Source organism: Treponema sp. Marseille-Q4130, from assembly GCF_014334325.1.
In the GTDB taxonomy this organism is placed as follows: domain Bacteria; phylum Spirochaetota; class Spirochaetia; order Treponematales; family Treponemataceae; genus Treponema_D.
The window spans coordinates 1-93,768 of record NZ_JACSET010000001.1; the positions used below are offsets into that span (position 1 = coordinate 1).

The 93,768-nt window shown below is 49.6% G+C and carries 73 protein-coding genes, 5 tRNA genes, 1 other RNA gene and 1 pseudogene (1 of these 80 only partly in view); 42 read left to right on the plus strand and 38 right to left on the minus strand.

Going from position 1 to position 93,768, the window contains the following annotated elements; translation table 11 throughout:
• Positions 1 to 195 precede the first annotated feature (195 nt).
• The 5 genes from H9I36_RS00005 to H9I36_RS00025 all read left to right on the plus strand — a co-directional run bounded on the left by H9I36_RS00005 (position 196) and on the right by H9I36_RS00025 (position 7,122).
• Positions 196 to 1,785 carry an immunoglobulin-like domain-containing protein gene (locus H9I36_RS00005; RefSeq protein WP_187383353.1) on the plus strand — a complete coding sequence of 530 codons (1,590 nt, stop codon included), beginning with the start codon at positions 196 to 198 and terminating at the stop codon, positions 1,783 to 1,785.
• A 299-nt stretch (positions 1,786 to 2,084) separates the two neighbouring features.
• Positions 2,085 to 2,333, plus strand: a complete 249-nt coding sequence (locus H9I36_RS00010) for a hypothetical protein (protein ID WP_187383354.1) — start codon at positions 2,085 to 2,087, stop codon at positions 2,331 to 2,333.
• A 286-nt stretch (positions 2,334 to 2,619) separates the two neighbouring features.
• Positions 2,620 to 3,891 carry a deoxyguanosinetriphosphate triphosphohydrolase family protein gene (locus H9I36_RS00015; protein ID WP_187383355.1) on the plus strand — a complete coding sequence of 424 codons (1,272 nt, stop codon included), beginning with the start codon at positions 2,620 to 2,622 and terminating at the stop codon, positions 3,889 to 3,891.
• 140 nt (positions 3,892 to 4,031) lie between these two features.
• Complete coding sequence (locus H9I36_RS00020; RefSeq protein ID WP_187383356.1) at positions 4,032 to 5,219, plus strand: ABC transporter substrate-binding protein; 1,188 nt, start codon at positions 4,032 to 4,034, stop codon at positions 5,217 to 5,219.
• Between the two features lie 97 nt (positions 5,220 to 5,316).
• The gene (locus tag H9I36_RS00025) at positions 5,317 to 7,122 is read left to right on the plus strand and encodes an ABC transporter permease (protein WP_255422605.1); all 1,806 of its coding nucleotides are present in this window, start codon (positions 5,317 to 5,319) and stop codon (positions 7,120 to 7,122) included.
• Between the two features lie 107 nt (positions 7,123 to 7,229).
• On the opposite strand, the gene H9I36_RS00030 is transcribed toward H9I36_RS00025, so the two are convergent.
• From H9I36_RS00030 to H9I36_RS00055, 6 genes are all read right to left on the minus strand, one after another.
• On the minus strand, positions 7,230 to 7,577 hold the full coding sequence (locus H9I36_RS00030) for a BrnA antitoxin family protein (RefSeq protein WP_187383357.1): 348 nt from the start codon (positions 7,575 to 7,577) through the stop codon (positions 7,230 to 7,232).
• Positions 7,578 to 7,658: 81 nt separating this feature from the next.
• Positions 7,659 to 7,928, minus strand: coding sequence for an ACT domain-containing protein (locus tag H9I36_RS00035; protein WP_038081020.1), 270 nt, complete (start codon positions 7,926 to 7,928; stop codon positions 7,659 to 7,661).
• A gap of 243 nt (positions 7,929 to 8,171) precedes the next feature.
• Positions 8,172 to 9,080: an arginase gene (gene rocF, locus H9I36_RS00040; RefSeq protein ID WP_187383358.1), complete on the minus strand. Its 909-nt coding sequence runs from the start codon at positions 9,078 to 9,080 to the stop codon at positions 8,172 to 8,174.
• Positions 9,081 to 9,239: 159 nt separating this feature from the next.
• A complete protein-coding gene (locus H9I36_RS00045) occupies positions 9,240 to 11,105 on the minus strand; it encodes a dihydroorotate dehydrogenase (protein ID WP_187383359.1) in 1,866 nt (621 codons plus the stop codon).
• Between the two features lie 77 nt (positions 11,106 to 11,182).
• Entirely contained in the window at positions 11,183 to 11,947 is a 765-nt protein-coding gene (locus tag H9I36_RS00050; RefSeq protein WP_187383360.1) for a Nif3-like dinuclear metal center hexameric protein, read from the minus strand.
• 95 nt (positions 11,948 to 12,042) lie between these two features.
• Positions 12,043 to 13,068, minus strand: coding sequence for a hypothetical protein (locus H9I36_RS00055; RefSeq protein WP_187383361.1), 1,026 nt, complete (start codon positions 13,066 to 13,068; stop codon positions 12,043 to 12,045).
• A gap of 167 nt (positions 13,069 to 13,235) precedes the next feature.
• On the opposite strand from H9I36_RS00055, the gene H9I36_RS00060 reads away from it, so the two are divergent.
• From H9I36_RS00060 to H9I36_RS00075, 4 genes are all read left to right on the plus strand, one after another.
• Positions 13,236 to 14,306, plus strand: coding sequence for a DUF2804 family protein (locus H9I36_RS00060; RefSeq protein ID WP_187383362.1), 1,071 nt, complete (start codon positions 13,236 to 13,238; stop codon positions 14,304 to 14,306).
• A 74-nt stretch (positions 14,307 to 14,380) separates the two neighbouring features.
• Positions 14,381 to 16,339 carry a hypothetical protein gene (locus H9I36_RS00065; protein WP_187383363.1) on the plus strand — a complete coding sequence of 653 codons (1,959 nt, stop codon included), beginning with the start codon at positions 14,381 to 14,383 and terminating at the stop codon, positions 16,337 to 16,339.
• Between the two features lie 121 nt (positions 16,340 to 16,460).
• Entirely contained in the window at positions 16,461 to 17,849 is a 1,389-nt protein-coding gene (gene creD / locus H9I36_RS00070) for a cell envelope integrity protein CreD (RefSeq protein WP_187383364.1), read from the plus strand.
• Positions 17,846 to 19,225 carry an MATE family efflux transporter gene (locus H9I36_RS00075; protein ID WP_187383365.1) on the plus strand — a complete coding sequence of 460 codons (1,380 nt, stop codon included), beginning with the start codon at positions 17,846 to 17,848 and terminating at the stop codon, positions 19,223 to 19,225. The genes creD and H9I36_RS00075 overlap by 4 nt, the downstream gene beginning before the upstream one ends.
• Positions 19,226 to 19,242: 17 nt before the next feature.
• On the opposite strand, the gene H9I36_RS00080 is transcribed toward H9I36_RS00075, so the two are convergent.
• From H9I36_RS00080 to H9I36_RS00110, 7 genes are all read right to left on the minus strand, one after another.
• Positions 19,243 to 20,196, minus strand: coding sequence for a TraB/GumN family protein (locus H9I36_RS00080; protein WP_222864605.1), 954 nt, complete (start codon positions 20,194 to 20,196; stop codon positions 19,243 to 19,245).
• A gap of 105 nt (positions 20,197 to 20,301) precedes the next feature.
• Positions 20,302 to 20,400: signal recognition particle sRNA small type (ffs, locus tag H9I36_RS00085), an RNA gene on the minus strand.
• A gap of 4 nt (positions 20,401 to 20,404) precedes the next feature.
• Positions 20,405 to 20,490 (minus strand) — tRNA-Ser (locus H9I36_RS00090).
• Between the two features lie 580 nt (positions 20,491 to 21,070).
• Positions 21,071 to 21,157, minus strand: a tRNA-Ser gene (locus H9I36_RS00095).
• Between the two features lie 20 nt (positions 21,158 to 21,177).
• Positions 21,178 to 21,252, minus strand: a tRNA-Arg gene (locus tag H9I36_RS00100).
• Positions 21,253 to 21,269: 17 nt separating this feature from the next.
• Positions 21,270 to 21,354 (minus strand) — tRNA-Ser (locus H9I36_RS00105).
• Between the two features lie 86 nt (positions 21,355 to 21,440).
• Positions 21,441 to 21,525, minus strand: a tRNA-Ser gene (locus H9I36_RS00110).
• A 111-nt stretch (positions 21,526 to 21,636) separates the two neighbouring features.
• On the opposite strand from H9I36_RS00110, the gene H9I36_RS00115 reads away from it, so the two are divergent.
• The gene (locus H9I36_RS00115; protein ID WP_187383367.1) at positions 21,637 to 23,325 is read left to right on the plus strand and encodes a hypothetical protein; all 1,689 of its coding nucleotides are present in this window, start codon (positions 21,637 to 21,639) and stop codon (positions 23,323 to 23,325) included.
• 93 nt (positions 23,326 to 23,418) lie between these two features.
• On the opposite strand, the gene H9I36_RS00120 is transcribed toward H9I36_RS00115, so the two are convergent.
• Genes H9I36_RS00120 through H9I36_RS00145 form a run of 6 tightly spaced genes read right to left on the minus strand, consistent with a single transcriptional unit; the run spans position 23,419 to position 28,503 of the window.
• The gene (locus H9I36_RS00120) at positions 23,419 to 23,814 is read right to left on the minus strand and encodes a GGDEF domain-containing protein (protein WP_187383677.1); all 396 of its coding nucleotides are present in this window, start codon (positions 23,812 to 23,814) and stop codon (positions 23,419 to 23,421) included.
• Positions 23,766 to 24,662: a hypothetical protein gene (locus H9I36_RS00125; RefSeq protein WP_187383368.1), complete on the minus strand. Its 897-nt coding sequence runs from the start codon at positions 24,660 to 24,662 to the stop codon at positions 23,766 to 23,768. Before H9I36_RS00125 ends, H9I36_RS00120 begins: the two co-directional genes overlap by 49 nt.
• A complete protein-coding gene (rsmG, locus tag H9I36_RS00130; RefSeq protein ID WP_187383369.1) occupies positions 24,655 to 25,326 on the minus strand; it encodes a 16S rRNA (guanine(527)-N(7))-methyltransferase RsmG in 672 nt (223 codons plus the stop codon). Before rsmG ends, H9I36_RS00125 begins: the two co-directional genes overlap by 8 nt.
• Positions 25,323 to 26,312, minus strand: coding sequence for a superantigen-like protein SSL4 (locus H9I36_RS00135; RefSeq protein ID WP_187383370.1), 990 nt, complete (start codon positions 26,310 to 26,312; stop codon positions 25,323 to 25,325). Before H9I36_RS00135 ends, rsmG begins: the two co-directional genes overlap by 4 nt.
• Positions 26,299 to 27,108, minus strand: a complete 810-nt coding sequence (locus H9I36_RS00140; protein WP_187383371.1) for a hypothetical protein — start codon at positions 27,106 to 27,108, stop codon at positions 26,299 to 26,301. The genes H9I36_RS00135 and H9I36_RS00140 overlap by 14 nt, the downstream gene beginning before the upstream one ends.
• Positions 27,109 to 27,162: 54 nt before the next feature.
• Positions 27,163 to 28,503 carry a hypothetical protein gene (locus H9I36_RS00145; RefSeq protein WP_255422607.1) on the minus strand — a complete coding sequence of 447 codons (1,341 nt, stop codon included), beginning with the start codon at positions 28,501 to 28,503 and terminating at the stop codon, positions 27,163 to 27,165.
• Between the two features lie 97 nt (positions 28,504 to 28,600).
• Between H9I36_RS00145 and H9I36_RS00150 the strand changes: the two genes are divergently transcribed.
• Positions 28,601 to 29,356, plus strand: a complete 756-nt coding sequence (locus H9I36_RS00150) for an RsmE family RNA methyltransferase (protein WP_187383372.1) — start codon at positions 28,601 to 28,603, stop codon at positions 29,354 to 29,356.
• A 272-nt stretch (positions 29,357 to 29,628) separates the two neighbouring features.
• Here H9I36_RS00150 and H9I36_RS00155 read toward each other — a convergent pair whose 3' ends face one another.
• The 3 genes from H9I36_RS00155 to H9I36_RS00165 are packed head-to-tail and all read right to left on the minus strand — an operon-like array spanning position 29,629 to position 33,270.
• Positions 29,629 to 30,564, minus strand: coding sequence for an ABC transporter permease (locus tag H9I36_RS00155; RefSeq protein ID WP_187383373.1), 936 nt, complete (start codon positions 30,562 to 30,564; stop codon positions 29,629 to 29,631).
• 1 nt (position 30,565) lies between these two features.
• Entirely contained in the window at positions 30,566 to 31,744 is a 1,179-nt protein-coding gene (locus H9I36_RS00160) for an ABC transporter permease (RefSeq protein ID WP_222864606.1), read from the minus strand.
• A complete protein-coding gene (locus H9I36_RS00165; protein ID WP_187383374.1) occupies positions 31,741 to 33,270 on the minus strand; it encodes an ABC transporter ATP-binding protein in 1,530 nt (509 codons plus the stop codon). The genes H9I36_RS00160 and H9I36_RS00165 overlap by 4 nt, the downstream gene beginning before the upstream one ends.
• A 338-nt stretch (positions 33,271 to 33,608) precedes the next feature.
• On the opposite strand from H9I36_RS00165, the gene H9I36_RS00170 reads away from it, so the two are divergent.
• The 3 genes from H9I36_RS00170 to H9I36_RS00180 all read left to right on the plus strand — a co-directional run bounded on the left by H9I36_RS00170 (position 33,609) and on the right by H9I36_RS00180 (position 36,731).
• Positions 33,609 to 34,451, plus strand: a complete 843-nt coding sequence (locus H9I36_RS00170; RefSeq protein WP_187383375.1) for an undecaprenyl-diphosphate phosphatase — start codon at positions 33,609 to 33,611, stop codon at positions 34,449 to 34,451.
• Positions 34,452 to 34,463: 12 nt separating this feature from the next.
• The gene (locus H9I36_RS00175) at positions 34,464 to 35,015 is read left to right on the plus strand and encodes a hypothetical protein (RefSeq protein WP_187383376.1); all 552 of its coding nucleotides are present in this window, start codon (positions 34,464 to 34,466) and stop codon (positions 35,013 to 35,015) included.
• A 99-nt stretch (positions 35,016 to 35,114) separates the two neighbouring features.
• Positions 35,115 to 36,731: an NAD(P)H-hydrate dehydratase gene (locus H9I36_RS00180; protein WP_187383377.1), complete on the plus strand. Its 1,617-nt coding sequence runs from the start codon at positions 35,115 to 35,117 to the stop codon at positions 36,729 to 36,731.
• Between the two features lie 48 nt (positions 36,732 to 36,779).
• Here H9I36_RS00180 and H9I36_RS00185 read toward each other — a convergent pair whose 3' ends face one another.
• From H9I36_RS00185 to H9I36_RS00195, 3 genes are all read right to left on the minus strand, one after another.
• Positions 36,780 to 37,253, minus strand: a complete 474-nt coding sequence (locus H9I36_RS00185; protein WP_187383378.1) for a DJ-1/PfpI family protein — start codon at positions 37,251 to 37,253, stop codon at positions 36,780 to 36,782.
• 189 nt (positions 37,254 to 37,442) lie between these two features.
• Positions 37,443 to 38,144 (minus strand): YfcE family phosphodiesterase, encoded by a 702-nt coding sequence (locus H9I36_RS00190; RefSeq protein WP_187383379.1) that lies wholly within the window; start codon positions 38,142 to 38,144, stop codon positions 37,443 to 37,445.
• 5 nt (positions 38,145 to 38,149) lie between these two features.
• Positions 38,150 to 38,938, minus strand: coding sequence for a hypothetical protein (locus tag H9I36_RS00195; protein WP_187383380.1), 789 nt, complete (start codon positions 38,936 to 38,938; stop codon positions 38,150 to 38,152).
• A gap of 279 nt (positions 38,939 to 39,217) precedes the next feature.
• Here H9I36_RS00195 and H9I36_RS00200 point away from each other — a divergent pair, with 279 nt between their 5' ends.
• On the plus strand, positions 39,218 to 39,832 hold the full coding sequence (locus tag H9I36_RS00200; protein ID WP_187383381.1) for a DUF308 domain-containing protein: 615 nt from the start codon (positions 39,218 to 39,220) through the stop codon (positions 39,830 to 39,832).
• 147 nt (positions 39,833 to 39,979) lie between these two features.
• A complete protein-coding gene (gene thyX, locus H9I36_RS00205; protein ID WP_187383382.1) occupies positions 39,980 to 40,816 on the plus strand; it encodes an FAD-dependent thymidylate synthase in 837 nt (278 codons plus the stop codon).
• 87 nt (positions 40,817 to 40,903) lie between these two features.
• Here the strand turns inward: thyX and H9I36_RS00210 are convergent, their stop codons facing one another.
• The 4 genes from H9I36_RS00210 to H9I36_RS00225 all read right to left on the minus strand — a co-directional run bounded on the left by H9I36_RS00210 (position 40,904) and on the right by H9I36_RS00225 (position 44,416).
• Positions 40,904 to 41,518 (minus strand): DUF2271 domain-containing protein, encoded by a 615-nt coding sequence (locus H9I36_RS00210; RefSeq protein WP_187383383.1) that lies wholly within the window; start codon positions 41,516 to 41,518, stop codon positions 40,904 to 40,906.
• Positions 41,515 to 42,114 carry a TetR/AcrR family transcriptional regulator gene (locus H9I36_RS00215; RefSeq protein ID WP_187383384.1) on the minus strand — a complete coding sequence of 200 codons (600 nt, stop codon included), beginning with the start codon at positions 42,112 to 42,114 and terminating at the stop codon, positions 41,515 to 41,517. Before H9I36_RS00215 ends, H9I36_RS00210 begins: the two co-directional genes overlap by 4 nt.
• A 567-nt stretch (positions 42,115 to 42,681) precedes the next feature.
• Positions 42,682 to 43,119 carry an Rpn family recombination-promoting nuclease/putative transposase gene (locus H9I36_RS00220; RefSeq protein ID WP_370586930.1) on the minus strand — a complete coding sequence of 146 codons (438 nt, stop codon included), beginning with the start codon at positions 43,117 to 43,119 and terminating at the stop codon, positions 42,682 to 42,684.
• Complete coding sequence (locus H9I36_RS00225) at positions 43,106 to 44,416, minus strand: class I SAM-dependent methyltransferase (protein ID WP_187383386.1); 1,311 nt, start codon at positions 44,414 to 44,416, stop codon at positions 43,106 to 43,108. Before H9I36_RS00225 ends, H9I36_RS00220 begins: the two co-directional genes overlap by 14 nt.
• A 45-nt stretch (positions 44,417 to 44,461) precedes the next feature.
• Between H9I36_RS00225 and H9I36_RS00230 the strand changes: the two genes are divergently transcribed.
• The 5 genes from H9I36_RS00230 to H9I36_RS00250 all read left to right on the plus strand — a co-directional run bounded on the left by H9I36_RS00230 (position 44,462) and on the right by H9I36_RS00250 (position 50,226).
• Entirely contained in the window at positions 44,462 to 45,217 is a 756-nt protein-coding gene (locus tag H9I36_RS00230) for a ParA family protein (RefSeq protein WP_187383387.1), read from the plus strand.
• Entirely contained in the window at positions 45,210 to 46,157 is a 948-nt protein-coding gene (locus H9I36_RS00235; RefSeq protein WP_187383388.1) for a ParB/RepB/Spo0J family partition protein, read from the plus strand. Before H9I36_RS00230 ends, H9I36_RS00235 begins: the two co-directional genes overlap by 8 nt.
• A 408-nt stretch (positions 46,158 to 46,565) precedes the next feature.
• Positions 46,566 to 48,509, plus strand: a complete 1,944-nt coding sequence (locus H9I36_RS00240) for a DUF4139 domain-containing protein (protein WP_187383389.1) — start codon at positions 46,566 to 46,568, stop codon at positions 48,507 to 48,509.
• A gap of 143 nt (positions 48,510 to 48,652) precedes the next feature.
• A complete protein-coding gene (locus tag H9I36_RS00245) occupies positions 48,653 to 49,525 on the plus strand; it encodes a DUF6994 family protein (protein WP_187383390.1) in 873 nt (290 codons plus the stop codon).
• Positions 49,526 to 49,695: 170 nt separating this feature from the next.
• Positions 49,696 to 50,226, plus strand: a complete 531-nt coding sequence (locus H9I36_RS00250; RefSeq protein ID WP_187383391.1) for an HNH endonuclease — start codon at positions 49,696 to 49,698, stop codon at positions 50,224 to 50,226.
• Positions 50,227 to 50,232: 6 nt separating this feature from the next.
• On the opposite strand, the gene H9I36_RS00255 is transcribed toward H9I36_RS00250, so the two are convergent.
• The 4 genes from H9I36_RS00255 to H9I36_RS00270 form a co-directional block, all read right to left on the minus strand.
• A complete protein-coding gene (locus H9I36_RS00255; protein ID WP_187383392.1) occupies positions 50,233 to 51,282 on the minus strand; it encodes a helix-turn-helix transcriptional regulator in 1,050 nt (349 codons plus the stop codon).
• A gap of 130 nt (positions 51,283 to 51,412) precedes the next feature.
• Entirely contained in the window at positions 51,413 to 52,345 is a 933-nt protein-coding gene (gene mazG / locus H9I36_RS00260) for a nucleoside triphosphate pyrophosphohydrolase (RefSeq protein ID WP_187383393.1), read from the minus strand.
• A gap of 164 nt (positions 52,346 to 52,509) precedes the next feature.
• A complete protein-coding gene (locus H9I36_RS00265) occupies positions 52,510 to 54,660 on the minus strand; it encodes a methyl-accepting chemotaxis protein (RefSeq protein WP_187383394.1) in 2,151 nt (716 codons plus the stop codon).
• A gap of 101 nt (positions 54,661 to 54,761) precedes the next feature.
• Positions 54,762 to 55,655 (minus strand): YitT family protein, encoded by an 894-nt coding sequence (locus tag H9I36_RS00270; RefSeq protein WP_255422608.1) that lies wholly within the window; start codon positions 55,653 to 55,655, stop codon positions 54,762 to 54,764.
• Between the two features lie 198 nt (positions 55,656 to 55,853).
• Here H9I36_RS00270 and H9I36_RS00275 point away from each other — a divergent pair, with 198 nt between their 5' ends.
• A complete protein-coding gene (locus H9I36_RS00275) occupies positions 55,854 to 57,986 on the plus strand; it encodes a methyl-accepting chemotaxis protein (RefSeq protein ID WP_239447065.1) in 2,133 nt (710 codons plus the stop codon).
• Positions 57,987 to 58,513: 527 nt separating this feature from the next.
• Here the strand turns inward: H9I36_RS00275 and H9I36_RS00280 are convergent.
• Positions 58,514 to 59,005 carry a four helix bundle protein gene (locus tag H9I36_RS00280; protein ID WP_255422609.1) on the minus strand — a complete coding sequence of 164 codons (492 nt, stop codon included), beginning with the start codon at positions 59,003 to 59,005 and terminating at the stop codon, positions 58,514 to 58,516.
• A 19-nt stretch (positions 59,006 to 59,024) separates the two neighbouring features.
• Entirely contained in the window at positions 59,025 to 66,203 is a 7,179-nt protein-coding gene (locus tag H9I36_RS00285) for a right-handed parallel beta-helix repeat-containing protein (protein ID WP_187383396.1), read from the minus strand.
• Between the two features lie 346 nt (positions 66,204 to 66,549).
• Between H9I36_RS00285 and H9I36_RS00290 the strand changes: the two genes are divergently transcribed.
• From H9I36_RS00290 to H9I36_RS00355, 14 genes are all read left to right on the plus strand, one after another.
• Complete coding sequence (locus H9I36_RS00290) at positions 66,550 to 67,500, plus strand: ABC transporter ATP-binding protein (protein WP_187383397.1); 951 nt, start codon at positions 66,550 to 66,552, stop codon at positions 67,498 to 67,500.
• Entirely contained in the window at positions 67,497 to 68,228 is a 732-nt protein-coding gene (locus tag H9I36_RS00295) for an ABC transporter permease subunit (RefSeq protein WP_187383398.1), read from the plus strand. Before H9I36_RS00290 ends, H9I36_RS00295 begins: the two co-directional genes overlap by 4 nt.
• Positions 68,229 to 68,230: 2 nt before the next feature.
• Positions 68,231 to 70,291, plus strand: a complete 2,061-nt coding sequence (locus H9I36_RS00300; protein ID WP_187383399.1) for a GldG family protein — start codon at positions 68,231 to 68,233, stop codon at positions 70,289 to 70,291.
• Positions 70,288 to 71,193, plus strand: coding sequence for a DUF4340 domain-containing protein (locus tag H9I36_RS00305; protein ID WP_187383400.1), 906 nt, complete (start codon positions 70,288 to 70,290; stop codon positions 71,191 to 71,193). Before H9I36_RS00300 ends, H9I36_RS00305 begins: the two co-directional genes overlap by 4 nt.
• A 164-nt stretch (positions 71,194 to 71,357) precedes the next feature.
• Entirely contained in the window at positions 71,358 to 71,705 is a 348-nt protein-coding gene (locus H9I36_RS00310) for an ArsR/SmtB family transcription factor (protein WP_187383401.1), read from the plus strand.
• A gap of 170 nt (positions 71,706 to 71,875) precedes the next feature.
• Positions 71,876 to 73,879 carry a heavy metal translocating P-type ATPase gene (locus H9I36_RS00315; RefSeq protein WP_222864608.1) on the plus strand — a complete coding sequence of 668 codons (2,004 nt, stop codon included), beginning with the start codon at positions 71,876 to 71,878 and terminating at the stop codon, positions 73,877 to 73,879.
• Positions 73,880 to 74,001: 122 nt separating this feature from the next.
• Positions 74,002 to 74,637, plus strand: a complete 636-nt coding sequence (gene pth / locus H9I36_RS00320; protein WP_187383402.1) for an aminoacyl-tRNA hydrolase — start codon at positions 74,002 to 74,004, stop codon at positions 74,635 to 74,637.
• Between the two features lie 244 nt (positions 74,638 to 74,881).
• Positions 74,882 to 76,045, plus strand: a complete 1,164-nt coding sequence (locus H9I36_RS00325; protein WP_187383403.1) for an MFS transporter — start codon at positions 74,882 to 74,884, stop codon at positions 76,043 to 76,045.
• A gap of 16 nt (positions 76,046 to 76,061) precedes the next feature.
• Complete coding sequence (locus tag H9I36_RS00330; RefSeq protein WP_187383404.1) at positions 76,062 to 77,300, plus strand: FprA family A-type flavoprotein; 1,239 nt, start codon at positions 76,062 to 76,064, stop codon at positions 77,298 to 77,300.
• Positions 77,301 to 77,385: 85 nt separating this feature from the next.
• On the plus strand, positions 77,386 to 78,402 hold the full coding sequence (locus tag H9I36_RS00335; protein ID WP_187383405.1) for a hypothetical protein: 1,017 nt from the start codon (positions 77,386 to 77,388) through the stop codon (positions 78,400 to 78,402).
• A gap of 55 nt (positions 78,403 to 78,457) precedes the next feature.
• A complete protein-coding gene (locus tag H9I36_RS00340; RefSeq protein WP_187383406.1) occupies positions 78,458 to 78,973 on the plus strand; it encodes a TIGR03546 family protein in 516 nt (171 codons plus the stop codon).
• 1 nt (position 78,974) lies between these two features.
• On the plus strand, positions 78,975 to 81,095 hold the full coding sequence (locus H9I36_RS00345) for a TIGR03545 family protein (protein ID WP_187383407.1): 2,121 nt from the start codon (positions 78,975 to 78,977) through the stop codon (positions 81,093 to 81,095).
• A gap of 184 nt (positions 81,096 to 81,279) precedes the next feature.
• Positions 81,280 to 81,984 carry a hypothetical protein gene (locus H9I36_RS00350; protein WP_187383408.1) on the plus strand — a complete coding sequence of 235 codons (705 nt, stop codon included), beginning with the start codon at positions 81,280 to 81,282 and terminating at the stop codon, positions 81,982 to 81,984.
• Between the two features lie 29 nt (positions 81,985 to 82,013).
• The gene (locus H9I36_RS00355; RefSeq protein WP_187383409.1) at positions 82,014 to 83,072 is read left to right on the plus strand and encodes a hypothetical protein; all 1,059 of its coding nucleotides are present in this window, start codon (positions 82,014 to 82,016) and stop codon (positions 83,070 to 83,072) included.
• A 231-nt stretch (positions 83,073 to 83,303) separates the two neighbouring features.
• On the opposite strand, the gene H9I36_RS00360 is transcribed toward H9I36_RS00355, so the two are convergent.
• From H9I36_RS00360 to H9I36_RS00370, 3 genes are all read right to left on the minus strand, one after another.
• A complete protein-coding gene (locus H9I36_RS00360) occupies positions 83,304 to 83,939 on the minus strand; it encodes a site-2 protease family protein (protein ID WP_187383410.1) in 636 nt (211 codons plus the stop codon).
• Positions 83,940 to 84,004: 65 nt separating this feature from the next.
• Positions 84,005 to 85,198: a TraB/GumN family protein gene (locus tag H9I36_RS00365; RefSeq protein ID WP_370586931.1), complete on the minus strand. Its 1,194-nt coding sequence runs from the start codon at positions 85,196 to 85,198 to the stop codon at positions 84,005 to 84,007.
• On the minus strand, positions 85,195 to 86,802 hold the full coding sequence (locus tag H9I36_RS00370) for a tetratricopeptide repeat protein (RefSeq protein WP_187383412.1): 1,608 nt from the start codon (positions 86,800 to 86,802) through the stop codon (positions 85,195 to 85,197). Before H9I36_RS00370 ends, H9I36_RS00365 begins: the two co-directional genes overlap by 4 nt.
• Positions 86,803 to 86,899: 97 nt before the next feature.
• On the opposite strand from H9I36_RS00370, the gene H9I36_RS00375 reads away from it, so the two are divergent.
• The 6 genes and pseudogenes from H9I36_RS00375 to H9I36_RS00400 form a co-directional block, all read left to right on the plus strand.
• Positions 86,900 to 88,762: a hypothetical protein gene (locus tag H9I36_RS00375; protein ID WP_187383413.1), complete on the plus strand. Its 1,863-nt coding sequence runs from the start codon at positions 86,900 to 86,902 to the stop codon at positions 88,760 to 88,762.
• Between the two features lie 306 nt (positions 88,763 to 89,068).
• Positions 89,069 to 90,376 carry an ABC transporter substrate-binding protein gene (locus tag H9I36_RS00380; RefSeq protein WP_187383414.1) on the plus strand — a complete coding sequence of 436 codons (1,308 nt, stop codon included), beginning with the start codon at positions 89,069 to 89,071 and terminating at the stop codon, positions 90,374 to 90,376.
• Positions 90,377 to 90,438: 62 nt separating this feature from the next.
• Positions 90,439 to 91,320, plus strand: coding sequence for a carbohydrate ABC transporter permease (locus tag H9I36_RS00385; RefSeq protein WP_187383415.1), 882 nt, complete (start codon positions 90,439 to 90,441; stop codon positions 91,318 to 91,320).
• A 1-nt stretch (position 91,321) separates the two neighbouring features.
• Positions 91,322 to 92,182: a carbohydrate ABC transporter permease gene (locus H9I36_RS00390; protein WP_187383416.1), complete on the plus strand. Its 861-nt coding sequence runs from the start codon at positions 91,322 to 91,324 to the stop codon at positions 92,180 to 92,182.
• 12 nt (positions 92,183 to 92,194) lie between these two features.
• Entirely contained in the window at positions 92,195 to 93,166 is a 972-nt protein-coding gene (locus H9I36_RS00395; protein WP_187383417.1) for a LacI family DNA-binding transcriptional regulator, read from the plus strand.
• A gap of 117 nt (positions 93,167 to 93,283) precedes the next feature.
• A pseudogene (locus tag H9I36_RS00400) lies at positions 93,284 to 93,768 on the plus strand (alpha-amylase family glycosyl hydrolase); it runs 97 nt beyond the window's last position.

The following is a 93,768-nucleotide window of genomic DNA, read 5'->3' on the forward strand; positions in this document are numbered from 1 at the left end:
AAGCGGGTTTTTTAATTTTTTTCCCCCCCCCCCCCCCCATCACCTCTACAAAACATACACAGCTGATGTACTGATTCGCACATATTTATTTTTTCTCATACAAAGACCGCTTTGCTGCGTTTTTGAATGCAGCAAAGCGGCTTTTTTTATTTTATCGCACAAAGGCAGCTTGAAAACTGCGCAAAGGAGGTTCGGATGAAACGGCTCATCAAAAAAATTATCGGCTTAAGCGTTATCGTTCCGGCGATTATGCTTATATCCTGTTCGAACATCGGAAGCGGTTCCGAAAACGGAGGTATTACACCTCAGGAAACACCTGTTGAAAAAGCGCTAAAAGAACTTTCGGTCAGTCCTGAAAAAGTTTTTAAACTGACGGACAAAGTTACGCTCCCGACGACGACAAGCGTGTCGGGTGTCACGATCACATGGACGGCAAGCCCGGAAGGCTATATCGAAACGGCAGGAACCGACATAGGTAAAATCAAAAAGCGCGATACGGAAGACAAAAACATTACGCTGACCGCAACGGCTGTAAAAGACGGCGAAAACAAAACGAAAACTTTTACGGTTGTCGTTTGCGCCGAAAATACCGAACCTTCGGCACAAGATTTTGCCGCTTCTTTAGCGATCCCGTCTTCCGTTTCGAACGATATGACGCTGCCGAAAACCGTAGACGGTTATACCGATGCGGCGATAACATGGGAAAGCGCCGACGAAAATATTATTAAAATCGAAGACAACGGAAGCGATTACAAAGGTACCGTCACCCGTAATATTGTCGACAGAAAAGTGAAGCTTACGGCGAAAGTGGAATATAAAAGCGAGACGGCGACAAAAGAATTTGATGTGAACATAAACCATATCGAAGAGATAAGTTCCGAGACATCCGTTTTAATTGATAAATACGAGTTTACCGGTACGGAAATTATATATACCAGATTTGATAAGGACAAAAATAAAATAACGGACGGTTATAAATACGCATACTCAAAGGTAGAACCGAATTTGAAAAAAGCCGTACTTACAAACACTGCATCATACCAAGGCGAAAAGTGGATGACAAAGCAGGATGTGGAAGCTTTACTGAATCAAATGCGAGCCGAACTGAACAAACTCGAAAATAAAAATCCGCTTACGCTCGGAGACTTTAAAACATTTTTATCGTTATTGCCGTTTTTGGACGAAGAGGCATACGCTACGGATAACAAAATATTTGAATCGCTCAAGCGGATGAGTCCCGGTATTTTAGGGGAAGAAACCGCTTTCGGCGGATTATCGGAAACGGAAAAAACCGCAAAGCTTAAATCGTGCATTCCCGCATTAAAAAAATTTGTCACGATACAAAATCTTTGGCTAAAGGCGCAACTTTCTCCCGCTCTCTATGAATACACGCTTACGAAAAAAGGCGACGGCACGTATGAATTTTCTGCAAAAACGCTCTATGACAGCCATAAAAACTGGTACGAGCAAAAGGGCAGCTATAAGTATGAAAGCGAATCCGGAACGATTAAAAAGATTCGCCTTAATGGGTATAAAAACGCTTCGGAAATATGGTTAGACTTATCTCTTAGGAAAAACGACAACAAACGTTATGGAACCGATAATGTGCCTGTTCAATTCACTCAAGGAACACCGATAACGCTCACCGGTTCAGAAGATTCTATTTCCGTTGTTATAACGAATATAACCGTTTCCGACGCCGGTACGATGACTGCGGACATAAGCATAGACGGCGACACGGCTCAATCTTACACATTGCAGTTCGAAAGCGACCATCTGAATTAAATGGATCATAAAAAGCATCGCTCGGACAATATCCTGTAAAGCGGAAAGCGGGGGGCGGCATTGTGTACGCTCCCGCTTTTTTGTTTTCATACATCATATCCGTTTTCGAATTGCCCCGTCCTTCCGTCGCCTTCCTTTCCTCCCACTCACCTTTACTTTTTCCTTAATTACCGTTAAAAATTTCACAGTAAATGCGGATTTTCCGATTTTTTTAGATTTTTCGGCTTCGAATCGATGGAAAAGGCCGAATTTTTCCTTGACCGGAAAACCTGACATCCGTTACTATCGGGAGGATTGCGATGAACGAAATGCTTGCCGCGCCGCAAAAGCGCGTTTCCGAACCGTCGAAACGGCGGCTCGTGCTCTTGGCGGAATTTCTTTCGCGCACGGATAAAACGCGCATTACGTCGGTCGAGCATCGAAAAACGAAGATGCCGCCCCTCTTGCGTCTCGCCTTGTCACTTGCGGCATACGCGGTATCGTCAATTACACCGATGCCGTGCTGGGATCGACCGTATCGGCTCGGGTGGAAAACGCATCTCCGGTGACGCTCCTCCGAACGCTTTCCGCCCGCAGTTTTCCGCAGCACGTTATATGTGATTCGGAACGCCGCTTGCAGTTTCCTCTTCCGCTTTCTTCCGCTTTATCGTATAATTCGTATACGATGCTTATAATACCGAATCTCAATGTAACCATTTTCCGCATCCGTCGTTTATAGAGCGTAAGCATTATATGCAAACGCAAAGGTCACTGTTTTTCCTCCTTTTAACAGTGGCCTTATTTTTTTACCGCGCACTTACTCCCGATCTTTTTCCGTGATATAATAGCCGCCGTATGAAAGATTCTTTTAAAGACGTGAGATGCTGCCCCGAAAGCAAAAATTGGGCGGAATGTATAAAACGCGAAGTACCGCTGTACGGCAGAGGCAACGAAATCCGATCCGATTTCGAGCGCGATTATACGCGGCTTTTACACTCCCGAGCGTTCAGCCGCTTAAAACATAAAACGCAGGTTTTTTTCGCACCGCACAACGATCACACCTGTACGCGCATGGAACACGTGCTGCACGTCGCATCGGTCGCATCCGAAATCGCAAAATATCTCGGCTTGAACGAAAGGCTTGCCGCTGCAATCGCGATCGGTCACGATATCGGTCACGCGCCTTTCGGCCATCACGGAGAAAATTGCCTCAATTCGCTGCTTGAACAAAAAACGGGCGCGAACGCGCCGAAAAAATTTTGGCACGAGCGGAACAGTCTTTTTTTTGCCGATTATATCGAAACGCTTGCCGATCCCGACGGGATAGAACAGCCGCTCAATTTGACGTACGCGGTGCGAGACGGGCTTATCTGCCACTGCGGCGAAATCGATCAGCAGGGCATCGTGCCGCGGACTGAAGCGATCGATCTCTATTCGATAAAGCGGCCGGGCATCGTACAGCCGTACACGTGGGAAGGCTGCGTCGTAAAGATCGCCGACAAGATCGCGTATTTGGGACGCGACATCGAAGACGCGCGGGCATACCACATGCTCGATATGACGTCGTACCGCGAACTGCGCGAAATCGTTGCGACGACGCTCGGCATCGACGGCAAAGCGAAGGGTGCGTTCCGAAGCGGCAAAGCGGTCAATACGACCGTGTTGATAAACGATCTCATCGTCGACTTATGCACGCAGTCGAGTCCCGAAAGCGGTTTGCGTTTTTCGGACGAATATTTCCGTTTTATCATCGAGCTGAAAAAATTCAATTACCGGCGGATATACGCGCATTGGCGCATAGAAGAATTCATGCATTACGCGTCGGACATCGTCAAAACTTTGTACGAAGTACTCATGCGCGTACAGCCCTATGCGCAAAACGGACGCGCACGGCAGGCACTGCGCTATTACCCGAATCTGTGTTCGACCTACGAAGACTGGCTCGTCAAATATGCAAACTACGCACCCTTGGGGCAGGAGGATCGAAAAAAAATCATCCGCTGCAACACTGCCGAAGTGTTCGATATATACGACAACGAATCGTATCAAAAATGCGTCATCGAATACATCTCCGGCATGACCGATCAGTTTGCAATTCAAGTGTATGAAGAGATCATTACATTTTAAATCATATTAAAAATAAATTTAAAAAAATATTTGACACATAACAAAAATACGTAGTACAATAAAATATTGTCGGCTGAACGGCAGTTTCAGTCCGGCATATAAAAAATCAAATCGTTATGAAAATTTGTTTGGAGGTAAAAATGAAAAAACAGATTCTCGGTGCGATGTGCGTTCTGGCGGCATCGACACTTTTTGCAATGGGAGGAAACGATTCAGGCAGCGCCGCAGCGCAGACAATCGCTGCGGCAAAAAATATGTCGCACGATGAAATCGTCGCAAAGGCAAAAGAAGAAGCGGCGGCCGCAAAATCGTCCGGTACCGTATTCAAAGCATACGGAACGAGTTCCCGCATTGCGACTGCGGCAAAAGCGTTTACGGAATTATACGGCATCGATGTCGAAACGACGAACGTCAAAGACAGCGAAATCTATACGAAACTGCAGGCGGAAATCAGCGGAAAGATCGACGGCGCTGACGTCGTACTCACGCAAAACGGCGCGGTTATGAAAGTGCAGATGGTCGACACGGGCAATCTCATAAACTACGTTCCCGCATCCGTTGCTTCTAGCATCGACGGTGCGGACAAAGTGCCGCTCGTACAGCAATATATCGACAAGCTTTTTATCTTCAATACCGTCGGCTCGAACGTTCCGGCGATCACGAACGTGTGGCAGCTGACCGAACCCGCGATGAAAGGCAGAGTGTTTTTCAAAAGTCCCGAAACCGAAAAGGTAAACGAAAACTTCCTCATCATGCTGACGAATAAAACGTGGGCGGACAAGCTTGCAAAAGCGTATAAAAACCTGTACGGAAAAGACATTCAGCTCGGCAGCTATAAAAACGCGGGCTATAAATGGATCGCGGAATTTCTGCACAACTGTTCGTTCGGCAATACCGACACGACGATAGCGGAACAGATTTCCAATGCCGAAGCGTCGGGAAAAATCGGTCTTTTCGTTTTGAGCAAACTCCGCTCGAAAACCGTACGCGTTGAAAATCTCGAAGTCGCCTCGTACTATGCGGACGGCAAAAATACGACGGTAGAACCTTTTGCGGGTTTTATGTATCCGCTTTACGTGCAGATCGTTAAAACGACGACGATGCCGTACACGTCGATGCTCTTTGTCGAGCACTTGGTATCGCCTGAGGGATTCGCTGCGTGGGCAAAAAACATCGGCGCATATTCTTCGAACACGAGCATTCCGGTAAACAAAGGCGATCAGCCGCTTTCGTATTGGAGAACGCGTCTCGTTATGGACGATCCCGAATACATCAATGAAGCGTACGCGGACGTATTCGAATTCATTTCAAAAAATCTTACCAAATAAAAGCCTCCTAAAACTGTAATTTTTAGAGACTTCCGTATAAGATATATGCGGGCACATGTTTCCAAACGTGTGTCCGCAATTCGTCTGTAATTTTTTTATGGGAGCTATCATGTCAAAAAAAGCGGCGAATCACATAAAGACATTTTTTCAAAATCCCGCAAATGTCATCCTTGTCGTATTTTTCGTTTTGCTGGCGGCGCTGACATTGTATCCGCTGCTTTCGCTCGTATTCGAAACCTACAGCGTTCATCCGATGGAGATGCAGCTTATACGCAAACCGGCCGGTGCGCTTACGGGATATCACTGGAAGAGGCTGCTCGCAGGCGGCGAATATTCCGTTAATAATTTTTATCGTCCGTTGCTGAATACAATTTTTATGGCGATCATCGCGTCCGTCATTGCGATTTTTTTCGGCGGATCGGTTGCGTGGCTCATCACAAGATCGAATCTCAAATACAAAAAATTCATTTCGTTCGTATTCGTATTTCCGTACATCATGCCGTCGTGGACGCTTGCGATGTTTTGGACGAACTTTTTCAGAAATGCGAACGTCGGTATGGGCATCACGGGCATCTTTACGGCGTTCACGGGCATCGCAATGCCGGAATGGTTCGTGTACGGACTTTTCCCCTGCTCGGTCGTACTCGGACTCCACTATTCGCCGTTCGCCTACATCCTCATCGGCGGCATTCTCCGCAATATGGACGCGAACCTCGAAGAAGCCGCGACGATTTTGAAAGCGAGCCGTGCAAAGATCATGCGCAAAATCACGCTGCCGATCGTCATGCCCGCCCTTCTTTCGACTTTTCTGCTCGTGTTCGCATCCGCGATGAGCGCATACGCCGTTCCGGTTTTTCTCGGATCGCCCGTGCGCTTTTGGGTGCTCACGACAAAGATGTATACGATGATGAACGGCAATTTTCAAGGACAGGGATACATCATCGCGTTTACGATGATTTTATTCGGTATCGGCATATTGGGATTGAATCAATGGTTTACCGGCAGGCGAAAATCGTTTACGACGATCACCGGAAAATCTTCGCAGATTTCGCTCGTGAACCTTCGCGGTGCACGGACTCCGCTTTCGGCCGTCCTCGTCATCCTCTTGTGCTTTATCGCAATCGTACCGCTCATCACCTTTGCCCTTGAGTCTATGCTTCTCCTGCCCGGCGATTATTCGCTGAAAAATTTTACGCTCGATTTTTGGATCGGACGCGGCGAATCCGCCCTTGAAAACGGCATGGACGCGGGCATCCTCATGAGCGCCGACGTGTGGCGCACGTTGTGGAACAGCCTCCGCCTGTCGGTCGTGTGTTCGGTTGTCGCAGGTACGAGCGGCATCCTCATCGGCTATGCGATCGGAAAACGGCGCGGCTCGAAATTGGCAACTTTCGTCAACAACCTAGCGTTTTTCCCGTACCTCATGCCGTCGATGGCATTCGGTGCGATCTACCTTTCGATTGCGACGAAGATACCGTTTTTGTACGGTTCGTTTTTTATCCTCGCGCTTATCGGTTCGGTAAAATATCTGCCCTTCGCATCGAGAAGCGGCGTCAATGCCATGCTGCAGCTTTCAAACGAAATCGAAGAAGCCGCCGTCATCGTCGGCGTGCCGTGGATAAAGCGCATGTCGCGCATCATCGTTCCGATTCAAAAGGCGACGTTCCTGTCGGGATTTTTGCTGCCGTTTATTTCGTGCATGAGAGAGCTTTCGCTGTTCGCGCTCCTCGTCACGCCGCAAAACAAAGTGCTCACGACGATGCTCATGCAGTTCAACGAAAAAGGCTATACGCAGTACGGCAACGCGATCAACCTTATGATCATCGTACTCGTATTGCTTATCAATTTTACCGTAAATAAAGCGACCGGCGCTTCGATCGACAAGGGTGTCGGCGGCGCGTAAAACAATTCGAAAAATCGTTTGTACGGGCGGACGGGCTGTGCGCACTATGGAATCGCGCAGTTCGAATCGCCCGTATTTTTTTTAACCTAAGAGAGACTGCGCTTTTATCATCCCAATACGACGCGGCGTAAAATAGTATTTATTCGTTTTTCGTAATCTTTTTGCGGCGACTTCAAAGCTTTTAAAATATCGGAATCAATAGGGATACAGATTTTTCCGTCATTCCGCTTTTCGTGTACGGAAGCGGAATGATTTACGTATCGCGGCTTAAACTGTCGAAGCTGTTCGTCCGTAAGTTCGGGACAATCTTCATCGTACACGATATTTGCATCGTCGAGCGCTTTAAGTTCTTTTTTCGACATCGGCGGAAGATTTTTGATTTCATCTGAGGTCATAATTACGGTAGTATTCGATTCTTTCTTTTTCATCCCATTCAAACTGCATGAAGCTCTCATATAAAATGTATAATCATCTCAATCGATATGTCAAGACAAATATCCGTTTTTTTTCGGCGCAACATCCGCCGGCGGGTACAATCAAATCCGGTGCATCGCGGAAAACACTTTTTCGCTCATGATGTTGATTTCGACGCCCATAGCGTCTGCGGTTTTATCCATTTCAGCGCGGAGGTTTTCTATAGAAATATCGGCGCCGTCGAGATTTACCATCATCATCATAACGAAATTACCGGAAAGGATCGTCTGCGAAATATCGGCTATGTTGACTTTGTGCTCGGCGAGAAAGCCGCTCACTTTTGCGATGATGCCGACTTTATCCGAGCCGACGACGGTGATAATTGCATTCATAAAACGAGTGTAGCGCATTACGGGAGATATCGCAAGCCGGCATCCGTGCCGTGCGTTGTTAAGGAAGTGCTTCGCGCTCGTGCAAGCGCCGTGACAAGCAAAGGCGGAGCGAAGGGGCGTTGCGGGGTGTCCCCGCAGAGAGGGTAGAGCGCAACCGTGTGCGCTCGCAGGGAGAGACTTCTCCCTCCTCTATTATTAATTAATAATTATTGTATCGGTGCGTACCGGAAAATTTCCCGCGTTTCAATACAATTTTTCTCCGAGCAGGCGGGCGGCAAGCGCGACGGCAAGAGAGGCGGTTTGATTTCTCACGTCGAGGATCGGGTTTACTTCCACGATATCGGCCGATTTTACGATGCCCATGCCGCTCATCTCTTCCATGAGTAAAAGCGCTTCGCGGTTCGTCATGCCTGCGGGAAGCGGAATGCCGGTGCCGGGTGCGAACATGGGATCGAGCACGTCCATATCGAATGACACGTGCACGACGTCCGCATGCGTTTTAAAAAAGAGCACGACTTGTTTGACGATCGACGGAAAACCCTGCCGTTCGATATCGCTCATCGTAAAAACCGTGACGCCGGATTTGCGCATAAGCTCTTTTTCGCCGGGATCCAAATCACGGATGCCGACAAAACACACGTTGCGCGGATCGACTTTGCGTCCGTCAAAATACAAATTCGTCAATTCGGGAAGACCGAGTCCGCACGAAGCGGCAAGGCATTCGCCGTGGATATTGCCGGAAAGCGTCGTCTCGGGCGTGTTGAAATCTCCGTGCGCATCGACGTAGAGCACGCCGAGCTTTTGACCATTGCGTTTCGCGGACGCGGCGGCTCCTGCAAGCGTACCGAGCACGATCGAGTGATCGCCTCCGAGCGTAAGCGGAAATTCACCCGCGGCAAAGGACTCATCGATTTCTTTTGCAAGCTGCGTGCAGGCGTTTGCTATCGGCTTTAAATATTTCGCCTTCGGATTTCCGACTTCTTCGTATTCCTGTGGATGTATGTGCATCGGCGAATTGTATTTGACTAGTGTGTGATCGAGCGATTCGAGCTTTGCGCGCAAACCCGCAAGCCGTATCGCGGACGGACCCATATCGCTGCCGTGGCGCGACGCTCCGAAATCGAGCGGCATTTCGATGATGTGGATATTCATAAAAACAGTATAATGCGAAGGGGCGGTACGGAGCAAGGCGGGCGGGTAATGGGTAATGGGTAATGGGTAATGGGTAATGGTGGTGGGCGATTGACTTTTCCACGAGCTGCGAAAGAGGGGAGGTTGTATGAAAACTGTAGGCATCGACAAACAGGTATTTTATCTCTCATGCGCGATGCCGCACATATCGTATACGGACGCGTAGCCTTTGCGCTTCATAAACGCTTCGATGCCGGAAAGCACTTCGAGCATCGTGAGCGGATTGGCAAAAGTGTTCGTACCGACTCCGACTGCGAGCGCGCCCGCCATGATAAACTCGACAGCGTCTTCCCATTTTTCGATACCGCCGATGGCGACGATCGGTACGCGTTCGTGGGGCGCGAGAGGGCGCATCGCTTCGAAGGTTTCCCACGCGAGGCGCACGGCGATCGGACGAACGGCAGGGCCGCCGAAACCCGCTTTGATTTTATCGAACACGGGAACACCGCGCTCTATATCGACCGCGACGCCTTGAAACGAATTGCCGATGCTGAGCGCGTCCGCTCCCGATCGGATGCACGCGAGCGCGACGCCCGTAAAATCGGGCGCTTGCGGCGTAAGCTTTACGATGAGCGGTTTTTTCGTTACGGCGCGTACTTCGCGCACCGCCGTCTCCGCATTCGCACAGGTCATGCCCCACGCCGCTCCTCCCGCCGCAACGTTCGGACACGAAATATTCAGTTCGATGATCGGAACGGCGGTTTTATCGAGCAGCTTTGCACCTTCAACATAGGTTTCAAGCGTCGAACCGGAGAGATTCGCTATCGTCACCGGTTTCAATTTAAGCATTTCGGGGAGTTCGAAATCGATAAAATGAGCGATGCCGGGATTTTGCAGTCCGATCGAATTCATGAGACCCGAAGGCGTTTCCCACAAGCGGATGCCGGCATTCCCTTCGCGCGCTTCGAGGGTCAGCCCCTTGCTCGCAATGCCGCCGAGCTTTCCGACATCAAATACGGAAGCGTATTCCGTGCCGAATCCGAAGGTACCCGAAGACGCGATAACGGGATTTTTAAAACGCACTCCCCCGATCGCAATCGAAAGATCGGGTACTCCTTCGAGCGCTTTCCGAGCAGGCTTCGATACGGGCTTCGGAAATTCGAGGATGCGGCTGTCGAAAACGGGGCCGTCTTTGCAGCAGCGCTTGTTGCCTTCGCTCGTGTGAATCGTGCAGCCGAGACAGACACCCATGCCGCAAGCCATTCGGCTTTCCATGCTTATATAACACGGAATACCTGCGCTTTCGGCTATGCGTTTTACGTACGAAAGCATCGGAGCCGGCCCGCACGCATACACGGCGGTGTAGTTCCCTGCACGGAGCGCATCTTCGGTAAGGGCTGCGGGAAGCATGCCGTGAACGCCTTCGCTTCCGTCGTCCGTCGTAATTATTAATTTTTCAGGGCGGATATGCTCCAAACCGTAGGAGCCGCTTTTAAAGCTCGCAAAAAAATCGTAAGAGCCGGGCGGAAGCGTTTCGGCGAAAGCCGCCACGGGCGCGACGCCGATGCCGCCGCCTGCAATACAGATTTTTGTATCGTTTTTGGGAAAGGGAAATGTGTTTCCGACGGGACCGAGCATGAGTACGACGTCTCCCGCTTTCAGTGCGCAGAGCTCCTGTGTCCCGCGCCCCTTTACGAGGATGAGAAACTGCACTTCGATTTTGTCCGCGTGCTCTTCAACGTGAAATACGCTGATCGGTCGCCCCAAAAGTACGAGCGACCTTTCCGCACGGAGCATATAAAACTGACCCGGAAGCGGTATGCCGGACTGCGCGCTTGACGAACTTCTGCCGCATACGGCGCTTTCAGCGCACGCGGCCTCTTGCGGTACGGCGGAAGGGTTTACAGCTCGCGAAACCGAACGAAGTACGGCGACTTTTAATAAAAAAACACTTCCTTCAGGACGCGCGCCTTTTTCTTTTTCACAGGATATGACAGTACCTCTTGCATAGAGCGGAGGAGATTCGCATTGGACAGTATCGGACATACCGTAAAGATATGATTTTATGGGGATTAGAGCAAGATGGGTGCGGCGTGCGGAATGCGAGACGGTAATTTTGCCGTTTACAATCCTGTCGGCATATCGATAAAGACCGTTTCGATGTGCAGATCTTTTTCAAGCTTCGCGCGCACGAGATTGACCCCGACGGTTTCGGTTTCGTAATGCCCTCCGGCGATGACGTTGATCCCCGCTTCTTTCGCATAGTGATAATCTTCATGCTCGAAAGCTCCCGTAATATATGCGTCAAGTTTCGCGGCAGCCGCCTGTTTTACGTCTTCGCCCGCTCCTCCCGAAATGATTCCGACTGTTCGTATGTCTCGCACACCGAAAGGAAAGACGGTCGCTTTTTTTTCGGGACGCATGACAAGGGATGCGAGTTCGTCGACGGTAAGAGGTTTTCGAAGCACGCCTGTTACGCCGATCGTCATATTCCGCCATTCGCCGAAAGGTTGTATTTTTTTTAAGCCGATGCGTTCGGCAAGTCCCGCGTTGTTTCCGACCTTTTCGTGCGCGTCGAGCGGAATGTGATACGCACACAGCGCGATATCATTTTTAATAAAAGCGGCAATACGTTTGTAGTGCACGCCGGTCAAAACGGTGCAGTCGCCCCAAAACAATCCGTGGTGCACGAAAAGCACTTGCGCGCCGAGAGAGGCCGCTTCGAGCGCAGTCGCTTCGCACGCGTCGACGGCAAATGCGACCTTATCGATCGGTTTGTGTTCGGGATCGCTGTTTTGAATTTGGATGCCGTTTCGCGATACATCGTGCGGAAAATTTTCCGGGTGTAAAAACGAATTAAAATATTTGTCGAGTTCTGTAAGCGTCATAGCTTTGCCTCCTAATAAAATTATTAGACCGCGATTGATCTTATCAAAAAGAGCGGTCGAAAACCTGTCGGTTTTACAGCGGATTCCGCAGTCTCTTATCGAATGCGCCGAACCGTTTCCGACACGAGAGAACGCGGAACGCGCAAATCCCTATCGCGCTCGACGCCGAAAAAAGAAGCGAGCAGGGGATCGGTCTGTTCGATACAGCCGAAACCGGGTGTACGGTATTCGGAGATGCTGTCGAGCGCAAGCGCTCCGCTTACGCGCCCGTTCGCCTGTCTGATGAAATCGACGGCGGCGGCATCGGCCATACCGTCGCACGCGATAAACAATTCCAGGTCGCTTCCGAAGTTCTGTGTCGCTATATCCCGCATCGCGCCGAATTCGCGGAGCATGCCGAACGTATAAAAATCCTTTTGGCGGGAAAATCGTTCCCTCTGCAGGAGATAGGATGCGATCATCGAATACTTACGGAAGATACGCAGATCGGCAAACGAATTGAACCAGCGTCCGTCGTCGGCATAAAAATCGCAGGCGAGTACCGTATAGCCCTGGGCGGCAAGCAGTATCATATACGGTCGGTATGAAGCGGCGTCTGCACGTTTATCGCTTCCGACGATGACGACGGGAGACGATTTTTTTTCACCTGCGGGCTCGTATACGAAAAGCGTTGCAGAAGCCTTCTCAAAGTATTCGGCTTCGGTAAAGCCCGATGCAAAAGAACCTGCGAGCCGTGTTTTCGTTTCCGTAACGCCGAAGTCTGCAGGGGCGAACGCAACGGGCGCATAGCGTACGATAATGCCAAAAAGCACGAGCGAAGCGATGAAAATGCATACTGATGAAATAATAAAGCCGAAAGAATAATGATCGACGTAGAGCTTCGATGCAAAGCGAAAAAGCGCGCGGGCATTGGTAAAAAGCGCGATCACGGCGAGGACGAAGAGAGCGGCCGAAATGCAATCGATATTCCATGAAAAAATCTGCAAAACGACGATCACAAGAGATAGCGGCACAAGGACGGCTGCGGTGTCGACGCGTTCGTATTTGAGAAAAAAAATCCGCGCGCTCGAGCCCGCAAGCAAAAGCGCCGCAAGCAGATTGCCGAAAACGGAATACGCCATAGGCGTATAATAACTGAAACAAATGAAATGCGCAATTGAAAGATAAACGCAAATGATGCGCGCGGCAATATCCGCGCCGGAATGCGGAATGCAATGCGCGGAATTGCAGGAGTAGTATTTTTGATGTATAATCGAGTATAAAAGTTTTACCGTTTCAGAGGTAGAGATTGTATTCCAGGACAGTAAGTGAATCGCCCGAATCGATTGTCGCCGACGGTACCGCGCAGTTCGGTACGTTTTCAAATCCGCCGCAAAAGCTCGACATCAAGGGGATTAAAGCTCCGTTCGGCGGTATCCCGATCCCTGCGTTTTTAACGAATTTCCGAATCAAAAGCCGGCTCGCTTATATGTTTTCGATCGGCGATTATATCGGCATGGTCGAATTTTTCGACGATAAGCTGTTCGGACTCGCGGAAGTGATATTTTGGTACCGATCCACCGGCAAAAAATTCGTCTATAATACGTTTATGCTCCCGCGCTTCCGTTTCGTTCCGATACGACTCGATAAAGCCGCCTGCATCAATCACAAAAAATCGCGCTATATCCGCATTTCGTGGAACCGCAAGCGCGACCGCATATCGCTCGTGTTCAGCGTAAAAGGCGATGCATCTCGTCCTGCGGCAACGGGTATGTTCGTTTCGCATTTCAGTGATCCTCTGCATGCGGAACTTGTCGTCGTCGCTCCCGCTCCGACAACGAGGCGTTGTTCGGCTTCTTGGCTCACTGCGATGTGTATGGAAGGTTCGCTCAATGTCCTCGCGGGAAAAAAGACTCCCGCCGTGACGATGCAGGATACGTCGGGACTCGCGTTTATGGTCATGAACCGCACGTATTACCGCTATCATTCAAAAAGCAAAATGATGTGCGGTCTGGGCGACTATGAGGGACGGAAATTGCTGTTCCGCTTTGTGATGACGAATATGGATCCCGAAGAATCGGATGACTGCAACGAAAACGTCGTCGTATTCGACGGGAAGCTGACGCCGATGCCGGCCGTGACGATCACGCATCCCTTCGGCAGCGACAAAACATGGATCGTGCAGGATACCGAAACCATGATCGATTTGACCTTTACGCCCGTGTCGATCAGCAAGCGCGTTTTGAGCATCCTCGTCATGCGTACCGATTACAGTACGATCTTCGGCACCTTCGACGGCGTGCTGTTCACCGGTACCGGAGAAAAACTGACGCTTAAAAATTTCCCCGGTATCGTAAAAAAAAGCAGACTGCGTATCTGAAGATTTTTAAAGCGGGCAGCGATCGATCTTCATTCGGGTAGGTCGCAATTTTTCCATAGAACGGAGGTGCGGGAATGGCCAACGAATCTTTCAATAAAACGGCGGACTGGGCACCCGGTACGCTCGACAAAACGAGAAAAGCGATCGGCGACATCGATCCTAAAGAAGCGGCAACGATGGCGAAAAAGCTCGGTGGCGAAGTTTTAAATGAACGATCTGTATCTCCGGACGGGATGACGCACGCTCGCCGTCCCGCGGCCGTTTCGTCCCGTAGAACTTCAAGCGTGTCTTCGGGAAACCGTCCGAAATCGTCGGATACGCGCGTTTCGCCTCATACGACGACCGTAAAGCACCGGCGAAAAAACGAACTGCAGACGCTTTCTCCGAAACTCTGTGCGCAGATCGATAAACTCATGATGTCCGACGAATATCGCATCAAAGCGAATTACGGCATCTTTAATTTTATCCGACGCTTTCAAAAAGACGGAACGGAAAAAATTCTGCCCACGTTTTACGACGTAACACTGAAACTCTACATCGATCAGATGGAAGCTTTTATTACCGTCATTAAGACGCTCATACAGATGTCGCCGAATACGTACAAAGCGAAGATCGTAAACGGTACCGATGTTAAATTCAAATTCCTGAGGACGGTTGCCGGTTGGACGATGCAAAATATTAAAATGGCATACGGCGATCTGTCTGCGCTGCCGCCTCCGCTGCTCGTATGCGATTTCATACCCTTTATCCGCGCGATATATCATCCGTTGATGACGGTTTATTATTACGGCAGCTCGAAGATCCCGAAAATTATTAAGGAAATTTACGCCGACGAAATCGTCTATCCCGATGCCGATAAAGAAAAGCTCCAGTCGCTTGCAAAAGAAGCGATCACCAAGTGGCTTTATATCGATACGGAAATCATCCGAAGATTATATCCGCTGCTCATGCGTATGTGTTCCGACAGCTATGAAGTATACCCCGTGTTCTTTTCGGTAAAAGTTGCGGATATCCTGCAGTTTATCGGTCTTCATAAATTCGATCTGCTGCTCCCCGACAAGCCGAAAGAAGTCAAAGCGCCCGAACCGAAAGCGAGTCCCGTACGCGAAGTGCGCGGCAGGCGCGACGAAACCGTCAATACGGGATTGAATTTGCTCGATCGGCTGTTTCCCGCAGCGGGTTTTCAAAAGCTCGATATGCATCCCGACCTGTTTCCGTATTTTCAGCCGCTCTATAAATTCGACGACGGTTTTAATATTTTATCGCCGTCAAATCCGATGCAGACGACGGTCGTATTGCTTCGCATCCTCGAAGATTTTTTTCAGGGCTGCCGCAATATAACTTTTGTCAAAGCGGAAGGAGAGGATAGAGGTGCCGATTCAATCGACGCCGTGCTTGATACATGGTCGGCATACAGGGAAAACGTTTTTAATAAATTGTATGCGGAACCGCTCATATACTATACCAACCAAATATATTCTCAAAGCGATTTCGAAAATTCGCAGTTCGGGAAAAAATCGCTCACGGCACTTTTATGGCAGGCGCAGTATCAGTTTTTGCCGGAACTGAAATTCAAACCGCTCGTACTCGAACGCCCCGTAAACGACAGTAAATATCCGCCGCTGTATAAGCGTGTCGACTTTGTTCGCAAATACTTCACCGGCATTGCAAACGCGTGCGACGCGGTCGCGCAGGCGCGCGGTACTGTCGAATCGGTGGGGAATCCGTGGGCACATTATCGCTTCGATATCCCGAACGAAATTTCAAAGCGGCTCGATGTTTTGCTCGGTGCGCAAAATACAACGGCGACGACGAATGCGACCAATGCGAATTTATTAAAATATACGCTGTGCATCGTTGCCGTACTCGACTGGTGGATCAACAATCCGGACAGTCCCGCATACTCCGTGCCTCCGACGCAGATATACCGTATCTCGGAAGAAGACGGTAAGCCGCTGTTTTCGGTACCTGAGCGTCACGATCAAAATAAATTGTTTGCCGAAGCGATACGTACGGCATATCAAAAAAAATAAATTCCGTGTTGAACGGTGAGTTTTATTCGTGCGGAAGGTTTAATACCCCGACGCCGCTTGAAGCTTCGCTGCGAGGTTGTTGATTAAACTCGGAATTATAGCTTATTGCGGGAGTTTTTTTATGGACAAGAATAAATTATTAAATTCGGTCGGAAGGATCGGCTTCAAACCCTTTATCATTCTCGTACTTGTGCTGCTGTTTTTAATTCCGCTGCACATGCTCGATTCTCTCGTCGACGACAGAAAATCGTATCAAAGGGAAGCCGTGCGCTCCATACTCGAACCGAAAGGCGGCGCTCCGGTCATCGAAGGTTTTGCGATCGCCGTACCGTTTAAGAAAACGGTCGACGTATGGGAAAACGGTACGAAGCGTTCGGAACGAAAGACGAATTATATCGTATGCGTACCGGAAACGTGGAATATGCAATTTTCCGCAAAACCGGAGTACTTGACACGCGGCATTTTTAAGGCGCCTGTGTTTTCGGGTACGGTGCATTCCGACGGTTCGTTTTCCGCAGTCGATTATTCGTACAACAAAATAGACGAGCGCGACATCGTGTGGAGCGAATGCGTTTTGATGCTCGGCATTTCGAATAAAAAGAATTTAACAAAACTGCCCGCCGTCACGGCCGACGGAAGACCGCTCGAAATGTCGCTCATGTCGCCCGAAAGCGCGAGTCCGTTTTCAAATACGGTGTTTTACAATGTGCCTGCCGAATACTGCAGGAAGGGCTTTGCGTTTACGGCGGAAACGGGTATTCAAGGAGGGCAGTATTTTGCCGCGATGCCGCTTGCCGCCGACAATACCTTTGCCGTCGAATCGACGTGGCCGACACCGGGCTTTACCGGCGGCTGGCTTCCGACCGAGCGCAGCATTTCCGACGCGGGCTTTTCCGCAGTGTGGAATATCGCAGGCCTTTCGACCGCGTTTCCGAAAGAGTGGATCGCATCCGAAAAAGACGACACGCCTTCCTCGTCGTCGCGCAAACAAAATCAAAAGTACGCATACGATTCATACGACAGCGACGACGCGGAAACCGTGCAGATCGATTTCGTAACGCCGGTCGACAATTATCAAAAAACCGAACGCAGTATAAAATATGCGCTTCTCTTTTTAATAATTCCGTTTATCACGATATTTATCTTTGAAATTTTTACACATGTGAAAATCCATCCGGTACAGTACTGTTTGATAGGTCTTGCCGATGTGATCTTTTACCTGCTGCTCCTGTCGGTTTCCGAGCACATTTCCTTCGGTACGACCTATTGGATCAGTTCGGCTGCAGTGAGCGCGCTGCTCCTGTTTTACGCGTCCGCGATTTTCAAAAAACCGAAATGGGGAGCCTGCTTTGCGCTCGTACAGATGACGTCGTATATATTTTTGTTCGGCACGCTGCAAGCCGAAGATTACGCGCTTTTGATCGGCAGTCTCGGTTTGTTCTTCGTCGTTACGCTGCTTATGGTGCTGACGCGCAAAATCGACTGGTACGCCGCACAGGAAGAAAATTGAAAGAGGCGCGGGGACAGCTCGCCCTTGCAAAATTATTAAAAGAACGGAACGCTGTTCCGAGCGCTCGGCTTTTGTCGTATGTGTGGCGATTCAGCGTGCCCGGTATGCTCGCTCAAGTTTCTTCGATTTTGATGCAGTATATCGATGCGGCGATGGTCGGGCGATTGGGCGCACAAGCGGCGGCTTCGATAGGACTCGTTTCACCGGCACTGTGGATGTTCGGCGGATTGACGCATTCGATTGCGACCGGCTTTACCGTGCAGACAGCACAGGCCGTCGGTGCGGGTGACGGGCGGAGAGCGAAGCGTCTCCTGCGCCAAGCGATCGTCGTGTGTACGATTTTTTCGAGCGTCGTCGCCTTTCTGAGCGTTTCGGTAAGCGGTATGCTGCCCGCGTGGCTCGGAGCCGAAGATGCGATCAGGGGCGACGCTTCGTTTTATTTTTCGGTCTTCCAGCTCGCGCTTCCGGTTTTTCAAATCGTGTACTTGATGAGCGGTATGCTGCAGGCATCCGGCGATATGAAAACTCCGGGCGTATTGAACGCGCTCATGTGCGCTCTCGATGTCGCATTCAATTATCTGTTTATCGTCATACTGCATCTCGGAGCGGCGGGTGCGGCGTACGGTTCCGTGTGCGCAGCCCTTGTGACCGCCGTTTTGATTTCGTATTACACGCTTCGAAAATCTTCCGAACTTGCGCTTATCGAAAAAGATACGTGGAAAATCGATAAAGGCGATTTTAAGCGCGCTTTGAAGATCGGCGTACCCGTCGGCGCCGAACAGACGGCGTGGAGCGGAGCCGTCGTCGCATCGATGCGTTTTATCGCACCTCTCGGTGCCGTTTCCCTCGCGGCGAATTCCTTTGCCGTAACGGCCGAGTCGCTGTGTTATATGCCCGGCTTCGGCATAAAGGAAGCGGCCGTAACCCTCGTCGGACAGAGCGTCGGAGCTCGGCGGAGCGATTTGTCGAAACGTTTTGCCCGGCTCACGACGGCGTGCGGTATGGTCGTGATGACGGTGACGGGCACGCTCATGTATGCGATCTGTCCTGCCGTGTTTGCCTTTCTTACGACGGACGAAGCCGTGAGAGCGCTTGCAGTGCGCGTTTTGCGCGTCGAACTTTTTGCCGAGCCGCTTTTCGCGGCCTCCATCGTCGCCTCCGGCGCGCTCCGCGGAGCGGGCGATACCCTCGTTCCCGGCATCATGAACCTCGTAAGCCTGTGGGGAGTGCGCATCGTTCTGACGATCATCCTTGTGCCGAGATTCGGATTGTACGGCGCATGGATCGCGATGGGCATCGAACTCTGTTTTCGCGGTACGATTTTTTTAGTGCGGCTCGCGTCGACAAAGTGGGAAAAAGCCGCGTATGCGGGATAAGGGCGGGCGAATCGATGTCAGTGAGAGAGTTTTCCGTTTTTCCGCAGATAGGAAAAGACCGAATCCTCTCCGATAAAGTGTCCTGCTCCGGCAAAAATAAAAGTCGTCCCTCCTTCGGAAAGCCATAGCGCGATTTTTTTTGCCCATGCTCTGTTCCTTTCGGTAAAGGTTTTTTCGTAGTAAGCTTTGTACAGCGCTGCTTTGGCGGCCGGTTCGCCGTCGGTTCGATACGATTCTTTTAGAAGCGCATCGAGAGAAGCGGCATCGTCTGTAAGGTACGCGTCGTAGAGCTTTCGGACATATTGATCGATTTCGTTCTTTCCGGCGATATCGTCGAGTACGTCCTGCAGTATGACCAGTTGTTCATCGTATGTGCCGAATGCCAGCACATCAAACTGCGTTTCCAAATCGTCGAGACCTTCCATCTCTCTGTTTTGCCGATAAGATAAAAGCATAAATTGACCGTCGAGTCCCTGCTCTGCGGAAAGACCGGAGTTCGTATAGACGAGGGATTGAAGCGAAAGATTCGTTACCCACGGTTCAAAGAGATCCGTTTGTTCGGCTTCGGCTTTGCCGAGTACGGAATAAAGCGCACGTTTTTGTTCGCTCGTGAGCGCGTCCGAAATACGCCTCCCGCCCGCACTGCGGATGCTTTCGCGCATGCGGTTTTGCAGTTCGTTTTGAAACTTCGCCCAGTCGGCCGTTGAAATCTCTCCGACGATCCTGTCCGCGGAATTCCACGCTTCGACGACGGAAGGCGCAAGCGGATACAAGCGTTTGTCTCCGACGTGAATCGTCCCCTGTATGTATACGACGGAGGGTTTGCCGTCTGCGTCGACACCGTCGATTTGCCAAAACATGCGCGCCCGTTCTGTGACGCGCGGCATATTTTTTGCCGGTCGGTTCGATGCGCAGGAAACGAATGCACCCAATACGAGCGGCAATAAAATCAGTGTGATATTCTTTTTCATCATATTCTAACCTTTTGTACGCGGCGTCGAAACGCTGTCTTTAATAATCACGGAAAGGCAGCTGCCCGAAAATTTCACTTGACTCCCTGCATTCGAAACAACAAAAAAGCCCAGGTAATCCACGGCACGCCGCACATCCGACTACCGCTGCTGCATTCCTGCTCTGACGGGGTTTGCCGGCGTTCGGCTGCATGGCACCTGGGCATAGCGGAAAGAGGGGGATTCGAACCCCCGGTGCCTTTTGGGCACGCACGCCTTCCAAGCGTGTACCTTAAACCACTCGGACATCTTTCCTAAAATATTTTCAGTATAAAATAATAAGATGAATAATAAAAACGATTTTTGCTCGGCGCTCGCTCCGGTTCGAATCCCTCAACGGTATCTACGATGCACGCTGACCGGGAAGAGGGGGATTCGCCTTGCGCTCGCAAGCATCCCTGCCTGCTCGCTTCAGGCGCCTGCACTCGCTTCCGCCCGCATCCGGCGGGCTCATCCTCGCCCCTGCTCGGCGCTCTTTCCGGTTCGAATCCCTCAACGGTATCTACGATGCACGCTGACCGGAAAGAGGGGGATTCGCCTTGCGCTCGCAAGCATCCCTGCCTGCTTGCTTCAGGCGCCTGCACTCGCTTCCGCCCGCATCCGGCGGGCTCATCCTCGCCCCTGCTCGGCGCTCGCTCCGGTTCGAATCCCAACGATATCTACGATGCACGCTGACCGGAAAGAGGGGGATTCGCCTTGCGCTCGCAAGCATCCCTGCCTGTTCGCTTCAGGCGCCTGCACTCGCTTCCGCCCGCATCCGGCGGGCTCATCCTCGCACCTGCTCGGCGCTCGCTCCGGTTCGAATCCCTTAACGATTTTTACAACGTCCGTTAAGCGGAAAGAGGGGGATTCGAACCCCCGGAACCCCAAAGGGTTCAACGGTTTTCGAGACCGTCCGGATCGACCACTCTCGCATCTTTCCTTAAGCGGCTATAAGCCGTACGAGACTAACACGATTCGAACGTGCGACCCCCACCTCCGCAGGGTGGTGCTCTAATCCAGCTGAGCTATAGTCTCAAAAAAAATTAACAATACGGAAGCGACAGGAGTCGAACCTGCCCAGCCCTTACGGAACTGACGGATTAGCAATCCGTTGTATTACCGCTCTACCACGCTTCCGATTCGTCCGACGGCGCCGTAAACGATGCACGAGCGATGCCCATTGAAAACCGATGCGATAAAAATCACAGGCGATTTTTGCTGTCCGGAGCGAGAGGGATTCGAACCCCCGGAGGATTGCTCCTCAATAGTTTTCAAGACTACCTCCATCGACCGCTCGGACATCGCTCCAAAAGACGTAGGGTAAGCATATCAAATTATCGCTTTTTGTGTCAAGTATAGCATTGCGATAATACGGTCTGCGTGGTATACTGTAACGGACAACAAAAAACGGAGGGTGGTATGGACGAGCAGGAATTGGATCCGTCGATCGCGGCGTTGCTTGCGGAAGCGGAACGGTCGCATCAAATCGGCGAAACGGATATCGATACGGTGCCGGAGGATGTCTCGTCCGAAACGAAAACGGACAGAGATGCCGAACGGAGGGCGCCGAAAGGAATTCACGATGTCGATTTGGGCGTCAAAGCCTTCGGGCCTCCGGGAAAATCGCTGAACGATGTTCCTTCCGATGTTTTCGACGATCCGCAGTATTATAAAACGGCGCTTTCCGGTGAAAACGAATCCGCACAGCGCGTGCACGTGCAGCTTTCAAAATATCTTACGAGTCAGGATCCGAAAGACCGTTCCGTTTTTCGGCAAAATATTATTTCGGCGTATTGGGAACTGCTGCGCGGTATGTCGGAAAAATCGGGCAATATGCATTTGCCGATGCCCAAGCGTATGCTCATGCGTTTCGGCATTTTGCTTCCGTCCCTTTTTAAACCCGAACAAAAAGACTTTTTTTCCCGCATCATATTCGAAAATCTTACGAACGAACCGATCCTCTACATGGACGAATGGTTTAAAGAAGTCCTTTCGGGACGCATGAATATTTCGATGACGGACGAACCGGCGTCTTCGCGCAAGATCAGCAAAAATCCCGACGAAGCGCAGATGCAGGAACAGACGCGGCTCATGCAGCTGCAGTCGAAAAATTCCGGAAAATTGCAGAGTGCGGAAAGTATGCTCACGATGAAAGAGCACGAACGTGAAATGCTCGAAATCGAATTGAAGCGCCTTGTCAACGATATATGCGAGCACCAGCCCTGTTTCGGGCTCGAACCTCATCTCGCGCCGTATACCGAATCGCAAAAACATGAGTTTTCCGAGATCAGCGACAAATTGCGAAACCTTTCGCGCAATGACAAAGAGCTTGCAAAAAATTTGCGGGAATTCGAAGAAGCGAAGGGTATCTTTGACAGCGTACAGGAAAAGCTCGATGCGGGACCGGAAATCGTCGAAATGAATACGGGCGATTTGAAAACCGAATTCGATACGGTGCGGCAGATGGCGAAGATGACGGTCGGTCGGCAGGGAAATCAATTTCCTATTTTTACGCGCGAGTTTTTTCACTGTACCGAACGGGGAACGGGTACTCGCGAAAACGTGCTCGAAGTTATGCGCTGGATCGAGTCGATCGATCCGGGTGCGTTTTGCCGCATTCACAAAAGCGTGCCGAACAGGATCATCCCGTATACGCTGCTTGTGCCGACTTACGGCGACCGCGGTTTTTGTTGGCAGCCCTTCGATCGCTACAATCTTGTGACGAGCCGCGGGCGCATCGTCATTCCGATGTATCCGCGCGATCTGCATATCGCCGTGCTGACCGCCGTCGCGGATCTGCGCTGGCAGGTTGCAAAAGAAAAAGCGTCGTACTATTGGATGGAAGAGGGGCTTACCGGTCAATATTATCAATACATCGACCGGCAAAAATTAAAAGGCGATCTCAAACAATTTTTTATCGAAGATTACATCTTGTGGATGACGAAAGAATCGACCGGCGTACAGCGTCTCGACAAAGAAGTGCGCGGCATTTTTTGGCGCAATATGCCGTTTCCTCAGGCGCTCAAAGAAGAGCTGCGTAAGCGCAGCCTCGTGTACGACGAATTGTGCATCAAAGACAATAACCGCGCGATGTCGGACGGATATTGATCGAAAAACAGATGCCCTGCATTTTGCAAATGCCGCGTACGCGCTGTGTCGCAGTCTTGAAAAATCGCTGAAGGCAAGTTTTTCGAGGTGCCCTTATGCGTTTGGGCGGCGGCGGTTTTTCTTTTTTTTCGCTTTATACATTTCGTTGTCCGCCTGCGTAAACCATTCTTCAAAATCGCGGTATTCCGTTTTATACGGCGCGGTACCGAGCGATACGCTCAGTTCCCACGGCTTTTGGTGTCCCGTGTTGAAGCGTGTAAGCGCATTTTTAAATTCGGCGCAGATATCGTTTGTATATTGTTCTCCTTTCGACAAAATAATAAATTCGTCACCGCCGAATCGCGCAATAAAAATATTGTCGTGCTTTGCGGCAATGCCGCGCAATATGTTCGCCGTATGTTTTAAAGCCGCATCGCCTTCAGCGTGGCCGTAGCGATCGTTTATCGCTTTGAATTTATTAATATCGATGACGGTAAGATAAGTGCCGATAAGCCCCCGTCATGCAAGCGTATCAAATTTTTAATAAAAGTTTTTCTGTTGTTGATACCGGTTAAATAATCGATCGATGCCTGTTCTTCGAGGATATTTAAATATAATAAAAATGCGGCGATAAAGATCGCACACGCGGCGAACGGAATGCTGCGAAACAATGTTTGAAACGTTGCCGCGACGATGCAAAAAATCGGAAAGGTGCCGTAGCGTCTTAGGTGTTCTTTTTCGAGTATGTTCTTCGATTGCCGCGCGATATGAAATGCGTAAATCGATGCGCTTGCAGGGAGAATTATAATGAAAATGAATAATAAGAAAAAATATCTGCTTTCATGATAGATCGCATTCGGCGCAATATAAAACATATTTTTGGTAAAAATATTAATTATTAAAAGCAGCGCTTGAATTGCGGGGAACAGTTTTGCAAACAGTAAAATGCGTTTTTGATTTGACCGCTTCGTTTCTTGAATGATATAAGCGAACCACGAGTAGCCCGGCGCCATTGCCGCTATGAAGAAAAAAGATTTTGCAAGATAGTTGCATGCGATAAGGGTTTTGTTCGGAGATATTGTCGGCTTGATCAACACTTCCGAAATTTCCCATGCTATATCGCCCAAGATATATAATACGGATGTTAAAATAAAACCGGAGAGCGTACTGATCAGAAAGTTCCAGCCGTTTCTGCGAGCGATATAATATGCAAAGATCACGGTACAAACGAATATGAAGATGTCTATTTTAATATAGCCCGTCGAACGATTTCCGTTGAGCAGTTCATGTACTATAGCATCCATAATCTTTTCTCCCGCTTGAAGATTGTAACACACGCGGACTTTTATGTCATTCATGTATATTCGATCTTACCACGACGATGTTCCGTTCCGCATCTTTCATAAACGGCACGCGCACTTCGAGAGCCGTATAATCGGCGATGACCGAACGTATCGCATTCATTTCTTTTTCGATATTCGCTTTTTTAGCTTTATATGCGGCAAGATACCCGCCTTTTTTTATAAGCGATAAAAGCGTTTTTGCAAAGCGAGCGTCGAGGGGTTTCAGCGCACGGAACACCGCTATGTCAAAGCTTTCATGCGGAATTTTTTCGGCTTCCGATTTTTGCACGGCAACGTTTTGCAAACCGAGCATTGCGGCGCAGTTTTCGAGAAAGGCGCATCGCCTGTCCATGCGTTCGACGAGCGTAAAGCGAAATTGCGGAAAGACGACGGCAAGCGGAATGCCCGGCAGTCCTCCTCCCGAACCGATATCGCCGATGAGGATGCCGTCTTCGTTTCCTATGTCGGTTGCAAGCGAGTTGATAATATCGTGCGCGGCGAGACTGTCGAATACGTGACGAATGGCAAGCTCTTCGAAGTCGCTCGTGTTGACGAGATTGTACGCGGAATTAAAGAGCTGCAATTCTTTTATGTACGCACCGAGCTTTTGCGCGAAAAGCGGAATCGCAAACTGTGCAAAGCCGAGCTCGGAAAGACCTTCGTTCAGTATGTCGCTCATTGCTGTTTCGCGTTTCCGATGTCGATGAGTAAATCCGCACGGCAATTCGGATCGGATGTGCGCATCGAAACGAGGTTGCCGGTTTTTGCCGCACTTAAATTACCGAGAGAGGCAAGCCGATACATGAACGAATGCACATTTGTATAATCCTGTACGACGGAGCATTCCACTTTATACTGCGCCGAAAATCCGGCTGCTCCCGCCGGTCGAAAGAGTAAGTAAAACGTTTCCATCCGCTTTTGTCCGTTTGCCATATACGTTCTGTCGCCCGTCAGCAAAAACGTGCCGTCTTTCCCGACGTCGCTGAAATATACGGCGCGGCACGAAGAGAGGACATCGTAGCCGTTTACGATAAAACGCAGTATGCCGGGACGTGCGGAAGAGGGGAGGGGCTGCTCTTCGTTCGATTTTACCGCTTCGGCATTTTGTTTTTTTACATTGTCAAGTTCCGAAAGTATTTTTTCGAGCATCGCGTTCGATGAAGACGGCAGCGCCGCACCGGAAGGTATTCCGCCTGACGATAGATTGCCCGCTGTTATGCCGCCCGGCAGGAGCGAGCCGTTTCCCGATGCACCGAGCAGCGAATAAAAATTGTTAAGGAGACCTTTGTTTGCAAGCGCCGTTAAGTCTGCAGCTGTAACGGCGGATGATTTTTTCGAGCTGTTTGCATCCGCCGGCTCGGTACTTTGCGCTTTGCCGCTCGGTATCCGTTGCATTGTTTGCGACGGCGTTTCGTTTGCGGCGGGAGCGGAGCCTGTGTTCGTTTGCTGCTGTGCGGCGGTATTTCGGCCGGGCGTATAATGAGGCGCGCTCATCGAAGGAACGCTCAGCGTCGGCATCGAAGGAGGGGTCGGCATAACAGGCGCCGTTACGGGAGCGTTCTGTTTTGCGCTTCCGGACGATGTTCCGTTTTGCGCCGAAAGCGGCATCACGGTCGATACGATTACAAAAGCGAAAGCCGCCCGCATGATCTTACATATTTTCAATTGCCGCCTCCACGAATTCAAGCCGCTTTTGCAGCTGTTCGATCGCGCGCTCGATGCGTTTTTTTTCTTTTTCGAGTTTCGTTTTTTTATCGTCGGCATCGTCCGAGCTTTTACGCCGCATAAGGGCGCGCACGCTGTCGGGGCTTCCTCCGTGCAAAAGCTGCTTTTCCGCGGCGCTTCTGTCGTCGGGATTTTTGAGCGACGCGACGAATTTCATATTGTCGTAGCCGAGGGCGGGATTGACGTTTTCCATGCCGAGCTTTCGGATATCGCGTGCGGAATTGCGCGGGAGGCAGAGCACGCGGTCGATGTAATCTTCATAGCGGATATTGGCTTTTTCACAGAGATCGTAGGCTTTTGCGAGGAGCCGTCCGAACTCCTGCATGAGCTCACCGTTTTTTTCAAGGTAATTTTTGCGGATCTCTTCGGTGAGTTTTTCGAGTTCCGGCGAACTTTTCATATCCAGCGCGTAGTAACCTTTTTTTTCGGCGATGATCAACAATTCGTTGAACTTCGCCCAAAACGCCTGCGTGTGCACCCTCGCGTTCGGGAGCGCCGTGTCGCCCATCGTCGCAAGCGCTTCTTCGGTGAGCAGGTGATGCGCATATTCGTGGACAGCGGTATAGATTATTTCGTTGTCGGTTTTAAAATTTTTATTGTGCAAAATAATTTCATGCGTATCGGGTTTATACAAACCGTTGACGCGCCGGCTCTCTTTTCCCGATTGAATGACCGTAAAGTCGAGCTTCGTATCTTGAATGTCGAGGAGGAACTCTTTGATTTTTGCGTTGTCCATAGGCCAAGTATAACGAAATCGTACGGAGTTTGCGAGCGCATATACGGCACTCGCTTATGCGCGTTTACCCGTTTTTTTCGCAAAGTACAGAGGAAGTGCGTATGCGGCGCATCCGTATTTTGTATCGCGCCACGAAAGAAAATCTTCGATGAGAGCAGCCGATTTTTTTGAAACGCTCGTGAGCCGCCGCGCTCCTGCAGCACTTTCGCCGTCGCCGATGACGAGCGGGTCTATATAACGCATCTTTACGTCGAGCGATACGCAAAAGTGATCGGACAATGCGTCATCCGTATGTTCGATGCGCGTCATCGTTCGGAACGTTCGCCAGCGTTTAACAAATTCTCTCTGCGAAGAAAAAGCGGATGAGCCTGTGCAAGCGGCGTCACGAAAATCTTCTCGTGCCGTGCCGGAAGCCGTATGTGCATTAGAGGAAGCGGAGCACACGATATCACGATTGCCGCCGGTCGCATCTCCGCCGTACAAATCCCTGTACACCTCAGCTTCGCCGTGTACAGTATCGTTCGCTGCATTTCCGCTTTGTACGCTTTCACTGAACGAGTCGAATCGGGCGACGATTTCGCGCTCGGTTTTTTCATAGCAGTCTTTTTCGGCGATCAACCCGATCGCAATCGCACGGTCGACGATATCCGAAAGCAGCTTGAGCGCAAGTTTGTTTTCGTTGAGCTGCAGAATGTGCCCCGTACGGCAAGTTTTTTCACAGTAGGTTTCCGCAATTTTTTGCGTTCGAAATCCGAGTTCGCGTTCTCCGTCTTCGTTGATACAGATATCGATGTCGCCGTACGCTTCTGCGATTTCGGAAAGCGTCCAGCTTCCTTCAAGCGCGGCTCCCGAGGGAAACATGTATTCGAGTCTGTCTGCCGAAAGACGCGGGAGCTTGTTGTCCGCAAGCGGATAGACGTGATAGTCGGCAACGGCATCGATCGAAATGCCGTCTGATTTGAGCATGGCACAAAGGGCGTCGTCGTTCCGGAGCATCGATTCGTTTTCGTTTTCCGTCGATTCCTGTGTAAGCGCGTCTCCGTTTCTGAAATCCGCAACGTGGCTGAAAACGGGCGTCGAAACGTCATGCAAAAGGCCTGCGAGCGTTTCAGCCCGGTCGTGCGTAAAGTGCCACAATATGAGCGCGACGCCGATACTGTGATCGAGCCGCGAATAAAAAAATCGATTTCGATAAAGCGGCGTCCAATCCGTACCGCACAAAAGTCCGATCCCCGAAAGTCGCTGCAAAATCGGAAGATCGATATAATTATTAATAAATTCCGGAAAATCTGCAGAGAGGATACGGTGATATGAGGCGATCGGGAGGCTTGCGCTTTTCGGAAGCGCGGACAGCATAAGGGGCCACGTCATATCGTCGAATCGATTTTTTTGCATGGCGTCATTATAGCATAATTTTGCGCTTGATTAAATCGACCGATTGAATTAGGATTTTCCCGCGGCGGTTATTTTTAAAACGCCGCTTTTTAAAATTATGAATATCTGTCTTTTTACCGCCGACGAAATCAATAATCCGCTTCCGCTTCGCGACGAGCGCGCGCGGCATATCGTAAAGATTCTTCACAAAAAAACGGGCGACACATTCAGCGCAGGCGTCATCGGAGGAATGGCGGGAAAAGCTTTGATTACGGATATAAGCTCAGGAGCGGAAGAAGGCGCCATACGGTTTTCGTTTACGCCCGAAACGGACGGAAAAGAACTTTCGCCCCTTACGCTCATCGTCGGCTTTCCGCGCCCTATCCAGCTCAAGCGTCTTTTGCGCGACGTCGCGGGTCTCGGCGCTTCGCACATTTTTTTGACGGGAACGGAGCTCGGCGAAAAATCCTATATGCAGTCGTCGCTCGTCGAGCGGGGAGCGGCGTATAAAATGCTCCTCGACGGAAGTGCGCAAGCGGGAAGCACGCACGTGCCTTGCCTCTCTCTGCACGAAACACTTGCCGAATGTATTGCCGCCGCGGATAAAGAGCGTGCGATTAAAATTGCGCTGGATAACGTAAACGCGCCTCTTTCGCTTACGGCCTTTCTTTCGAAAAAAAAGAGCGAAAAAATTTTTCCGTGCCCCGTTATCGCGGCAATCGGAAGCGAGCGGGGTTGGACGGATGCCGAGCGCGCGCGCTTCGAAAACTGCGGTTATACGCGCGCTTCGATGGGAGAGCGGATTTTACGCACGGAAACCGCAGCGACGGCCGCAGCTTCAATCATTTTAGCGGAAATGGGAATATTGGGATAAGCGGAGACGCGGCGATACGCGGCGACGGCGGTATGCAAAAAAAAACGATTGTACGCGGAGGCTTATTATCGTATGTGACTTTGCCGAAAAAACGCCGCCCTTTTCGGCAAAGATTTCAAGGAAACACTGATTAATTCGAATGCGAATTAATCAGTGTTAACATAAAAATTTCTTGTTTCGTAATAAGTCTATATATTATGAATAATTAAAGACTTATGAGAAACAAGAGGAAGTGCTGAGTAAATGCGCTCCTCGCTTTAATCAGCACTTCCTCAATACGGAATTCCGTCGGCTGCTGGTGCGGACATGTGCTTCGACGAAAAGACGAGAGCTACGAGCGTAACGATGTACGGAAACACTTTGAAGATGACCGTCGGCACGACGTTGAGCGCAGGGATCGCCTGCGACACGTTTGCAAGCGTCGTAAAAAATCCGAAAAAGAACGTCGCGCCTAAAATACCGAGCGGCTTCCACTGCCCGAAGATGAGCGCCGCGATCGACAAAAAGCCGAGACCTGCGACGCTGCCGTTGAACTCGCCGCTGTACGTGACGAGCATAACGCCGCCGCCGAGTCCCGAAAGCGCACCGCTTGCGAGCACTCCGAACCAGCGCATTCTGTGCACGTTGACGCCTGCGCTTTCTACCGCCGACGGGTGTTCGCCGCAGGCGCGTAAGCGCAACCCGAAGGACGTGCTGTATAAAAGCCAAAACGAAAAGCCCCACACCGCAAGCACGAGCCACGTCGACCAGTACGAGCGCGAAAAAAACAGCGCGCCGATTACGGGAATCCTTGAAAGAAACGGAATGTCGTCACGCACGATGCCCATGACGATAGGAATATTGCCGCTTCCGGTGACGAGGCGCGCGACGTACACGGTGAGAGCGGCCGCGAGCATATTGATCGCCGTTCCGGAAATCGTCTGATCGGCTTTCAGATTGATCGATGCGAACGCGTGAAGCGACGCGACGAGCATACCGCACAGCACTCCCGCCGCCAAGCCGAGTGCGATATACGCGGTGTGCGGCATTGCATTTTCGGTGAGTTTGATGACGAATGCGCTTCCGAAATAGCCTGAAAGCATGAGCCCTTCAAGCCCCAAGTTCGTAACGCCGGAACGTTCACTGTAGAGACCGCCCAAGCTTGTAACGAGCATGGGAATCGTATATGCGATGACGTACGGAAAAATCTGCGAAAAAAGTTCCCACATATCAGCGGCCTCCCTGCGCCGCACGCTGCGCGCTATCGGCATTGTTACTATTTGCTTTTCGCTTTCCACGCACGGCACGGAAAACACCGTTCCACAGCCGTTCGAACAAAATACTCGTCGCGGTAAAGTAAATGATGACGGAGATGATCGTGTCGGCGATTTCAGGCGGAACGGACGTCATCGCGTTCATAAATCCTTTGCCCGACTGCAGTATGCCGAAAAATATCGACGCGAGCAAAACACCGACGGGCGTCGAAGCACCGAGTAGGGCGACCGCTATGCCGTCGAAGCCTTGAGAAGGCATGACACCGATCTGCATATTGAGCGAATAGCCCGTGTAATAAGAAAGACCGGCCAGTCCTGCAAGCGCGCCTGAAATCATCATGGACAAAATGATGCTCGAATTTACGTTGATACCTGCATATTCCGCGCAGCTTTTATTTGCGCCGACGGCTTTTAAACTGAAACCGAGCGTCGTTTTACTCAAGCAAAACTGCACGGCGCCGAGGGCGACGATCGCGATAAAAACGCTTAAATTGATATACGTGGAACCCGCAAAGAGATCCGTAAGCCACGGAGTACGGAGCGATTGCGTTACAGCGATTGCGGAACTTTCCGTTTCGAGCGACGGCCCTTTGAGATACGCGGGAATATAATAATACACGCTCCAATAAGCGATCCAATTCATCATAATCGTCGATACGACTTCATGCACGTTGAATTTCGCTTTAAAAAAACCGGGGATTGCAGCCCACAGCGCTCCGCCGAGCGCTGCGCACAGGATCAATGCAATGAGATAGAGCGGACGCGGCAAAAAGAGATAATGCGCAGCTATCGTCGCGACCAGTCCTCCCGCGAGCATTTGCCCGGAACAGCCGATATTGAACAAGCCCGTTTTATACGCGAACGCAAACGCGAGTCCGGTAAAAAACAGCGTCGTCGATGTTGCGATCGTGTTTCCGATGCGCTCCGCATTCATAAGGCTGCCGCGGAACATATAGAGATAAGCTTCAAGCGGATTTTCTCCGATAACCGCCATGAGGATGCCGCCCGCGACAAGACCGAGCACGACGGCACTCAACGCAATTAAAAACGTCCCGCTTTTCCGCTCTTCGTGCTTTTTTCCCCGACGCTTTTTCGCTTCGGCGTGTTTTTCGATATGCGTTGTCCCGTGCTTCATCGCTGCGTTCCTCCGTGTTTGACGCCCGCCATCATAAGGCCGACCGCGTGTTCGTTCGTCTCTTGTGTTTTTACGATATCGATAAGTTCGCCGCCGCTTATGACGGCGATTTTATCCGACAGATTGAACACTTCGTCGAGTTCGAGCGAAACGAGCAGCACGGCGTTTCCCTTGTCGCGCTGAGCGACGATCTGTTTGTGGATGTATTCGATCGCGCCGACATCGAGTCCGCGCGTCGGCTGAACGGCGATGAGCAGTTTCGGTTTAACGGAAAGCTCTCGTCCGATGATGAGCTTTTGCTGGTTTCCGCCGGAAAGTTTTCCTGCAGGCGATTTTATCCCTTCGCCCGAGCGAACGTCGAAATTATTAACGACGTCTTCGGCGTAGGAGTTGATGCATTTATCGTCAAGGATGCCCCGCTTGCTGAACGGCCAGCGGTAAAAATCCTTTACGGCGATATTTTCCGCAATCGATTCGGTCGGGATGATGCCGCGCTTTTGCCGATCTTCCGGAATATGCGCGATGCCGCTTTCGTTCCGTTCGCGGATCGTAAAGGACGTCGCATCTTCCCCATCGATAAAAATCGAACCGTCTGCGATCGGCGTCAAACCCGTGATCGCTTCGACGAGTTCGCTCTGCCCGTTCCCATCGACGCCGGCAAGTCCGACGATTTCACCTTCATGCACCGAAAGCGAAAAGTTTTTGACGCCGGCAACGTTTTTCGCATTCATGACGGAGAGGTTTTTGATTTCGAGGATCGCACGTCCCGGACGCGACGGCGCTTTATCGACTTTAAAACTTACGGGGTGTCCGACCATCTTCGCCGCCATATCCTGCATACTCGTAGAAGCGACATCGACGACGCCGATCATTTTTCCGCGCCGGATGATCGTACAGCGGTCGGCGACCGTCTTTATTTCGTTGAGCTTATGCGTGATGAGGATAATCGATTTACCTTCTTTGACAAGATTTTTCATAATCCGCATGAGATCGTCGATCTCCTGCGGTGTGAGCACCGCCGTCGGTTCGTCGAAGATCAATATCTTCGCGTCGCGGTACAGCATTTTGAGTATTTCGACTCTTTGCTGCATACCGACGGAAATGTCTTCGATCTTCATATCGGGATCGATATTGAGTCCGTATTTTTCGCTGAGCGCTTTAATTTTTTTCGACGCTTCCCTCCGGCGCAAAACGAAAGCACCTTCGTTTCCGAGGATGATATTTTCGGTGACGGTAAAATTGCGCACGAGTTGAAAATGCTGATGCACCATGCTTATGCCGAGTTTCGTCGCATCGTTCGGATTTTTGACGGCGACTTCTTTACCGTGTACTTTTATCGTACCGCGGTCGGCATGATAGAGGCCGAACAAAATACTCATGAGCGTCGATTTGCCCGCGCCGTTTTCGCCGAGTATCGCGTGGATTTCACCGTCTTTTACCTGCAGCGTGATATCGTCGTTCGCAACGATGCCGGGAAATTCCTTTCTGATGTGAAGCATTTCGATTACGTAATTATCGCCGCCCATTCACGCCTCCGGTTATACACTTGAATCGTATAAAACAGTATAACACAGATTGTGAAATTTCGGTATAGAATTTTTTATCGTGTGCTTTACCGGCGGGTATCTGTTTTATCGGCGATATGTAGGAGATTCGGATATCCCGATCGACATCGGACAGAGTTTTTCGAAAACCGATGATAAAGTGTCAATCGGATGAAAGCGTATATTGAGCAAATTATAAATGTTGCCGCAATATGCGGCGCAAGAGTCGCCTTGGCAAATATCGTCGCACTTGATAATCAACAACTGCGACGCAGACCATCGCTCATGACATGTTTTCGTGCTTTTGCTATGATAGGCTTATGACGATTTTACAAAGCCTTTTGCTCGGCGTCCTTCAGGGCCTAACGGAATTTTTGCCCGTTTCTTCTTCCGGCCATCTCGCTGTTGCGCAGCATCTGTTTTCGCTCGGCGACGTGCCGCTTTTATTCGATGTATTTCTTCATCTAGCAACGCTCGCCGCGGTCGTACTCTATTTCAGGCACGATATTCTGAAACTCTTTTCTGCGCTCGGAAAAATGATTACGCGACGCCCCGTCGATTCCGGCGTTTCGGGCGAAAGCGGTTTGACGAAAACCGATGAAGCTTCCCGAAAAACGGTTGCCGCAGTTATCATCGCAACGCTCGTGACGGGCGTCATCGGCATCGCTGCGGAAAAAATGCTGCCCTCTCTTTCGATACGCTTTGTGTGCGCCTTCTTTATCGTTACGGCCTGCCTTTTGCTTTTTTCGCAATACATGAGCCGAAAGAGAAAAAGCGCGAACGACGGGAAGGGCATTTCACGGAAGCAGGCCCTCGCGGTCGGCATTGCGCAGGGTATCGGAACGCTGCCCGGCATTTCGAGGAGCGGTTCAACCATCGCAGGCGCTTTGCTTTCAGGCGTCGGACAGGCGGATGCGGGCGAATTTTCGTTTATCGTTTCGATTCCCGCGATACTCGGCGCTTTTATCCTTGAGCTTAAAGATTTTGATAAAATGTCGGAATCGATCGGCGCGTTGCAAATCGTTGTCGGGTGCACGGCAGCCTTCGTCGTCGGCTGGGCGTCCCTTTCGCTCCTTATGAAAATTATTAAAAAAGGAAAGCTCGGTTGGTTCGCGTGTTATCTCGTTCCGCTCGGCATAGCGGGATTGTTATTTTTTAAATAAGCGGAGTTAATTATGCATTTATCGAAAATTATTAAAATTATAGCGGCAGTGTCGCTGCTTGTTATTGTTTTGCCGGTCGCCGCCGATTCGGACAAAAATTCTTCCATAAAACAGGAATGGAAAGAGTTCGGCAAAAAGTCCGCCGACGCCTTAAAATCCTTCGGTAAAGCAATGGGCGAGACGGGTAAAAAAATCGGCGAAGACGTGCAGAACGCGCTTACGCCGAAATACTACGGAACGTGGGTATACGAAGGAAAAAGCGAAACGACGACCGTCGAAATCAAACAGGATAAAATGATGACGGTCATGCAAAAGGCGGCGCTCGATATGCGATATTGGAGCGGCACGTATTCGGCGACTCAGGCGCTCATCGTTTTTACCGTCGAAAAATCCGGAACGGATACGGGTTACTCCAGAAGCGAATCCGATGATGAAAAGACGTGGCGGATTTTATATTCGTTCGACGAAGAAAAGGGTACGCTCACGCTTCGCTGCTCGCATATTCCGACAGACAAAGACGGTCACGACTTTTCCGAGCCGACGATTTTCAAAAAACAAAAATAACTGTATAGGGCATCTCGAAAAACTCGCCTTTAGCGATTTTTCCGGACAGATTATTAATTAACAATATAGCTGTCGGAGCCGTTTTGCGGGAGTACGAATATGCAAAAGGTTTTTATCGATGTAAAGGATCTTGAAAAGCGCATGCACGAAGCCTTCGGCATCACCGAAGACGTTATGATCGAAAACGCTGCAAGCGCGCTTGAAGCCGAAGTGCGGAAAGCTTTGTACGATCGAAATATCGTGCGGACTTCCGAAAAGCGGCCGGCTCATCGTACGGAGCAGTCGAGCATATCGTGTGCGGCTCTTCACGCCGCGCGATCGAGAGCATCGCAGCCGTACCTCGTTTCAGCATCTTCGCTCGATGTGTTGATCGTGTGCGGAAGCGGCAATAACGGAGCCGACGGTTACGCGCTCGCCCGCCGGATACTAGGCGATATTCCCGCCGCCGTTTACGCCTCATTCGACGCAAAAACGGAAAACTGCAAACGGGAGCGGGATGCGGCGCTTGCGACCGGTGTAAAACTCGTGAGCCGATCGTCGTTTTTAAAACGACTTGCATCCTGTGCGCTCGTCGTCGATTGCTTATACGGCACGGGCTTTCACGGAACGCTCATGCCCGACGTTTCCGCACTCATCGATAAAATTAATAAGGCTCCGTGTTTCCGCATCGCCTGCGACATACCGAGCGGCATCGATAAGCGCGGAGCTGTTTCAACCGAATACAAACATACGGCGCTCGCGTTCAATGCCGACGTAACGGTTGCGATGGGCGCGCTCAAAGCGGCGTACTTCGGAGACGTTGCGAAAGATTTTTGCGGAATTATTAAAAAATACGGTATCGGCGTAAGCGGCTGCGTATTTGAAGCGGGCAGGGCAGCCGACCTGTACCTCCTCGAAGCGGGCGATATGAGCCTTCCCGTGCGGACAAAAAAATCGGTACACAAAGGACACTTCGGACACGCTGTGATCGCCGCGGGAGAAAAAGCCGGAGCTGCGATCATTGCGGGGGAAGCGGCGCTCGGCTTCGGCGCGGGTCTTGCGACGCTTGTCGAAACGGAAAAAGGAGCTGCGTCGCGATTTAAACTCCCGTCCGATTTGATGATTGCAAAATCCTTTCCTCAAAACACGACGGCGATTTTACTCGGAAGCGGATTCGGACGCGATCGGACGGACGCGTTTCAAAGCGTATGCGCACACATCGAAGAGCACAAAGGTGCAGGAATCGTGCTCGACGCCGACTCTTTTTATTACGGCGATATCGTAAACCTGCTCGACGCGCTCGCAAAGCGTCGGACGCGGGTTGTCCTCACACCTCATCCGAAAGAATTTCAATCCCTTTTAAAATTGTGTTCGCTCGGCGACTATACGATCGCGGAGATTGCAGACGACAGGATCGAAATCGTTAAAAAATTTTCCGCGCGCTTTCCGCATACCGTGCTCGTGCTCAAAGGGGCGAATACGGTGATCGCGTCGGAGCGCGGCGTATTCGTAAGCGTCGAAGGAAATCAAAGCCTTGCAAAAGCCGGAAGCGGCGACGTGCTCGCAGGTCTCGTCTGCGCGCTGCTCGCCGAGCGATACGGCGCCGAAGATGCGGCTGTTACGGCAGTCCTTGCACACGGCATTGCATCTCAGCGCTTTGCGCGCTCGTACAATTTGACACCGCCGAAATTGATCGATGCCGTCGGAGGTTTGATGTCCGGATTACAATCGATGTAAATACCGTGTATCATATACGGGGAGTGCAATTCCGAACGGAATTCCCCGCTAGTTGTTCAGCGACTGCATAAGTTCGAAAAAATATTTAGACTCTTTTGTTGTGTAGAGTTTATACCAATTCATCAAAGTATCTTCACCGAACACATTCAACAACTTTAAAACTTCAAATGTAAATTCAAGCGGCGCAATACCTGTTGCCGTAATTAAATTACCGTCCCTTACGACGGGCGTATCTTCATATAGATGTTCGCCTTTATAATTTTTGCACACTTGTTTTAAGAATGCCTTATCGTTGCTCGTGTGCTTTTTATTATCAAGAGCGCCGACATTCGCCAAACCGAGTGTTGCGCCGCATATTGCGGCAACCTTTATATCTTGCTCAATATATGCTTTCGCTTTTAAGAGGATCGGTTCATGTTCTTTTTCAAACCAATGATCGGAACCCGGCAAAATGAGGATATCGCTGTCGGAAATATTCATATCGCCGATACGTCGATCGGGCGTAATCAGGAGTCCGCCCATAGTTTGTCGGTGTCAACAAAACCGACCATTGTCCTGCTTGTGCCTTCAGGTATGTTTCGCGGTCAATCGGCTTTCCCCATTCCCGGCCTTCGGCTATCCATCGGTCGATTATCGCGGCATTTGCGTCTTGATATGCGTTCATAGTTCCTCTCATATTAATTATTAATTCGACAGCTCGGGAAAAAACGTTCACCGCCACAGCGAGGTCGTTTTCGGCGCAAACGGAGTAAAGTGCACGCCGTCGAGTTTTGCATCGATGCGGTAAAATACGGCGTTGCTGTTTTTTCCGTCGAGTTCGAGAATTGCAAACGACGGCGGCGTAAGCGCGCGAGGATAGGAAATGCTTCCGGGGTTTACGATGTAGACGCTCCGGCGGATTTCAGCCGCGATATGCGTGTGTCCGTAGACTGCGATGTCGGCGCCGGCCGCTTTGCATTCGCGTTCGATCGCATCCGTTCCGTAATACGCGCCCTGTTCGTGACCGTGTACGGCATAGATCACGTGACCGGCCGCTTTCAAAATCTGCCGCTTCGGAATAATCAGTTCATATAAACCGCCGGACGATTTTTTGCCGCATGGATCAAAACGGGAAGGGAAGCGGTCGGCGTCTCCGTTCCCTTCGACAAAGGCTGCCACCGGCGGTACGAGATGCGCGAAAGCCGCATCGCTCGCCGCATCGTCCATGCACGAAACGAAATCGCCCGCGCCGTCGCCGCAAAACACGAGCGCGTCGCACGAAGGGCCGGTTTTCTCCACGATGAGACGGAAGAGTTCCCGCTGTCCGTGAGAATCGGAAAGCACGAGAATGCGCGCGCTTTCTTTTTTTGCGAGAAAAGCGATATCGCGCTTTGCACCGAGCAGATGATGCTCCGTTTGTTCCAGCGTAATCATAAAAATCAATCGGCGAGGATAAAGTGATTGACGGACTGCAAGCCCGACTCGGGATCGACGTAGCGGCGCAGCTTTGCGTTTCCGACGATTTTTTTCAGATACGTGAGCAGATCGTTGTTTTTCGCAAGCTGACCGTCGACGGCAAGCATAAAATCGACGGAGCGGCGGACAAAATCCGGTACTTCTTTTACGAAAGTCTGTTCCGATTCGTTTTTAATAATGCCGTCGATGCCGGCTTCCTGCGCTTTATCGAGCACGATGTCCGCAGTGCCTTCCGTACCCGATACGTCGTCCTGTGAAAAAAACGAAAACACGGGAAACGGAAAGACGCCGTCGTGTCTGTCCTGCAGGTGAGCGACGCCGAAATGCGTATTTTCCGGTGCGCCGAGCAGGATGAGACCGCGCAATTTTTTTCCCCCGACAAAGAGCGGCAGCTCCGCCGCAACCGAACGGGAACCGCGTCTGAAATCGTCGGGAAAAACGATCGGTAAAATAAGACCGCCGTCCGAAGCGAATCCGTATTTTGCCGACAAGGTTTCCGTCATCGAAGCGACAAAAGCCGCCTCGTTATAGCCGTAGCCGAAGAATATGCAGACGACTTCATCGGAACAGTGCCACCGCTGTGTCGGCAGCTTGAGGTTCGCCGCGTCTTTTCCTGCAGCGGAAACGGGAATCGCCCTTTCTTCAGTTATCACTGAGGCCGACTTCGTTTGTCCGCCGCACGAAAGCAGGAGGCAACACAGTGCGATTGCAGTAAGCGATATACGGACTTTCATGTTTTTCTGCCAAGCCATTGTCCGAAGTATAACGGATTTATCCGGCCATGAAAATACGCTCTGCCGTTCGCCGCAGTTTTCGATTCCTTAAAAGCGACGCGCTATTTGAGCGGAGCTTTTAAAAGCCTACGCCCGCGTGGAGCGCCGCGAAGCGTTCTCGCCGCAAGCGGAAGCGGCGGCGGGAATGAGGGTTACCGAAGCGCGGAAGGCGGGATGGCAAAACGGTGTCGTCCGAACCGACTTTAATTGTGACAAACGGAACTTGTTGATTTGCTCATAATCGAGTATATTTACGGTATGAGAAAAACAGATTTTATGCTCGGCGCGCTGCTTGCACTCGTTGCACTCATGATGATCATAGCGCCGGAGCAATGTATAAAAGTCGCCGTCATCGCACTCGGTATCGAAGCCGTCATAAACGGTCTATTCAATTTAATTAAAATCCGGCAGCTCGTCGATGATAAATCCTTTCAACTCACCGTCATCGTTCGAAGTCTTATCAGCATCTTCATCGGCATCCTCGCGATCGTTTTGCCGCTGCGTTTTGCCGAAGCGATGTGGACGGTTATGCTCTACGTGCTTGCGGCCTACCTTCTTGCGTCGGCCTTCCTCGAACTGTACATGCTTGCAAAACTCCGCGATACGAATATAGAGCGCCGCCGTTATATGCTCGAAGTGATCATATCGTTCGTCGGCGCTATCGTGCTGTTTATCGTTCCGCAGCAGATAGGTCTTGTGCTCGTGCGCATCCTCGGTCTTTTGCTGCTTGCGGTCAGCGCGGGATATATACTGTTCGAATGGCATGACCGTCCGATCGTCGTCGATGAAGTCGAAGTCGTCGACGATGTTCAGCCGCCCGTTTCGGATACGCTGCCGAACAACGATGCAAAAAACCGCCGCACGGAAAAATGACGGCAGGGCATTTCTGCCGCTCTTGATCGGCTTTATAAATTATTAAATTCGATGTCCGAACGGTGATTCGGAAAAACGTAATGCAGCGGAGTAATCGTCGAATGAGCGTCGATTGATTTTTTATTAATTATTAGATTAGGAGTATATATGGCTCACTGTGTTGTTCCCGAAGCGGAAGCGATTCTCGATAAAGAATATCCCGTGCTCGACAAGGGTTTTGTCCGCCTTGTCGATTATTTCGGCGGAGACGCGCGGATCGTCCAAGCGGCGCGCGTTTCGTACGGAGAAGGAACGAAGACGGTTTCGCAGGACGGCGCGCTCATCGATTATCTTTTGCGCCACGAACACACTTCTCCCTTCGAACAGGTGGTGATGACCTTTCACCTTAAAATGCCGATATTCGTCGCGCGTCAATGGGTACGCCACCGCACGGGCAGGATGAACGAAGTGTCCGGCCGCTATTCGATCATGAAAGACGAATTCTACGTTCCCTCCGATGAAAACATCGCGCCGCAGAGTAAGGACAACAAGCAGGGGCGGGCGGCCGAACCCTTTTCAAAAGACGAAGCCGAAAAAATTCGATCGGCGCTCGAAGAAGGACAAAAGGCTGCCTACGAAACGTATACGAAACTCATCGATGCGTCTCTTGCGCGGGAAATCGCGCGCATCGATTTGCCGCTTGCGCTCTACACCGAATTTTATTGGCAAATGGATCTGCACAATCTCTTTCGCTTTTTGAAACTGCGGCTCGACGAACACGCGCAGTATGAAATCCGCGAATACGCAAAAGTTATCCTTGCGCTGTGCCGCACGGTCGCCCCTCTTGCGACGGGATCTTTTATCAATCACATAAACGAAGGCGTGCGCTTTTCGGCCGAAGAGATGGAAGCGCTGCGCAAAATACTTTCGGGCGAGCAAAATCCGCTCGAAGGAAAAAAGCGCGAACGTTTCGAAGAAAAACTGCGGACGGGAGTGCAGATGTAGTGCAACAGCGGAAAAGCGTTTTGCGTTTGCATAATGAATCAAAAACGCTCTTCAAACGCTGCAGCTTTTAGAGGCAACTTTGCCCATTTATTTGTTTTTAATAATTATTTTATCGACGATCGTTTTCGCCGTCGTCAGGTGTGAAACGTCTGTGTAAATCTTTCCGTCGCTGCCGTCTTCGGAGCCCGTTCCCGAAAGTGTAAGCTCGATTTCGCCGCTCGCGTCCGCAGGTATCTTCGCTTCGTATACGACGGAAGGCTGACCGTTGACGCCGGAATTTTTCTTCGTGTAAAAATCGTTGTAGTCGAAGCTCGTGTTGAACTCCGCTTTAATAACGTATGCTCCGTCTCCGATTTCGGCCGTGAATACGACTCCTCCTTTCGGCGTTGCGGCCGTTACGGCGTCCACGTCGGCGTTGCCCGGAGCGCCTTTCGTGCTTTCGTAGTTTGCTGCATGATACCATACCGGAAGCGATTCCGGTCGCCCGGTTTTCGGTCCGACGATCCAATTACGCTTGCTTGCGCGCTGCGTGACGTAGAGCGTGCGCACGTAGTTTCCATTCGTATCTTCAAGCCAAACGGCGCATTGCGACGCCATTTTTTCTTTCCAATTTTTTCCGGCTCCGATGCTGACGGTTACTTCTCTTGCAAAAAGTCCCGCGCTCAAAAGCAGGATTCCCATAACTGCAAATGCTTTTTTCATTGTATACCTCCGAAGATTGCATTCATCCATATTGCGATAAAGCGATTCGTATATCGCTTTCCGTCGTTCCAATATTTTTTATCGCACTTTTTTAAAATGACCGATTCGATGCAGCCCCACAGTCCCGAAACGAGTATGCCCACGTCGAGCTCGGGATTTGCAGAACGCGCGATGCCGCTTTGGACACATTCTTTGAGCAGCGCGGCTCCTGTTCTGTTGCACACATAATACTGTTCGATGATTTTATCATCCGCATCCGATGCCGATTTGATGCCCTGCATGACAAGCAGCGCTCTTCGCGGATTTTCAAAGCACCATGTGCGGAACGCATCGATCGCGCTGTACAGCCGTTTTTTACCGGGCCGCGAGCCTTTCGCTCCGTCAACGATTCGGGCGTTAAGTTCGTTTAAACAGTCGAGGCTGATCGCTTGAAAGAGTTCGTCTTTGTTCTTGTAGTAATGATAGATGTTTGCTGCCGTAATCCCGCAATTCGCCGCGATATCGCGCATGACGATCGCGTCGGGATTTTTGTGCATGAGCAGATCGAGCGTTTTCGCCTTTATCGCCGCGACGAGTTCCGGATTCGCGTTCCGCATAGCGCCTCCCGTAAAGTTTTAGTAAACGATGATAATTTAACACTGTTTAATTATCGTGTCAAGCGATGCCTATAAAACAGAGGGCAATGCAAAAATATATATAAGGACAGGGTTTAATGTATGGTATAAGCGCCGGAGAGCAAATTATTTACAGGATTCGCAAGTTTGCCGGACATCTGCAAGTGTTCTAGAAAATGTCGTTTTGTATGTACTCTTTGATTGCGTTTTGAAAGCTGTTTTTAGTATAATTGATATTCGTCACGCTGACACCGACTTCGAGACTCGGCTTTTCAGGTATTGTCATAGAGGAAATTGTTTTTTGCGTTTTTGTCTTCATCGAAGAGATCAACGAAGACGGAATCTTTATTCCGACGATTGTGTTTTGCCATAAAATCTCCGTAAAACCTCTACTATAACATATCGCGGAAATGTTGCGATTTCGGAGTTTTGCGAAAAAAATTATCGAAAAGACGTTGAGGATATAAAAGAGGGCATGAGGAATGAGAGCGGTAAAATCGATTTACAATGAGCCGATTACTTATACACTATACATCACCGATTAATAATTTACAGCTTTTCGACTTCTTCTTCGGTGAGGCCGGTCGCTTTTGCAATGTTTTCGATCGATAATTTGAGGGCGAGCAAGTTCTTTGCCGTTTCAAGCGCTTTTTGATGCGAACCGGCGGAAAATCCTTGCGCTTCGCCGCGTGAAAAGCCTTGTCGAACACCTTCCAGCATACCGACCCGTCTCGCATCCGCTTCAAATGCAGTCATTATCATATATTCGCGCCTCCTTTCGTCGTTTTCTTTTACTTCCCGAATCTTGCTTTCGAGTTCCCCGATAAATCCGCTTTCGCCCTTTATGCCGTTCATATATTCCAACAGTGCTTTCAATTCAGGATTCGTCTCTTTTGCGGCCGCCGCACTATTTAAAATAACCTTTGTCACGCCGTCGGGTAACAACAGATCGGGATCTTCTTCACAGAAATTCTTAAACGTATACACGGGATGTCCCCGATTCCTGCAGCAACTTCTGCAGTATCGGCTCGGCGTGCAGTGCATCGGTGAGCGCTTTTGCTTCTCCGCTTGCACGGGCTTCCGCTTGAGCGGCGGCAGCATTCGCTTTTTCGCTTGCTCTTTTTGCCGGCGCACTTCCTTTTGTACCGCCGCCCGCTTCCCGTTTGACGGCGCGGATCAAAATATTTTTCGGCGTGTGTTCGAGCGCGATGAATTCGAGGAGCTTGACGTCGTACCCCGCTTTTTCGAGGTATTCGGCACGGAGCGCATCGGTTGCAAGGGCGGCAAAGCGCTCTTTGATGATGCCGTATTTTAAAAGCGGAGCGAACGCGGCGTCCGCGGTATTTTTATCGAGAGCGGCGTTCAGTTCGTGCTGACAGCAGGGTACGCTTAAAATCGCTTTGCAACCGCAGTTTACGGCATAGGCGAGTGCGTAATCGGTCGCCGTATCGCATGCGTGCAGCGTGATGATGATGTCGGCTTTATCTCCGTCCGCATAAGAGGCGATGTCGCCTGCGGCAAAGTCGAGCCCTTCCGCTCCGAGCGCCGCCGCCGTTTTATTGCAATAAGCGACGACATCTTTTTTCAAATCGAGTCCCGTAATGAGAGCGTCGATTTTTTTTATCTCTTTGAGATAATAGTGAAGCGCAAAGGTGAGGTACGATTTTCCCGAGCCGAAGTCGATGATGCGCAGCGGACGCGAACTGCCTGCCGCGCGCATGACAGCAGGAATGATATCGTCGATGAATTCGAGAAAGCGGTTTATTTGCCGGAACTTATCGTACTTCGACGCGACGACTTTTCCTTCGGCCGTCATCACTCCGAGAAGCACGAAAAACGGCGCGGGCTTTCCTTCGGGGATGAGGTAATTTTTTGTACGGTTGTGTCCTCTCGCACTCGATTGACCGGCGCAGGAATTTTCGCGTTCTGCATCGCCGCATTCCGTATCACCGCAGTTCGAGCCGAATTGCCGGCGAGGTACGTTTTCGATCGACTTTCGGAGCGTCGTCGTTTTTCCGTTTTTATTTCCGAGTATCGTGATGATTTCGATTTCCGTACGCTCGACGCAGTTTTTAAACGTCGTACCCGCGTGCGCTTTCAAAAAATCGCCGAATTCTTCTTCCGTGTAATACTCCTGAAAGACCTGCGTCGCAGTAAATTTTTCCGCAAAATACGCTTTGCCCGAAGAAGCTGCGTGCCGCTTTATTTTTATGCGGGTATACGGTTTGCCCAAAATCGCTTCGACGTTTTTTACCGGTTTTGAAAACGTTGCCGAAAGTATCATACTATCGAGTATACTATTTTCCGAAAAAATGATATAGTAAAGCGTATGGGTAAATGTCTCGTATTCGTAAATCAAAAAGGCGGCGTCGGCAAGACGACGTCGGTTATCAATATCGGCGCATATATGGCGCTCGCCGGCAAAAAAACGCTCCTTGTCGATTTCGATCCGCAGGGCAATATGTCCAGCGGCGTCGGAGTGTCGAAAGACAAGCCGACCGTTTACGAGCTCATCGCCGGTCTCGCATCTCCCGCCGACGTCATCAAACACGCATCGGTAAAAAATCTCGACGCCGTCAGCGCTTCCATCGATTTGTCGGGAGCCGCGATAGAACTCGTCGATCAAAGCGACCGCGAATTTTACCTCAAAAAATCGCTCGAAAACTTAAAGAACGAATACGATTACATTCTCATCGATTGTCCCCCGTCTCTCGGCATTTTGACGCTGAACGGTCTTGCCGCCGCGGACGCGGTGCTCGTTCCGATGCAGTGCGAATACTTTGCGCTCGAAGGCATTACGCTCCTGCTCCAGACGGTAAAAAAAGTGCAGCAGGGCATCAACAAAAATCTTGTGATCGGCGGTATATTTTTTACGATGTACGATTCGCGCACGCGTCTCGCACAGGATGTCGTAACGCAGGTAAAGTCGTATTTTAAAGATCTCGTTTTTTCTACGATCATCCCGCGCAACGTGCGTCTTTCAGAAGCGCCGTCCAGAGGTCAGCCGATCTGCGAATACGATCCGTCGTGCGTCGGAGCGGTCAGTTATAAAAAACTTGCGGAAGAGGTGATGCGCCGTGGCTAAAAAAGGCGGACTCGGACTGGGGCGGGGACTCGACGCGCTCATGAATACGGGCGGAGAAAGCGCTTCCGTCGATGCGGATGTCGTTTCCGTGTCGGATATCGCCGTAGGTGCGAAGCTGCCCGAAGGTATAGAATCGGATGCGGACGGCGCGCTGTGGGCGGACGTCGCTCTATTGCAGCCGAATCCCCGTCAGCCGCGCAGAGAATTCGATCAGACCTTGCTCGAAGAACTCGCTTCTTCGATCAAAGAGCACGGCGTCGTGCAGCCGATCATCATCGAACCTGCAGGTGAAAAAAACTTTTTTATCATCGCCGGTGAGCGCCGCACGCGCGCGGCAAAGCTTGCGGGGCTTCAAAAAGTTCCCGTGCAGATACGGCGCTACAACGATCAAAAAAAACTCGAAATCGCGCTCATCGAAAATATTCAGCGTACCGATTTGAATCCGATCGAAGAAGCGGCGGCGTATTACAATCTCATGCAGATGGGAGATCTGAGCCAGGACGAAGCGGCGCAGCGCGTGGGCAAAAAACGTTCCACCGTTGCAAATGCGCTCCGCCTCTTAAAACTCCCCGACGATATGCAGGCTTCTCTCATCGAAGGAAAGCTCACGGCAGGTCATGCGCGTGCGCTGCTTTCGGTCGTAAACCCCGCAGACCAGCGCGTACTTTTTAATAAAATTATCGCAGACGGTCTTTCCGTGCGCCAAGCCGAAGAAAGTGCCTCATCGTTCAACGGCGGAGGCAGAGCTGCGGACGCGAAAAAAAAGCAAAAAAAGAGCGGAGCAAAAGATACCGATATCGCCGCAATCGAACAGAGATTTATCGAAAAGCTCGGTACAAAGTGCAAAATCAACGGGACGCTTGAAAAGGGTTCGATCGAAATCGATTATTTCAGCCGCGCCGATTTGGACAGGCTCTACGACGTCATCTCCGGAACATAATTTTCAGTTTTACGTTCAGCGGTGCCGGAGACTGCGGTACCGAAATGTACGCCTCTTTTTGTAACTGCATACGTGTGCATCTGTTTTTCTACGGAGGATGCCGTGAAACATATTTTATTAATATCAATTTCGAGTTTTCTAAAACTCGAAATCTTCCATCCTGTCCGCAGATCAAGTGAATGGCGATTTTTGAAAACAAATAATATTGTGCGGAGACGAGGTTCCGGCCGCGTGCCGTTTCGAGCGTTAGGCTTACGGAAGCCTGCTTCAAAAGCTCGACTGCGGCTAAGCGGACGGGTTCTCGCCGAAAGCACATCTTTTATTATGTCTCAATTTCAAAAATCGACATTCATACTATTAATATCTTTATCGATTGCATCTGCAGCTGTTTTTGCACAAGGAGCGGCTATGTATAAGGACACGACGGTTCCGCTGAAAAACGTGACGCTGTATTCGTCGGGCGTCGCCTATTACGAACACGAAGGAGAAGCATCGGGCGCTTCCCGCATCGGCTTATCGTTTACGCCGGAACAGATCAACGACGTTTTAAAATCGCTTATCGTTTCCGATTCGGCGGCGAAAAATATTTCGGTCGCCTATCAGTCGGAAGACGCGCTTCGGAAAATCCTCGAAAGTTTGAGCGTCAACCTGAGCGAAGTTTCGGATTTGGCCGATATATTATACGCCCAGCGCGGCGCGGAGCTTGAAGTCGTCACCGGAGAAAAGGCAGCCGAAAAACTCGTCGGAAAAATTCTGACGGTCGACAGACGCGAGCGCGAAGCAGGCGGCGATACGCTTTCGCTCCTTGTTTTCGACGGCGTTCATATCCTTCCGTTCAAAGAGATAAAATCGTTCCGCTTTACCGATCCGAAGCGCGGAGAAGATTTAAATACCGCACTTTCCGTTTTACTTCGATCCTCGTCCGCTTCGAAAAAAAATCTTTCGATTCTCATCGATGCTGCGGGAAAGCGCGACGTTCGCCTCGCATACGTTATGGAATCTCCCGTGTGGAAGCCGACGTACCGCATCGACGCGGGTTCCGGCACAGCGGAGTTTCAAGCGTGGGCAATCGTCGACAATTCGACCGACATCGACTGGAACGAGGTGCGCTTGACGCTGACGACCGGACGTCCCGTCGGTTTTAAGCAGGATCTGTATCCGCCGTATTTTACATACCGTCCGACGCTGCCCCTCATGGCGGGTGCGGCAGCCGCTGCGGAAACCTACGATTCCGCGTACGGAGAAGCCGATGAAGCGTACACGGAAGCTTCGTCCCCGCGCATGATGATGTCCATGAACAAAGTCGCCGCCGAAGCGAAAATCGGTTCAAGTTACGATTACGACGGTTCGCTTCGGGACACCGTAAACCGGAACGTCGCGGCATCCGACGTGTCCGCCGAAATGTTTACGTTTACGCCGGTAAAACCCGTTACGATCGGCCGGCAGGAAAGCGTTATGATTCCTATCGCTGCGGTAAAACTTCCCGCCGAAAAGTTTTCCGTTTTTTCGAATATGCATCTCAGAGAAAACACGCACCCGAAATTCTGCGTCCGCATCGAAAATACGTCCGGCATGAAATTCCCTGCAGGTCCCGTTTCCGTTTTGTCAGAAGGCGCGTATGCGGGAGACGCCGTGCTCGAATTTTTGCCTGCGGGAGATACGCGCATCATCGGCTACGGCGACGATATGGAAGTAAACGGCAGCTTAACAAAAAAAACTTCGTCATCGATCGATACGGTGAAAATCGCGGGCGGGCTTTTGCACACCACGAAAAAACGCGTTTACGATTCGACGTATACGATAAAAAACTCCGCCGCAAAATCGCGGAAAGTCCTCATCGAACACCCGATCACGGGCAATGCCGCCCTCGTTGCGACGAAAGCGCTGCTTGAAAAAACGCCCGCCCTCTACCGCTTTACGCTTTCGGTCGATAAAAATTCAACCGGAACGCTCACGGTAAGCGAAAGCGAAATCGTCGAAACTACTACCGCTCTCATAAAGATGAACGTAAACGATTTTATCGCCTGCTCAAGCGATGCCGATATGCCGAAAGAGGTGCGGAAAGCGTTTGAAAACATCGCGGCAAAAAAGGCAAAGCTCGACGAAGCGAAGAGCGCATACGAAAAGCTTTCCGCCGACTGCAAAACAATCGGCGACGAGCAAAGACGTGCGCGTGAAAATCTCGAAGCGACGGGCTCTTCGACTGCGCAGGGCAAACAATTCCTCGACAAACTGATGCGCCTCGAAAGCGAACTCGATTCGCTTAACACGAAGACGGAAGCCGCCCGCGCAAATCTCGATAAAGCCGAAAAAGATTTTTCCGATTATCTGAAAACGGTAAAGGCCGGCTGAACGGGCGGCAGATACCGTCGGCAAGCTTGTGTACTGCTGAGCTAAAGAGAAAACGTACTATCGCATTTTTTACTCACTATCATAAAATGATAGTATTTCCTCGCTATAGTATAATCATTACGCGATGACGAGGAGAAGAGAAAATGACTGATTTGTTTCAATGCTGCAATCTTTTAAAGGATTTTATAAGTGAAAGATTGGACGGAGATATAGAAAATTTCAAACAGTATAATTTTCTGCTTTTAGAAAATGATAAAAAATTCGGACGATGCAGTGAGTTCGGAACCGGCTTTGACCCCGATGATACGGAGATAGGGCGAGCCGTTTATTATCTGTTATTCAGCAACAAAGTACATGATACCGATTTGGATTTTTCATTTTCCGATATAGGAACTCATAAAAAATATCGAGGGGACACGCTGAATACATTTAATACGTTATTCGGCGAAAATATGGAAAGAGCTGTAAAATATTCAAACAATGATACGGCTTTTATAAAAGAAGTTGAACAGTTTAAAAATAAATGTTATGTGCTGGGAAACTTTACGATGCTGCCGAACCTTTATGCAAACGAGCAAACGATCAATCTGTATCGCGGCAATTGGAACACATATAAAGATTATTTTGATGTCTTCCTTTATGAATTGAATAGATGCTACGAAGATGTTCCCGATAAAGATAAAACCTTATCTGCATTGATGAAAGCAAATTCATTTTATTTTGATATAGTAAACTCGATGGAATTGTTTAAAAGGTATAATTTTATTTTTCCGTATTTTACAACGGAAGGAACTATTCGAGATTCTTTTAGGAGCAAAGTCGAAAATTGGGACAGAGAACCTTTAAGATATGTTGCGTTTGCCTACAATTATATTTGCATATCGGAGCATTTGATAGATATGCGGATACAAGCCATTCTCAGAATTTTAAAACGCGTTATCGCAAATGTTGAGATAAAAATAAAATATGATGAAATAAACCGAAAATTCGAAAACGGAAAAATCACGAAAGAATAGGAAAGGTCGGAAAAAGAAGCTTTATTGAGAAAATACGATCCTAATCGAAAAATGGATGGAACTTATTGGTTTATGAAATATGAACTATAAATGCTGTCGACAACAAAGCGGTTTATCGGTGACGAAATCGGCTGACCGGGAATAGAATAATATTAACAAGGGGATAGACGATGGAAGAAATTATTTATGGTTACGGCGGAAAGAAATATACGGTGGAAAAATTAAAAGATTTATGTCCGTCAAGTTCTGAGATAGAAGATCAAAATAAAATAGAGCGGGAAACCCATAGACTTAAAATCTATCATTCCGAACGATATAACAGTCAAGTCGAAAATTTACCCGGAGAAATCTGGGTCAGATTATCGCAAAAAGGCTGGGAAAAGATATTTGTAAGTAATCAAGCGCGTATAAAATATTTAAAAGATGACGGCAACTTTGAATTTTTAAATCAAGATGAAGACCCTGGCAGATCGGATTTCGGATATTTAGTAATTGATCCCGAAAAAAAGTATCCTAAATTACATGAAGTCGCTTATCCTCTTGTATACAAGTTAGTAGCTATGGCTTTTTTAGGAAAAAACGAATACGAAGGAGATCGCTCTGTCATTCACCATATCGATAATAACGGATATGATAATCGTCCGGAAAATCTAATCTGGCTGAGTGAAAAAGAACACGGCCAAATACATAGTTCTAAATAAAACATGTTATCTTTTCCCGTCATTTATCTTTTTATACATCGCGGAGATTTCTTTTTTCCAACGGGTGACAAGGCGCTTGGGAGCAAGCGGTTCGGCTTGAGTTCCCCAGCTTAGGATCAGCTCGAAAATTTTGTCGTACTGACTTGAAGAAAATGTGATCAGGGTAGAGTCCTCGTCTTCCGTGAATTTTTGATCGTCCGCCCACTTGTGTTGTTTGATCCACTCCTTTGCGTAGCCGGTAAATTTAATTTTATATTTTTCGATCTTATTGCCTTTGTATGCTCCGAGCCGTCCTCCGCCGCAATAGTAAGAGAAGTCGTATTTTTCGGGAAGTTCGAATGCTTCATCCGTAACGACGATATCCGTCATAAAGTTTAAGTCGTATAAAAGTACAAGGTCGGCGTATTCGCTGTAAGCGAAAAGATACACGGAACCGTTATCCAACAAAAGTTGATACGGCCGTACGATTCTGAGAGCTTTCGTGTCCGTATATGATTTTGTATAGCGGAAATTGATTTTGTGATTTTTTTGAATCGCTTCGTAAACCTTATCCCAATTTTTTACATTGACGTCATATTCTATCTGAGGCGGAACGATTACGCGGGCGGAAGATAAAACCGTATCGTCCTTTGCGACCTTGGGTTCAAGAAAATAAATCAGCTTTGTAACACTGTCGAAGAGGGGCGTGTTTTTGTATTGCTGCAGCAAACCTTTCAAGCCGGCGACTAAAGCGAGGTTTTGCCGCGTTTTTTTTGAGTAAATCTGTTCGACTTCTTTTTTTATTACGTAGCTTCCGTGAACTTGCCTTTCTTCCAGTAAGTCCATGTCCTTTAGGGTTTTTATCGCTCTGAGTATTGTTATGTTGGCAACTTTAAAGTGATTTTCAAAATACTTTGAATTGTATTTGACATCCGGATGATTCGGCGCATCTCGCAGTATGCGAAGAATTTCGTAGCAGCGCTCGTCAAGTTCAGGATTGAGTTCCTTTTGCAGTTTTTTTTCATCGCGCGTCAGCTGTCTCTGTTTTTTTTCTTCTTCGGAAAGGGCTTTGCTCATAAGTACAGTATAGCACGTAAAACGATTGCGATCATTCGATTTTTATCGCCGAATGCGAGTTCGGAAAGTATCGGCTGATAAAGATGTGCTTGCGGCGAGAACTTCGTTTTACCGTCGGATTTGCGTTTTGCTACAGTCCGGATTTTTTCGCGTCGTTCCAAAACGCATCTTCGTCTTGCAGGTGATCGCCGTCCATCGGAATGCCGGCCTTTGTCATCCGCTCTTCGACATACGCAAATCGCCTGTAAAACTTGCGGTTCGCCCTGTCCATCGCGGTTTCGGGATCGACACCTGAGTGCCGCATATAATTGACGACGGCAAAGAGGAGGTCGCCGAATTCTTCTTCGAGGTGCAGCGCCGCGCGTTCGGCCTGGCTCATGCGAGCGGGCGGTGCATTGCGTCCATCGGATGCCGCTCCGCACTCGGAAGTGTCGCCCGCAGATTTTGCATCCTGCAGCGCTTGAAACGCATCCCGCACTTCTTCAAGTTCTTCGTACACTTTTGCCGAAACACTTTCGATCGATTGCCAATCGAAGCCTTTTTTTGCCGCTTTTTTTTGCATTTTATACGCACGCAGGAGCGGAGGAAAGCCTTCGGGCACTTCATCGAGGATCGTCTTCACGCTCTTTCTTCCCTCGACGTTTTCTTTGATCCTGTCCCATTGATTTAAAACTTCTTCGCCCGTCGTCACTTTCTCCGTCACTTCCGACATGCCGTCGCTCTGCGGGAAAACGTGCGGATGCCGCCGTATCAATTTGTCGGTGAGTTCATCCAAGGCTTCCGCGACGGAAAAATCGTTTTGCTGTTCGTACATATACGCGATCATCGATGCGTTGAGTATGACGTCTCCGAGCTCTTCTCTTGCATGCGCCGCATCCCCTGTCGAAACGGCGTCCACGGCTTCGAAAGTCTCTTCGATCAGATCGCGCCGCATCGTAAGCGGCGTCTGCTCTCTGTCCCACGGACAGCCGCCCGGTGCGCGAAGCGTTCGTATCGTTTCGTACAGCCGCTTGTACGCCGCAGCCGTTTTGTCTGCGCTTGTATCGTTTTGTATATCGCTCATAGTATAATCCTTAACAATTATTAATATATCATTCTGCGGCATTCGTCGGTGCGGCGGATACGGATCGGAAAAGCGTCTAGCCTCTGCACGAATAAAGCTGTGCCGTGCTTTCTACGGGAACTTCGTTCGGTGCCTCACGCCGTCCGACTTTTGCTTCATCGTTCCTACACTTTGAATTTTCGTATTTCGGCGGACAGATTTTCAATGCTCTGCTTATTCTTTTGAGTCAGCGTATCTACGTGTTGTACGGCGTTATTGATCTGTATCGCGCCCTCGGCCATTTCGTTCATGCTGTCGGTGATCGTGCGCGTCAAATCGTTCAGCTTATTGATTTCTTTCATCATCTCGCGGCTGCCGTCAAACATCTGCGTCGAATCGTCTTTTACCCGAACGGTTACCGTATCGATGTCGCGCACTGCGGTCAGCACTTCGCGGCTTCCCCCTTCCTGCTCCCGCAGAGCGTCCGTTATGCGCGCGCTCATATCGTTTACTTCGGTCGTATAGGAATCGATGATATGAAATTTATCGCTGACAAGATCGGCGGCGGCGGACATGGCGGCGATTTGGTCGCTCAGCGCTTTCAGCGAATCGGAAATCGTTTTTCCCTGCCTGCTCGATTCCGTCGCAAGTTTTCTGATTTCGCTTGCGACGACGGCGAATCCCTTGCCCGATTTACCCGCGTGCGCCGCTTCGATCGCCGCATTCATTGCCAAAAGATTCGTCTGATCGGCAATATGCTGGATGATGCGTCCGGCTTCGACAAGGGTACTCGACGCCGAAATGATTTCCTGAAGCGCGTCGCTCGCTTTTCCGACGGTCTGCACGCCGTCGTCGGTCGCAGCCGAAAGGTCTTTAATAACGGCGGTCATACGCTCAAGCGTTTTTGTGATCGACGCGATATTTCCGACCATCTCTTCGATCGCCGCCGAAGACTGCGTGACGCTTGCCGCCTGCACTTCGATGTTTTCGTTTACGTGCCGAATCATCTGCATGGAACTGTCTACCGCGCGAGTCGTCTCTTCGACACCGGCCGCTTGGTTGAGCGCCTGCTGTTTTGTGCTTTCGATATTCGCCGTAATTTCATGGATCGCGGCGGCCGTTTCCGTCATATTTGACGACAGCTCGATACCGCCGTCAGAAAGGGCGGTCGCATTTTCCTGAATGACATTGATGAGATTGCGGACATTGCGAACCATATCGTTAAAGTGTTCGGCAAGGCGGGAAAACTCGTCGTTGCTCGTAATATGCAAACTGCCGGTAAAATCGCCTTCGGAAATATTTTTCAGCATTTTGAGAATATCGTCGACGGGTTTCAGCGTTTTGACCGCAAACAGCGAAATAACGACGGCAAATATGACGAGCAGCGCAAAGCCGATGATGCCCATCGTGCGGATCATATAATAAAATTCGCCGAACACTTCATCTTCCTGCATAAACGCGATGAGCTTCCAGTTCGGATCGCTTATGGAATATACTTGTGAAAACCAGCGTTTTCCGTCTATATCGACTTTTACGGTACCGTCCTCCGCCGTCAGTAAATTTGCAAAATCGGGTACTCCGGTTTCCGCGAGCGTTTTAAAATTGAAATCGGGATGTTTCGGATCCGCGAGGATCACACCGTCATCCTGCATGATAATGACATAGCCCGTCCGCCCGATCGTGGAATTCGCGATAATGCCCGTCAGCGTATCGAGCGAAACTTCGATGCTGACATTTCCGATAAAAATATTGTCATAAGAATATACGCTTTTCGACAAGCCGACCGCGTTGCTTCCGATAGTCGACGCAAAGGCTTTTGTGATAACCGTTTCCCCATTCGCCGACGACGCCAGCGCATACCATCCGCGCTTTCTCGGATCATAGCCGCCGCTCATTGTATCTTCTGAACTTGTGGCGTATCCTCCCCACCTCGTACCCAGATATACTTCGATATATTCGGGAAAAGACGTAAACACGTTTTTGAAAAGTGCGACAAGGCGCTGTTCGGTTTCGCTCTTTACGGTATTGCGGATCTGCACTGTACCGCGCTCGTTCACATAACTGTGTAAGGATGCATCGGCAGTACGGACATCGGGATGGCGGGAAAGCATCGTAAGGACATTTTTCGTATCGTCGAAAAAAATCGATATGCCGTCGCCGATATATTTCAAATCTTGAGCGGTACGGACGCTGAAACTCGTTTTATTTTCCTCCCTGATATGCAGACCCACGGCAAGGGAAATCAGCCAAATGAGCAGCATAATGCACAGCGTAAACATGAGTACGAGTTTTATCCTGATGGAACGGAATTTTTTCTTGACGGGTACTGTTGTCATACATTACTCTCTATAAAAATTTGCGATGGGTATAATAATATAATTATACCTCGTCTTTCCGATTTGTCAATAATTATTAATGTAATAAATATTATTAAAAATTAATCTTTCGGGCGCAGATAAAATTGGCCGAGTATCTGTTTCGAATGCAGGATATTGATAAATGCAAGCGGGTCGGCTTCTTTTATCTTCCGCGCAACTTTTTGCACTTCATCCGCAGCGACAACCGAATACACCAAATCGCGTTCCGCTCCCTGATAGCAGCCCTTGCCTTTAAAGACCGTCGCATCGTGGTTCGTTATTTCATGAATCGTCCTGTATACGTCGGCGGGACGGTTCGTAATGACAAAGAGCGTCGTCTTTTGATATCGCTTGTATATGGAATTGAGCAGCTGCGTCGCGGAAAATTGGAAAAAGATCGAATAGAGTGCGCGCTCCCAACCGAAGATCGCGCCGGCGACCAAAAGGATCGCAGCGTTAAAGACCAGCATATAGTTCCACGCGTCTTTGCCGTATTTTTCGGAAATGAAAATCGCGATGATTTCGGTACCGCCGCCGCACGCACCTGCACGAAGGCACAGGTATCCGCAAAACGCAGCAATGATACCGCCGAAAACGGCTGACAGCAGCACGTCGTCGATGATCGCAAAATCGGGAAAGAGGTCGACGAGTACGGAAGAGGTGACGACCATGAGACAGGTGTACAGCGTAAAACGCCTGCCGATGTATTTAAAACCGATGACGATAGGGATGACGTTCATGACAAGCATGACGGGACTGTACGGAAGCTCAAACGAAAAATACGTCCGTGCGACGTGCTGAATGAGCAGCGTCAATCCGGTAAAACCGCCGGGGAAGAGATCGCCCGCACGGATAAAGGTTTTCATATTCAACGCCGAGATAACGGCCGCAATGAGAATGAGCGCTATTCGCCGAAGACTCGCACCGACGCCGCCGACGCGTTCTTTAACAATTTTTTGTACCGCCTGTCGCATAGGCGCAAGCATATACTATTTTCGCATTCGTGGCAAACGGCATCGCCGAACCGCACGGGACGACCGTAGACAAATCGTATAAAAAGCTCTAGGATAATGAAGACCCTTGATTCCATCCGACAACATCGAACAGCGATTATTAAGAGTATCCTAAAAATTTATTCGTGGCGTAAGAAATTTTACAAGGAGGACTTTAATATGACCGGCCGAAAAAGCGATGATACGCTGCCTGCGAAAACGACGAAAAGAAGAGGCTTGGTATTCAAAACCTCATGCATCGTATCCGTTATTTTTATCGTATCGATAACATTGCTGAGTACGATCATCTTTAAACAATTTTCATCCATCATTCTGACCAATACGAAAAACAGTTTACGGAACAGGGTCGAACGGGAATCGATGGTCATCTATGAAAAGATATTTTCAAAAGTGGAAAGCATTGCAACCAATTATGCATTACTAATCAATACTTTCGGTTTTGCCGATCTCAAAAGACTTGAAGATATAAGCGGTGCGATGATCGCCGCCGACGATACGATCGTCGGCGGCGGTTTTTGGCTTGAACCGTATACGATACCGGGTCAAAAATTATACGGTCCGTATTGGTTCCGCGATAATGACAAAATACAGATGACGTGGGAATATAATACCGACGCGAATAATTACACGCAGTTCAATTGGTATACGCACGACGGCCTTGCGGAAAACAAAAAAGTCGTGTGGAGCGCGCTCTATCACGATGCGGTAACCGGCGTTCCGATGATAACCGCGACGTCGGTGCTGTCGGCGGGAAAGAAAAAACAGGGCGTCGTAACGATCGATTTGGGGCTTGCGCCGTTGATCGATTATTTTTCCACCGTACGTTTTCAAAATATCCGCGAGTATGTTTTATCGCTCGTTGACGGCTCCGGCAGGTGCTTAAACAGTAACGACAAAGAATCGATCGGAAAACAAATACTCGGCAACGCGGAGATGAACGGACAAACCGTTATCGAAAATAAAGGCAATATTATCTTCGTCGCCCCGATCGCCGAAACGGGTGTCTTTATGTATCTCGAAGTAAAAAAGCGCGTTATATTCGAATCCTTTTATACATTATTAATCGTAAATATTGCAATCGCGCTGTTTTTTATCGCCGTTTTAATAATTACGGTGATAACGTTTATGAAATCGACTTTAATAAAACCGATCCATAAAACGGTGCAGGCACTTAAAAGCATTTCGGAAGGGAAACTGAATACGCGCTTACCCGTAAAAGGCAACGACGAACTGACCGATCTGTCGAAATACTTTAACTACGCGATGGAAAACGTCGGAACTTCGATCAAAGCGGTCGATTCGAACACCGGCATAATGGAAGAAATCGGCGCTGAACTCGTAAGCAATATGACCGAAACCGCAAGCTCGATAAAGCAGATCAGCGGAAACATCAACGATGTCAAAATGAAAGCGACGGTACAAGCGGCAAGCGTAACGGAAACGGCCGTAACGGTTGAGAGAATCATCAACGCGATTCAGGAACTCAACACGAGCATCGAAACGCAGGCGGCGAGCGTTTCCGTTTCATCGACCGCTATCGAGCAGATGGTCGCGAACATTGCGGCGATCACGCAGACGCTCGAAAAGACGGACGACACCATAAAAATGCTTGCGTCCGCTACGGAAGACGGCAAAGGAACGATAACGGATTCGAACAGTATCACGCAAAAAATCATCGAAGCGTCCGGCGGTTTATTGGAAGCGAGCACGGTCATTCAAAACATAGCGCGGCAGACGAACTTACTCGCAATGAACGCGGCGATCGAAGCGGCGCATGCAGGCGAAACGGGAAAGGGTTTTGCGGTCGTTGCGGATGAAATCAGAAAGCTTGCGGAAGACTCGGCGGCACAGGGCAAAAACATAACGGTGACTTTAAAGATGCTGTCGTCCGAAATCGATACGCTCGCAGCCGCCGCAAAAACGGTAGAAGAAAAATTTACGGTGATCTTCGATCTGTCGGAACAGGTCAAAATTATGAGCGATGAATTGATAAAAGCGATGCAGGAACAGGAATACGGCAGCAAAGAAGTGCTGACCGCGATTAAAAACATCAATACGGTGACGGCGCAAGTGAGCAGCAATTCCGCGGAAATGCTGAAAGGCAGCGAAAACGTTGCCGAAGAAATGAAACGGCTCGACGATTTAACCGGTATCATCACCGACAGCATGGATGAAATGGCGCTCGGCGCAAATCAAATAAACGACGCCGTTCAAGACGTAAGCAAAATAACGCAAAAAAACAAACACAGCATCGAAATACTGACGGACGAAGTGCGGAAGTTTACGCTGTAGCGTTGACGGCACTCGCCGCCGATACTGTCCGCTGCCGTTATACACGGCGGATGGCACGGCTTTCGGCAACGCGCTTCGTCGGTATAGACAATGCCCTCAGTCGGTGCACGATAAAAAAGGGGCCGCCTCAAAAGTCGCTTAACTTTTTCGGCAGCCCTCATGCAAAAACAATTTTACGGCGTAGCGCTTATTTATGATTCGACGTATAAATCGCGTTCCACCGTTCGAGCACCGCTTTTTTATTCGCAATCAGCCAATCGATATCGCGGCTTAGTTTTTTATAGCGGTGTTTTATAGCAGTTATCGCGGCATGAAGAATGGTGCAGCCGATTTTACGACTGAGCGGGTTGCAGATTCACTTGTATTCTACCACACTTTCGACCAATTTTAAAAGAGCCTCTTTTTTTTAATGTGTAATTTGTAATGGGTAATGCACTTTCAATTGGTAATTTGTAATGTGTAATGGGTAATTATTTGGAGAAGTCAATTGCTTTGCCGGACATCCATTACCAATTACCAATTATCAATTATCCATTGCTTTTGTGCTTCGTTATAGCGACGAGGATTTTGATGATTTCTTGGCAATCTTGGTAGATTGCACAAAACTCCTTCTCGCCGATATATTCGCTTTCGTGTAAAAGCTCCAGCCAATATTCCGTTTCGCTTGCCTCTTTGAGAGCGATATAGAGCTTTGCATAAAAGTCCGCCTTGCTTTGCCCCTGCTCGGCTTCTTTAATGTTTGCTCCGATACTCGTTCCACTTTTTAAAAGCTGCTTCGACATAACGAATTCGCGGTTCTTATCGCAGAGCTTTTTGTACAAGGCGATTACCTTCAACGCAAACGCCTTTGATTTATCAACAATAACGTTATCAGTCTTCATTTCTTCCAATTTGTAATGCGCTTTCAATTGGTAATTTGTAATGTGTAATGGGTAATGCACTTTCAATTGGTAATTTGTAATGTGTAATGGGTAATTATTTGGAAAAGTCAATTGCTTTGCCGGACATCCATTACCCATTACCCATTACCCATTATTGTTACGGCGTCTTTAGTGTCCCGTCGCTGTCTACCGACCAAGTTTGAGTGCCTTTCGGTGTTACGGTGAACTTATTCGTATAAGCCCCTACCGATGAGCCGTCCGTCATCCGTACTACAGTCACGTCAAGTCCATAGCTCTCGGGAGTAATACAGGCAACCTTCGATTCCGTTATGGGATTGCCGCTATCGATTTTTATGCTGGCAGGCGCGCCGCTGTCATCGTTTTCTTTTAAATACACATCATTGCCGTCTTTTAGGGTACCGTCGCTTCCCCAGTCCCCGACACAGGCTTTACCGCCCATGATAAAGTAACCGTCTTGGTTGCCCATCCCACCGGAAGAGGCTGCTACATAAACGCCTTTTCCCACATTGCTTGTATTATTTTTAATTGTACCGCCATGCATCGTAAATCTACTGTTCATATCTACATACACGCCGCCGCCGAAGCCGCCGCCGAAGCCGCTATTTGCGGTGTTGCCTTTAACGATGCAGCCTTCATTTTGGTCGTTGTTTTTAAGCGTTACTGTACAGTTGCCGCCGACATAGATGCCGCCGCCGTTGCCTTCATTTGCTCCGGTTCCGGTCGCTTTGTTTGAGTTCGTACCTGTCCCGCCGATGGTGCCGCCCATGATTGTTATTGAGGCGGCAGCGGTGTCGTCCTTTTGTACAAAGATTGCGCCGCCGTTTTTCGCCTGATTTCCCGTAAGGGTACAGTTTGTCATATCGGCAGTTCCGCCCTCGATAATCATGCCGCCGCCGTTGTTGTTCGCCGTGTTGTCCGTAAAAGTACAGCGCGTCATGGTGAGCGTTCCCCTGTGGGTATACACACCGCCGCCTCCGCCTAAGTTGGTGGAGTCTGTCGCCGTGTTGCCGCTGACGGTGCAGCCTGTCATGGTAACGGTTGAGTTGTTTGCACGCACGCCGCCACCCCTCGCCGCCTCGTTGCCGATAATCCGTACGCCATGCTTGCCGCCGCCGTCTGTGTACTCGTTAAGCGTCAAAGAGCAGTCATCGTTGATATAGATGCCACCGCCGAATCCCCACGAACCGGTCACTTTGTTTGCGTCCGTGCCCGTGCCGCCGATAGTACCGCCGCTGATTGTGACAGTGGAGGGAGTGCTGCCGTCCTTTTGTGCAAAGATTGCACCTCCGGCGCCGGAAGAGTCTGTCGCCGTGTTGCCTGTAAGGGTGCAGTTTGTTATGTTGACGGTTGAGCCGCTTACAAAGATTGCGCCGCCGTTTAATGCCGCAACACAGCTGTTTATTTTCGTGTTTGTCAAGGTAATTCCGGCACCACCTTCTGCATACACGCCGCCGCCGTTTTTGGCGTTATTGGTTTTAATTTCCCCGCCTGTCGTAGTGAATGTGCCGCCGTTAATGTACACACCGCCGCCCGATCCTTCGTAACTGCCGCTGTTTTCTCCTGCACCGTTTCCTTCTATGCTGCCGCCGCTCATATCAAGCTTTCCCTTATGAGTATAGTCTCCGTACACATACACGCCGCCGCCCATACCGGTACCGCCTGAGGTTTTTGTCGCCTTATTCGATTTTATCGAACCGCCTTTTATTTCGAGCTTTCCGGTTGAATCGACGTAGATGCCGCCACCGTTTTTACCCGCGGCGGTATTACTTTCAATAGAGGCGCTGCCGGAAAGCGTAAAAGTTCCCGAATGCACGTATACGCCGCCTCCTCCGCCGTTTGCGTTATTGGTTTTTATTTTACCGCCGGTCATCGTAAACGACGCACTGTTATCAACATGTACGCCGCCGCCTAAATAGTCTACCGTATTTGTCGTAAGAAAACCGCTTTCCATACTTACCGAGCCTGTTTGGCGAACGACGACAGCTCCGCCGTAGTCGGCTTTGTTTTCGCTTATAGTCGCAGTTTTAAGCGTAAAACGTCCGTTTTTCTGTATGCAGATACCGCCGCCTTGCATTGCTTTGTTGCCGTCGGCTGCAGAACCGCCGATAGTGCCGCCGTCCAAGGTCAGCTCGCCTTCTGAACAAATGCCGCCGCCGAATTTATCTGCCACACAGTTTTTAATAATGCAGTTTGTAAGTTTCGCCTTGCATCCCGCTTTGACAAATATGGCGCCGCCGCATTTTTTGTCATCTGTAGTTCCTGCCGCCTTGCCGCCTGTAAGCGTAATATCTTCAAGTGTGAGTTCTCCGCCGTCTTCTACGGTAAAGATTCGATGAGGCGTTAGAGGATGATTGCTGCCGCTGCTGTTTGCATCGAGTATGGAACTTGCCCCCTCACCTTTTACGGTGATCTTTTTTGTTACGCTGATCGCACCGTGATGATCTGTCATGGCAATTGCCGTTATAGTACTCTGTATAACAAATTCGTCGCCGTCTTCCAGCGTAGACGCTTCTATCGCATTTTTCAGCGTTTTCCACGTAGCGGTACTTGGTATGACCGTCGTCGCGGATTTGAGTACAAGGGTATTATTGCTGTTATATCTGAGCTTCCACGGAACCGTCGAAGGCGGCGATATGATAGTTTGCTTGGTTATTTTAAACCTGTCCGCATACCCGCTGAGACTTACGCCGAGAGCGGCGTTTACGGCTGTAACGCCCGCCGTATAATCTTCAGGCGTTATCTTTGCAACGGTGTGGGTGCCCGTAAGAGGCGCCGTTACAGTCAGCTTTGCGTTTTTAGATTGATCGCTTGCATGCTTTGCCAAATAGACGTCGTGCGTTTGGAACTCGTTCCCTTCGTCGATCTTCGTACTGCCTGCTATATTGCATATGCCGCCGCTTTCGACATAGATGCCCGCGCCCTTACCCTTATTCGGCGAACCGTCTTTTACCGTATTATTCTTCATCGTATCTACATCGTAGAGGCTGCATGTGCCGCCCTGTGCAACATATATACCGCCGCCCTTTCCTTCGCTCGATGACGAAGTACCGCCGTCGGCGTAATTCTCGAGTATCTTCGTTTCGGTAATGGTGCAGCTGCCGTTATGTTCGACATAGATGCCGCCGCCGTATTTTGCCTGATTGCCTTCTTGAGAACCCGTTCCGCCGATCGAACCGCGCGTTAAACGGAGCGTACCTTGCGTATACACGGCTCCGCCGTTTCCGAGAGAGGACACACAGTCTATAATACGGCAATCGGTAAGGGATGCGACTGCACCGGGTTGGATATACATACCGCCGCCGCTGGGTCCGCTGGTGCGCCTGCCGCCTTGGAGCGTAAGGTTTTCAAGCGTAAGCGTACCGGACTTCACGTGGAAGATGCGGTGCTCCTGTTTACCGCCGACGATTTTATTTGCGTTTATAACGGCAGAACTTGCGTCTTCAGCTTTTTTTATCGTGAGGTCTTTGGTAATTTCAATTTCGTCCCAGTTGGCATCGTCGCCTGCTGCGCCTTCCTTTGTCGCTTTGATTTCGCCCTTTATCGTGACGGTTTCGCCTGCTTGAGCATCGGAGACAGCATCTTTAAGCGCCTTCCACGCTTTGGGCTTTGTGCCGTCTACTACACGCACCAGCTTGCCTTGTTTATCAACTTCCCAATACAGTGTCTTGCTGCCGTCTTTTTTCGGCGTTACGGTAAATCGGTTCGTATCGGAGACAGTGAGCGCATAGCCGTCGCCTTTCACGACCGCTCTTCCGGCGATATACCGACTCGGCGTAATGCTCGCAACCGGAGCCGTACCGGTAAGAGAGTTCTTAAGCGTAATATACTTATCCGGCATCAAATAGACGTCGTTTTTGCCGGCATCGGTGAGGGTTGAAGGAACAACGATGGCATCTTCAGCCATAACAAAGGTTCCGGCCACATATACGCCGCCGCCGTTACTTCCGGCGTCAGTAACAAAATTATCGTCGCTCCCACCCCCCAGAATCGTTCCATCTTTAAGGGTACAGCTGCCGCCTGCAACGTAGATGCCGCCGCCGGCTGTCACCGCAGTGTTTCTTTTGATTTCCGTATGCTCCGTAGTAAGCGTACCCAGCATCTGATAAATACCGCCGCCCCACGTTCCGCTATTGTCTAATATATCGACTTTTACGCCGGAGCTTCCTTTTATCTCCAATGTACCAAAACTACATATACCGCCGCCGCTTACAGAACTGTTAGTTGTAATTTTTGTCATGTCGCTTATCTTACAAACTCCAAGAGTTCCGATATGTAAGCCGCCGCCCATACTAGTACTGCCATTTAACCAGATAGAAGTCGGTATTGCGTTCTCCGGACCGATGGTACATTCTCCCTTCATAATACATATACCTCCACCGAGCTGAGCAGCTTTGTTATAACTTATATCCGTACCCAAAATCGTACATAGTGCAGAGTCGGCCGTATTGCTGTATATTGCCCCACCGCTTGACGTAGCTTCGTTCGGCTTACCGCTAGCGCCTATATGACAAAGGGACAAACGGAGCGAGCCTTCGTTACAGATTGCGCCGCCGTTTAGCGCTTTACAGCCGTAGATGCGCGTATTGCGTATATCCCCAGCTGATCCCGTTTTAATAAGGATTGCCCCTCCGTAGTCGGAGCCTGCATTGCCGCCTTTAAGCGTCAGGTTTTCAAGCGTAAGTTCTCCGCCGTCCTCTACTGTAAAGATTCGGTGAGGCGTTGCAGGCGCATCGGCAGGCGGAGCGCCCGTATGGTTGCTGTTTGCGTCGAGTTCAGGATTTGTGCCGTCGCCTCTTACGGTAATCTTTTTTGTTACGGTAATTTCACCGCTGTTTCCGGAAGCGTTTGTCGCTTTTATCGTACCTCTTATAATGAATTCGTCGCCGTCTTCCACGATCGCCGCCTCAATCGCCTCTTTCAGAGTCTTCCATGCGTTAGGATCGGTTCCGTCGACTGTTATCGGAACATTAGCTTTTAGTACAAGAGTATTATTGCTGTTATATCTGAGTTTCCACAGAACCGTCGAAGGCGGCGATATGATAGTTTGGCCTGTTATTTTAAACCTTTCCGAGTACCCGCTGAGACTTACGCCGGAAGCGGCGTTTACGGCTGTAACGCCTACAGTATAATCTTGAGGCGTTATCTTTGCGACGGTGTCGGTGCCTGTAAGAGGCGCCGTTACGGTTATCTTTGCATTTTTGGACGAGTCAGACGGAAAATCTTCGTTCTTTTTCAAGTACACGTCGTTGTTTTCGTCTATCTTCGCATCGCCTGCTATATTGAATGTGCCGCCGCTTTGTACATATATACCATCTCCGTTTCCGCCTGAAGCAGTGTTGCCGGAGATCACACAGCCTGATCCGACAGTAAGGCTTCCGCTTTCTCTGATATATACCGCACCGCCCAGTCTAGCTCCTGCGGTGACAGTACAGTCTTTAATATCAGTATCGGTCATCACTAAAGAAGAGCCGTTGTCACCTATATTGATACCGCCGCCGTAGCCGCCGACATTATTTTTAGCATTTTGCAGCGTTACATTTTTAAGGATGAGTTTTCCGTTGTACTCTATAGTAAATACGCTGCACAAATTATTCGCATCGAGTATTGAAGAAGCTTTGTTATCTCCTATGAGGGTAACCGTTCTGCCCGGATAATCGCCCGAATCGCGTTCTCCACTGACATCTATAGTGCTATCGTTTACTACAGGTACAGGTGGAGTGCCGGGAAGCGGAGGATAGCTTATATTTTGTGCTTTTACGGTTCCGCTTATTTTGACGGTGCCTGCCCCGCCTAAGGGGATTTTCTCTATGGCGGCGCCGAGCATGTACCACATCGGCAAATTGTTAACCGCCTTTATTTCCCTTCGCACTTTGTAGTACAGCGTGCGTTCGGCGCTGTCGTCAAAGCCTTCTCCCGTTGCCTTAAAGACTACTTTATACACGACTTCCCCTCCGCCGTCCGTCGGAGAAGGAAGCGTAACAACGGCACTTTGTCCCGCCGTAAATGATGCAGTGCCCGACGCGGAATCACCCGAGTGTTTTTCCGCGCTTCCCGTTACGGTAACCCCTGCAGGATAATCTGTCCCGTCAGGTTTTTTAATTGTAAGCTTTACGGCGCTTCCGTATGCGCTGTACACGGGGATCGCGTGAGTTTCGTCCGAACCGTCCGGAGCTACGCCGCCGATCGGGGTACCGCCGCCGTTTAAGTCATTGCCGTCTACGGTAGCTATGGTACTCGGCGTAACAATTTTAGTCGCTTCCGTATACACACCGAAAGCGGCTACATTGTCTATGTCCGTATGGGCGAATACCTTAGGAACGGAAAGCTCGCGCGTACTGGTAGACTTTTGCGCATAATCCGAATAGAGCTTTCCGTCAAAGAGCCGTATACGGTATTTTGCCGTAGCGCCGCCTACGGGAACGTCCGTTTTAAAATAGAGCACCCACGGACCGGAAGGAACGTTGCCCGGCAGAGGACTGCCCGAACCGGGAGAAGCCTCCGCTTCTGCGTTTGATAACTTATCGACATCCGTTTTCGCGATAAAAGTACCGCCCGAATGGGTAATATCAAAATCGGCTGTAGTAAGCGTCACGGGACATGGAGTTTCATCACCGCCGTTTTTGCTCACATATACGTGTGTAAGGTCGCTGTGTAAATCCGTCGCACCCGATTCGGTAAAGCCCGCAACTTTAAAGCACAGAACGTAATAGCGTTTGCCCTGCGAATCGGGTGTACGCGTTTTAAAAAGCGCGATATGATTATCGTCCGATGCGAAAACGGGCGCGGGATCCGGCGGCGGCGTATTCGCTTCCAAATTAAACGAATAGATTTGATTGAACTTTCTGCCGTCGGTACTGTAGAGTTTGATCGAAGCTCCGATGTTCGCGCTGCTGCGTTCATTCGCCTTTAAAAAGGCAGCCATATACGTCAGTCTGAGCGCTTTGCCGTCCGAGGTCGGCGCAAGCGTATAATCGGTGCCGTAGATTGGCTTAGCTCCGCCCGAGCCTTTTACCTTGTCGTCCCCGAACATTACGATATCCGCCGGTGCTCCGGGATCATTCGGCATGATGAACGAAAAGTTTTTAGGATTGCGCACGGTGAGCGTGATGACCGCATCGCTTGCCGACGGCACGCATTGAACGCCTGCAGGGCTCGTCTGTGCCGGAGATGCCGCTCTGAAGCCGGTTATGGTCGGTTCCGACGCCCAATACGAAAAATCTTCCTCTATATCTGCAAACAGTTCTTTGCAGCCGGTTATCGCGAGCAGCGCCGCAGCTGAAACGGCGCAGAAAAGGACGGTCACACATGTACGCATGACACGATTTTGCATTTCTTTTTGATTTATCACGGGAACCTCTCTCAAATCATATCGTTCGATACAGCCGCTTTATCCTCTGCCGCTGTTATAAACCGCTATACATACTATTATACACGTTCCTTTAAAATTGTTCCATATTATTGACATTACCCATTACCCATTACCCATTGATTTCGTAACCTGCGCTTGTCATAATTTTTTTTAATAGATATAGTACAATTTGTTTTTAAAATACGCCGACGCGCTTTCTGCGAAATACGCGCACGACTGATTTTTTTTCGAAAGTTAAAACTTTGCTTGAAGCTTCGCTGCAAGTACCTGCAAAAGTTTTTATGGAGGATATATGATAGAAGTTTCGCACTTGTCCCGAAATTACGGGACATTCCGTGCGGTAAACGATGTGAGCTTTTCGATCCCGACGGGGCAAATCGTCGGTCTGCTCGGTCCGAACGGCGCGGGCAAAACGACGACGATGCGTATGATTACCGGTTTTTTAAAACCGTCCGGCGGCACGATTTCGATCGACGGTACGAACATCGAAGATGCAAGCGTCGCATCGAAACGAAAGATCGGTTACATGCCCGAAGCCGCGCCTCTCTACGGCGATATGATAGTCGAAGATTACCTGCGCTATATCGCGGACATGCAGGGCGAAAATGCCGATGAAAAAATTCCCCGTCTGTGCGAAGAGTGCGGTCTCAAAGAAGTGATGGATAAAAATATCTCCGAGCTTTCGCGCGGCTACAGGCAGCGTGTCGGGCTCGCGCACGCGCTCATGCACGATCCGGAAATATTGATTTTGGACGAACCGACGAGCGGGCTCGACCCGAATCAAATCGGCGAAGTGCGGAACTTGATCCGCGAAATCGGAAAGACGCGTACGGTTATCGTTTCGACGCACATCCTCGGCGAAGTGGAAACGCTGTGCAGCCGCGTCATCATCATCGCAAACGGTAAGCTCGTCGCCGACAGTCCGACCGATGAACTGCGCGAACGATACGGTCATAAAGCCGCTCTCAAACTCACCGCAGGCGGATGTTCAAAAGACGATATTGCAGCCGAACTCAAATCGATTGCGGGAGTCGAAAACGTTTCGGCGGTAAGCGGAGAAACCGTAAACGGAGATGCGGATGCGTTTTCTCTCCTCGTTTCGGTTTCGGGAACGGCTGAAGTCCGGCCGGCTCTCTTCAAAGCGATCGCAGCGAAGGGCGGCTGGTTATACGAACTTGCAATGCAGCGGAACAGTCTCGAAGACGTGTTCCACGAACTCACTACAGCGGAGGCGCAAAAATGAGCGACACGCTTAACAAAAAACATTCTCCCGCCGCCGTCATCATGAAGCGGGAACTCGCCGCGTATTTTACGAGTCCCGTCGCATACATCGTCACGGCACTCTTTCTCATCATCGCGGGTATCACCTTTTTCGTCTTTTTCTTTTTTCAAGATCGGGCGGAGCTGCGGAATTATTTTTCGCTCCTTCCGATTTTGCTTTCGTTTTTTATTCCGGCGCTGACGATGCGGCTGTTCGCCGAAGAAAAGCGAAGCGGCTCGATCGAAACGCTCATGACGCTTCCCGTCACCGAAAGCTCCGTCGCTGCAGGTAAATGGCTTGCAGCCTTTTTAAGCGCTGCCGTCATGGTCGCTCCGACAATGCTGTACGTCATTCCGCTTTTTATATTCGGCTCTCCCGATATGGGACCCGTCGTCGGAGGCTTTTTGGGCGCTTTCTTTTTGTGCGCCGCCTTTTCGGCGATCGGAGTATTCGCGTCGGCGGTTACGAAAAATCAAATCATCGCGTTTTTCGCAGCCTTTATCATCTGCATTTCGCTAACGCTGATCGATTCGTTTTTGATTTTCCTGCCGGCCGAAATCGTCGCCGCACTGTCGTACATCTCCGCATCGTCGCATTTTTCATCGATCGCACGAGGCATCATCGACACGCGCGACCTCTTGTACTTCGCTTCGCTCACCGTATTTTTCTTTTATCTCACGGTGATCGTTCAGCAAAATGAAAGGAAGTAAAAATGAAAAAAATCATCAACTGGTTTCGCTCCCCTTCGAGCGATTTTGTGCTTCTCATCGTTTTATTAATTCTCGCAAACCTTGTCGGGCGCAGGGCATTTTTGCGTTTCGATTTGACACGCCCGAAATCCTATTCGTTGTCGGAGGCGAGCAGACAGCTTGTCAAAACGCTCGACGAACCGCTGTCGGTCCGCGCGTTTTTCAGCAGCAACTTGCCCGCCCCGTACAGCACAACCGCGCAGTACATACGCGATATCCTTCTCGAATACAAGGGAGCGGCAAACCGCAACTTTTCCTATTCGATCGTCGATATGAGCAAAGCGGAAAACGAAATGCTCGCGCAGCAGTACGGACTGCAGCAAGTGCAGATACAACAGGTCGCAAACAACGAAGTAGGCTTCAAGCAGGCGTATATGGGACTCGTCATCTCTTATGCCGACTCGGTCGAAACGCTCGACGGTATAACATCGTCCGAGGGATTCGAATACAAGCTTACGACGAAGATCAGCAAAATGATTTCGGCGGCGAACGTGCTTTCAGGTCTTCCGAAAGACGAGCGCATCAAACTGACGCTCTACGTAACCGATGCGCTCAAACAGTTTGACATACGGGGCTTCGACGATATCGAAAAGACCGTGCGCGAAGCGTATGAAAGCGTCAACAAGCAAAGCATGGGCAGAATCGATTATGAAAAAATAAATCCTTCTTCATCCGATTTGAATACGCTGCAGTCGCGCTTCGGCATACCGCTCATCAATTGGACGACGGAAAACGGTTCGACGGGCTCGGGCGCGATCGGCCTCGTGCTGGAACACGGAAACGCGTTCCGCCTCATCCCGCTTTCGATGCAGCGATCGCTCATAGGCTACGTCATCGCGGGACTCGGAGAACTCGAACAATCGCTTTCCGAAAGTCTTCAAAGCCTGCTCTTAAAGGCGACGAAGATCGGCTACGTAACGGGGCACGGAGAGGCGCCGCTTTATTCGCAGGCCGGAGTCTCTCCTCTCATATCCCTTACAAGCGATATGTACGAACTCGATGAAATCGATCTTTCAAAAGATGCGATTCCCGCAAATGTCGCATCCCTCATCGTCAACGGACCGAAAACGGAATTCTCCGACGAAGAGTTGTATAAAATCGATCAGTTTATCATGCGCGGCGGCAACGCTCTCTTTTTTGTCGACCCCTTCGATTCGCAGTCGGCAGGCTATTATCAAGCGCCGTCGTTCGCGCCGCTTTCGACAAAGCTTGAAAAATTATTAAACGCTTACGGCATCAAGCCGGAAACGAACTACGTGCTCGACGAAAACTGTTATAAACCGCGTCAGCAAAATTACGGAAACGTATCGTTGTGGTGGGCGCCGTTTATCCCTGCAGAACAGCTTGCAAAAAAGAACGCGATCACGGCTAATCTCGGCAGGATCCTTTTTTTGCAAACATCCGCAATCGACACGAGCGGCGCCGAAAGCAACGCAGACGTGAAAGTGACAAAGCTCGTGCAGTCCTCTCCGAAATCGTGGCTGCTTTCGGACAATATACAGTTGAATCCGATGATGCCGCCGCCCTACGACAAGTCCGTCGAAAAAGCGGAAACGCTTGCCGCGCTCGCCGAAGGCAAATTCAAAAGCGCTTTCGATTCCGAGCCCGCTTCATCCGCAGACGGAGCGCTAACGGCAAAAACGCACTTGGCTGAAAACGTGCAGAGCGGAAAAATCTTCGTCGCGGGAACGTCCGAAATCACGGGGCCGCAGCTCATCGAAGAAAACAGCTCCGAACCGATTGCTCTTTTCACGCGCAACGTCATCGACTATATGAACGGCAACGGCGATTTTTGCGCCATGCGCACGAAGGGGCTTTCTCTCAATACGCTGCATAACTCAGGAAGCGCGCTCGCATTTGCCGTGCAGTATTTCAACGAATTCGGACTTGCCGTCATGGTCGTCATTGCGGGCTTTATCGTGTGGCGCATGCGCAACAAACGCCGAGAACGCATCCGCGCAAAATACAATCCGAACGATGCGCGCATCATCGATACGAAATCGAAGGAAGGTGATACAAAATGAGCAAACGAAAAATAATTCTTTTGACGGCGTGCGTACTTTTGCTCGGCATATATATCGCGCAGCTCGCCTCTTCTCTGCGAAGTTCGGTAAAAAACAAAACGCTCGGTGCGGATCCCGATAAGCTTACAATCGAAAACGCGAGCGCCGTAATCGAGCTTGCAAAATCTGACGACGGTTGGACGGTCGGAGAGAGGCGCTACAAGGCGGATACGAATACCGTCGATGCGCTTGTCAATGCGGTAAAAAACATACGCGTTCTCGACACCGTTGCCCAAGCCGGAAGCGATGCGGTCGATGAGCGCTACGAAATCGACAAGACGAATGCGATCGTCGTAAAGGCATACAAAGGGAACGAACTTGTGCGTACGCTCACGATAGGAAAAACGTCGTCGACGGGTTCGCAGTCCTACCTTACGCTCGACGGCAAAAAAGACATATACCTCGTATCGGGAACGCTGCGCGACACGTTCAAAAAAGACGTCGCCGCGTTGCGCAGCAAATCGGTGTACGCCGTCGATACGAGCGACCTCACCGCCGTTTCCGAAAGCATGGGAAGCACGGTGCTGTCGATTGTAAAATCAGGCGATCCCGCTGCATGGACTGCTTCCGGAGGCACGGCAAGCGTCGATGCGGAAAAAGCTGCGAATTGGGCGGCATCGCTTACAAGGCTCAATGCGGACTCGTGGCTCGACGACGATTTTGTCCTGCCGCCTGTAAGCGAATCCGTTACCGTCATAACGGCCGGCGGCAAAGCGATTACGGTGAGCGTGTATAAAGAAGGAGACGGCGACGATGCGAAATACTACGGCACGTGCAGCGAAACGCCGTACAAGTTTTCGCTCTCCCGCTACTCCGCGGGAAAATACCTTAAAACCGCAGCAGATATAAGTACAAAGCAGTAAAATCGACAATCGATAAAATAAATCGAAAGAGAGGCTGTCAAAAAGGTCACTGACTTTTGCGACGGCCTTTTTATTTTTTACTTGACAAACAGCATTTTTACTGCTAATATATGAACAGTTGTTCATTCATTTGTTATAAAACAAATCGCGTATGGAGGAGCGGCGTGGCGAAAAAAAAGATCGAAGGCGGACAAAGCGACAAGTGCTTTCAAGATATTTTAAACAAACTGCCTGACGAAGACGAACTGTTCGATTTGGCGGAGCTGTTTAAGATTTTCGGAGACTCGACGCGCATAAAGATTTTGTTTGTACTGCTCGAATCGAATATGGCGGTAAACGACATCGCAAACGTCCTTAAAATGACGCAGTCGGCGATAAGTCATCAGCTGCGTATTTTAAAAACGAACGGTCTCGTAAAATATACGCGAAACGGAAAATCGCTTATCTATTCCCTCGCCGACGGCCACGTAACGACGATTTTAAGCCAAGGCATCGAACATATAAGCGAATAAAATTTATTATTAGGAGGAGCGAAAGAAGCACGGCTGAAATTGCGCCGCACTTCTTTCGTACGAGTTTGTTTTCAACAAACTCGGGTTATTGAACGTGTGCGCTCTCGCGCACGGCTAAAAACTTTTTCGGAAATTGATATTTCCTGCAAAAGTTTTTATTAGGAGGAGCTATGAGTCACGAATGTCACTGTCATGCATGCTGCAAAAGCGAACACGAACATGGACATACACACGGACATGAACATGAAGAAGAGAGCGAATTAAGCGTCCGTGAAATCGTCATTGCGGCGGTGCTGTTTGCACTCGGTTTAATCGTCGAACACGCGCATCCTTTCAGGGCGATCGTTGTTTCGCTCGGTAAATTCGCGTCGGCGGATGAACTCGTTTCAATCGTACTTTTACTCGCAGCATACCTCGTGTGCGGCAGGAGCGTCGTCATCGACGCGGTAAAAAATATTATTAAAGGAAATTTCTTCGATGAAAAATTCTTGATGAGCGTTGCGTCTCTCGGCGCCGTCGCAGTCGGACAATATCCCGAAGCTGTCGGCGTCATGCTGCTCTATCAAATCGGGGAATACGCACAGGACAAAGCGGTCGACAAATCGCGCGATTCGATTCAATCGCTCATGGAAATCCGGCCGGATAAAGCATTCGTAAAACGCGGCGATAAAATAATCGAAGTATCGCCCGACGATGTGAACGTCGGCGAAACCATACTCGTGAAGCCCGGAGAGCGCATTCCGATCGACGGCACGGTCGTACAGGGAAAATCGTTTCTCGATACGTCCGCCCTTACCGGAGAAGCGGTGCCGCGCCGCGTATTCGTCGGAAGCGACGTTATGGCGGGCGCGATCAATACGGACAGCGTGATCGAAATCGAAACGACGAAGATCGCCGGAGAATCGGCCGCCGCTCGCATCATCGAGCTGGTCGAAAAAGCGCAGGAAAAAAAAGCGAAATCGGAGCGCTTTATCACGCGCTTTTCAAAAGCGTATACGCCTATCGTGTGTATAGCGGCGGTTTTGCTTGCGCTCATTCCGTCCCTCATCACGGGTGATGCGCACACGTGGGTGTACCGCGCGCTCATCTTTCTCGTCGTCTCCTGCCCCTGTGCGCTCGTCATATCGGTACCGCTCGGATTTTTCAGCGGCATCGGAACGGCAAGCAAAAACGGCATCCTCATCAAAGGAAGCGAATGCGTCGAAACGCTTGCGCGGACACAAACGGCGGTATTCGATAAAACGGGAACTTTAACAAAAGGCGTATTCGCCGTCACGGGAGTTCACCCGACGGACGAAGAACGCATATCGGCGGACGAACTCATCGCAATCGCGGCGCATGCGGAAACCTATTCGAATCATCCGATATCGAATTCGATCAAAGCGGCACACTCGGGAGCGTGCTGCAATCTCGTAAAGATCGCCGACGCGGAAGAGATAAGCGGAGAGGGCATCAGCGTCGTCCTCGACGGAAAGCGCGTACTTGCCGGCAATATGAAACTCATGGAATCGCACGCGGTAGAAGGCATCGTTCCGTGCAGCTTAAACGATTTCGGAACGGTCGTACACGTCGCAGTCGACGGACTGTATGCGGGACACATCGTTATAGCCGATCAAACGAAAGACGACGCGGCCTTCGCCGTCAAAAAGCTCCGAAAACTCGGCGTCAAAAAAATCGTCATGCTCACTGGCGACAATAAAGAAACGGCGGAAGAAGTCGCGTCCGAAATCGGAGTCGATACCGTTTTTTCGGAACTCCTTCCTGCAGATAAAGTCGATAAAGTGGAAGCGCAGCTTGCAGAGCTCGGCAAAAAACCGCGGCGTCCGACGCTCCTCTTTGCCGGCGACGGCATCAACGATGCACCGGTGCTCGCGCGGGCCGACACGGGGATCGCGATGGGCGGACTCGGAAGCGATGCCGCGATAGAATCGGCCGATGCCGTTATCATGACCGACGAACCGGCAAAGATAGCGGACGCGATTTCGATTTCACGGAAAACCGTACGCATCGTCACCGAAAACATCGTCGTTTCGCTCATCGTAAAAATCGGCATCATGGCGCTCGGCGCGTTCGGTATCGCAAATATGTGGACTGCCGTTTTCGGCGATACGGGCGTAGCTCTCCTCGCCGTAGCGAATTCGATGCGCGTCATGCTGTGGAAAAAGCGAGGGTGATGCGTAAAAGCGGAAGCCGCATACGGCTATAAAGGGAACGGGGACGGTACGCGAAGTAAAGCATAATAATTCGCTTCCCCGGCCGATTTCCCACTCCGCCGTTTTTGTGCTATACTCCGTCTATGATTCGGCTTGTCGCTTTTCTCGGAAATTACGGGCGCACATACGAAAATACGCGCCACAACGCCGCGTGGCTTTTTGCGGATTCATTGCCCTTTGCACACCGTCTTTCGTGGCAGCATAAATTCAAAGGCGCTTTTTGTTCGCTCGATGTATCCCGCCTCGCTTCTTGGGCGGACGAATATCATCTCGGCACTTCAAACGCCCGAATCGCTTCCGACGCGATATATTTTTTAAAGCCCGAAACCTATATGAACGCATCCGGTGAAAGTATCGGCGAACTCGCAAACTTTTACAAACTCACGGCGGATCACATACTCGTCGTACACGATGAGCTTGAACTTCCGGCTGGCACGATCGGCTTAAAGAAAGGAGGCGGACTCGGCGGACACAACGGACTGCGTTCGACAAAAGCCGTTTTAAATACGGCGGATTTTTGGAGATTCCGCTTCGGCATCGGGCGGCCGGATAATCCCGACGTGGCCGGCTACGTGCTCTCGCCTTTTACAAGCGACGAGCGCATAACGATGGCGCAGACGTTTAGCGCAGCGGCGATCCCGTTTACCGAAGCAATTCTTTCAAACGATCCGGCAAAACTCGTCGCGGCGTGGGGTAAGAAAAAAGTGTCCGCCGACTGAAAGAGGGCAGGCGCGGTACTGCTCCGCATCCGACAGCCGCGTCATACACGGCGGCTTTGCGGAATAAATTCGCCGTTCGGTTTATTCGTGCGGATGGTTATCTCATATGCCGTGTCGTAACAAAGGGTATTAAAGCCGACTGCAACCACCTTATGAGAACAACATACTTCGACGCTCTGCGTCGAGGTTGTTGATTAAAAATATCCGCTCGCATATACATCGTATTATCGATATACTCTCCGATATGGTCATGGCGATTCCCGAATTTCTTTTGTTTGCCGTCCACTGCGCTCCGACAGTGTATTTACCGCTGTTTTTAAATACGCTCGGCTACACGGCGACGGAGATTGGTTTGCTCTTCGCATTTTTCAATGGGGCGGGAATCATCGTGCCGCTGCTCATCGCTCCTTCCCTAACACACGCGAAGCGGCTCGGCATTGCGCTCTGTGTCATAGCTGCGGGACTTGCTGCGACGCCCGTTTTTCTTTTCCGCAGCAGCGGATTTTTGGCAACGGCTTTGTGTATGTCCGTGTATGCGTCGTTTCTCCGATCTTCAATTCCGGTTTGCGATTCGATGGTGAATACGGTACTTGCGCTCAAACGGGAACAATACGGTTATGTACGCGGAGCCGGCAGCGTCGGCTTTATCGCGATGAGCTGTATCATGCAGCGCTTTATCGATTTGAAAAATTGTACACCTCTTGCAATGACCGCGTGGATGAGTTTTCCCGCTGTGCTCCTCGGTGCGGCAGCTGTTCCTTTTGTTCGATTGCGGCAAAGTCCGCAGAGTATCGAAGAGTATGACGACGGTAATCGTTCCGCTTCGGTCAAATCGATTTTGGCGTCTTTCGGCAAAAAATATTATCTCGTGCTGTTTGTCGTTTTTATGCAGTACATCGGCATGGTTCCGGCAAATCAATTCGTATCGCTGTATGTGCGCGATGCGCTGCACAGCGATAATGTCGGCTTGATATGGGCGATAAGCGTCATAGGGGAAATACCTCTTATGCTTTTCAGCTCTCGATTTATTCGGCGGTACGGTGCGCTTAAACTTATCTTCTTCGGAACGGCAGCGGTCACCGTTCGTATGTTTGGCTATGCCTTTGTCCCGAATATCGCAGGAGTCGTTTTCGCTCAGCTTTTCCACAGTGTGACCTTCGGCTTATTTTATCCGGCCTGTATTTCGTTTTGCGCAAAAGGAAAATACGGCCGCCCCCTCGTCGTAAGCATGACGCTTTTTGCCGTCATCAACAATCTTGCAAGCGCGGCGGGCGCATCTTTCGGAGGTATGCTCGTCGATGTGGCGGGCTACCGCACTATGTTTTGCACCTTCGCACTCATACCGCTTGCGGGGCTTGCCGTATACGCTTTCGTGAAACAATCCTCTTCTTGCCTACATAGCGTTTGACTGCTAAAATAGCGGTATGAGAACTATTTCAATTGCACCATATATTTCCGTCATCCATTCGGATATCCGTCACCAGCCCTTATTCGAAGGCTATTGGTCTATCCCCAGCGGCGTGACGCTCAATTCGTATTTTGTGCGCGGAGAAAAAAATGCACTCATCGATCTTACCGCCGACTGGAGCGAAGCCGTCGATCTGCTCGAAAAGCAGCTCGGCGAAATCGACGGCGGCGCAAAAATCGACTATCTCATTCTCAATCACCTTGAGCCGGATCACACGGGATTTTTGCCCGAGTTCGTAAAGCGGAATCCGAACGTCGAAATCGTTGCGACCGCAAAGGGTGCGACCCTCGTAAAAAATTTTATCAAAGCAGCCGACGAATGTCCCTCTCTTAAAATCCGCGAAGTAAAATCGGACGATACGCTCGATCTCGGCGGCGGCAAAGCGCTCGCGTTTTATGAAATCCCGAACGTGCACTGGCCTGAAACGATGTGCACGTTCGATGCGGACTCGGGAACGCTTTTCAGCTGCGACGCTTTCGGCGGCTACGGCACGACAGGCGAGCGCGTGTTCGACGACGAATTTTCCGAAAGCGAACTCGCGTCGTTCGAAGAAGAAAGTCTTCGCTACTATGCAACGATCGTTGCAAGCTTCAGCCCCTTTGTCAAAAAAGCGATCGAAAAATTCCGCGCCGAAAACCTTGCAATCAAAACGATTGCGCCGAGCCACGGCATCATTTGGAGAGCGCATCCCGAACGGATTATCGCCGCTTACGAACGCTTCGCTTCGTACAATACGACGGGAGCCGGCGAAAAAGAAATCTGCGTCATCTGCTCGTCCATGTACGGGAACACGAAAAAAGGTGCGGAAGCCATTGTGCACGGCATCAAAGGGACCGACGCTTCGATCAAAGTCGATTTTTTGCAGGTTCCCGGAACCGACGATTCTCACGTGCTCGCAGCCGCTCTCCGTTCCCGCGGCATCGTCATAGCGGCTCCGACCTACGAATACAAACTCTTTCCGGCTATGGCGCACATTCTCGACCTCTTTAACCGCAAACACATTACCAGGAAAAAAGCGATTCGCATCGGAAGCTGGGGCTGGTCGGGCGGTGCAAAAAAAGAGTATGACGAAATCTCCGCGCCGCTCAAGTGGGAACAGTTCGAACAGTACGAATGGCAGGGAGTTCCGACCGAAGCGGATTTACAGGCTCTTGAAAAAAAAGGTGCGGAGTTTGCCGCCGCCGTTTTAAATTAATAAGCTGTATGACGGGTTCGGAAAGAGTCGGCCGATAAAGCTGTGCTGCGAGCGAGAACCCGTCCGTTTGGACTAGGAGACGAACATGAAAAAAAAGTTTTTATTGATGATCGGATTTATTTGTTCGTGCAGTTTATATGCGCGGATGACCTATTCCGATTTCGGAGATACGGCGGGTTCTTGCGTCGTCTATAAAGAGAGCGGCGGAAATTTTATAAACATTGTAAATATCGGAGACGGTTATATTACAAGATATAGAGATACGGAAAAACAACAGGCGTATACCGCGACCGTAAAAATCGTAAAAGGTTTTAATACCGCTGTAGAATTGATTGAAGTAAACGAAGGGACAAAAGAAGATTTTGAAAATATTATAAAACCGAAAATAATAAATTTGTTTTTCTATACGGATATGAATATGCGGAAAAATCTTCCGGGAAGTTTCGTAACTGTAAAAAAAGATTTATTTTCCGGAGAAGTAACAAGATCGGGGCTTGTTGATTTTTTTATTCCGATCACCAATTTGATTTGGGAAAAAGACGAACATGATACCGTCATTACCGAATGCATTCAATTCGGGGTTATTTCTCCTAATGAAATACATGATTTTTTAAATTCGGCTGATATCCCTGAGCCTAAAGTCAGGGAAGATATGAAAAAGATACAGCCTAAAAAATCAAAAAAAACCGCATATAATAATTTTGAATTACAGCTTCCGCAAAATTATCTTTCGGATTCCGGATATTATGTATTACCGAATACGACAAAACGCGATTCAGTGATCTATACGGAAAAGATTTCTCTGCAAAAAGAAAATTTGGAAGATTTCTATGCGTATATCATGCGGGATATTCTTTTTACATCAATGAATGCATGCATTATTCCGGAATCGTTTAAAATGGAAAAAATCGGAAATGCGATTTGTGTAACATACGATGCCGTTACGTATCAATATTGGGAATTGAATACGATGAAACTGTGTCTTTTTTCGGATGACGGAGAAAATTTTGATGTATTGAGAATCAACGGATATTCTTCGTTTATAGAGAAAAATATCGATATGATTAATAAAATAATCGAATCGGCAAAAGTGATCAAATAACGACATACATCGATGCAGTACATCGGTGTATATTTATTAATTTCGGAGGGATCCGATGATCGGATACATCGTCAAACTGTTCCGCGCGCTCAATTCGAATTCGAAGCCGTCGGAAATCGCGAACGCCCTTTGTCTCGGGCTCATACTCGGCTTTATGCCGAAAAACAATCTGCTGTGGTACCTGCTCGTGGTGCTGTTTTTATTCGTGCGTATAAACAAAGGCGCCTACCTTATCGCGATGGCGCTCGGCGCGCTCGCAGCTCCTTTGCTCGACCCGCTTTTCGATAGGATGGGCTATGCAGTTCTTACGTTTGCGCCGCTCGAACCCGTTTTTTCATACCTGCTCGACGTTCCGTTCGTCGGCTTTACGAGATTCAACAATACGATCGTGTGCGGTTCCCTGCTTTTCGGCATAGTCTGCTACGTGCCGCTTTTTATTATCGCAATCGTACTGATTAAACAGTGGCGCACGGTCATCGCGGGTGCAATCAAAAACAGTAAAATCGGAAAAGCGATAAGCGCGCTGCCGATCATTTCAAAAATCGCCGAAAAGGCATCGGAGCTTGTATAAAATGAAAACGACAGTCGCTAAGACGCAAAAAACCGTCCCCGCAAAAAAACTTCCCGGATTGTTAAAAAAATCCTATACACAAAAACAATTCGAAAAGAAAATACTGAAAAAAATATACGTGGCGGCGGATAAAGAATTTATTAATAATTATTTTACCGCCGATGCGGATAAAACGGGCAGCGTGCGCATCCCGAAAAATTCGGAAATCGCCAAAGCGGATTTTATCCGTCTTAAAACCCTTGCAAAAGAAATACGGCAGCAGAAATTCGGCATCAAGCTTATCCCGCTTGCAGCCCTCATCGGTGCCGTCGCCGCAGTCTGCATCGTCGTTTCCCTGTTTAAAAACATCGTCGTAAAGCGCGCGATCGTTGCGGGCATGCAAAGCGCTTTTCAAGCGAAGACCGATATCGGTTACCTCGATTTTCAAATATTCGGCGCAAAGCTTACAATAAAAGATTTGCAGCAGGCGAATAAAAACGATGTGATGAAAAATATTTTTCAAGTCGGAGAAATCACCTTCGATTTCAATTTGACTGAACTGCTGCGCGGTAAATTCGACGCGGAAAACATCACCGTCGCGGACGTGCTCATCGGTACCGAGCGGAAAACGTCCGGCTATATTCCGGTAAAACAAAAGCGCGAAGAAAAGCAAAACGAAAGCCGCATTGCCGACATGCAAAAGGCGCTCCTTGCCGACGTGCAAAAAACGCTTTCCGATACTTTTGCCGAATACAATCCCCAAACGATTATTAAAAACGTCGAAAACAATTTGAAATCTCCGGCGATGGCGGAAAGCACAAAGACCGCGATCGAAGAGACGGTCGCAAAGTGGAAGGACACGCCCGAATCGATGGAAAAATCGATACGCGAATTTTCGAGCAGTGTCGATACCCTCGTCAAAACCGATTGGGCAGGCGTAAAAGATCCGGTAAAATTAAAAGAAGCGCTCGATACGATCAATGCCGCCGTTTCGCAGGGAAAAAACATAAAAGCCCAGACGGAAAAAATTGCTTCGGACTTTAAGAGCGACACCGAAACGGCCCGGCGCCTTTCAAAGGACATCGGAGAAGCGATCGCGTCCGACAAAGCGCTCATCGACAAAGAGATTGCCAAATTCAAAGCGCTCAAAAACGACGGCATCGGCGGTGTGTTCGACAAAGTGCTTACGGCCTTTATGTACAATTTGTTCGGCACGTATTATCCCTATGTGCAAAAAGGAATCGATACGGCACTTGAATTAAAAAGCAAAGCTTCGTCGCAGCCCGCAAAGAAAAAAGCGAAAAAAGTTTCGCGACGCATGAAAGGTACGGATATCTATTATAAAAACGATACCGTTCCGAAGTTTTTAATCGAAAAAGCGTACGGCTCCGGTGCAAACTGGAGCTTGGCGGCAAAAGAGGTTTCAAGCGATCCCGACAAGCGCGGAAAACCCGCAGAGCTTTCCGCCGCCTTTGCCGTTAAAGGAATCGACAACGCGATAAGCGCCGTTATCGACGGGAGACGCAAAACGGATAATCCGCTTTTGTCCGCAAAGTACAGCGGATCGGGTTTTCCGCTTTCGCTGAAAATCGACGATGCGTATTCGCTTGCCGCGCACTCGTCCGCCCTTTCGTGTACCGTACTCGGCGATGACGACGGAAGCTTCAGCGTGCGCGGATCGGTCGATATGCGCGGCATGAAAATCACGACGCCGTCTTTCGAACCCGCTCCCGTATACGAAATCTACCGCAAAGCGACGGAACGCTTTACCGCGCTCAAAGTCGGCTTTACGGCAGGCTACACGGTCGAATCGGGCGTCACGCTTTCGCTCGACACCGACGCGGCCGAACGATTCGCCGCGGTTTTTCAAAGCCTGCTCGCATCCGAATTGACGTCGATCACCGCTTCCGCGCGCGAAAAAGTAAACGAACTGCTCGCTGAAAAGACGGGCGGCGTTTCCGCCGAAATCGCGAAGCTGGCGGATATTCAAAACGGCATCAAGCTGCAGGAAGCGAACTTCGGCGATATGAACGCCGCGCTCGAAAAAGCTCAGCGGGACATACTCAAACAGCTCGCAGGACAAACAGGAAGCGATGCAGTGCAAAAAGCTGCGGGCGCACTCAAAGGATTGTTCGGAAGGTAGGGCAAATACATTTGGCATCTCGAAAAACTCACCTTTAACGATTTTTTTCAAGACGCTGACGAGTTATAACTCGCTGTATTATTGCGAGTTATAACATCGCATTTTCAAAAAAAATTGTAATAATCGATGAACATACTATTATTTCTGTAACCGGCAGAACTTGTAAAGAAGGACATGTTATACCATGAAAAAAAAATTACTTTATATAGTTTTGATTTGTATAAGTTTAAATACTTTTGCTTCTCCTAAGAAAATTTTATATGATAGGATTCTTGAAAAGAATGATTCTTTCCGGATTCCGGAAAAATGCCTTAAAATACTGCATGCTGAAAATAAAGAAAGTATAAAGAAATATTTTACTAATATTGAAACTTTAACATTTTATCATGAATTAGAAGAGAAAACCATACAATGGGATGAGCAGGACTGTTTTTCTACTTTTTGCATTATAAAAGATTTATATCGTGACCAAGACAATTTATGCGTAACTTGGGGGAAAGAATTAGATTTATTATCATTTTACATGGATGAGATCAACTATGAAAACGGATGTTTTTATATAAATGTTGTAAAAACATTCAACTGCAAAAAAAATGAAAATAAATCACCTTTTTCAAGTTGGCCGATACAGGAAGACGAATGTACAATAATTTTACGGTTTGACGGAGATTATCTTGAAGTTTATCTCAATAATTTAACTGACTATTATGATACCTTTTGTAAAGTGGATAATGAAACATTGAATCAATACAATAATCTAATCCAAACGAATAAATGCGACCTCTCCCGCGTCACTTGGCCCCGCCACGCCGACGGCTCTTCGGACTACGGCGACAAAATCATAATGTCGGAACCGTTAATTCCTACGAAAAAACACGAGCCCCGATAAAGCAACCGCCGGTAAAGATAATTGGAAGGATGAAAATGAATAAATATCGAATTATAATAATATTTTCATTAATCCTTATTAGTTCCAAACTATTCTCTGATAATGTTGAAAAGAAATTAGCTGGAGAAAGTTTTGTCATTTATGAAGATTTTGAAGTATTAAAAGCACAAAATAGAGATAAATTAATTGAATTATATCCATCTGTTTATCATGCTCCGGAGCTATCAGAGGTAGATTTCAAAACATATTTGTATTGGTATACCGCAGTCCCAAACGCTTTTTTGGAATTCAAAGTTAATACTGATGAAGAGATGAAGCATAAAAGACTCGGTAATTTTTATTTAGCCTGGAATTACAGTGGTGAAACATTGTCTATATTTTGTTTCCCATATTATATGACCGTAAGAAATGTTACTGTAAAAAATAATGAGATTATTTTTTCTTTAATTGGGATTGTACAAAAGTCCGATTTATATTATAGCAATTTTATAAAAACGAAAATCCCATTTAAAGAATATGAATATGATATTCATTCTGCAAAAATAATTATTGACGGGGATTATCTTGATTTTTATATCGATGACGTGTTTATCCATACATTCTGCAGGATAAATGAAGCCACCCTTAAAGAATATGAAAACTTAATAAAAAATAATACTTGCGATCTTTCAAAAGTCACTTGGCCCCGCCACGCCGACGGCACTTCGGATTACGATGACAAAATCATAATGCCGGAACCGTTAATTCTTACAGGGAATACGGATATCGATAAAGCAACCGCCGATAAAGAGAATATCGGCGGGTCTGAAAAAATAAAAAAAGTTCAGGTAAAATCTAAAAATCAAATAATGGCTGTAAAAATTCCGGCCGTATTACGTGCCGATCCGTCGATGGAAAAAGGAACTCCGATGCTGAAAGCTGCTGACGGCTCGCGTGTACAAATAATAAAAGTCGGTAAAAAGCAAACAATCGATAACATAGAGAGCAATTGGGTAAAAGTAAAGTTTTTAGACGGAGCCAAAAAAGTAACGGGAAAGGATATCAGCCCCGATACTGTCGGTTGGCTATTCGGCGGATATTTAGAGTAGGTGCCGAAAATACCGGTAGATCAAAGAAACTGTCCGAAAGCTGAAGTTTTTGGACGGTTTCTAACGCGCTGTCGTACCCGTTTATAGGCAAGCTAAAAGAAAACGTATCGCACGATGTACGTACAGGATAAAATGAAGAATAAAACACTTGTATTATTACTGTGTTTTACAGGGCAAAATATCCGCGTTGCAGCGCAAAAGCGTTCCGTCGGATAGTTTGCAATATACGGCTCACAACACCAACGACACGACTTTATTGACAAAGGCGCCGATAGGAATAAAGTCGATGCCTGTCGCCCGCTCGGCTGCGATGAGGGCAAACAAAGCGAAAGTGCCCCATTGCATGAAGCGCGCTTCTTTTTCTTTGCTGAGGTTCATTCCCGAAAAAAACACGTGACTTCCGTCGAGCGGCGGGATGGGCAAAATATTGAAAATAAACAATCCGAGATTGATCGTCGCCGTATACAGGATCACGTAAAAAACGGTTCGATACACGGCGAACAGCGGCAGCGACGAAAAACTCACGCCTGCAAGCCTGAACAATTTTACGATAAAAAGAGAGACGATGCCGAGTACGAGATTTGACAGCGGACCTGCAAGCGCGATGATGACTCTGTCCCGTCTCGGATGCGCCAAGTTTCGCGGGTCGAACGAAACGGGTTTTGCCCAGCCGAAACCCGCGATGACGATGAACAGAAAACCGATCGGGTCGATATGCTTGAGCGGATCGAAGGTGAGTCTTCCGTCCGCTTTTGCCGTTCCGTCTCCGAGCTTGTACGCGGCGAGTGCGTGGCAGTATTCGTGCAGCGTAAGCCCGATGACGATCCCGGGCAGGGAATACAATGTATCGATGAGGTCGAAATGCATACGAAACATTGTATTGTATTTTTGCGGCGGCGGCAATGCGTGCACAACGCCTATTTTCGCCTGTCTCAGTGCGCGGCAAAAAACGCGCCGAACGATTTTACGATATCGGCTCCGGCGATAAAAGTGCCGGTCGAACTTCCGAGTGTCGAAAGCAAAAACACGAGGAGCACGCGGAGGAGGCGGTTTCGGTACCAACCTTTTATGCTTCCGGCATCGATTTGAAGGCTTTCCATATCGGACACTTTCGGTTTGCAAAAATACGTCTGCACGACGCCGGTGATGAGTCCGACGCCGATGACCGGCGTGAGAGACGTGATCGGAGCTCCTACGGCTGCAGCCGCAATCGTAATCGGGTGTCCGCCTGCTGCAAGTGCGCCGAGCGCCGCAAGAGAAGCGTTCCACAGTATCCAGCTCCCGAGCATTTCACTTCCGACGTGTTTTCCGCCGAGCGCAAAGCCGAAGGCGACGAGGGCGATTATCGCGAGCGGGATTATCCATGGGGCGTATTTTGCAATCCCCCTTTTCGGCGGCACTTGATCGATGTCGCTTGTATCGGTAGTCTCCTCTCCGACTGCAATTTTTTTAAGATGCGCTTCCACGCCGGGAAGGTGCCCCGCGCCGAGGACTGCGAGCACTTTGTGGCCGTCCGCTTCCCAAATGCGGGAGGCGAGATAGCGGTCGCGCTCGTTTATGAGCACTTCCTTTACCGCAGGTAAATACTCTGCAAGTTCGGTCATCATCGAATCCATTTCATTAGATTTTTTCAAAGCTTCGATCTGTTCGCTCGATATCTTTTCTTTGTCGAATGCGCTTGCGATGAGCGCGGAAATCAATTTGCTTTTTCCCCACAGCGAATTTTTCGCCCATGCACGGCGGAGCGTTACGGCTATCGGGCGGTCGACCATGACCGACGGAATGCCGAGTTCGGAAGCGGTGTTCATCGCGGCGAGCATTTCATCTCCGGGTTTTACGCCGACGTTTTCACCGAGCCGCTTTTGAAAAGACGCGAGTACCAAATTCGCCAAAAGCAAAAATCCTTCTTTGCGCTTCAGTACTGCGATGATGTCGAGCTTGCGGTAGCTTTCGGGATCGGTCATGGAACTGCGCCTCTTTTCGTCGAGCTCGATTGCGACGCAGTCGGGCTTTTGTTCTCTGATCGCGTCCGTCACTTCTTTGATGCTTTCGTTAGACACGTGCGCCGTTCCGAGCAGCGTAATCGTCCGTCCGTTTAATAAAATCGTTTTTTGCGTATTGCTCACTTTCCGAGGCTCCATTCGGCAAGCCGGTATTCGAAGAACATCGGCGCCTGCATTTTAATAATTTTCGAATAATATTCGTTTGCGAGCTTTGCCGAACCTTTGAGCTCGTAGAACAATCCCATGTAGTACCACATCTTACCGCGCTCGGACGGTTTGTCGATTTTATCGATTTTCAGACGGAGCGAATTTTCCGCGTTGAATCCCCCCTGGTCGTGATAGAGGCGCATCATTTCGTAGGCGAGCGACGTGCGATCCAAGGAGCGCATCGCCTGTGCTAGAAATTTTTTGCAGTCGACGATGTTTTTTTCTTTAAGATAGGCTGCCGCCGTCATGAGCACGTAGGAGAAATCGTTTTTGTTGTACGAATACGCTTTTTGAAACGCCGCCCGCGCGTTTGCCCAGTTCCCTTCGTGCCATTCGAGGAGTCCTATATCTTTATATGCGTAAAAATAATCGGGATTCGTTTCGGCAACTTTATTAAAATCGGCGAGCGCTTCTTTGTATTTTTTTTGTTCGTCGTAGAGTCCTGCGCGATACACGTATGCGAGAAAGTACGACGGATCGAGCGCTATCGCTTTCGTCCACGCCGCTTCCGCTTCTTCGAATTTGCCGCGGTAGCGGAGGTAGGTTCCCAAGTCGAGATAAAAGTCGTAATTCGAATCGTCGGCTGCAATTGCCCTTTCTATATATTCCGATGCACGCAAATAATTACTGTCGTCCGCTTCGATTTTCCCCAAATACGAGAGGGCGAGCGCGTGAGAAGGATCCTTTGCGAGGATTGCTTCGAACGATTTTTTCGCTTCGTCTATGTCGCCGATATAAAACGCCGTTTGTCCGAAGCCGAAGAGAGCGTCGATGTTGCCGTTCTCTCTTTGCAGCGCTTTTTTATATGCGGCGTTTGCAAGTTTGAATCGGTGTTTGAGTGCGTATTGCTCGGCGAGCGCGATGTTCGCCTGAGCATTGTTCGGATCGAAAGCGAGAAGGCGTTTCATAAACGCGTCCGCTTTTTTGTTGTCGCCGGAAGCAAGCGCCGTGCGCATATTGAGTTCGAGCACGTCGATATTGTCCGCGTCCCGTGCGAGCAGCGCTTCCCCGGCTCTTTTCGCTTCTTCGGTACGCCCTGTCGAAAGGAGGAGCGATGCGCGGAGAATTTCGATCTCTGTGTTTCCTTTGAGCGCATCGGGCAGATTTTCAAACGACGCGAGCGCTCCGGCCGTATCGTTTGCCGAAAGATGCGCTTGCAGTTCTCTGACGAATACGACGTCAGCCGGAACGGGCGGCGTTTTCTGTACCGTGTCGATCGGTTCCTCGCTCTGCACTGCGGGCGGTTCTTCTGCAGCCGACGGGGAGGACGGTTCCTTCGCTTCGACTCTTTCCGCTTTACTTTCCGTACCGCCCGTTTGCCCTCCTGCCGTATCGGACCGCTTTTCCGTAGTTTCGGCGGGAAGGGCAGGCCCACTTTGCGGGAAAGGAAGCGACTCTGTGCTTTCCTGCACGCGGTTTGCATTCTGCCCGCTTTTCGGCGTACTTGCGCACGATATGAACGATATGACGAGTACGGCTGCGAATACGCCGCTTATAGGGCGGCTGAGGGATTTTTTCATCGTATGTTCCTCATTGTTTCCTTGTAGTTATAATACATAAAAAGGCGCAAAATTACACCGGTTGCAATTCCTTGTACCATTGAGTACACTGTCGGCAATGTACGGGAATATCATCAGAAAGTCGCTGGGGCTCCTTTTTGCATATATCGTTATAATTGTCGGCATTTTTATCCTGCAATTTAGAAGCGATTCCATTATATCTGAGAAGATAGGAAATCTTCGCATATCGCTCGCCGAAACGCGTGGAGAGGACGGTACGACCGTTTTACGGAATCGGATGATCGCGTCTTTTAACGGTATCACGTTTACCGCCGACGATACGCATCCCCTGAGCCTTGCCGTGCGCGGGGATCGGAACCGTCGGAACCTTGCACTCCTGTCGTGGAAAAAGCCGACCCCGCGTTCCTGCGAATTCGCGTTCGACGGCGGCGTTTTGCTTTCGTTTGCGGTGAGCGGCAGCGGAGACGCGGAGCGTTTGACCGTACACGCTTTCCTTCCGGAAAACGCCGACGACGTGCGGCTGCACTATGAAATCGTTCCGGGAGCGGCCGTCGTTTCGGAAACCGATACCCACGTACAGCTCGATATCAGAAACAGCCGATGGGAATTCGAAGCTGCGGAAATATCGGATGCTGCGGTTGCGTTTACTTCCCATGCTTCCGTCGCGTCATATTCGTATTACGATGCGACGAAAAAATTCTCGTTTGAAAATACGGCACGTTTTGCCTCTGCCGAGCGGAGCGCGTATTCGGTTACGGTCGCCGCTTTTAAGCAGAATTTAATAACGGCCTTTGCCGGCCAGCAGGATATCACCGAGCAGGAAGCCGTTTCGTTTGTCGCCGCGATGTCCGAGCGCGGTCGCTACAACGAAGCGATCAACGCGGTGCCTTCCTCATTCAGGCGCGGAGTGCAGCGCACCTATTTTTCATCTCCGTATTTCGATTCCCTTGCGACGATGAACCGTTCGCTCGAACAGCAGATCGCACGCTGCCGCGATATCGTTGCGCAGAACACGATCGATGCGTTTGCCGTTTCCGACATCGTCGACTATATGTGTATGCATCCGAGATCTTCTGCTGTCAGAACGCTGCTTGCGACCGCGGCCGCCGTCAAGGAGAACTCGCTTACCGTTTCGCAGGCTGCATCGATCCTCGCGGCTTACGATTCGCTCCTTGCCAAAAACGGCGATTTGGCTGCAATAGTGCAGGGTGCCGCCCAAGTCTGCATCGATAAAATTACCGAGTCCTGTTCCGTCGAAAACGAAAGGATTACGATTTCCGAAAACGGTGTTTTCGTATCGGTCGTTCAGGCTGCGGAAATAGGGGATGCGCTTGTGCGTTACGGGCGTGCATCGGGGAACGTTGCGCTCGAGCGGGGCGGCTACGTGATATTGAATTCGTACCTCGCCGAAAGCGCTTCGTTCGATCTCCGTACGCTCGCCGCTTTGTATCCGATCGTCGTACACGATAATCCGTACTATCCGCACTTCGCGCTCCTCGGTTTTGACAACGGGAATCCGGTGTGGGCGTGGACATGTGCGGCGAATATGACGTACCGAAACGACGGCAGCGGTACGGTTACGGTGACGATCGATTTTCCCCAGTCCTATACGCATTACGTTATCATAAACGGCATACAGCACTTCAAAACGATTTACATTTACGATATGGCATTCCGCACTGACCCGCGCTTCGAAACGTATAATTCGTCGGGCTATGTGTACCGCGCGGACACGAATACGCTGCTTTTAAAGTCGCGCCACAAATCGCAGATAGAGACGATACGCTTTATCTATTCCGACGCGGCGAGAGAAGCGGCCGAACGCAGGACGATCACCGAAACCGATGCGGCCGGCAATGTCATAGCGCCTCCGCCCGAACCGCGCTCTCCTTCAAGCGCGCTTCCCGAAGGCAATATCCCGATGTCCACGGGCAATGCGTCTCCCGAATCCGCCGAATGACAAAACCGGCGGCGAACGCCGTGTTGCGTGCTCATTTTGAAAGGCCGCATATACGGCGGGCTTGCGAAGCAAACGCGATAGTTTATGTACCGAACTGAGTTTTCACCTCCGCATTATTTTATTTGGTTTCAAATCTCGTCATTCAAATTGCTATTATTTTGAATAGTGGTTTGGTGTAAATTTGCGGAAAAAAGTCGGTTTATGTAAAATGTAAACGTTGACATTTCGAAAAACTGCCCTTACCATAAGGATAAAGCGGATTCGTCCGTATGAAATGCGGTAAAGCAAAACTTTTAGGAGATCGCGATGAAAAAACTCGGTATCGCTTGTATGTCGATTTTGATGTGTGTTGCCCCTGCGTTTATGCAGGCCGGTAAAAATTCTTCCTCCGCACAGGATGCCGTCGGAACGCCGTTTGCAAAGCGAGTGACGATCAGCATCATGAATTCGAAGCCGGAAATCACGGAAGCGCTGGAAGCGGGCGCCGCCAAATTCGGACGTGAGTTCAATGTCAAAGTGCAGCTCTACGAAACGTCGTCTCCCGGCGACACGCTTGCGCAAAAATACGCGGCGGGTGATGCGCCGACGATCGGTATTATGGATATTGCGAACGTCCGCGATCTCTATGCCGAAAAGCTTTCCGATCTTTCCGATCAAAAATGGGTCGCAACCGGAGGCCGTGCGCTCGGTGCGGTCATGAACGGTAAAGTGTACGGTATGCCGCTGACGATCGAGGGCATGTGCCTTTTGTACAATAAAACTGCGATCGAAAAAATCATCAAGCGGAAATTCAATGCAGCCGATTATACGTCGCTGAAAAAATTTACGGCGCTCTTGGACGAACTCAAAGCCGGCGGTATGAAATATCCTGTGGTGCTGAACAAAGAAGACTGGTCTATCGGACAAAAAGGCTACCAGTGGATATACGATTATCAGGACGGAACGGCTGCAGGGGCGGTCGCATTTTTAAAAGACGTCAATTCCGGAAAAACCTCATTCGGAAAAAATGCCGTTTTCCAAAAAGTATACGATGCGTTCGACCTGTTTATCGCAAATAATATCAATCGCGCCGATCCGCTTGCGGCCGACTACGATTTGAACGCAAGCTATGTCGCCGAAGGTGAAGCGGCGTTCTGGCTCAACGGAACGTGGGCATGGCCTGATTTTGCGCCCTATGCGGTCAAAGGCAGCGAATACGGCGTGTGCGCATTCCCGTTCGACGACGAGCCGAAGACACAGGGCAAAGTCGTCGTCGCCGCTACGAAGTTTATGACGGTCGATAAAGTCAACGCGTCCGCCGATCAGCAAAAAGCCGCGAAGATGTTTTTGAATTGGCTCGTCTTTACAAAAGACGGACAGGATTGTTTAATCAATAAGTGCGGTATCGTAACGGCGTTTACGAATATATCGCTTGCGCCGAATAATCCTTTTAATGTGAGTTTGAAAAAATTTATAGACGCGGGTCTTGTTGTGGACGGGGCGACCTATATGCCTTCCGATCACAGAAGCAAACTTGCGGCGAATATGCAGGCCTATCTCGCGGGAAAAATGACGCGGGCGCAGATCGCCGAAAAGCTTGACGCATATTGGCGCGAGCATTTGCCGAAACAATAAACACAAGAGAACCTCTAAAAACTGCGGTTTTTAGAGGTAACTTTAAAAACGCGGTGGTAAGCATGAAATTTGCGGATAAGAAAAAGAACGCGCTGCTGTATGCGTCGTTTGTCGGGCCGTCGGTGCTTTTTTTCATACTTGTTTTTATCGTCCCGCTCCTCTACGGATTTTATCTTACCCTTACCGATTGGGACGGCATCGCAAGCTCGATCGGTTTTACGGGATTTTCGAATTATGTCGAAGTCTTTACCGACCTCTCGTTCTGGCAATCGATGCGGCGGACTATCCTGTATTCGGCCGCTTCGGTTATCGCCATCAACGTCATCGCGTTTTTGCTTGCGTATCTGCTGACCGGCGGCGTAAAGGCCGAAAGTTTTTTGCGCGCGGGATTTTTTACACCGAATTTGATCGGAGGACTCATTCTCGGCTATATATGGCAGTTCGTGTTCAGCAGGGTTTTTGTCAATATATATAAAATCATCCCCGTTGCGCTTTTCGAAAAGTCGTGGCTTTCTTCTCCGGGTACCGCTATGGCGTCTCTTATCATCGTTGCGACATGGCAGTATTCGGGGTATATGCTGCTCATCTATATCGCGGGCTTCGTCGGTATTCCGCACGATTTGATCGAAGCGGCGCGCATCGACGGGGCGGGCGAAGGGCTTATTACGCGGAAAATCCGTATACCGCTCATGGTACCGTCTATCGTCATCAGTTTGTTTTTATCAATAACGCGGACGTTCAAAGTGTACGACGTCAACTTATCGCTGACAGCCGGCGGTCCTTATGATTCGACGAAACTCGCCGCAATGCATATCTATTCGAAAGCGTTCGAAGAGCAGAGATACGGCGTAGGGCAAGCCGAAGCGCTCGTTATGTTTGTCTGTATGGCGGCCATCGCATTGACGCAAACTTATATCGGAAAAAAACGGGAATTGGAGATGTAGTATGCAAAACAGTATAGAAGTAAAACCCTCGTCGAAGGGTATCGCGCTGAGGACTGCGGCCGCCGTATTTCTTTTGTGTTTGTATTTCTTTCCGTTTTTTTTAGTTCTTATCAATTCTCTCAAACGCAAAGTGCAGATCGTAAAATATCCGCTGCGCCTCATCGATGAAAGCGGTCTGCAATGGGGCAATTATAAAGCAGCCGTCGTCAAGATGGATTTCGCCCGCTCGTTTTTTAACAGCCTTTCGATCACCGTTTTCAGCGTGTGTATATTGCTCGTCTTTTCTTCGATGGCGGCGTACTTTCTCGTGCGGCATTCGAATTGGAAATCTTCGAAAGTGACGTTTGCGCTTATGATGGCATCTATGGCGGTGCCGTTTCAAGTCGTCATGATACCGCTCATTTCCATTTACGGCGGCATGTTCCACATACTCAATTCGCGCACGGTACTCGTTTTGATGAACTTCGGTTTCGGAACGGCGATGTGCATCTTTATGTGTCACGGATTTATTAAATCGAATATTCCGATCGCATTGGAAGAAGCCGCCGTGATCGACGGCTGCAATCCCCACACGATTTTTTTCCTCATCGTCTTTCCGCTTTTAAAACCGATCCTTTCGACGATCGCGATCCTGGAAACGCTCGGTTTTTGGAACGATTATCTTTTGCCCTCTCTCGTACTCGGTAAAAAAGAACTGTATACGCTCCCGCTTGCGATCAGAACGTTTTACGGTACTTTTTCAAACGATTACGGCAATATCATGGCGGCTCTCGTGCTTTCGATGCTGCCCGTCATCGTTCTGTATATTTTCCTGCAAAAGTATATCGTCGGCGGTATCGTTTCCGGGGCGGTAAAATCATAAGCGGAGAAGGCTGTGTCGACAATCATCGATGTTGCAAAAGAAGCGGGCGTGTCTACGGCGACGGTTTCCCGCGTTTTAAACGACAGCACGAAGCTGCGCGGAACTACGAAAAAAAACGTTCTCGATGCGATGAAGCGCCTCCATTACCGGCCGAATGCGGTTGCCCGCTCCCTTGTGTGCGGCACGAACAGCTGTATCGGTATTATGCTGCCGGATTTGAATATGCCGTTTTGGGCGCAGACCGCGCACGAACTGGAACGTGCGGCTTCATTTCACGGCTATTCGATCATGGTGACATCTTCTCCTCTCGAATGTGAAGATTATATAAAGGAATACCGCTCGCTCGGACGCAAGATGTCGAACGGCATTATAACGTCGTATATAAACGATACGGAAGATTTTATACGGCAGTCGCTCGTGCCGACGGTCGTCATTGCCAATGCGGACTGCGCTCCGTCCGTTTCGTCGGATGACAAGCAGGGAGGAACGCTCGCTGCCCGGCATTTGATTGCCAAAGGCTGCAAGTATATCATCCACATAAGCGGGGAGTTGAAATATCACCGCTCATCGAATGAGAGAACCTATGCGTTTATACGCGAGTGTGAAAAGAGCGGTACTGCGTACAAACTCTACGAAGCGCCCCTTGCTTTGCAAAAAGAAAACGATTATTCGGCAATCGTCGATACCGTTTTTCGGGAAAACGAGGATTTCGACGGGATTTTCGCAAGCAACGATATCATCGCAAGCGTCTGCATTTCAGCCGCTCTTTCGCGCGGCAGGCGGATACCGAACGACATAAAGATTGTCGGATACGACGATACGAATATCAGTTCCATGATATTCCCTCCGTTGACAACGATCCGCCAAGACTATAGACTGCTTGCCGACACGGCGATTTCCACGCTCATCGATTTGATGGACGGACGCCGCGTTCCCGACAAACAGGTTTTTCCCGTAACGCTCATTGAACGAAAGACGACATAAGGCGCTCTGAAAACCCGCTTACATTTTTAGAGGTTCACATAATTATTTCGAATACGGAGGGCTCTTATGCCGCAGAAAATTACAAATAAAATCATGCTCATTACCTATGCCGACTGCATGGGAAACAACCTGAAAGATCTCGCTCATGTGCTCGACCGCTATTTGGACGGAGCCGTCGGCGGTCTTCACATTCTGCCCTTTTTTCCGTCGTCGGCCGACCGCGGTTTTGCACCCTTGACATACAAAGAGGTCGATCCGCAATTCGGTACATGGGACGATATCGCTTTACTCGGGAAAAAATATTATCTCATGTACGATTACATGATAAATCATCTTTCGTCGGCGAGTGCCGTGTATAAAGATTTTTTAGCAAAAAAAGAGACATCGCGCTACCGTGATTTTTTTATACGCTGGAAAGATTTTTGGACAAACGGAGAACCGACTGCCGAAGATTTCGACAAGCTGTATAAGCGGAAAAAGATTCCGTATATCGAAGCCGAATTTGCCGACGGTTCGAAAGAAAAACTGTGGACGACGTTCAGCGATCATCAAATCGATATAAATCAATATTCGGAAGAAGCGAAAAATTTTTTAAAAGACAA

What these genes read in the sequence shown, in the direction of transcription:
- H9I36_RS00005 (WP_187383353.1), top strand. Translation starts at nt 196, where the DNA reads ATGAAACGGCTCATCAAAAAAATTATCGGCTTAAGCGTTATCGTTCCG.
- H9I36_RS00010 (WP_187383354.1), top strand. Translation starts at nt 2,085, where the DNA reads ATGAACGAAATGCTTGCCGCGCCGCAAAAGCGCGTTTCCGAACCGTCG.
- H9I36_RS00015 (WP_187383355.1), top strand. Translation starts at nt 2,620, where the DNA reads ATGAAAGATTCTTTTAAAGACGTGAGATGCTGCCCCGAAAGCAAAAAT.
- H9I36_RS00020 (WP_187383356.1), top strand. Translation starts at nt 4,032, where the DNA reads ATGAAAAAACAGATTCTCGGTGCGATGTGCGTTCTGGCGGCATCGACA.
- H9I36_RS00025 (WP_255422605.1), top strand. Translation starts at nt 5,317, where the DNA reads ATGGGAGCTATCATGTCAAAAAAAGCGGCGAATCACATAAAGACATTT.
- H9I36_RS00030 (WP_187383357.1), bottom strand. Translation starts at nt 7,577, where the DNA reads ATGAGAGCTTCATGCAGTTTGAATGGGATGAAAAAGAAAGAATCGAAT.
- H9I36_RS00035 (WP_038081020.1), bottom strand. Translation starts at nt 7,928, where the DNA reads ATGAATGCAATTATCACCGTCGTCGGCTCGGATAAAGTCGGCATCATC.
- rocF (WP_187383358.1), bottom strand. Translation starts at nt 9,080, where the DNA reads ATGAATATCCACATCATCGAAATGCCGCTCGATTTCGGAGCGTCGCGC.
- H9I36_RS00045 (WP_187383359.1), bottom strand. Translation starts at nt 11,105, where the DNA reads ATGTCCGATACTGTCCAATGCGAATCTCCTCCGCTCTATGCAAGAGGT.
- H9I36_RS00050 (WP_187383360.1), bottom strand. Translation starts at nt 11,947, where the DNA reads ATGACGCTTACAGAACTCGACAAATATTTTAATTCGTTTTTACACCCG.
- H9I36_RS00055 (WP_187383361.1), bottom strand. Translation starts at nt 13,068, where the DNA reads ATGGCGTATTCCGTTTTCGGCAATCTGCTTGCGGCGCTTTTGCTTGCG.
- H9I36_RS00065 (WP_187383363.1), top strand. Translation starts at nt 14,381, where the DNA reads ATGGCCAACGAATCTTTCAATAAAACGGCGGACTGGGCACCCGGTACG.
- creD (WP_187383364.1), top strand. Translation starts at nt 16,461, where the DNA reads ATGGACAAGAATAAATTATTAAATTCGGTCGGAAGGATCGGCTTCAAA.
- H9I36_RS00080 (WP_222864605.1), bottom strand. Translation starts at nt 20,196, where the DNA reads ATGAAAAAGAATATCACACTGATTTTATTGCCGCTCGTATTGGGTGCA.
- H9I36_RS00115 (WP_187383367.1), top strand. Translation starts at nt 21,637, where the DNA reads ATGGACGAGCAGGAATTGGATCCGTCGATCGCGGCGTTGCTTGCGGAA.
- H9I36_RS00125 (WP_187383368.1), bottom strand. Translation starts at nt 24,662, where the DNA reads ATGAATGACATAAAAGTCCGCGTGTGTTACAATCTTCAAGCGGGAGAA.
- rsmG (WP_187383369.1), bottom strand. Translation starts at nt 25,326, where the DNA reads ATGAGCGACATACTGAACGAAGGTCTTTCCGAGCTCGGCTTTGCACAG.
- H9I36_RS00140 (WP_187383371.1), bottom strand. Translation starts at nt 27,108, where the DNA reads ATGGACAACGCAAAAATCAAAGAGTTCCTCCTCGACATTCAAGATACG.
- H9I36_RS00145 (WP_255422607.1), bottom strand. Translation starts at nt 28,503, where the DNA reads ATGCAAAAAAATCGATTCGACGATATGACGTGGCCCCTTATGCTGTCC.
- H9I36_RS00150 (WP_187383372.1), top strand. Translation starts at nt 28,601, where the DNA reads ATGAATATCTGTCTTTTTACCGCCGACGAAATCAATAATCCGCTTCCG.
- H9I36_RS00155 (WP_187383373.1), bottom strand. Translation starts at nt 30,564, where the DNA reads ATGTGGGAACTTTTTTCGCAGATTTTTCCGTACGTCATCGCATATACG.
- H9I36_RS00160 (WP_222864606.1), bottom strand. Translation starts at nt 31,744, where the DNA reads ATGAAGCACGGGACAACGCATATCGAAAAACACGCCGAAGCGAAAAAG.
- H9I36_RS00165 (WP_187383374.1), bottom strand. Translation starts at nt 33,270, where the DNA reads ATGGGCGGCGATAATTACGTAATCGAAATGCTTCACATCAGAAAGGAA.
- H9I36_RS00170 (WP_187383375.1), top strand. Translation starts at nt 33,609, where the DNA reads ATGACGATTTTACAAAGCCTTTTGCTCGGCGTCCTTCAGGGCCTAACG.
- H9I36_RS00175 (WP_187383376.1), top strand. Translation starts at nt 34,464, where the DNA reads ATGCATTTATCGAAAATTATTAAAATTATAGCGGCAGTGTCGCTGCTT.
- H9I36_RS00180 (WP_187383377.1), top strand. Translation starts at nt 35,115, where the DNA reads ATGCAAAAGGTTTTTATCGATGTAAAGGATCTTGAAAAGCGCATGCAC.
- H9I36_RS00185 (WP_187383378.1), bottom strand. Translation starts at nt 37,253, where the DNA reads ATGGGCGGACTCCTGATTACGCCCGATCGACGTATCGGCGATATGAAT.
- H9I36_RS00190 (WP_187383379.1), bottom strand. Translation starts at nt 38,144, where the DNA reads ATGATTACGCTGGAACAAACGGAGCATCATCTGCTCGGTGCAAAGCGC.
- H9I36_RS00195 (WP_187383380.1), bottom strand. Translation starts at nt 38,938, where the DNA reads ATGGCTTGGCAGAAAAACATGAAAGTCCGTATATCGCTTACTGCAATC.
- H9I36_RS00200 (WP_187383381.1), top strand. Translation starts at nt 39,218, where the DNA reads ATGAGAAAAACAGATTTTATGCTCGGCGCGCTGCTTGCACTCGTTGCA.
- thyX (WP_187383382.1), top strand. Translation starts at nt 39,980, where the DNA reads ATGGCTCACTGTGTTGTTCCCGAAGCGGAAGCGATTCTCGATAAAGAA.
- H9I36_RS00210 (WP_187383383.1), bottom strand. Translation starts at nt 41,518, where the DNA reads ATGAAAAAAGCATTTGCAGTTATGGGAATCCTGCTTTTGAGCGCGGGA.
- H9I36_RS00215 (WP_187383384.1), bottom strand. Translation starts at nt 42,114, where the DNA reads ATGCGGAACGCGAATCCGGAACTCGTCGCGGCGATAAAGGCGAAAACG.
- H9I36_RS00225 (WP_187383386.1), bottom strand. Translation starts at nt 44,416, where the DNA reads ATGATACTTTCGGCAACGTTTTCAAAACCGGTAAAAAACGTCGAAGCG.
- H9I36_RS00230 (WP_187383387.1), top strand. Translation starts at nt 44,462, where the DNA reads ATGGGTAAATGTCTCGTATTCGTAAATCAAAAAGGCGGCGTCGGCAAG.
- H9I36_RS00240 (WP_187383389.1), top strand. Translation starts at nt 46,566, where the DNA reads ATGTATAAGGACACGACGGTTCCGCTGAAAAACGTGACGCTGTATTCG.
- H9I36_RS00245 (WP_187383390.1), top strand. Translation starts at nt 48,653, where the DNA reads ATGACTGATTTGTTTCAATGCTGCAATCTTTTAAAGGATTTTATAAGT.
- H9I36_RS00250 (WP_187383391.1), top strand. Translation starts at nt 49,696, where the DNA reads ATGGAAGAAATTATTTATGGTTACGGCGGAAAGAAATATACGGTGGAA.
- H9I36_RS00255 (WP_187383392.1), bottom strand. Translation starts at nt 51,282, where the DNA reads ATGAGCAAAGCCCTTTCCGAAGAAGAAAAAAAACAGAGACAGCTGACG.
- mazG (WP_187383393.1), bottom strand. Translation starts at nt 52,345, where the DNA reads ATGAGCGATATACAAAACGATACAAGCGCAGACAAAACGGCTGCGGCG.
- H9I36_RS00265 (WP_187383394.1), bottom strand. Translation starts at nt 54,660, where the DNA reads ATGACAACAGTACCCGTCAAGAAAAAATTCCGTTCCATCAGGATAAAA.
- H9I36_RS00270 (WP_255422608.1), bottom strand. Translation starts at nt 55,655, where the DNA reads ATGCGACAGGCGGTACAAAAAATTGTTAAAGAACGCGTCGGCGGCGTC.
- H9I36_RS00275 (WP_239447065.1), top strand. Translation starts at nt 55,854, where the DNA reads ATGACCGGCCGAAAAAGCGATGATACGCTGCCTGCGAAAACGACGAAA.
- H9I36_RS00280 (WP_255422609.1), bottom strand. Translation starts at nt 59,005, where the DNA reads ATGGGTAATGGATGTCCGGCAAAGCAATTGACTTTTCCAAATAATTAC.
- H9I36_RS00285 (WP_187383396.1), bottom strand. Translation starts at nt 66,203, where the DNA reads ATGCGTACATGTGTGACCGTCCTTTTCTGCGCCGTTTCAGCTGCGGCG.
- H9I36_RS00290 (WP_187383397.1), top strand. Translation starts at nt 66,550, where the DNA reads ATGATAGAAGTTTCGCACTTGTCCCGAAATTACGGGACATTCCGTGCG.
- H9I36_RS00295 (WP_187383398.1), top strand. Translation starts at nt 67,497, where the DNA reads ATGAGCGACACGCTTAACAAAAAACATTCTCCCGCCGCCGTCATCATG.
- H9I36_RS00300 (WP_187383399.1), top strand. Translation starts at nt 68,231, where the DNA reads ATGAAAAAAATCATCAACTGGTTTCGCTCCCCTTCGAGCGATTTTGTG.
- H9I36_RS00305 (WP_187383400.1), top strand. Translation starts at nt 70,288, where the DNA reads ATGAGCAAACGAAAAATAATTCTTTTGACGGCGTGCGTACTTTTGCTC.
- H9I36_RS00315 (WP_222864608.1), top strand. Translation starts at nt 71,876, where the DNA reads ATGAGTCACGAATGTCACTGTCATGCATGCTGCAAAAGCGAACACGAA.
- pth (WP_187383402.1), top strand. Translation starts at nt 74,002, where the DNA reads ATGATTCGGCTTGTCGCTTTTCTCGGAAATTACGGGCGCACATACGAA.
- H9I36_RS00325 (WP_187383403.1), top strand. Translation starts at nt 74,882, where the DNA reads ATGGTCATGGCGATTCCCGAATTTCTTTTGTTTGCCGTCCACTGCGCT.
- H9I36_RS00330 (WP_187383404.1), top strand. Translation starts at nt 76,062, where the DNA reads ATGAGAACTATTTCAATTGCACCATATATTTCCGTCATCCATTCGGAT.
- H9I36_RS00335 (WP_187383405.1), top strand. Translation starts at nt 77,386, where the DNA reads ATGAAAAAAAAGTTTTTATTGATGATCGGATTTATTTGTTCGTGCAGT.
- H9I36_RS00340 (WP_187383406.1), top strand. Translation starts at nt 78,458, where the DNA reads ATGATCGGATACATCGTCAAACTGTTCCGCGCGCTCAATTCGAATTCG.
- H9I36_RS00345 (WP_187383407.1), top strand. Translation starts at nt 78,975, where the DNA reads ATGAAAACGACAGTCGCTAAGACGCAAAAAACCGTCCCCGCAAAAAAA.
- H9I36_RS00350 (WP_187383408.1), top strand. Translation starts at nt 81,280, where the DNA reads ATGAAAAAAAAATTACTTTATATAGTTTTGATTTGTATAAGTTTAAAT.
- H9I36_RS00355 (WP_187383409.1), top strand. Translation starts at nt 82,014, where the DNA reads ATGAAAATGAATAAATATCGAATTATAATAATATTTTCATTAATCCTT.
- H9I36_RS00360 (WP_187383410.1), bottom strand. Translation starts at nt 83,939, where the DNA reads ATGCATTTCGACCTCATCGATACATTGTATTCCCTGCCCGGGATCGTC.
- H9I36_RS00370 (WP_187383412.1), bottom strand. Translation starts at nt 86,802, where the DNA reads ATGAAAAAATCCCTCAGCCGCCCTATAAGCGGCGTATTCGCAGCCGTA.
- H9I36_RS00375 (WP_187383413.1), top strand. Translation starts at nt 86,900, where the DNA reads ATGTACGGGAATATCATCAGAAAGTCGCTGGGGCTCCTTTTTGCATAT.
- H9I36_RS00380 (WP_187383414.1), top strand. Translation starts at nt 89,069, where the DNA reads ATGAAAAAACTCGGTATCGCTTGTATGTCGATTTTGATGTGTGTTGCC.
- H9I36_RS00385 (WP_187383415.1), top strand. Translation starts at nt 90,439, where the DNA reads ATGAAATTTGCGGATAAGAAAAAGAACGCGCTGCTGTATGCGTCGTTT.
- H9I36_RS00390 (WP_187383416.1), top strand. Translation starts at nt 91,322, where the DNA reads ATGCAAAACAGTATAGAAGTAAAACCCTCGTCGAAGGGTATCGCGCTG.